This is a genomic window from Telluria sp. ZB2R32, assembly GCF_059685715.1.
In genome coordinates this window covers 457,647-571,061 of the sequence record NZ_JCASIG010000001.1, presented here as the reverse complement: position 1 = coordinate 571,061, position 113,415 = coordinate 457,647, and the positions used below count along the sequence as shown (strand labels likewise).

At 65.1% G+C, this 113,415-nt stretch carries 102 protein-coding genes, 2 tRNA genes and 1 pseudogene (2 of these 105 running past the window's edge); 61 read left to right on the top strand and 44 right to left on the bottom strand.

Annotated features, from left to right (window positions below):
• Positions 1–688: the 3' end of a PAS domain S-box protein gene (locus tag AC56LG_RS02510; protein ID WP_497164549.1), read on the top strand. Its footprint begins 2,543 nt before the window's first position; the window shows 688 of its 3,231 coding nt (coding positions 2,544–3,231); the start codon falls outside the window, past its left edge; it ends in the stop codon at positions 686–688.
• Here AC56LG_RS02510 and AC56LG_RS02505 read toward each other — a convergent pair.
• Positions 685–1,854, bottom strand: a complete 1,170-nt coding sequence (locus AC56LG_RS02505; protein ID WP_497164548.1) for a sensor histidine kinase — start codon at positions 1,852–1,854, stop codon at positions 685–687. The genes AC56LG_RS02510 and AC56LG_RS02505 overlap by 4 nt on opposite strands.
• 162 nt (positions 1,855–2,016) lie before the next feature.
• Between AC56LG_RS02505 and AC56LG_RS02500 the strand changes: the two genes are divergently transcribed.
• Positions 2,017–2,313: a DUF2158 domain-containing protein gene (locus tag AC56LG_RS02500; RefSeq protein WP_497164547.1), complete on the top strand. Its 297-nt coding sequence runs from the start codon at positions 2,017–2,019 to the stop codon at positions 2,311–2,313.
• A gap of 109 nt (positions 2,314–2,422) precedes the next feature.
• Here the strand turns inward: AC56LG_RS02500 and AC56LG_RS02495 are convergent.
• The 4 genes from AC56LG_RS02495 to AC56LG_RS02480 form a co-directional block, all read right to left on the bottom strand.
• Positions 2,423–2,498, bottom strand: a tRNA-His gene (locus tag AC56LG_RS02495).
• A 75-nt stretch (positions 2,499–2,573) separates the two neighbouring features.
• Complete coding sequence (gene murI, locus AC56LG_RS02490; protein ID WP_497164546.1) at positions 2,574–3,443, bottom strand: glutamate racemase; 870 nt, start codon at positions 3,441–3,443, stop codon at positions 2,574–2,576.
• Positions 3,444–3,557: 114 nt separating this feature from the next.
• On the bottom strand, positions 3,558–5,090 hold the full coding sequence (locus AC56LG_RS02485) for a fumarate hydratase (protein ID WP_497164545.1): 1,533 nt from the start codon (positions 5,088–5,090) through the stop codon (positions 3,558–3,560).
• A 33-nt stretch (positions 5,091–5,123) separates the two neighbouring features.
• Entirely contained in the window at positions 5,124–5,729 is a 606-nt protein-coding gene (locus AC56LG_RS02480; RefSeq protein WP_497164544.1) for a TIGR00645 family protein, read from the bottom strand.
• Positions 5,730–5,971: 242 nt separating this feature from the next.
• On the opposite strand from AC56LG_RS02480, the gene acs reads away from it, so the two are divergent.
• Positions 5,972–7,969, top strand: coding sequence for an acetate--CoA ligase (acs, locus tag AC56LG_RS02475; RefSeq protein WP_497164543.1), 1,998 nt, complete (start codon positions 5,972–5,974; stop codon positions 7,967–7,969).
• 197 nt (positions 7,970–8,166) lie between these two features.
• Here the strand turns inward: acs and AC56LG_RS02470 are convergent, their stop codons facing one another.
• Positions 8,167–8,490 (bottom strand): hypothetical protein, encoded by a 324-nt coding sequence (locus tag AC56LG_RS02470; RefSeq protein WP_497164542.1) that lies wholly within the window; start codon positions 8,488–8,490, stop codon positions 8,167–8,169.
• A gap of 156 nt (positions 8,491–8,646) precedes the next feature.
• Here AC56LG_RS02470 and AC56LG_RS02465 point away from each other — a divergent pair, with 156 nt between their 5' ends.
• Positions 8,647–9,636 carry a hypothetical protein gene (locus AC56LG_RS02465; RefSeq protein WP_497164541.1) on the top strand — a complete coding sequence of 330 codons (990 nt, stop codon included), beginning with the start codon at positions 8,647–8,649 and terminating at the stop codon, positions 9,634–9,636.
• Positions 9,554–10,213, top strand: a complete 660-nt coding sequence (locus AC56LG_RS02460) for a sensor histidine kinase (protein ID WP_497164540.1) — start codon at positions 9,554–9,556, stop codon at positions 10,211–10,213. The genes AC56LG_RS02465 and AC56LG_RS02460 overlap by 83 nt, the downstream gene beginning before the upstream one ends.
• Here the strand turns inward: AC56LG_RS02460 and map are convergent.
• From map to AC56LG_RS02445, 3 genes are all read right to left on the bottom strand, one after another.
• A complete protein-coding gene (gene map / locus AC56LG_RS02455; protein ID WP_497164539.1) occupies positions 10,210–10,977 on the bottom strand; it encodes a type I methionyl aminopeptidase in 768 nt (255 codons plus the stop codon). The genes AC56LG_RS02460 and map overlap by 4 nt on opposite strands.
• A 2-nt stretch (positions 10,978–10,979) precedes the next feature.
• Complete coding sequence (locus AC56LG_RS02450) at positions 10,980–11,186, bottom strand: ParD-like family protein (RefSeq protein WP_192056545.1); 207 nt, start codon at positions 11,184–11,186, stop codon at positions 10,980–10,982.
• Positions 11,187–11,550: 364 nt separating this feature from the next.
• A tRNA-Ser gene (locus tag AC56LG_RS02445) sits at positions 11,551–11,641 on the bottom strand.
• Positions 11,642–11,854: 213 nt separating this feature from the next.
• Here AC56LG_RS02445 and AC56LG_RS02440 point away from each other — a divergent pair.
• From AC56LG_RS02440 to AC56LG_RS02420, 5 genes and pseudogenes are all read left to right on the top strand, one after another.
• Positions 11,855–13,360 carry a PhoX family protein gene (locus tag AC56LG_RS02440; protein WP_497164538.1) on the top strand — a complete coding sequence of 502 codons (1,506 nt, stop codon included), beginning with the start codon at positions 11,855–11,857 and terminating at the stop codon, positions 13,358–13,360.
• Positions 13,361–13,386: 26 nt separating this feature from the next.
• Complete coding sequence (locus tag AC56LG_RS02435) at positions 13,387–13,968, top strand: PEP-CTERM sorting domain-containing protein (protein WP_497164537.1); 582 nt, start codon at positions 13,387–13,389, stop codon at positions 13,966–13,968.
• Between the two features lie 244 nt (positions 13,969–14,212).
• Positions 14,213–14,524, top strand: a pseudogene (locus tag AC56LG_RS02430) (KGG domain-containing protein); the annotation flags it as partial.
• Positions 14,525–14,899: 375 nt separating this feature from the next.
• The gene (locus AC56LG_RS02425) at positions 14,900–16,291 is read left to right on the top strand and encodes an HD-GYP domain-containing protein (protein ID WP_497164536.1); all 1,392 of its coding nucleotides are present in this window, start codon (positions 14,900–14,902) and stop codon (positions 16,289–16,291) included.
• Between the two features lie 66 nt (positions 16,292–16,357).
• Entirely contained in the window at positions 16,358–17,983 is a 1,626-nt protein-coding gene (locus tag AC56LG_RS02420) for a M28 family peptidase (protein WP_497164535.1), read from the top strand.
• A 151-nt stretch (positions 17,984–18,134) separates the two neighbouring features.
• On the opposite strand, the gene AC56LG_RS02415 is transcribed toward AC56LG_RS02420, so the two are convergent.
• Positions 18,135–19,991, bottom strand: a complete 1,857-nt coding sequence (locus AC56LG_RS02415) for a sensor domain-containing diguanylate cyclase (protein WP_497164534.1) — start codon at positions 19,989–19,991, stop codon at positions 18,135–18,137.
• Positions 19,992–20,257: 266 nt separating this feature from the next.
• On the opposite strand from AC56LG_RS02415, the gene AC56LG_RS02410 reads away from it, so the two are divergent.
• The 4 genes from AC56LG_RS02410 to AC56LG_RS02395 all read left to right on the top strand — a co-directional run bounded on the left by AC56LG_RS02410 (position 20,258) and on the right by AC56LG_RS02395 (position 26,563).
• Positions 20,258–20,746 carry a chemotaxis protein CheW gene (locus AC56LG_RS02410; protein WP_497164533.1) on the top strand — a complete coding sequence of 163 codons (489 nt, stop codon included), beginning with the start codon at positions 20,258–20,260 and terminating at the stop codon, positions 20,744–20,746.
• Positions 20,747–20,778: 32 nt separating this feature from the next.
• Positions 20,779–22,461, top strand: a complete 1,683-nt coding sequence (locus AC56LG_RS02405; protein WP_497164532.1) for a methyl-accepting chemotaxis protein — start codon at positions 20,779–20,781, stop codon at positions 22,459–22,461.
• 213 nt (positions 22,462–22,674) lie between these two features.
• Positions 22,675–23,724, top strand: coding sequence for an aldose epimerase family protein (locus tag AC56LG_RS02400; RefSeq protein ID WP_497164531.1), 1,050 nt, complete (start codon positions 22,675–22,677; stop codon positions 23,722–23,724).
• Positions 23,725–23,899: 175 nt separating this feature from the next.
• A complete protein-coding gene (locus tag AC56LG_RS02395) occupies positions 23,900–26,563 on the top strand; it encodes a hybrid sensor histidine kinase/response regulator (RefSeq protein ID WP_497164530.1) in 2,664 nt (887 codons plus the stop codon).
• On the opposite strand, the gene AC56LG_RS02390 is transcribed toward AC56LG_RS02395, so the two are convergent.
• The gene (locus tag AC56LG_RS02390; protein ID WP_497164529.1) at positions 26,560–27,345 is read right to left on the bottom strand and encodes a hypothetical protein; all 786 of its coding nucleotides are present in this window, start codon (positions 27,343–27,345) and stop codon (positions 26,560–26,562) included. The genes AC56LG_RS02395 and AC56LG_RS02390 overlap by 4 nt on opposite strands.
• Positions 27,346–27,574: 229 nt before the next feature.
• Between AC56LG_RS02390 and AC56LG_RS02385 the strand changes: the two genes are divergently transcribed.
• Positions 27,575–28,444 carry a hypothetical protein gene (locus AC56LG_RS02385; protein WP_497164528.1) on the top strand — a complete coding sequence of 290 codons (870 nt, stop codon included), beginning with the start codon at positions 27,575–27,577 and terminating at the stop codon, positions 28,442–28,444.
• A 191-nt stretch (positions 28,445–28,635) separates the two neighbouring features.
• On the opposite strand, the gene AC56LG_RS02380 is transcribed toward AC56LG_RS02385, so the two are convergent.
• From AC56LG_RS02380 to AC56LG_RS02370, 3 genes are all read right to left on the bottom strand, one after another.
• A complete protein-coding gene (locus tag AC56LG_RS02380; protein WP_497164527.1) occupies positions 28,636–29,673 on the bottom strand; it encodes an SDR family NAD(P)-dependent oxidoreductase in 1,038 nt (345 codons plus the stop codon).
• A gap of 8 nt (positions 29,674–29,681) precedes the next feature.
• Entirely contained in the window at positions 29,682–30,710 is a 1,029-nt protein-coding gene (locus tag AC56LG_RS02375; protein WP_497164526.1) for an asparaginase, read from the bottom strand.
• An 86-nt stretch (positions 30,711–30,796) separates the two neighbouring features.
• Positions 30,797–31,660 carry a pirin family protein gene (locus AC56LG_RS02370; RefSeq protein ID WP_497164525.1) on the bottom strand — a complete coding sequence of 288 codons (864 nt, stop codon included), beginning with the start codon at positions 31,658–31,660 and terminating at the stop codon, positions 30,797–30,799.
• A gap of 114 nt (positions 31,661–31,774) precedes the next feature.
• Here AC56LG_RS02370 and AC56LG_RS02365 point away from each other — a divergent pair, with 114 nt between their 5' ends.
• The 6 genes from AC56LG_RS02365 to AC56LG_RS02340 all read left to right on the top strand — a co-directional run bounded on the left by AC56LG_RS02365 (position 31,775) and on the right by AC56LG_RS02340 (position 39,841).
• Positions 31,775–33,298, top strand: a complete 1,524-nt coding sequence (locus AC56LG_RS02365; protein ID WP_497164524.1) for a dipeptidase — start codon at positions 31,775–31,777, stop codon at positions 33,296–33,298.
• Between the two features lie 437 nt (positions 33,299–33,735).
• Positions 33,736–34,791, top strand: a complete 1,056-nt coding sequence (galT, locus tag AC56LG_RS02360; RefSeq protein WP_497164523.1) for a galactose-1-phosphate uridylyltransferase — start codon at positions 33,736–33,738, stop codon at positions 34,789–34,791.
• On the top strand, positions 34,788–35,885 hold the full coding sequence (locus AC56LG_RS02355; protein ID WP_497164522.1) for a M24 family metallopeptidase: 1,098 nt from the start codon (positions 34,788–34,790) through the stop codon (positions 35,883–35,885). The genes galT and AC56LG_RS02355 overlap by 4 nt, the downstream gene beginning before the upstream one ends.
• Positions 35,885–36,982: a galactokinase gene (gene galK / locus AC56LG_RS02350; protein WP_497164521.1), complete on the top strand. Its 1,098-nt coding sequence runs from the start codon at positions 35,885–35,887 to the stop codon at positions 36,980–36,982. Before AC56LG_RS02355 ends, galK begins: the two co-directional genes overlap by 1 nt.
• Positions 36,969–38,774, top strand: a complete 1,806-nt coding sequence (locus AC56LG_RS02345; RefSeq protein WP_497164520.1) for a glycoside hydrolase family 2 protein — start codon at positions 36,969–36,971, stop codon at positions 38,772–38,774. The genes galK and AC56LG_RS02345 overlap by 14 nt, the downstream gene beginning before the upstream one ends.
• Positions 38,775–38,932: 158 nt before the next feature.
• Positions 38,933–39,841 carry a TraB/GumN family protein gene (locus AC56LG_RS02340; protein ID WP_497164519.1) on the top strand — a complete coding sequence of 303 codons (909 nt, stop codon included), beginning with the start codon at positions 38,933–38,935 and terminating at the stop codon, positions 39,839–39,841.
• A 132-nt stretch (positions 39,842–39,973) separates the two neighbouring features.
• Here AC56LG_RS02340 and AC56LG_RS02335 read toward each other — a convergent pair whose 3' ends face one another.
• From AC56LG_RS02335 to AC56LG_RS02305, 7 genes are all read right to left on the bottom strand, one after another.
• The gene (locus AC56LG_RS02335) at positions 39,974–40,705 is read right to left on the bottom strand and encodes a hypothetical protein (protein ID WP_497164518.1); all 732 of its coding nucleotides are present in this window, start codon (positions 40,703–40,705) and stop codon (positions 39,974–39,976) included.
• Positions 40,706–40,863: 158 nt separating this feature from the next.
• Positions 40,864–41,262, bottom strand: a complete 399-nt coding sequence (locus AC56LG_RS02330; RefSeq protein WP_497164517.1) for a VanZ family protein — start codon at positions 41,260–41,262, stop codon at positions 40,864–40,866.
• A gap of 79 nt (positions 41,263–41,341) precedes the next feature.
• On the bottom strand, positions 41,342–41,653 hold the full coding sequence (locus AC56LG_RS02325; protein ID WP_192056503.1) for a hypothetical protein: 312 nt from the start codon (positions 41,651–41,653) through the stop codon (positions 41,342–41,344).
• A 584-nt stretch (positions 41,654–42,237) separates the two neighbouring features.
• Complete coding sequence (locus tag AC56LG_RS02320) at positions 42,238–43,005, bottom strand: SDR family NAD(P)-dependent oxidoreductase (RefSeq protein ID WP_497164516.1); 768 nt, start codon at positions 43,003–43,005, stop codon at positions 42,238–42,240.
• A 61-nt stretch (positions 43,006–43,066) separates the two neighbouring features.
• Entirely contained in the window at positions 43,067–43,585 is a 519-nt protein-coding gene (locus AC56LG_RS02315; protein WP_497164515.1) for a TPM domain-containing protein, read from the bottom strand.
• 11 nt (positions 43,586–43,596) lie between these two features.
• Positions 43,597–44,430 (bottom strand): TPM domain-containing protein, encoded by an 834-nt coding sequence (locus tag AC56LG_RS02310; RefSeq protein WP_497164514.1) that lies wholly within the window; start codon positions 44,428–44,430, stop codon positions 43,597–43,599.
• Between the two features lie 2 nt (positions 44,431–44,432).
• On the bottom strand, positions 44,433–45,041 hold the full coding sequence (locus AC56LG_RS02305; RefSeq protein ID WP_497164513.1) for a LemA family protein: 609 nt from the start codon (positions 45,039–45,041) through the stop codon (positions 44,433–44,435).
• Positions 45,042–45,178: 137 nt separating this feature from the next.
• On the opposite strand from AC56LG_RS02305, the gene pyrF reads away from it, so the two are divergent.
• On the top strand, positions 45,179–46,003 hold the full coding sequence (gene pyrF, locus AC56LG_RS02300; RefSeq protein WP_497164512.1) for an orotidine-5'-phosphate decarboxylase: 825 nt from the start codon (positions 45,179–45,181) through the stop codon (positions 46,001–46,003).
• 218 nt (positions 46,004–46,221) lie between these two features.
• Here pyrF and sbcB read toward each other — a convergent pair whose 3' ends face one another.
• Together sbcB and AC56LG_RS02290 are read right to left on the bottom strand one after the other, a co-directional pair.
• Positions 46,222–47,670: an exodeoxyribonuclease I gene (gene sbcB, locus AC56LG_RS02295; RefSeq protein ID WP_497164511.1), complete on the bottom strand. Its 1,449-nt coding sequence runs from the start codon at positions 47,668–47,670 to the stop codon at positions 46,222–46,224.
• Between the two features lie 170 nt (positions 47,671–47,840).
• The gene (locus AC56LG_RS02290; protein ID WP_497164510.1) at positions 47,841–48,806 is read right to left on the bottom strand and encodes a GGDEF domain-containing protein; all 966 of its coding nucleotides are present in this window, start codon (positions 48,804–48,806) and stop codon (positions 47,841–47,843) included.
• A gap of 109 nt (positions 48,807–48,915) precedes the next feature.
• Here AC56LG_RS02290 and AC56LG_RS02285 point away from each other — a divergent pair, with 109 nt between their 5' ends.
• Positions 48,916–49,722 carry a helical backbone metal receptor gene (locus AC56LG_RS02285; RefSeq protein ID WP_497164509.1) on the top strand — a complete coding sequence of 269 codons (807 nt, stop codon included), beginning with the start codon at positions 48,916–48,918 and terminating at the stop codon, positions 49,720–49,722.
• Between the two features lie 46 nt (positions 49,723–49,768).
• Here the strand turns inward: AC56LG_RS02285 and AC56LG_RS02280 are convergent, their stop codons facing one another.
• The 3 genes from AC56LG_RS02280 to AC56LG_RS02270 all read right to left on the bottom strand — a co-directional run bounded on the left by AC56LG_RS02280 (position 49,769) and on the right by AC56LG_RS02270 (position 52,593).
• Entirely contained in the window at positions 49,769–50,164 is a 396-nt protein-coding gene (locus AC56LG_RS02280; protein WP_497164508.1) for an HPF/RaiA family ribosome-associated protein, read from the bottom strand.
• Positions 50,165–50,236: 72 nt separating this feature from the next.
• Positions 50,237–51,496, bottom strand: a complete 1,260-nt coding sequence (locus tag AC56LG_RS02275; RefSeq protein ID WP_497164507.1) for an MFS transporter — start codon at positions 51,494–51,496, stop codon at positions 50,237–50,239.
• Positions 51,497–51,564: 68 nt separating this feature from the next.
• Positions 51,565–52,593: a CDP-6-deoxy-delta-3,4-glucoseen reductase gene (locus AC56LG_RS02270; RefSeq protein ID WP_497164506.1), complete on the bottom strand. Its 1,029-nt coding sequence runs from the start codon at positions 52,591–52,593 to the stop codon at positions 51,565–51,567.
• 27 nt (positions 52,594–52,620) lie between these two features.
• Between AC56LG_RS02270 and AC56LG_RS02265 the strand changes: the two genes are divergently transcribed.
• A complete protein-coding gene (locus tag AC56LG_RS02265) occupies positions 52,621–53,502 on the top strand; it encodes a sugar nucleotide-binding protein (RefSeq protein WP_497164505.1) in 882 nt (293 codons plus the stop codon).
• A gap of 41 nt (positions 53,503–53,543) precedes the next feature.
• Positions 53,544–53,804 (top strand): hypothetical protein, encoded by a 261-nt coding sequence (locus AC56LG_RS02260; RefSeq protein ID WP_497164504.1) that lies wholly within the window; start codon positions 53,544–53,546, stop codon positions 53,802–53,804.
• A gap of 118 nt (positions 53,805–53,922) precedes the next feature.
• Here the strand turns inward: AC56LG_RS02260 and AC56LG_RS02255 are convergent, their stop codons facing one another.
• The 4 genes from AC56LG_RS02255 to AC56LG_RS02240 all read right to left on the bottom strand — a co-directional run bounded on the left by AC56LG_RS02255 (position 53,923) and on the right by AC56LG_RS02240 (position 59,724).
• Entirely contained in the window at positions 53,923–54,459 is a 537-nt protein-coding gene (locus tag AC56LG_RS02255; protein ID WP_497164503.1) for a glycine-rich domain-containing protein, read from the bottom strand.
• Positions 54,460–55,015: 556 nt separating this feature from the next.
• Positions 55,016–55,711, bottom strand: a complete 696-nt coding sequence (locus AC56LG_RS02250; RefSeq protein WP_497164502.1) for a glycine-rich domain-containing protein — start codon at positions 55,709–55,711, stop codon at positions 55,016–55,018.
• 261 nt (positions 55,712–55,972) lie between these two features.
• On the bottom strand, positions 55,973–57,805 hold the full coding sequence (locus AC56LG_RS02245; RefSeq protein WP_497164501.1) for a CHASE domain-containing protein: 1,833 nt from the start codon (positions 57,803–57,805) through the stop codon (positions 55,973–55,975).
• A gap of 164 nt (positions 57,806–57,969) precedes the next feature.
• On the bottom strand, positions 57,970–59,724 hold the full coding sequence (locus AC56LG_RS02240; RefSeq protein WP_497164500.1) for a glutamine--tRNA ligase/YqeY domain fusion protein: 1,755 nt from the start codon (positions 59,722–59,724) through the stop codon (positions 57,970–57,972).
• A gap of 240 nt (positions 59,725–59,964) precedes the next feature.
• On the opposite strand from AC56LG_RS02240, the gene AC56LG_RS02235 reads away from it, so the two are divergent.
• The 9 genes from AC56LG_RS02235 (at position 59,965) to AC56LG_RS02195 (ending at position 69,721) form a co-directional block, all read left to right on the top strand.
• Positions 59,965–60,255, top strand: a complete 291-nt coding sequence (locus tag AC56LG_RS02235) for a DnaJ domain-containing protein (protein ID WP_497164499.1) — start codon at positions 59,965–59,967, stop codon at positions 60,253–60,255.
• A gap of 25 nt (positions 60,256–60,280) precedes the next feature.
• Positions 60,281–60,796 carry a hypothetical protein gene (locus AC56LG_RS02230; protein WP_497164498.1) on the top strand — a complete coding sequence of 172 codons (516 nt, stop codon included), beginning with the start codon at positions 60,281–60,283 and terminating at the stop codon, positions 60,794–60,796.
• Positions 60,786–61,586 carry a hypothetical protein gene (locus AC56LG_RS02225; RefSeq protein WP_497164497.1) on the top strand — a complete coding sequence of 267 codons (801 nt, stop codon included), beginning with the start codon at positions 60,786–60,788 and terminating at the stop codon, positions 61,584–61,586. The genes AC56LG_RS02230 and AC56LG_RS02225 overlap by 11 nt, the downstream gene beginning before the upstream one ends.
• Positions 61,587–61,600: 14 nt before the next feature.
• Positions 61,601–62,470 (top strand): hypothetical protein, encoded by an 870-nt coding sequence (locus tag AC56LG_RS02220; protein ID WP_497164496.1) that lies wholly within the window; start codon positions 61,601–61,603, stop codon positions 62,468–62,470.
• A 239-nt stretch (positions 62,471–62,709) separates the two neighbouring features.
• Positions 62,710–63,927: an MFS transporter gene (locus AC56LG_RS02215; RefSeq protein ID WP_497164495.1), complete on the top strand. Its 1,218-nt coding sequence runs from the start codon at positions 62,710–62,712 to the stop codon at positions 63,925–63,927.
• 151 nt (positions 63,928–64,078) lie between these two features.
• Complete coding sequence (locus tag AC56LG_RS02210) at positions 64,079–66,883, top strand: type VI secretion system Vgr family protein (RefSeq protein ID WP_497164494.1); 2,805 nt, start codon at positions 64,079–64,081, stop codon at positions 66,881–66,883.
• A 25-nt stretch (positions 66,884–66,908) separates the two neighbouring features.
• A complete protein-coding gene (locus AC56LG_RS02205; RefSeq protein WP_497164493.1) occupies positions 66,909–68,321 on the top strand; it encodes a hypothetical protein in 1,413 nt (470 codons plus the stop codon).
• An 8-nt stretch (positions 68,322–68,329) separates the two neighbouring features.
• A complete protein-coding gene (locus AC56LG_RS02200) occupies positions 68,330–69,286 on the top strand; it encodes a hypothetical protein (RefSeq protein WP_497164492.1) in 957 nt (318 codons plus the stop codon).
• A gap of 108 nt (positions 69,287–69,394) precedes the next feature.
• Positions 69,395–69,721, top strand: coding sequence for a hypothetical protein (locus AC56LG_RS02195; RefSeq protein WP_192054337.1), 327 nt, complete (start codon positions 69,395–69,397; stop codon positions 69,719–69,721).
• A 121-nt stretch (positions 69,722–69,842) separates the two neighbouring features.
• On the opposite strand, the gene AC56LG_RS02190 is transcribed toward AC56LG_RS02195, so the two are convergent.
• The 3 genes from AC56LG_RS02190 to AC56LG_RS02180 all read right to left on the bottom strand — a co-directional run bounded on the left by AC56LG_RS02190 (position 69,843) and on the right by AC56LG_RS02180 (position 75,443).
• Positions 69,843–71,093 carry a CaiB/BaiF CoA transferase family protein gene (locus AC56LG_RS02190; protein ID WP_497164491.1) on the bottom strand — a complete coding sequence of 417 codons (1,251 nt, stop codon included), beginning with the start codon at positions 71,091–71,093 and terminating at the stop codon, positions 69,843–69,845.
• Positions 71,094–71,151: 58 nt separating this feature from the next.
• On the bottom strand, positions 71,152–72,921 hold the full coding sequence (locus AC56LG_RS02185; protein WP_497164490.1) for a cation:proton antiporter domain-containing protein: 1,770 nt from the start codon (positions 72,919–72,921) through the stop codon (positions 71,152–71,154).
• A gap of 206 nt (positions 72,922–73,127) precedes the next feature.
• On the bottom strand, positions 73,128–75,443 hold the full coding sequence (locus AC56LG_RS02180) for a family 1 glycosylhydrolase (protein WP_497164489.1): 2,316 nt from the start codon (positions 75,441–75,443) through the stop codon (positions 73,128–73,130).
• Positions 75,444–75,923: 480 nt separating this feature from the next.
• Here AC56LG_RS02180 and trpS point away from each other — a divergent pair, with 480 nt between their 5' ends.
• Together trpS and AC56LG_RS02170 are read left to right on the top strand one after the other, a co-directional pair.
• Positions 75,924–76,949 (top strand): tryptophan--tRNA ligase, encoded by a 1,026-nt coding sequence (gene trpS, locus AC56LG_RS02175; protein ID WP_497164488.1) that lies wholly within the window; start codon positions 75,924–75,926, stop codon positions 76,947–76,949.
• A 327-nt stretch (positions 76,950–77,276) separates the two neighbouring features.
• A complete protein-coding gene (locus AC56LG_RS02170) occupies positions 77,277–78,326 on the top strand; it encodes a serine endopeptidase (protein WP_497164487.1) in 1,050 nt (349 codons plus the stop codon).
• A gap of 37 nt (positions 78,327–78,363) precedes the next feature.
• Here the strand turns inward: AC56LG_RS02170 and AC56LG_RS02165 are convergent, their stop codons facing one another.
• Both AC56LG_RS02165 and AC56LG_RS02160 read right to left on the bottom strand, forming a co-directional pair.
• The gene (locus AC56LG_RS02165) at positions 78,364–78,816 is read right to left on the bottom strand and encodes a DUF3597 domain-containing protein (RefSeq protein WP_497164486.1); all 453 of its coding nucleotides are present in this window, start codon (positions 78,814–78,816) and stop codon (positions 78,364–78,366) included.
• Positions 78,817–78,849: 33 nt separating this feature from the next.
• Positions 78,850–79,380 (bottom strand): hypothetical protein, encoded by a 531-nt coding sequence (locus AC56LG_RS02160; RefSeq protein WP_497164485.1) that lies wholly within the window; start codon positions 79,378–79,380, stop codon positions 78,850–78,852.
• A gap of 144 nt (positions 79,381–79,524) precedes the next feature.
• Here AC56LG_RS02160 and AC56LG_RS02155 point away from each other — a divergent pair, with 144 nt between their 5' ends.
• From AC56LG_RS02155 to AC56LG_RS02120, 8 genes are all read left to right on the top strand, one after another.
• Positions 79,525–79,863 carry a DUF1294 domain-containing protein gene (locus AC56LG_RS02155; RefSeq protein WP_497164484.1) on the top strand — a complete coding sequence of 113 codons (339 nt, stop codon included), beginning with the start codon at positions 79,525–79,527 and terminating at the stop codon, positions 79,861–79,863.
• A gap of 1 nt (position 79,864) precedes the next feature.
• The gene (ugpQ, locus tag AC56LG_RS02150) at positions 79,865–80,647 is read left to right on the top strand and encodes a glycerophosphodiester phosphodiesterase (RefSeq protein ID WP_497164483.1); all 783 of its coding nucleotides are present in this window, start codon (positions 79,865–79,867) and stop codon (positions 80,645–80,647) included.
• Between the two features lie 186 nt (positions 80,648–80,833).
• Complete coding sequence (gene alaS, locus AC56LG_RS02145; RefSeq protein ID WP_497164482.1) at positions 80,834–83,449, top strand: alanine--tRNA ligase; 2,616 nt, start codon at positions 80,834–80,836, stop codon at positions 83,447–83,449.
• A 318-nt stretch (positions 83,450–83,767) separates the two neighbouring features.
• The gene (locus AC56LG_RS02140) at positions 83,768–84,025 is read left to right on the top strand and encodes a sulfurtransferase TusA family protein (protein WP_192054359.1); all 258 of its coding nucleotides are present in this window, start codon (positions 83,768–83,770) and stop codon (positions 84,023–84,025) included.
• Between the two features lie 195 nt (positions 84,026–84,220).
• A complete protein-coding gene (locus AC56LG_RS02135; RefSeq protein ID WP_192054361.1) occupies positions 84,221–84,970 on the top strand; it encodes an electron transfer flavoprotein subunit beta/FixA family protein in 750 nt (249 codons plus the stop codon).
• Positions 84,971–84,982: 12 nt separating this feature from the next.
• Positions 84,983–85,915 carry an electron transfer flavoprotein subunit alpha/FixB family protein gene (locus tag AC56LG_RS02130; RefSeq protein WP_497164481.1) on the top strand — a complete coding sequence of 311 codons (933 nt, stop codon included), beginning with the start codon at positions 84,983–84,985 and terminating at the stop codon, positions 85,913–85,915.
• Between the two features lie 188 nt (positions 85,916–86,103).
• Positions 86,104–87,894 (top strand): acyl-CoA dehydrogenase, encoded by a 1,791-nt coding sequence (locus tag AC56LG_RS02125; RefSeq protein ID WP_497164480.1) that lies wholly within the window; start codon positions 86,104–86,106, stop codon positions 87,892–87,894.
• A 240-nt stretch (positions 87,895–88,134) separates the two neighbouring features.
• Positions 88,135–88,791 carry a hypothetical protein gene (locus tag AC56LG_RS02120; protein ID WP_497164479.1) on the top strand — a complete coding sequence of 219 codons (657 nt, stop codon included), beginning with the start codon at positions 88,135–88,137 and terminating at the stop codon, positions 88,789–88,791.
• A 14-nt stretch (positions 88,792–88,805) separates the two neighbouring features.
• Here the strand turns inward: AC56LG_RS02120 and AC56LG_RS02115 are convergent, their stop codons facing one another.
• Positions 88,806–89,216 (bottom strand): TM2 domain-containing protein, encoded by a 411-nt coding sequence (locus tag AC56LG_RS02115; RefSeq protein ID WP_497164478.1) that lies wholly within the window; start codon positions 89,214–89,216, stop codon positions 88,806–88,808.
• 276 nt (positions 89,217–89,492) lie between these two features.
• Here AC56LG_RS02115 and rpsP point away from each other — a divergent pair, with 276 nt between their 5' ends.
• From rpsP to AC56LG_RS02065, 10 genes are all read left to right on the top strand, one after another.
• The gene (gene rpsP, locus AC56LG_RS02110) at positions 89,493–89,747 is read left to right on the top strand and encodes a 30S ribosomal protein S16 (RefSeq protein WP_379785996.1); all 255 of its coding nucleotides are present in this window, start codon (positions 89,493–89,495) and stop codon (positions 89,745–89,747) included.
• A gap of 15 nt (positions 89,748–89,762) precedes the next feature.
• Complete coding sequence (rimM, locus tag AC56LG_RS02105) at positions 89,763–90,326, top strand: ribosome maturation factor RimM (RefSeq protein WP_497164477.1); 564 nt, start codon at positions 89,763–89,765, stop codon at positions 90,324–90,326.
• 26 nt (positions 90,327–90,352) lie between these two features.
• Positions 90,353–91,111: a tRNA (guanosine(37)-N1)-methyltransferase TrmD gene (gene trmD, locus AC56LG_RS02100; protein ID WP_497165010.1), complete on the top strand. Its 759-nt coding sequence runs from the start codon at positions 90,353–90,355 to the stop codon at positions 91,109–91,111.
• Between the two features lie 126 nt (positions 91,112–91,237).
• A complete protein-coding gene (gene rplS / locus AC56LG_RS02095; protein ID WP_497164476.1) occupies positions 91,238–91,624 on the top strand; it encodes a 50S ribosomal protein L19 in 387 nt (128 codons plus the stop codon).
• An 88-nt stretch (positions 91,625–91,712) separates the two neighbouring features.
• Positions 91,713–92,384, top strand: a complete 672-nt coding sequence (locus AC56LG_RS02090; protein WP_497164475.1) for a CoA pyrophosphatase — start codon at positions 91,713–91,715, stop codon at positions 92,382–92,384.
• 90 nt (positions 92,385–92,474) lie between these two features.
• Positions 92,475–93,434: a CobD/CbiB family protein gene (locus AC56LG_RS02085; protein WP_497164474.1), complete on the top strand. Its 960-nt coding sequence runs from the start codon at positions 92,475–92,477 to the stop codon at positions 93,432–93,434.
• A gap of 117 nt (positions 93,435–93,551) precedes the next feature.
• Positions 93,552–93,899 carry a DUF3579 domain-containing protein gene (locus AC56LG_RS02080; protein ID WP_497164473.1) on the top strand — a complete coding sequence of 116 codons (348 nt, stop codon included), beginning with the start codon at positions 93,552–93,554 and terminating at the stop codon, positions 93,897–93,899.
• Between the two features lie 98 nt (positions 93,900–93,997).
• Positions 93,998–94,447 carry a CBS domain-containing protein gene (locus AC56LG_RS02075; RefSeq protein ID WP_497164472.1) on the top strand — a complete coding sequence of 150 codons (450 nt, stop codon included), beginning with the start codon at positions 93,998–94,000 and terminating at the stop codon, positions 94,445–94,447.
• 138 nt (positions 94,448–94,585) lie between these two features.
• The gene (locus tag AC56LG_RS02070) at positions 94,586–97,336 is read left to right on the top strand and encodes a M16 family metallopeptidase (RefSeq protein ID WP_497164471.1); all 2,751 of its coding nucleotides are present in this window, start codon (positions 94,586–94,588) and stop codon (positions 97,334–97,336) included.
• 93 nt (positions 97,337–97,429) lie between these two features.
• Positions 97,430–98,230, top strand: coding sequence for a glucose 1-dehydrogenase (locus AC56LG_RS02065; protein ID WP_497164470.1), 801 nt, complete (start codon positions 97,430–97,432; stop codon positions 98,228–98,230).
• A gap of 49 nt (positions 98,231–98,279) precedes the next feature.
• Here AC56LG_RS02065 and AC56LG_RS02060 read toward each other — a convergent pair whose 3' ends face one another.
• The 7 genes from AC56LG_RS02060 to AC56LG_RS02030 form a co-directional block, all read right to left on the bottom strand.
• Positions 98,280–99,350 carry a flavodoxin family protein gene (locus AC56LG_RS02060; protein ID WP_497164469.1) on the bottom strand — a complete coding sequence of 357 codons (1,071 nt, stop codon included), beginning with the start codon at positions 99,348–99,350 and terminating at the stop codon, positions 98,280–98,282.
• A gap of 138 nt (positions 99,351–99,488) precedes the next feature.
• A complete protein-coding gene (locus AC56LG_RS02055; RefSeq protein ID WP_497164468.1) occupies positions 99,489–100,829 on the bottom strand; it encodes a tetratricopeptide repeat protein in 1,341 nt (446 codons plus the stop codon).
• 234 nt (positions 100,830–101,063) lie between these two features.
• The gene (locus AC56LG_RS02050; RefSeq protein ID WP_497164467.1) at positions 101,064–102,641 is read right to left on the bottom strand and encodes a glycoside hydrolase family 3 protein; all 1,578 of its coding nucleotides are present in this window, start codon (positions 102,639–102,641) and stop codon (positions 101,064–101,066) included.
• 13 nt (positions 102,642–102,654) lie between these two features.
• Positions 102,655–103,665, bottom strand: a complete 1,011-nt coding sequence (locus AC56LG_RS02045) for an SIS domain-containing protein (protein WP_497165009.1) — start codon at positions 103,663–103,665, stop codon at positions 102,655–102,657.
• Positions 103,666–103,679: 14 nt separating this feature from the next.
• A complete protein-coding gene (gene nagA / locus AC56LG_RS02040; protein WP_497164466.1) occupies positions 103,680–104,765 on the bottom strand; it encodes an N-acetylglucosamine-6-phosphate deacetylase in 1,086 nt (361 codons plus the stop codon).
• Positions 104,762–105,637 carry a glucosamine kinase nucleotide-binding domain-containing protein gene (locus tag AC56LG_RS02035; protein WP_497164465.1) on the bottom strand — a complete coding sequence of 292 codons (876 nt, stop codon included), beginning with the start codon at positions 105,635–105,637 and terminating at the stop codon, positions 104,762–104,764. The genes nagA and AC56LG_RS02035 overlap by 4 nt, the downstream gene beginning before the upstream one ends.
• Positions 105,638–105,939: 302 nt before the next feature.
• Positions 105,940–106,755, bottom strand: a complete 816-nt coding sequence (locus tag AC56LG_RS02030; protein WP_497164464.1) for an alpha/beta hydrolase — start codon at positions 106,753–106,755, stop codon at positions 105,940–105,942.
• Between the two features lie 77 nt (positions 106,756–106,832).
• On the opposite strand from AC56LG_RS02030, the gene AC56LG_RS02025 reads away from it, so the two are divergent.
• The 4 genes from AC56LG_RS02025 to AC56LG_RS02010 all read left to right on the top strand — a co-directional run bounded on the left by AC56LG_RS02025 (position 106,833) and on the right by AC56LG_RS02010 (position 110,610).
• Positions 106,833–107,366: a hypothetical protein gene (locus tag AC56LG_RS02025; RefSeq protein ID WP_497164463.1), complete on the top strand. Its 534-nt coding sequence runs from the start codon at positions 106,833–106,835 to the stop codon at positions 107,364–107,366.
• Positions 107,366–107,602 (top strand): helix-turn-helix domain-containing protein, encoded by a 237-nt coding sequence (locus tag AC56LG_RS02020; protein ID WP_497164462.1) that lies wholly within the window; start codon positions 107,366–107,368, stop codon positions 107,600–107,602. The genes AC56LG_RS02025 and AC56LG_RS02020 overlap by 1 nt, the downstream gene beginning before the upstream one ends.
• A gap of 98 nt (positions 107,603–107,700) precedes the next feature.
• On the top strand, positions 107,701–108,957 hold the full coding sequence (locus tag AC56LG_RS02015) for an MFS transporter (RefSeq protein ID WP_497164461.1): 1,257 nt from the start codon (positions 107,701–107,703) through the stop codon (positions 108,955–108,957).
• 231 nt (positions 108,958–109,188) lie between these two features.
• Positions 109,189–110,610: a sulfatase-like hydrolase/transferase gene (locus AC56LG_RS02010; protein WP_497164460.1), complete on the top strand. Its 1,422-nt coding sequence runs from the start codon at positions 109,189–109,191 to the stop codon at positions 110,608–110,610.
• A gap of 13 nt (positions 110,611–110,623) precedes the next feature.
• Here the strand turns inward: AC56LG_RS02010 and AC56LG_RS02005 are convergent, their stop codons facing one another.
• A complete protein-coding gene (locus AC56LG_RS02005; RefSeq protein WP_497164459.1) occupies positions 110,624–111,967 on the bottom strand; it encodes a head GIN domain-containing protein in 1,344 nt (447 codons plus the stop codon).
• Between the two features lie 161 nt (positions 111,968–112,128).
• Between AC56LG_RS02005 and AC56LG_RS02000 the strand changes: the two genes are divergently transcribed.
• The 3 genes from AC56LG_RS02000 to AC56LG_RS01990 form a co-directional block, all read left to right on the top strand.
• Complete coding sequence (locus AC56LG_RS02000) at positions 112,129–112,953, top strand: metal-dependent hydrolase (protein ID WP_497164458.1); 825 nt, start codon at positions 112,129–112,131, stop codon at positions 112,951–112,953.
• Between the two features lie 67 nt (positions 112,954–113,020).
• Positions 113,021–113,206, top strand: coding sequence for a hypothetical protein (locus AC56LG_RS01995; RefSeq protein ID WP_497164457.1), 186 nt, complete (start codon positions 113,021–113,023; stop codon positions 113,204–113,206).
• Between the two features lie 5 nt (positions 113,207–113,211).
• Positions 113,212–113,415: the 5' end (the start) of a hypothetical protein gene (locus AC56LG_RS01990; protein ID WP_497164456.1), read on the top strand. Its footprint extends 258 nt past the window's final position; the window shows 204 of its 462 coding nt (coding positions 1–204); its start codon is at positions 113,212–113,214; its stop codon lies off the right edge, out of view.

Genomic DNA, 113,415 nt, shown 5'->3' with positions numbered 1-113,415 from the left:
CCCGGATGCCGGCGCCGCCCTGACCGTGATCGACAGCGGCGTGCCGGTCGACCTGCTGTTCACCGACGTCGTCATGCCGGGGCCATTACGCAGCCCGGAGCTGGCGCGCAAGGCCAAGGAACGCCTGCCGGACCTGGCGGTGCTGTTCACCTCCGGTTACACCGAGAACGCGATCGTCCACGGCGGCCGGCTCGACCGCGGCGTGGAACTGATCGGCAAGCCGTATACCAAGGAAAGCCTGGCGCGCAAGATCCGCCACGTGCTGGCCAACGAAAAGCAGAAGCGCATCGCCGCATCGGCACAGCCGGTGGCGCCGGCCCAGGTGCAGACGCAAGGGACGACCGTGCTGCTGGTCGAGGACCAGGACGATATCCGGGAAAACACGCGCGACCTGATCGAAGCGCTCGGCTACCGGGTGGTGGCGGTGGCCAGCGCCGAAGAAGCCATGCGCCATCTGTCGGGCGAGATCGGCATCCTGATGACCGACCTGCAGCTGCCCGGCATCCAGGGCGACGACCTGGCCCAGCTGGCCAAGGCGCAGTTCCCGGAGATGAAGGTGCTGCTGGCGAGCGGATTCGGTGCGACGGCGGGCGCAGGAATCGACATCCTGCCCAAGCCCTACACGCTGGCGACGCTGCGCGCGGCGCTGGCGAAAGCGCACGCCGCGCTCGTCACGCCGCTCGGCTAGCCGCCTGCGCCATCCGGGCGCTCGTCGAGCACCGGTGGATTGGCGACCAGGCGGCTGTCGAGCGGAATGTCGATGACGAAGGTGGTCCCGAGTTCCGCGCTGCTGTCCAGGCCGACGCTGCCGGCGTGGCTTTCCGCGACGGCGCGCACGTAGGGCAAGCCGATGCCCCAGCCTTGGGCCGTCCCCTGTTGCGCCGACTGCGCGCGCTCGTACATCTGGAACACGCATTCCTGTTCTTCCGGCGGAATCGGATCGCCTTCGTTATGCACCGTCAGGACCAGGCGGCCATGGGTCTCGTCTGCCCTGATGGTGATCGGCGTCGCCGGACAGCCGTATTTCACCGCATTCGCTACCAGGTTCTCGAGCGCGCGCTTCAAGGCGCCGCGGTCCCAGACGCCCCGGACGGCATGCCCGGTCACCCGCAGGCGCGCGCGACTGGCCGCACTTGCCTCGGCCTGCACTTCCATGGCAACGTCCATGATGTCGACCTCGCCGAGCGCCAGCTGCATCTTCTGGCCGCTGTGAAACGCCATCGTATGCAGCAGTTCGTCGAGCATGGTGCCCATGCGTTCGCTGTTGGCCAGGGCGCGCGCCGCCACCGTCTTGATCTTGGCGAGGTCGTCGGTCAGCAGAATCAGTTCGAGCGCCGTGATGGTCGCCGCCAGCGGACCACGCAAATCGTGCGTCAGCGCCGCCGCGAAGCCTTCGCGGAAACCGCTGTGGACGAGGAAGAACGCCTGCACGGCTTCGCGGATGCCCAGGTCGATCGAGGTATGGATGGCGTGCGCCTCGCGGTGGTCGAACACCAGCTGTGCGCGGTGCGCGACGTCGAAGATCGCCCAGCGCAACAACTGGTATTCCTCGATCAGGGTGGCGTGATCGTAGGACGTCAGGCGCGCCCGTTCGCCGCCGTGCTCGCCCGCCACGGAAGAGCCGTCGACCGCGGACCGGCGCGGATGGGCCGGGCTGATGCTCTCCAAAATATTGTCGTAGAAAACAGGCAGCGTATCGATCAGCAGCGGATGCTGCAGCGCCCGTGCCGGCAGCAATTGCTCGCGCACGCGCGCTTCCCAGGCAGCGAAGACATCATCGCGCAGCGCCTCCATGCGCTTGGCCGTGTCGGACAGCCGTGAGGAATCGGGTTCTTGATCGCTTGCGAGGGTCATTGCATGTTTCCGGGTCAGAGGGGCTAAACGAGGCAGCCCGCCATCATAGCGGAATGGATGTGTAATGACATGCCGAGTGTGACATCGGCGCCTCGAATGTGACATCAGGATGCTGGGCTTGGCGTGCTGTATTAAATGTGTCACAAGAAAAACTATATTGTCATGTTTTCATCTGAAATGTCATCTAAGCATCTATCATTGCTGATGAGTTCAATAGTGGAGATGTGGATGTTTGAAAAGGGAAACAAAGTCCGTCGTAAAGCCGGCGGGCCGGTCATGACGGTCCGGAGAACCGGCGACTTCAGTCCGGTTGCCGCGAACGGTGTCGATTGCGTGTGGCTCGATGAGAAGCGCAAGCGTTGCAGCGCGGTGTTCGATGCGGGGGACCTGGAGCAGGTAGGGGCCGAGCAACGCCAGTTGCATAACATGGCGTTGCAGCCGGCTACGGGGGAGGGGTAACGCCGGACGCAATTAACCATGAGTGGCCGAGCAGCACTCCGGTCTCGGCCGCAACGAAAAAAGGGTTACACGCCAAAGCATGTAACCCTTTCTTTTTACTGCGAATTCTTGGGGTGGCTGATGGGACTCGAACCCACGACAACAGGAATCACAATCCTGGACTCTACCAACTGAGCTACAGCCACCATTGTCTTGCTGTTTGTCTTCAGTGCTGCGAAGACAGAACAAGATTATACAAACTCCGGGGCGAACTGGCAACTCTAATTGTTCTGCCTGATCAACATGCCGCGGACCCCGTCCGCGACGACTTCGTGGGTCGGCGGATCGAGGCCGAGCAGGGACGAGAATGCCGCACTCAGGGCGGTGCTGCTGGCGCTCGTATAACCGTCGAGGCGCGCAGGAAGCGCGCTTGCCCCGCGCGCGATGCCGCCAGCCGCCAGCAGCCGCGCCAGCTGGCGTGCCACGGCTTCGCCGGTGTCGATCAGCGTGACCGGGCGTGCGGCGGCGGCGGCGATCAGGCGTTCGATCGATGCCTGCACCAGCGGGTAGTGGGTGCAGCCCAGCACCAGCGTGTCGGCGCCGGCGTCGAGCAGCGGGGCGATGAAGCGCTGCAGCAGGGCGTCGGTCTCGTTCGATTCGAGGGTGCCGAATTCGATCTGGTCGGCCAGGCCGTGGCAGGGCCGCAGCAGGAAGCGCGCGCCGGTGCTCTCTGCGACCTGGTCGCGCAGCAGCAGAAACTTGGCGCCGGCCAGCGTGCGTTCGGTGGCGAGCACGCCGACGATGCCGTTGCGGCTGGCGGCGGCGGCCGGTTTCAGGCCCGGCTCGACGCCGACGATGGGCATGCCGGGATAGCGTGCGCGCAGGGCGGCAATCGCGGCGACGGTGGCGGTGTTGCAGGCGACGACGATGGCCTTGGCGCCTTGCGCAACGAAAAAGGCGCCGATGGCGAGGACGCGTTCGGTGACGCGGTGTTCGGGTTTGTCGCCGTAGGGGGCGAAGCCGGAATCGGCGAAGTAGAGCAGGTGTTCGTGCGGCAGCTGCGCGCGGATGTGGCGCAGGACCGAGAGGCCGCCGACGCCGGAGTCGAAGATGCCGATGGGGGCGTCGGGGGAGGTGTGAACTGTGGTCATAGAGGCTAACAGCAATGCGCCACGCGAACTTGGTTTGAACGCGTGGGCGGGAGACCCGCCCACCTTACGGCCCTGATCGACGGTTACCGGTCGAGGCAACCGTTAGCGCAGGGTTTAGATCGCGTTGACCGGAATGCCTTTCAGCGATTCGATCTTGGCCGACCATTCCTTCGGACCGGTGGTGTGCACCGAGGTACCGGTCGAATCGACGGCGACCGTGACCGGCATGTCCTGCACGTCGAACTCGTAGATCGCTTCCATGCCCAGGTCTTCGAAGCCGATCACCTTGGCCGACTTGATCGCTTTCGAGACCAGGTAAGCCGAGCCGCCGACCGCCATCAGGTAGGCCGACTTGTGCTTCTGGATCGATTCGATCGCCATCGGGCCGCGCTCGGCCTTGCCGATCATCGAGATCAGGCCGGTCTTTTCCAGCATCATGTCGGTGAACTTGTCCATGCGCGTGGCCGTCGTCGGGCCTGCCGGACCGACGACTTCGTTGCCGACCGGGTCGACCGGTCCGACGTAATAGATCACGCGATTCGTGAAGTCGACCGGCAGTTGTTCGCCGCGGGCCAGCATGTCCTGGATGCGCTTGTGGGCGGCATCGCGGCCGGTCAGCATCTTGCCGTTCAGGAGCAGGGTCTGGCCCGGCTTCCAGGATGCGACTTCTTCTTTCGTCAGCGTGTTCAGGTCGACGCGCTTCGATTTCTCGGTGTCCGGGGTCCAGTTCACGTCAGGCCAGGTCGACAGCGCCGGCGGTTCGATGTACGAAGGACCCGAGCCGTCGAGCACGAAGTGGGCGTGGCGGGTCGCGGCGCAGTTCGGGATCATGGCGACCGGCTTCGATGCGGCGTGGGTCGGGTACATGTTGATCTTCACGTCGAGCACGGTCGTCAGGCCGCCCAGGCCCTGGGCGCCGATGCCGAGCGCGTTGATCTTGTCGCACAGTTCGATCCGCAGTTCTTCCAGCTTGTTCTGCGGGCCGCGCTGCTTCAGTTCGTACATGTCGATGTCTTCCATCAGCGATTCTTTCGCCATCAGCATCGCCTTTTCGGCGCTGCCGCCGATGCCGATGCCGAGCATGCCCGGCGGGCACCAGCCGGCGCCCATCAGCGGCACGGTCTTCATGACCCAGTCGACCAGCGAATCGGATGGATTGAGCATCACGAACTTGGTCTTGTTTTCCGAGCCGCCGCCTTTGGCCGCGACCTTCACGTCGACGGTATTACCTTCGACCAGCTCCATGTGGACCACGGCCGGGGTGTTGTCCTTGGTGTTCTTGCGCTCGAAATGCGGGTCGGCCACGATCGAGGCGCGCAGCTTGTTGTCGGCGAAGTTGTACGCGCGGCGCACGCCTTCGTTGACGGCGTCGGTGACGGTGCCGCTGAAACCTTCGAAGCGCACGCCCATGCCGATCTTCAGGAACACGTTGACGATGCCGGTGTCCTGGCAGATCGGACGCTTGCCTTCGGCGCACATGCGCGAGTTGGTCAGGATCTGCGCGATCGCGTCCTTTGCCGCCGGGCTTTGCTCGGTCTCGTAGGCGCGCGCCAGGTGCTGGATGTAGTCAGCCGGGTGGTAATAGCTGATGTACTGGAGCGCAGCGGCGACCGATTCGATCAGGTCTTCCTGTTTGATGACTGTCATGACAATTCTCTTGTGATGTTAGTGGCTGGTAAGTTAATGCTGTTTAGGCTGATGATGCGTCGAAGTGGTAATGCGGTCGGTCCAGGAAATGGCCAGGGCCGAGAGCAGGAATGCGCAATGGATCACGGTCTGGGCGATCAGGACCTTTTCGTCATAGCTGCCTGCGTTGATGAAGGTTTTCAGCAGGTGGATCGACGAAATGCCGATGATGGCCATGGCCAGCTTGGTCTTCAGGACCGAGGCGTTGACGTGCGACAGCCACTCGGGCTGGTCCGGATGGCCTTCCAGATGCATGCGCGACACGAAGGTTTCGTAGCCGCCGATGATCACCATGATCAGCAGGTTCGAGATCATGACCACGTCGATCAGGCCGAGCACGACCAGCATGATCGTCGTTTCCGTCAGCTTTTTCGGACCGTTGGTCATGCCCACGGCCTCGAGAATGTGGTTCAACGAGTTGACGTTGCCGAAGGCGGCGCCGATCAGGTCTTTCAGCTCGACCCAGAAATGGAAAACATACACGCACTGCGCCAGGATCAGGCCCAGGTAGAGCGGCAGCTGCAGCCAGCGGCTGGCGAAGATCAGGCTATTTAAGGGGGTGAGCTTGCGGTATGGAATTTGGGGCGGATTATGCGACATCGGGTGAAGCTCCAGGAGTGCGTCGAAAATACAGCCCATCATTTTACACCTCTGGCGCACGCTTGCAGATGGCCGTGTCGGTTTGGCCGGGGGTTGGTAAAATCGCATGGGAGCTGGGAAGGCGCGCGCTTATGCACGGCTGTGCCCGCTTATGCCCGCTTATGCTCGCTTATGCTCGTAAGGGACGAGTAAGGGCACGCGCCTATGGTGTCAGGCAAAACTACTACATGATGGAGACCGGCATGACTGAGAACGATAGCAACCAGGAAAACCATGGCCTGCAGGAAAACCGCGTGTTCGCGCCGCCGGCCGAATTCAGCGCCAACGCCGCCATCTCGGGCATGGAAGCCTACGACAAGATGTGCGCGGAAGCAGCGGGCGACTACGAAGGCTTCTGGGCCCGCCTGGCGCGCGAACACCTCGACTGGCAAACGCCGTTCACCAATACCCTCGACGAGTCCGACGCGCCATTTTATAAATGGTTCGCCGACGGCCAGCTGAACGCCTCCTACAACTGCCTCGACCGCAACCTTCTGAACGGTAACGCCGAAAAAACGGCGATCATCTTCGAGGCCGACAACGGCGCCGTCACCAACGTCACCTACCGCGAACTGCACGCGCGCGTCTGCAAGTTCGCCAACGGCCTCAAGGACCGCGGCATCAAAAAGGGCGACCGCGTCATCATCTACATGTCGATGTCGATCGAAGGCGTGGCCGCGATGCAGGCCTGCGCGCGCATCGGCGCGACCCACTCGGTGGTGTTCGGCGGCTTTTCCGCCAAATCGCTGCAGGAACGCATCATCGACGCCGGCGCCGTGGCCGTCATCACCGCCGACGAACAACAGCGCGGCGGCAAGTCGCTGCCGCTGAAATCCATCGTCGACGAAGCGCTGGCGCTGGGCGGCTGCGACAGCATCCGCGACGTCATCGTCTATAAACGCACCGGCGGCGACATCGCCTGGAATCCAGGGCGCGACATCTGGCTCAACGAACTGGTCGATACCCAACCCGCCGAGTGCGAACCGGAATGGGTCGACGCCGAGCACCCGCTGTTCATCCTCTACACTTCGGGCTCGACCGGCACGCCGAAGGGCGTCCAGCACTCGACCGGCGGCTACCTGTTGTGGGCCGCGCTGACGATGAAATGGACCTTCGACATCAAGCCGAGCGACGTGTTCTGGTGCACCGCCGACATCGGCTGGGTCACCGGCCACAGCTACATCACCTACGGCCCGCTGGCCGTCGGCGCCACCGAAGTCGTGTTCGAGGGCGTGCCGACCTTCCCGAACGCCGGCCGCTTCTGGGACACCATCGCCAAGCACAAGGTGAGCATTTTCTACACCGCGCCGACCGCGATCCGCTCGCTCATCAAGGCATCGGACGTCAACCCGGACGTGCATCCGCAAAACTACGACCTGTCCTCGCTGCGCCTGCTCGGCTCGGTCGGCGAACCGATCAATCCGGAAGCCTGGATGTGGTACTACAAGAACGTCGGCGGGGAACGCTGCCCGATCGTCGATACCTTCTGGCAAACCGAAACCGGCGGCCACATGATCACCCCGCTGCCGGGCGCGACGCCGATGGTGCCGGGCTCGTGCACGCTGCCGCTGCCGGGCATCATGGCCGCGATCGTCGACGAAGCCGGCGCCGACGTGCCGAACGGGCAGGGCGGCATCCTGGTCGTGAAACGTCCATGGCCGTCGATGATCCGTACCATCTGGAACAATCCGGAACGTTTTAAAACGAGCTATTTCCCTGAAGAGCTTGGCGGCAAGTACTACCTGGCCGGCGACGGCGCGATCCGCAACAAGGACACCGGCAATTTCACCATCACCGGACGCATCGACGACGTGCTCAACGTGTCCGGCCACCGCATGGGTACGATGGAAATCGAGTCGGCGCTGGTGGCCAACCCGAACGTCGCCGAAGCCGCCGTGGTCGGCAAACCCGACGACACTACCGGCGAAGCGATCTGCGCCTTCGTCGTCCTGAAGGGCGCGCGTCCGACCGGAGAAGATGCGAAGAAACTCGCCACCGAACTGCGCAACTGGGTCGGCAAGGAAATCGGCCCGATCGCCAAACCCAAGGAAATCCGCTTCGGCGACAACCTGCCTAAAACCCGCTCCGGCAAGATCATGCGCCGCCTGCTGCGCGTGCTGGCCAAGGGCGAAGCCATCACCCAGGACGTGTCGACGCTGGAAAACCCGGCGATCCTGGACCAATTGAAGGAATCCGCGTAATCGCGCTGAACGCGTGGACGTAAAACCCGCCCACGCTACCTTTATATTGTTGACCCCGTTGGCGGGCATGCACACCGTTACGTGCGTCGTAGGGTGGGCATGCCCACCGTTACGTGTGTCTCCGGTAATCGTCCACTCGCACCCCAGCTCAAATAACAAAGGCCGCTCGAAGCGGCCTTTTTATCAACCCGGCAGGCTTACGACCCAGCGAGCGGACTCCCCACCAGCCCCACCGCCAACTCCGCCCACACGAACACGAACCCCAGCCCAATCACGCCAAGCGCAATCACCCGCGCCTTGCGCGACCGTAGCTTTGCCGCCGCCACTTCAAACAGCAGCCCGGTCCCCGCCAGCAGCACGGCAGCAATCACAAAGTCGCTCCCCGTCCAATCAACTTCGCGCGTAAATTGCATCGCCACCAACGGCACCAGCAACATCGCCGCCGTCCCCAGCAACACCCGCAACAATTGTTTGCCGCCGATCTGCCTAACAGGTCCCTTGCCGCCTGCCATCGTGTTCATTGCCGTCTCCCGAATAGATAAGCCAGCTGTCAGTTTGCCAGCATCGCGGGATGGCTTCAACTGGTAAATACGCGAATGCCGTCCATTGTGGCCTGTCGTACCGATTGTCTGGATGCAAGCGATTACAATGGGTTTTTCTCAGCTGTGGATTCCAACTTGCAAAAGTTTTCGTCCCGATTAGCGTTACTGCACCTGGCCGTCACCGCTTGCTTCCTGCTCGGCGCAGCCAATGGCATCGGCTGGGTGTTTGACATTCCCTTGTTGGTATCGCTGTTCGAAAGCCTGCCGAAGATGGTGCCGGCGACAGCCACGCTGGTGCTGGCAAGCGCCGCCAGCCTCGGCTTGCAGGCGCGCCATCGCGTGCAATCGCCGGCAGGCAGCGCGATCGGCATGCTGGTGGCCCTTGCCGGCCTGTCGATGCTGGCCTGCCACATCGCAGGTACGGCGCCCAGCCCCTTCCTGCTCTCGGGTGTCGGCACGCAGTCGGCGCTGAGCCTGTCGGCGCCACTTACAGCGGGCATCTTTTTCATCCTGGGCGGGGCGCTGAGCCTGATGGCGCGCGACCGTCACGTCGAGCTGGCACAGATCGGCGCCATGGCAGTGCTGCTGCTGGCACTACTCAATTTCGCCGGCTACTTTTTCCTGGACACGCTCCTGTATAAAGCGTTGCCGGGCAAGGGCGTCTCGTTGCCGACCACCGCGGCCGCCACCCTGCTAGCCGGCGGCGTGCTGCTGCTGCGTCCCGACCAGGGCATCATGACGGTGATTGCGGGGTCGTCGCCCAGTGCCCGCATCGCGCGCCGCCTGCTGTGGCTGGCGCTGGCGGTGCCGCTGGTGCTGGCCGGCATTGCCGTGGCGGCGCTGCACGCGGGCTTGTACGACGCTGCGACGCTGCTGCCTTTGCTTGCCTGGGGAACGATCGTCTTGCTGGCGCTGCTGATCTGGCGTTTCGCCTGGCGCCTGTATGAGCTCGACATCGCCCGCGCCCGCGCCGAACAGGACCTGACCGGCGCATTTGCAGCAACTGCACGACGAGCGCGACCGCAAGGACGTTTTCCTCGCCATGCTCGCGCACGAACTGCGCAACCCGCTCGCGCCGATCCAGTCGGCCGCCGAACTGCTGCGCCACATGCGCAATCCCGATAGGGCGGGCATCGACAAGGTCGGCAGCATGATCCTGCGTCAGGTCGAGCACATGGTGCACCTGGTCGACGATTTGCTGGATGTCTCGCGCATCGGCCGCGGGCAGCTGGTGCTCGACGCCCAACCGGTCGACATCCGGGCAGCGATCAACGCAGCCTGCGAACAGGTGCGTCCGGCAATCGAGCGCAAGGGGCACCGCTTCCAGCTCGACCTCGTGCCGGAACCGGTGGTCGTGCTGGGCGAACATCAACGGCTGGTGCAAATCATCGCCAACCTGCTCAACAATGCCGCCAAGTACACGCCCGAGGGCGGCGAACTCGCGCTGCACCTCGCAGCCGATGCCCGGCAAGTGACGATCGCGGTGCGCGACAATGGCATCGGCATCGACGCAGACCTGCTGCCGCGCGTGTTCGACACTTTTACCCAGGCGATACTGACGCCCGACCGGAATCACGGCGGTCTGGGACTGGGGCTGGCGCTGGTCAAACGTTTGACCGAACTGCACGGCGGCACGGTACAGGCCGACAGCGCCGGCGCGGGGAGCGGCAGTACGTTTACATTGGTATTGCCACGGGTTTAGCCCGGCATTCGTTCTTCCGGACGCAAGGTCAACACCCGCGCCCCATGCCGGGTCACCGCCACCGTGTGCTCGAACTGCGCCGACAATTGCCCGTCGCGCGTGACGACCGTCCAGCCGTCGTCTTCGGTGCGCACCGCACGCCGTCCCTGGTTCAGCATCGGCTCGATGGTGAACACCATGCCTTCCTGCAGCACCAGCCCCGTTTGCGGTTTCCCCCAGTGCAGCACCTGCGGCGGCTCGTGCATCTCGCGGCCGATGCCGTGGCCGCAATATTCGCGCACCACCGAATAGCCGTTCTTCCTGGCGTGCTTTTCGATGGCGTGGCCGACGTCGCCCAGCCGCGCGCCCGGCCGCACCGCCTTGATTCCCTTCCACATCGCCTCATAGGTCACCTGCACCAGGCGCTCGGCCAGCGGTTTGACCTTACCGACCAGGTAGGTCTTGCTGGAGTCGGCGATGTAACCGTTCTTCTCCAGCGTGATATCGAAGTTGACGATATCGCCGTCCTGGAGGATCTCGGTCGGGGAGGGCACGCCGTGGCAGACCACGTGGTTGCGCGACGCGTTCAGGGCGTAGGCGTAACCGTACTGACCCTTGCTGGCCGGTCGCGCCTTCAACTCGTTCACGATCAGGCTATCGACCAGGTCGTTGACCTGCATGGTGGACATGCCGGTCAGGGTCAGCTTGTCGAGGTGGCTGAACACGGCGGCCAGCAACTTGCCGGACTCGGCCATCAGGGCGATTTCTTCGGGGCGCTTGGTCATGGCTAGGCCGCCCGCAGCGAGGGCGCGTTGACGCCGGCGGCTTTCAACTCGTCGGCGACGATCTCGTTGAAGGTTTTGTTGGGGTTCAGTTGGGACAGCATGCCGATCTTGATCCAGAACGCGGCCTGGGCGTTGATGGAGCGGTTGGTGACGGTGCTGGCTTTGCGGACCTGGTCGTGCAGGTCGTCGTCGATGTTGACGATGCCCATGGTTTGTACTCCTATATATGGAACGTATATGGAGTGTATATGGTTTTTCGAGCGGAGGGCAAGGGATTCTTGTTGGGTCTGTAGGGTGGGCACTTGTGCCCACGCGTCTGTATAGTTTGAAAATCGGTGGCTTGCTTTCACTGCAAAAACTTGATCAGAGGTACGGCGCGCGCCCTCGGCGCGCGGGGCCGTCGCCCTTTGGGGCGACGGCAAACGGGCGATTCGCCCACGTTCCGCGGGCCCGCCGCGCCCTGCAGGGCGACGGCTTTCGAATCCCCCACGCGAGGCGCGCAGGCGCCTCGCTTCTCTCCGCCAGGAAACAAATGAAAAAGCCACCTCGAGGGTGGCTTTTTCATTTGTTTCCTGGCGGAGAGAGGGGGATTCGAACCCCCGGTAGGCTATGAACCTACACACGCTTTCCAGGCGTGCGACTTAAACCACTCATCCATCTCTCCTGCATGCTTCGCCGTTGCGAAGCCGCCTATTATAGCAACAATTCTCGGCAGTTCAAGCACATTCCCGCGACGCCACGCCGGCTACCTCACGTAGCAAATATTTAAGCTTGTCATTTTGCTGTCATCGAGCCGACATTTTTGGCTGTTGTAATGCATGCATCCCCGCTGCACAGCAGGGCTCACCACCCTACCACCTACTCGGAGAATGCCAGCATGACCAACAAGGACCTCTCGCCGTCGCGGCGCAATCTGCTCAAGGGCGCCGTGGCCGGCGCTACCGCCTTGCCGTTCGTGGGCGCGTTCATGGCGCTGCAGTCGCAACAGGCGCGTGCCGCCAACGGTTCGACTGCACTGGTCGACAGCCCTTACGGCCCGATTCGCCCGACCGCCGACATGACCACCGGCCTGCCGCTGCTGCAGTTGCCGCCGGGCTTTACTTATAAAACCTTTGGCTGGCGCGGCGATACGATGGCCAATGGCATGCCGTGTCCGGGTGGGCATGATGGCATGGGTGTCGTGGTGTCGCGCAAGGTCGGGCGCAGCAGCGAACTGGTGCTGGTGCGTAATCATGAGATCGGTTCCACGTCGGCCGGCAACTTCCTGAATGCGCCGGGCGTCTACGACAACGGCACCAGCACCACCAGCACCACCAACAAGTTCGGCGGCGGCACCACCAATCTGATTTTCCGCGACGGCAACTGGGTCAGCATGACGCCGAGCCTGGGCGGCACGCAAACCAACTGTGCCGGCGGCATCACGCCCTGGGGCACCTGGCTTACCTGCGAAGAGGTCGGTTCGGATGCCGTCAGCGCCTCCGGCCGCAAGCATGGCTACGTGTTCGAAGTCCATTCGGACCCGGCGCGCACCACCGGCTTGCCGATCATCGGCATGGGCCGCTTTGCGCACGAGGCGGCGGCGGTCGATCCGGCCAACGGCAACGTCTACCAGACCGAGGACAGCTCGGGCAAGTCGGGCTTTTATCGCTATGTGCCGGACATCAAGACTGGCGCGCCGGGTTCGCTGGCGATGGGCGGCGTGCTGCAGATGGCCAAAGTCAAAGGCGTGCCGAACGTAAACCTGGCGACGGCGCCGTTGAATGCGCGCTATGAACTGGAATGGGTGCCGGTAGCCGATCCGGACGCGAACCGCGGCAACGCCGTCGGTCCAACCGGCATCGCGATCTCGAACGCGGCCGGCCCCTTCGTGCAGGGCTGGACCCTGGGTGCGCTGCGCATGAACCGTGGCGAAGGCATCTGGTATGCGCAGGGCAAGATGTACGTGATGGATACGTCGGGCGGCGCCGTCTCGCGCGGTGCGATCTGGGAACTCGACCTGGCGAGCCAGGTGCTGACCTGCATCTATTCGAGCCCGAGCCAGCTGGTCGGCAACATGGGCGACAACCTGACGGTCAGCCCGCGCAACGCTATCCTGATCTGCGAAGACGCCTCGACCGCCGCCACCGATCCGTTCGGCTTCGGCCAGCGCCTGATGGGCATCACGGGGCAGGGCGACGCCTACATCTTCGCCAAGAACAACGTCAACCTGAGCGCGGTGCAGCTGCAAACCGCGGGCAAGCAGACCGGGCTGGCAGGCGACCACCGCGCCAACGAATTCGCCGGCGCCTGTTTCGATCCGACCGGACGCTACCTGTTCGTCAACATCCAGACGCCGGGCATCACCTTCGCCATCGCCGGCCCATGGGCCAACGGCCCGCTGTAATCATTCACGACAACAAGGGGAATCCCATGCATCTCGCCAAACTCGCCGCCGCCGCCCTGGTCGCCGCGCTCTCCATCGCCGGCCCGGCCAAGGCCGCGCTGCTGCTCAACACCAGCGGTTCGTCCGCCAACACCGTCACCGACTACAGCACGCCTGGCGCGGTGTCGTTCGACCTCGACCTGCAGAACTTCAGCACCACCACGCTGCGCTTCGAAATCCAGGCCGAAGACCTGCTCGGCCCGCTGAGCCTGAACGCCCTGGTGCGCAACCTGAGCGGCACGGCGCTGAACCAGTTCCATTTCAACCTGAGCGGTATTTCCTTCCTGGCGGCCGGCAGCGTGACGCCGACCTTCGGCACGCTGGGCAGCGTCAGCAACGGTCTCGATGTCGCCAGCATCGGTTTTGCGACGCCGGAATGGGCTGAGTTCCACTTCGGTAACCCGCTGGCAGTGGAGGGGCAAACCGACTGGATTCTCGACACCAGCGGCCTGGCCGTCGGCGACACCTTCGCCATCAACGCCGAGATTCCCGAGCCGTCGACGCTGGCGCTGCTGCTGCCGACGCTGGGCCTGGCCGGCCTGATGGCGCGCCGCCGCCGCAAGGGCTGACAACCGGCTCCCGAAAACGGCGCCGGTTACGGTCGGCGCCGTTTTAATGTCTTTTTTGCCGAAGATAATGTTTTTAAAGGTCAAGTTGCCGACGGATTGGAAGTATGTGCTGACAAGCCGATGGGGTGTATTCCTACTGATCGACGGGATGCCTGCAGTGGTCAGGCAAGCCCTCGATGACTAGGATGTCCCTGTCCCGGCGCACTACGGGCCGGTACCTTAGTTTTCTTAATAGGAGGTAACTATGGCAGCAAATAACCAGGGCGGTAACAACGGCAACAAGCAGAGCGGCGATACCAGCAACCGCGGTTTCGCTTCGATGGACCCACAACGTCAACGCGACATTGCCAGCGAAGGCGGCCGCGCCGCACACGCATCGGGCAATGCGCACGAATTCAGCTCCGAAGAAGCGCGCCGTGCCGGCTCGATGAGCCACAAGAACGACGGCAACCAGCAGTCCGGTGGCAGTAACCAGGGCGGTGGCGGCAACGGGGGACCGCGCGGCGGTTCGCCCGAACAGCACGCACGCGCCGGCGAGCAAAGCCACAAGAACGACGGCAACAAGCAATCCGGTGGCGGCGGCAATCAAAGCACCCGCGGCGGTTCGCCGGAGCAGCATGCCAAAGCCGGCTCGCAGAGCCGCAAGAACGACGAATAGCATGCGTCGTCAACCTGCCTGAGACGGCCTCCTGTCGTCCCGGCAGTTCTGGAAGTAGCGGGGAGGGCGCTCACCTCTGCCGTGCCAATGCGCCGTTGCGCCGGTCGCCCGACCGGTTGCGCGGCGCTTTCGTGTTCGTTGGCCGCCACCCGTGGCAAGCTGACGACAGAACGGCACAATTTAGCTCTCGAAGCTTGCCGTTCACGCCGTGCAGCCACGTGCCCAAGTATTTCCGCGTAAAATTAATTATTTCGATACGGCAATATCAACATCATGGACCGATTCCCCGCCACGACCGCGGCGCCGGCCGCGGCGCTCAAGCTCTCCGAACTGATCGGATCGCTCAGCTATGCGCTCGACCTGACCGAAGGCCAGCCTGCCGGCCACTGCGTGCGCAGCTGCTGGATCGGCATGAACATCGGCCGCGAAGCCGGCATGAGCAGCGAACAGCTGTGGGAGCTGTATTACACGCTGCTGCTGAAAGACGTCGGCTGCAGCAGCAATGCGGCGCGCATCTGCGAGTTGTACATGACCGACGATCGCCTCTTCAAGCACGATTACAAGACGACCGGCGACAGCGTGCCGCAACTGCTGGGCTTCGTGTTCAAGCATGCCGGCATGAAGGCCGGGCTGGCCGAGCGTTTTCGTACCGTGCTGACCATGATTCGCGACGGCCGCGAACTCGGCAACGAATTCATTGCCACCCGCTGCCAGCGCGGCGCCGAGATCGCGCGCCTGCTGCGCTTTCCCGAGCGCGTCGCCGCCGGCATCTACAGCCTCGACGAGCATTTCAACGGCAAGGGCAGTCCGGCCGGACTGGCGGGCGAAGCGATTCCGGCGTATGCGCGCATTGCCTTGCTGGCCCAGGTGGTGGACGTCTTCCACACGGCGGACGGGCGCGACGCGGCGCTGGCGGAAGTGCGCGCGCGATCCGGCAGCTGGTTCGACCCGCGCCTGGTGGCCGCGTTCGAACGGGTGGCGCAATCCGATGCGTTTTGGGCCACCCTGTCGGCGCCGGACATGGACAAGATCGTATTCGCGATGGAGCCGCGCGAACACACGATCCCGCTGGACGACGATTATCTCGACGATATCGCCATCGCCTTCGGCCAGGTGGTCGACTCGAAAAGCCCGTACACGAGCGGGCATAGCGCGCGCGTGTCGCTGTACACCGACATGATCGCCGAGGAGCTTGGCCTGGACCGCGCGCGGCGGCGCTGGCTGCGGCGCGGCGCGATGCTGCACGACGTCGGCAAGCTCGGTGTCAGCAACCGCGTGCTCGACAAGGCCGGCGCGCTCGACCGCGACGAATGGGCGGCGGTGCGCATGCATGCCGAGTACACCGAATCGATCCTGTCGCGCATCGACGCCTTTGCCGAACTGGCGCGCATCGCCGGCGCCCATCACGAGCGCCTTGACGGCGGCGGCTACCCGCGCGGCCTCTCCGGCGACCAGATCGACCTCGAGACGCGCATCATCACCACCGCCGACATTTTCGACGCCATTACCGCCGAGCGCCCCTATCGCGGCGCCATTCCCGTGCCGCAGGCGCTGGAGATGATGGCAAAGACGGTCGGCACCGCGCTCGACCCGCGCTGCTTCGCGGCGCTGCAGCGCGCGGTAGTGCGCGCCGGCCTGATGGAAGCGGCGACCGAGGCGGCCTGAACACCGGGCGCCGGCGGCCAAGGCTGGGATAACATAAGGGCATCATCCCTACAGGACCTCGACCCGATGCGCCTACGTTTCGTTACCCTTGCGGCCTGCGCCGCCGTCAACCTCGCCAATCCCGCCCTGGCCCAGCAGGCGCCGGCTGTCTCCGAGGCGGCGCTGCGTGCCCACTTGTCCTTTCTCGCCGACGACCTGCTCGAAGGGCGCGGCACCGGCCAGCGCGGCGGCGCGCTGACGGTGCGCTACCTCGAAACCCAGGCGGCCGCCATCGGTTTACAGCCCATCCCGGGCGGCGGCTATCGGCAGAAGGTCGCCATCGAAGGCACGCGTCTGCTGCCCGGCAGCGAAGTCGTCTTCAGCGCCGGCGGTAAGCGCATCGCACCGAAGAACGGAGAGGGCATCGTCTTCGGCACCGGCAGCGGCCAGGCTAGCCTGGCGTTCGATGCGCCGCTGCTCTTCCTCGGCTACGGCGTCTCCGCGCCCGAAGAACAATGGGACGACTACAAGGGCGTCGACGTCAAGGGCAAGATCCTCGTCATGATGGTCAACGACCCGCAACCGACGAGCGAGGAACCGGACCGCTTCGCCGGCAAGGCCTACACCTGGTATGGGCGCTGGCTCTATAAATTCGAGGAAGCGGTGCGCCGCGGCGCGGCCGGTGCGCTGCTGATCCACACCACGCCGTCCGCCTCGTATGCCTGGGGTGTGCCGGCCAACAGCTTCTCGCACGAGCGCTTCCACCTGGCCGGCGCCGGCAACCGCATCGAAGGCTGGCTGCACGAAGACACGGCGCGCGAACTGTTTGCCGCCGCCGGCTTCGATCTCGACACGCTGCGCGCGCAGGCCGAGCGGCGCGACTTCAAACCGGTCGACCTCAAGACGGGTGCGCGCGTCGCGTTGAAATCGGCGATCCGCCAGGTCGAGGATTTCAACGTGGTCGGCATCGTGCCGGGCCTTGATCCAGAGCTGAAAGAGCAGGCGGTCGTGTATTCGGCGCACTGGGACCATTTCGGCATCGACCAGAACATTCCGGAAGGGCGCGACCGCATCTTCAACGGCGCGGTCGACAACGCCACCGGCAGCGCCGCGCTGCTGGCGATGGCGGCCGAGGCGGTGAAAAGGCCGGCGCGCCGCACCCAGGTCTTCCTGTGGCCGGCGGCCGAAGAGCAGGGCTTGCTGGGCAGCGCGGCCTACGTCGCCAATCCTGTCGTGCCGCTGGCGAAAACGGCGGCCAACCTGAACCTGGACAGCCTGAACTTCGTCGGCAAAACCAGAGACATCGGCGTGCCCGGCGCCGAGCGCAGCAGCCTGTATGGCACGGCGGCGACGGTGGCGCAAAAGATGGGCTTGAAGCTGGCGCCGACCATCCCCGACCTGTCCGGCGCCCACTTCCGCGCCGACCACTTCAATTTCGCCAAGGCAGGCGTGCCGGCCTTTAACGTCGGCTCGGCCGTGTTTTCGGGCGACGGCCACTTCACCTTCGAACACGATCAATCGCACGCGAGCGCCACCATGGTCGGCTTCAAGGGCGACTACCACCAGGTGACCGACGAATACCATGCGAACTGGGATTTGTCGGGCATGCTGCAGCAGACCCAGTTCACGCTGAACCTGGGCTATGCGGTGGCGAATGCGCCGGGCATGCCGGCGTGGAAAGAGGGCGACGCGTTCGGGCGCGTCAAGCGCTGAACCGCAGTTGGGATTGTCACGCGATCTTCATTGAAAGGATGTCAGGGTGTGCCGGGCGGCGAACCGCTTCGCCCACGCATGGTACGTACCGGCTCCGATCTCGTGTTCGACGATCTCGCCGGCGCGTATCACCGCGTGGGCAGAGCCCACCCTACGGGCACACCGTCCCTTTACCCGCGCGCTTGGCCTCGTACATCTGCCGGTCCGCTTCCTTGATCAGGTCTTCCGGACCGGCACTGGCGCCGGGCGTGAACACGGCCACGCCGATGCTCGCGCCCACGTGCGCCGCGGCGGCGCCGACGGCTACCGGATGCCCGAGTTCGGCGATGATCTTGTGCGCCACCTGGCGCGCGTCGCCATAGGTGTCGCTCATCGATTCGAGCAGCACCGTGAATTCGTCGCCGGCCAGGCGGAACACGCTGTCGGTCTTGCGCACCACCTCCTGCAGGCGCGCTGCCACCGTGCGCAGCACGGTATCGCCGGCGTCGTGGCCGAAGTCGTCGTTGACGGCCTTGAAGCCGTCCAGGTCGATGAACAGCAGGGCCATGCTCTTGCCGTTGCGCGCCGCGCGCAGCTGGGCGATCGGCAGGGTTTCGAGCAGGGCGCGCCGGTTCAGCAGGCCGGTCAGCATGTCGTGGCGGCTCTCGTATTCGCGCCGCGCCTCGTCTTGCTTGCGCGCCGAGATGTCGTGCAAAAAGGCCGAGAACGTCTTCCGGCCATGCAGCTCGAGGACGTTCATGCGCAGTTCCACCGTCAGCGCCGAGCCGTCCTTGCGCACCGCCGGTACTTCGATGCGCTTGCCCAGCACCTCCGAATTCCCGCTTGCCAGGTAGCGCAGCATGCCGTCGCGGTGGGCGCCGCCCAGCGCGGACGGGATGATCAGGGCTTCGAGCCGCCGGCCGACTGCTTCCAGCGCGCTGTAGCCGAAGGTCTGCTCGGCCGCGCGGTTCCAGACGATGACGGCCCCGGCCTCGTCGAGGCCGATGTAGGCGTCGTTGGCGTTCTCGATCACGCTGCGCAGTTCCAGTCCGCGCTCGTGCAGCTCGCGCGTGCGCTCGGCAACGCGCGCCTCGAGGTCGGCGTGCAGGGCATTGAGCGCGCGTTCGGCTTCCTTTTGCGCGCTGATGTCCTTGATCACCGAGACGTAGTATTCGATCTCCCCGCACGCGTTCAGCTTTTTGCTGACGTTCAGGTTGACCCAGACGAGGCCGCCGTCCTTGCGGATGTAGCGCTTCTCCATCTGGTACTGGTCGAGCTCCCCGGCGCGCAGCTGGCGCAGCAGGTCGAGGTCGAGATCGAGGTCGTCGGGATGGGTCACGTCCTGGAAGGTCCGGCGCTGCAGTTCTTCCGGGCTGTAGCCGAGCGTGCGGCACAGCGAATCGTTGACGCTGATCCAGCCGCCGGTCGGGCCCACCAGCGCGATGCCGATGCTGGCCAGGTCGAAGATCGAGCGAAAACGCGCTTCGCTGGCGCTGAGCACCGCTTCCGAGCGCAGCGCGTGGCGTCCGGCCACGGCCAGCCGTTCGCGGTACTGCACTTCCTTCTGCACGATGTCGGCCAGGTCGATCATGATGCACAGCTCGTCGGCGGTGAGCACCCGCGCCTGGGCGTCGATCGCGCACAGGGTACCAATCGCCAGCCCGCCGCTGGTGCGGATCGGCACGCCGGCATAGAAGCGGATGTTCGGCGCGCCGGTCACCATCGGATTGTCGGCGAAGCGCGCGTCGTTGCTGGCGTCGGGTACCACCAGCGGCTGGTCCTGCAGCAGGGCATAGCCACAGAACGCCAGTTCGCGCGGAATTTCGTGCTCGTCGATGCCAACGTGTGACTTGAACCACTGGCGGTTGGCGTCGACCAGCGAGAACAGGGCGATCGGAACGTTCAGCAAGCGGCTGACCAGGCGCGTCACGCGGTCGAAGACTGCCTCCTCTTCGGTGTCGAGCAGGTCGAGTGACCTGAGCATCTGCAGGCGTTCAATTTCGTCGGGTGGCGTGCTGGCTGCGGGCATGGGTTCCTGATCCAGGTGCGGGGCACTGCCGTGCCCCGTGCGAATAATTAATATCCTGTGACTGTAGCAGATCGGCGGCTGTTGGCAGAGCGCTAAGTGTGTCGTGTTTGTGTTGAAAAAACTGCGGAATTTGACATTTATTTGCATAAATTAACGAATGAACATCGAAATCGACAGTCATGCACCGTAGTATCTTGCCTTACGGCAATTCTGCTTTCCCTTGTTCTGACCGGCGGTATCGCAACCGGCCGCTTCCTGGAGTCATCGTGATCGATCAAACAAGCAATACCGGCGATATCGAAGTCCTGTCGTTCCGCCTCGGCTCGGAAGAGTACGGCATCAGCATCCTGAACGTGCAGGAAATCCGCGGCCATGAAGCCGTGACCCGCATCGCCAACGCACCGGCCTTTTTGAAGGGCGTGATCAACCTGCGCGGCCAGATCGTCCCGATCGTCGACATGCGCCTGCGTTTCAAGCTCGGCAGCGCCACCTACGACAGCTTCACCGTCGTCATCATCCTGAACATCGGCCGGCACGTGATCGGCATGGTGGTCGACAGCGTCTCGGACGTGGTCACCCTGGGCCGCGAACAGGTGCGTCCGGCGCCGCATCTCGGTGGCGGCATCGACGCCGAATGCCTGCATGGCCTGGGCACGGTCGGCGACCGCATGCTGATCCTGCTCGACATCGAGCGCCTGATGACCGCGCCCGACATGGGTTTGGTCAGCGCCGAGACGTTGCCGCTGGCGGCCTGACACACTCCGTTATCCCTCATTTCAACACATCCATGAAACTCGCAAACCTGAAAATCGCCCAGCGCCTGGCCCTGGGCTTCGGCGCCCTCTGCCTGATCCTGGTCGCCATCCAGACCTTCAGCATCACCATGCTTGGCAAGGTCAACGACGGCACCGCCGACCTGGTCGCGCGCCGCGTGCCGAACATCCTCGCCACCAGCGGCACGCTGTCGGAAGTGAACGATATCGCCATCGCGCTGCGCAACATGATCCTGTCCGCCGATCCGGCCGACCGCGAGAAGCAACTGGCCGAGATCGCCGCCTCGCGCAAGACGACCCAGGACAACCTGGACAAGCTGCGCCAGAGCGTGGCCTCGCCGGCCGGGCAGGCGCTGGTCGAGCGCATGACGGTGGCCAACGCCGCCTACCTCAAGGGCCAGGAAGAACTGGTCGCGCGCATCCATGCCGGCGACGAGGCGGAAATGCGCCGTTACCTGCAGGCGGTGCTGCGTCCCGCCCTGGCGGAACTCAAGGGTGCCGTCAACGCACTGCTGGACATGCAGATCGGTGTCGCCACCAAGACTGCCGCCGATGCACAGGGAGCCTTCGAGTCGACCCGGCTCTTGATGATCGTGCTGGCGCTGATTTCGGTGGCGCTGGCCGGCCTGATCGCCTGGTGGAACACGCGTTCGATCACGCGCCCGATGGCGCGCGCACTGGAAGTGGCCAACACGGTCGCCGCCGGCGACCTCACCAGCCGCATCGCCGTCGACAGCCTTGATGAAACCGGCCAGCTGCTGCAAGCCCTGAAAACCATGAACGAAAACCTGGTGCGCACCGTCGTGACGGTACGCAGCGGCACCGAGACGATCGCCACCGCATCAAACGAAATGGCGGCCGGCAACCTCGACCTTTCGGCCCGTACCGAGCAGCAGGCCGGTTCGCTCGAGGAAACCGCTTCCTCGATGGAAGAACTGACCTCGACCGTGAAGCAGAACGCCGACAATGCGCGCCAGGCCAATACCCTGGCCGAGGCGGCCTCGCAAGTGGCCGAGCGCGGCGGACGCGTGATCGGCGAAGTGGTCGGCACCATGGACCGGATCGACAGCGCGGCCGGCAAGATCGCCGACATCATCGGCGTCATCGACGGCATCGCCTTCCAGACCAACATCCTGGCGCTGAACGCGGCGGTCGAAGCGGCGCGTGCCGGCGAGCAGGGCCGCGGTTTCGCGGTCGTGGCCTCGGAAGTACGCAACCTGGCCCAGCGCTCGGCCGCGGCGGCCAAAGAGATCAAGGGCCTGATCGGCGACTCGACCGACGCCGTGCAGGCCGGCAGCAGGCTGGTCGGCGAAGCCGGCGCGACGATGCAGGAAATTGTCGAGAGCGTGCGCCGCGTGACCGACATCATGAGCGAGATCAGCGCCGCCAGCGCCGAGCAGACGGCCGGCATCGAGCAGATCAACGAAGCCATCACGCAGATGGACCAGGTGACCCAGCAGAACGCGGCCCTGGTCGAGGAAGCGGCGGCCGCATCGGCCTCGATGCAGGAGCAGGCGGCCAACCTGATGCGCGCGGTCAGCGTGTTCCAGGTGGGTGGTGATGCGGTTGCTGCCGTTGCTGTTGCTGCGGCGGCTGCGCCGGCGAAGCCGCGCGTCGTGCTGGCTGCGCCGAAGGCAGCCGCGCCACGCAAGCCGCTCAAGCATGCTGCGCCCGAAGCGGAGTGGGAAGCGTTCTGATTTTGTAGGGTGGGCTGTGCCCACGCAGTCGTACCGCTGCACACCGCGGCGCCCGCAAACAATCCGTGCCGTGTGCATGTCGGCTCTGCGCCGCGTTTCGACATGCATGCGCCGTACCGCGTGGGCGCAGCCCACCCTACGACCCCCAAGCCTGCGCAGCCATGGGCATTGCCCATGCTACGATCGCGTCATCCAACCAGAGGACGCGACAACGTGCCATCCCCCATCCAGCAAGCCCCCTTCGCCACGCTGCCCGACGGTAGCCAGGTCACCGTCTTCACGCTCACGAACACGTCCGGCATGCGCGTGCGCATCCTCGACTTCGGCGGCATCATCACCGAGATCCACGTGCCCGACCGCGACGGCGTGCTGGCCGACGTGGCGCTCGGCTTCGATACGCTCGATCCCTACCTGGGCGACAGCCCGTATTTCGGCGCCCTGATCGGCCGCTACGGCAACCGCATCGCCGCCGGCCGCTTCACGCTCGACGGCCAGGGGTATACGCTGCCCGTCAATAACGGCAAGAACCACCTGCATGGCGGCGTGCCCGGTTTCGACCGCGTGCTGTGGCGTTCGCGCATCGAGGGCGACGAACTGGTGCTGGAATACCGCAGCGCCGACGGCGAGCAGGGCTATCCCGGCACGCTCGACGCCACCGTGCGCTACGCACTGAACGACGACAACGACATCGTGGTGCGCTTTGCCGCCGTGACCGACCGCGCCACGCCGGTCAACCTGACCCAGCACAGCTATTTCAACCTGGCCGGCGGTGGCGACATCCTCGGTCACGAGCTGACGATCGATGCGGACAAGTTTGTCCCGATCGACCTCCATTCCATCCCGACCGGCGGCCTGGCGCCGGTCGCCGGCACGCCGTTCGACTTCCGCACGCCGGCGCCGATCGGCGCGCGCATCGGCGAAGACGACGAACAGCTGCGCCATGGCGGCGGCTACGACCATTGCTTCGCCCTGAACAAGCCGGCGCCGGGTGCCCTGAGCCGCGCTGCGCGCGTGCGCGACCCGGCTTCCGGGCGCGTGCTCGAACTGTTCACGCAAGAGCCGGGCGTGCAGTTCTACAGCGGGAACTTCCTCGACGGTTCGCTGAAAGGGAAGGGCAAGACCTACGCCCACCGCAGCGGCTTTTGCCTGGAGCCGCAGCACTTCCCCGATTCGCCCAACCAGCCGGCCTTTCCGAACACGATCCTGCGTCCGGGCGAAACCTACGCGACCGAGTCGCGCTTCCGGTTCTCGGTCGAGGCCTGACGAACGGCGTGCGCGGGTGAACGCGCCACGTTTTCACGCGCATGGCATGGGTTTCATTCCCACTGCATGACCCGGTCACGCCAGCGCAGCGAGTACTTTTTCGGCGCCCGTTCGGCGACTATAATCGGCACCATCCCGACTGCCGCGAGAGCACGGACCCCGAATGAACCGAGCGATGCGTGCATCCCCCCTGGACGCCGACCGTGTCGGCGTGCGCGCGCTGTTGCGCATGGCGGTGAACTGGCACGGCAAGCCCTGGCCGGACAGCATGCGCGCCGCCGTCGACCTGATGCTCGGCGCGCGTTTCCCCATGTTCGCGGCCTGGGGCGACGAGCGGCGCCTGGTCTATAACGATGCCTGCATCGCCCTGCTGGGCGAGCGCCATCCGGGCGCCCTCGGCCAGCCACTGGGACAGGTATTTCGCGATGCCTGGGCCGGCGTGCTGCCGGTGCTCGAGGCCGGCCTGGCAGGCGAGGCGGCGCTGGTCGAGGACCTGGCGCTCGAGCTTGGGCAGGGCGGGCGGGCGGCGCGCCGCTACATCACCTTGTCGGCCTCGCCGCTGCGCGAAGGCGGCCAGGTCAGCGGCGTGATGTGCATGCTGACCGATACCACCACGCGCGTGCTGGCCGAACAGCAGCACCGTTTCCAGTTGGAGCTCGGCGCAACCCTGCGCGAACTGCTCGACCCGGTCGAGGTCATGGAAGCGGCCAGCGCGCTGCTCGGGCGCCACCTCGCGGCAGGACGGGCCGGCTATGGCGAGATCGACCCCGCCGGCCTCGCCGTCACCGTCGAGCGCGACTGGACCGACGGCAAGGTCGCCAGCCTGGCCGGGGAGACGCGCGCGCTCGACAGCTTCGGACCGGCGCTGATCGCGCGCCTGCGCCTCGGCCAGACGCTGCGGATCGACGAGGTCGGCGCCGATGCGCTGGCCGCGCCGTATGCGGCAGGCTATGCCAGCATCGGCGCGCGGGCGATGATCGTGGTGCCGATCATCGAGGCCGGGCGCCTGGCCGCCATTTTCTACCTGCACGAAGCGGCGCCGCGCGACTGGAGCGCGCGCGAAGTGGCGCTGGCCGAGGACGTGGCGCGCCAGACGCGCGAAGCGGTGCGTCGCGCCCGCGTCGAGGAAACGCTGCGCGACGAAACGCGCATCCTCGAAGTGCTCAACCGCACCGGCCAGGCGCTGGCCTCGACGCTCGACGGCGACATGCTGCTGCAGGCCATCACCGACGCCGGCACCCAATTGAGCGGCGCGCGCTTCGGCGCCTTTGTCTACAACGCCCAGGACGAGCACGGCGAGCGCCTGCTGCGCTACACGGTGTCGGGTGCGCCGCGCGAGGCCTTCGAGCAGTTCGGCCGCGCTTATCCGGCGGCCTTCTTCCACCCGACCTTCCACAACGAAGGCATCGTGCGCAGCGACGACATCACGCGCGATCCGCGCTATGGCCCGCACGATGGCCTGGCAGCGCCGCCCGAGCACTGGCCAGTGCGCAGCTACCTGGCCGTGCCGGTGGCCGCGCGCTCGGGCGCCGTGCTCGGCGGGCTGTTCTTCGGCCATCCCGAGGCGGGCGTGTTCAGCGAACGCACCGAGCGCATCATCGCCGGCGTGGCCGCGCAGGCCGCGGTCGCCATGGACAACGCGCGCCTGTACGAGGCGGCGCGCACGTCGGCGCTCGAGCGCGACGCGCTGCTGCAGAGCGAGCGCGCGGCGCGGGTCGAGGCCGAGCGCCTGTCGCGCATGAAGGACGAGTTCCTGGCGATGCTGGCGCACGAGCTGCGCAATCCGCTGGCGCCGATCAGCAGTTCGGCGGCGCTCCTTGGCATCCAGTTCCGCGACGAGCCGCGCGTGCGCCAGGCCAGCGCCATCATCGGGCGCCAGGTCAGGCACATGAGCCGCCTGATCGACGATCTGCTCGACGTGTCGCGCGTGACGCGCGGGCTGGTGACGCTGCAGGTGGACGAGATCGACCTGTGCGAAGTCGTGCGCAGCGCCCTCGACCAGACCCAGCCGCTGATCGAGGAGAAAGCGCACCGGGTCGAGCTCGACCTGCCGCAGTGTCCGCTGCAGGTACGCGGCGACGCTACGCGCCTGATCCAGGCGGTAGCGAATATCCTCAACAATGCGGCGAAGTACACGCCGCCGGCCGGCACCATCCGCGTTTCGCTGGCGCTGCACGCGGGCCGCGCGCGCCTGCAGGTGCGCGACAACGGCTCGGGCATGCCGCCCGACCTGCTGCCCAGCGTGTTCGAGCTGTTCACCCAGGGCGCGCGCACGCTGGCGCGCTCGCAGGGCGGGCTCGGGTTGGGCCTGACGCTGGTGAAAAAGCTGGTCGAACTGCACGGCGGGGAAGTGGGCGCCGCCAGCGCCGGGGTCGGGCTGGGCAGCGTGTTCACGATCGAGCTGCCGTGCGCGCCGGCCGCGAACGCCGCGCCGGCCCATGCGGGTGCTCCCGACCTCGAGGCCTTCCGCCCGCTGCGCGTGCTCGTGGTCGACGACAACGCCGACGCGGCCGACAGCCTGGCCATGCTGCTGCGGGCGCAGGGGCACACGGTGATGGTCGAATATTCGGGGCGCGGCGCGCTGCGCCGCGCCCTGCGCGAAGCGCCCGATGCGATGGTGATCGACATCGGCCTGCCGGACATGGATGGCTACCAGCTGGCCACGCTGCTGCGCGCCCAGCTGGAAACGCGCGACGCGGTGCTGGTGGCCGCCACCGGCTACGGCCAGGAGCGCGACCGCGCGCGTGCGCGCGAAGCCGGCTTCGCGCACCACCTGGTCAAGCCGGTCGATATCGCGGCGCTGGTGCGCATCCTGCAGGCCGCGGCGAGCGGCACTTAGTCTTCGGTCAGCGCCGCCATCTGCGCCAATAAAGTCGCCCGGGCGGCGTCGATCTGGCGCGCATTCGTGCGCGAGGACAGCGTGGCGCGCTCCTTGCGGCCCAGGAAGTAGGCGACGCGTTCGGCATTCGCGCCGGACGGGTGGGGCAGGCCGTGCAGGATGCGGTCGCGCCGGATCACGCCTTCGCGCGCCAGCCAGTCGAGTCCTTCGGCGACGCTGCCGCCCATCGGGATGTACAGCGCATCGGGCATCCTGGCCGCCTCATGCGCAAAGTAGCGCAGCACCTGGTCGCGCAGGAAGGGCAGTTTCGCCATGCCCGGCGTGCCGCTGTAGTTCCTGCCGTCGACGAACACCGGATGGCGCAGGATGGCGCTGATCTGCACCAGCTGCGCGTCGGCGTGGAACAGCGAAGCGCAGCTGGCGATGCCGAGCCAGCGCTGCACGCCGATGGCGTCGAGCAGGGCCACGAAATTCGGCCGGATCGCGCCGCTGAAGGCGCCCGCCAGGCGTGCCGCGCGCAGCACCTCGGCCTGTGGCGCGCCGGCCGCCATCTGGCGCTGGGCCTCGGCCATCGCATTCTTCCACTGCGCGAAACCGGGCGCGATGCCGACCACGACGACGCGCGCCTGCGTGTTCACATGTTCGAACGGGATGTAGTGCACGCTGAGCCGCCCTTCGCGCGCCAGCAGGAATTCTTCGGACAGGTCGGCGGCGGAACCGATCGCCCCGAGATCGAGCGCGCGGATCGCTTCGGCGTAGGCGGGGAAAAGGACCGGGATCATAAAAGGACCGGGATCATGTATGCGTTCCAGTCGATCGGTACGGGCGAGTGTACATACAATTGAACAAATACAGTTATATTAAAGAAAATTATAGTTCCCATAACAAATTCGGTAAAGCATAAATGTGAACTGTTTGTTGCTTGCCTGCGTGCTGGGGCCGCTGGTGATAAGCTGGAGTTAGGAATCCGCTTCACTGATGAGGCCGTTTCTGACACAGGAGGAGGCCAGCATGCCCCAGGTCGCATTGATCACGGTTCACGGAATGGGCGAGACGCCGCGCGACTACGCGGCCGGCGTGTTCGGCGAGATGCGCACCCGCCTCGGGCCCGCATTGCGCGAGCGCGCCACCTTTCACGCGGTGTATTACCAGGACATCCTGCAAAAGAACGAGCAGCTGGTCTGGGAGCGCGTCGACAGCGCCAGCAAGGTCCACTACGACAGCCTCCGCAAGTTCATGCTGTTCGGCTTTGCCGACGCCGCCGGCCTGGAAAACCGCAAGGAAGATCCGGGCTCGGTGTACGAACTGGCGCAGGGCCAGATTGCGCGCGCGCTGCTGGCGGCGCATGTGTCCAACCCCGCCAATCCCGACCTGCCGGTGGTGTTCCTGGCGCATTCGCTCGGCTGCCAGGTGCTTTCAAGCTACATCTACGACGCGCAAAAGGCGCTCGGCGGCGGCCGCGCCACCGCCGGCATCTGGCGCGACATCGATGCCTGGTCGCGCCCGGCGCTGGGACGCCTGCTGACCGACCGCGAGAAGCATTTCCTGTCCGCCGGTACCTGCGCCGGGCTGGTCACGACCGGCTGCAACATCCCGATCTTCGTCGCCGCGCACAAGGAAATGCACATCAAGCCGATCGCACCGCCGACCGCGCTGTTCCACTGGCTGAACCTGTACGACCCGGACGACGTGCTCGGCTGGCCGCTGCAGCCGCTCTCCGCCGGCTACCGCGCCCTGGTCGAGGACCGCACCATCAATGCGGGGCAGGGCGCGGTAAATTGGTTGATGAAAAGCTGGAATCCGCTGTCGCACAACAGTTACTGGCAGGATGGCGAGGTGCTCGAGCCGCTGGCAGCGATGCTGAGGCGGCTGGTTTCGTAGGGTGGGCCGGGCCACGAGAGGCACTCGTGCCCACGCGGTACGGCGGTTGAATGCCGCGTCCATTCATATCGACACGCGACGTCCGCGAACTGCGGACGATGTGCGGTGCGCATGAGCACGACCGCGTGGGCTCGAGGGCCCGGTGAAGGCCATTGGCCTTGATGACCCCATACGGTGCACGGCGGTCTCGATTAATCCTTGCTGCCCTTGCGCGCCGCATCCTCGCGCTCCATGCGCGCACGTACGCCGCCGTCGACGCCGGTGGTGCCGGGCCCGACCCGCGGCTGGTGCACGGCGTTGCTGCCGTTCGGTGCCGGCCCCGCTTTCTCGAACTGCTCGGCATGCGCGATGTTGGCCGACACGCGCTCGACGAGGTCGGGTGCGATGCGGTGCGACCAGTAGGCGCCGCGCGCCTTCCAGCCGGCCGGCACTTCCTCGCGCGGATACACCGAGGCGCGCACGATGACGTCGACCACCTTGGCCGGGTCGTCCATCAGCGCCATGCGCGGCGCGTGGCCGGTGTAGTTGGCGGCCTGGTTGAAGAAGGGCGTGTCGGCGGCCCAGGGCAGCACGGTGCTGACCGCGATATGGCGCTGGCCGCCGAGGCGCAGTTCCTCGCGCAGCGCGCGCCCGAGGCCGAGGATGGCGGCCTTGGTGGCGGCATACGAGGCGTGGTAGGCCAGCGGGATCTCGCTTTCCACCGAGCCGATGTTGACCAGGGTGCCGGCGCCTTGCTGACGGAACTGGCGCAGTGCGACGTGGCTGCCGTAGATGACGCCTTTCAGGTTGACGTCGACCACGCGCGCATGGTCGGCCAGCGGGATCTTGTCGAACTCGCCGATGGCGCCGACGCCGGCATTGTTGATCCAGACGTCGATGCGCCCGAAACGCGCCACGGCCGCCGCGCCCAGGGCTTCGACGGCGGCCGCATCGGCGACGTCGGTGGTGACGACCAGCGCCTGGCCGCCCGCCGCCTGCACTTGCGCCGCGACCTCGTCGAGGACGGCGGTGCGGCGCGCGGCCAGCACCACGTTGGCGCGCATCGTCCCGAGTTTCAGGGCGACGCCGCGCCCGAAACCGCTCGAGGCGCCGGTCACGACATAGGTTTTGCCGGCCACCGCCGCCGCCTCGTTGGCATCGAGCGTGGTGGCGCAAGCGCCGAGCAAAAGAAAAGGCAGCAGCGCCAGCAGGCGCAGCATCGAGGCGAGGCCAGAACGGGTGTCGGTCATGGCAATCCTCATGCCCGTTCGAGCGTGAACAGCGGCCGGATGTCGCCCGCCAGCGTGCCGCGCGCATTGCGGATCTGCGGCTGGCGGTAGCGTTCCAGCACGGCGCGCTTGCCGTCGTCGAGCAGCCCTAGTTGGTCGAGCACGTTGTAGGTGACGGTGTGCAGGCCGCGGCTGTTGCCGTCGGCGATCTTGATGGCGATGCCGATCCCGCGCGAGCGGATGCCGATCGTCTGCACGGCGTCGGCGCCGACCTTGGCGACCCAGTCGCCGCCGCCCGCCGTCATCAGGACCAGGTCGCTGCGCTCGGTGCCGGAAACCATGTCCGGGTGCCCGGTCATGGCGTCGAACAGCGGGCCGAAGGCGCTGCCGAGGCGCGCGTCCTGCTGTCCTTGCGCGAGGCGCGCGAACAGGTGCGCGAGCCGGTCCAGCGGCAGCGCATAGTTCGGGGCCGAGCAGCCGTCGATCCCGGTCGGCATGGCGGACTCAGGCAGGTCGACGGCATCGGCCAGGGTGGCACGGATTGCGCGCTGCAGCGGGTGGCCGGGGTCGACGTAGCCGGCGGTCGGTGCGCCATGCTGGCGGCACCAGGCCAGGAAGCCGCTGTGTTTGCCGGAACAGTTGTGATGCAGCGGCGTCCAGGTGCGGTCCTGCGGCACCGGCAGGTTGTTGTATTCGTAGTAGAGCGGCACGCCGCAGCCGCATTCGAGCCGGCCGGCGTCGAGGTCGATTTTATCGAGGATCGAGCGCACGCCCGCCAGGTGCTGCTCCTCGCCCGAATGGCTGGCGCACAGCAGCGCTAGTTCGTCCTGCGCCAGACCGAATTTCGCCGGGCCGTCCGAGAGCAGGAAGGGCAGGGCCTGGAATGGCTTCAGGGCCGAGCGCGTAAACGTCTGGTAGTGCGGATCGCCGGCCCAGGCCAGCAGGCGGCCGTCGGTATCGACGACGGCGATCGAACCGGCGTGGACGTTTTCGACCGTGTAGCCGGTGGCAGGATAGCCGCGCGTGGTGGCAATGAGTGGAACGGGGGCAGCGTGCATGCTCGGATCTCGCGAAGTGGGGGATCCGTTCACTCTAATCCAGCCGCCGCGAAAGCGGCGCACCGCGCCGCCGGGCGATCCCAGCCTTACATCGGTGGCCCGAACTTGCCCGCCTGGTAGTCGCGGATCGCCTGCTCGATCTCGGCGCGCGAATTCATCACGAAGGGGCCGTGCGAGACCACCGGTGCGCCGATCGGATCGGCGTGGCCGAACAGCACCAGCGCGCCTTCGGGTGCCGACATCTCCAGTTCGTCGCCATCGCCGGCGAGCTCCACGAGATGAAAAGCGCTGATGCGGTCTTCGTACACGCCGACCTCCAGCGTACCGCGCACCACGTACAGGAAGACGTTACGGCGCGCCAGGTCGCCCACGTGCAGGCGTCCGCCGGCACGCAGTTCGATCGTGCTCATGAAGACGCCGGTGAGCGACTCGACCGGGCCGCGCGTGCCTTGCCACTCGCCGGCACTCAGGTGCATCGTCACCCGGCCCTCGTCGAGGCTCAAGGCGGGAATGTCTTCCTTCTGCAAACCGGTGTAGGCCGGCTGCGTCATCTTCAGGTGCGGCGGCAGGTTGATCCACAGCTGCAGGATCTCCAGCGGACCGCCCGTCTGCAGGAATTCGCGCGGCGAGATTTCGGCGTGAATCAGGCCGCTGCCGGCCGTCATCCACTGCACGCCGCCGGCGCGGATGATGCTCTCGTGGCCGGCGCTGTCCTTGTGCGTCAGCATGCCGTCGAGGATGAAGGTGACGGTCTCGAAGCCGCGGTGCGGATGCGGGCCGAAGGGCAGGCCGTGGTTGTGCGGCGGGTAGGTTTGCGGGCCATGGTGGTTCAGGAACAGGAAAGGATCGACCTGGTCCAGGTGGCGGCTGGGGACGGGACGCTGGGTCACCAGGTCGCCGATATCGTCGCGTAGCGCCGGGTGGATACGGCGTACGAGTTTGTTGGTCATGCTGGTCCTCGCTGGTTTGTCTTTCTTGCCAAGATACCGTAAATGTCTGATCGCCGTGCGCCGCGGATGCTGTGCTAGACTCGTTGCGCCTATGCAATGGAGACCGTCGAGACCATGAAACGCACCATCCTCGCCAGCATGCTGCTGGCATGCGCGCTGCACGCGCCCGCCGGCGCCGCCCAGCCCGGCAATGCCGTACCGAGCGAAGCCGCCGTCAAGGCCGCCAAGTATGCGGTAACCACTTACCGCACCGACGTCGTCAAGACACTCGCCGGCCTGGTCAGCTTCAACACCGTGGCCGACCCGAAGATCCCGTCGGACCAGGACCCGCAGCATATCGCCTTTAAAAACTACCTGAAAACCGAGACAGCCCGTCTCGGTTTCGATTTCGCCGACCACGGCTGGGTGGTCGTCATCGGCATGGGGAAAAGCGACGAGCGCGTCGGCATCGTCACCCACGGCGACGTGCAGCCGGTCGACCCGGGCAAATGGAAAAAGTCGCCGTTCGTGCTCGACCAGACCAGCGAGCCGGGCAAGCTGCTGGCGCGCGGCGCCGAGGACGACAAGGGTCCGATCGCCACCGCCCTGTATGCGATGAAGGCCTTGAAGGACCAGCAGCTGCCGCTCTCGAAGCGCATCGAGCTGTACGTGTACATGGGCGAGGAATCGAACTGGCAGCCGCTGGTGGATTTCCTCAAAACCCACGAGCCGCCGCAGATGAACATCACGCTCGATGCCGAATATCCGGCGGTGGTGGCAGAAAAGGCCTCGGGCACGATCGCCGTCACCTTCCCGAAGGCGAATGCCGTCGTGCCCGATGCAGGCACGCCGCACGTCGCCGCCTTTGCCGGCGGCTTCTTCGGCAGCCAGATCCCGGAAGACGCCAGCGCCACGGTCGCCAACGCGAGCGCGGCCATCGAGGCGCAGGTGCGGGCGCGCGGCGCCCAGCAGGAAGGCATGCACTACACGTTCGCGCGCAAGGGCGCCGACATCGAAGTGCGCGCACGCGGCGTGTCGGCGCACTCTTCGAAACCCGAGGATGGCGTGAACGCGGTGGCGATGCTGGCCGATGCGCTGGCCGTGCAGCCGTGGCCGAACACGACCGCGGGCGCCGCCGTGAATTACCTGAACCAGATGGTCGGCACCGGCCTGTACGGCGAGAAGTTCGGCAGCATCGCCTACCGCGACAGCTTCATGGGACCGATGACGGTTGCGCCGACCGTGATCCGCCAGAAGGAAGAGGGCATCGAGGTCTCGCTCAATCTGCGCCGTCCGCGCGGCAAGAGCGTCGAGCAGCTCACGAGCGAAGTGAATGCCGCGCTGGCCGCCTGGCAGGGGCGCAACCTCGCGCTGGCGAACGTCACCGTGCGCACCGGCGAGCCCTGGCTGCGCACCGACGCGCCGCAACTGCCGGTCCTGATGAACGTGTTTTCCTACTTCACGGGCATGAAGGATCCGAAGCCGGTGGCGATCGGCGGCGGCACCAACTCGCGCCTGTTCCCGAACGCGGTCAGCTTCGGACCGGGCATGCCGGGCCAGGTCTACACGGGCCACTCCGAACACGAGTTCATCACCCTGAAGCAGCTGCTGCTGAATTTGCAAATGTATACGGCGGTACTGGCCGAACTGGCGAAATAGCGCAGCATCCCGTATTTCGATCGTTAGCACAACGGCCCGTACAGGGCCGTTTTCCTGTGTGCGCTTCCGGTTGAGTTTGTCGGAATTTATCTTGCCAAAAACGGTAAATACGTCCAATCGTTATGTAGGTGCATACCTACAACGCCATCTGGCATGCATGAGGATGCTGCACCGCGACGCGCGTTTTCATAGGAGAGTGGCGATGTCCCGCACTACCTGCACTGTAGCCGCTCCGCTGAGTCATTAACTGTTGGAAAAAACATACGTTCTAGGCTGAAACTGTGGCGTAAACGCCATGTTAGGATCGTTCATTCGCGGTGACTGCAGGATTTTCTTGCAGGGAGTCCTGTTGCCCGAGTTTGTTGAACAGCCAGTGTTTGCAGAGATAAAGCGATGCCATGCACAGTAAAGAACTGACGAAGCCCGACGGACGACACTTGACGCTTTACAGCAGCCGGCCGATCGCCGACGGCATCGTTGCGCCGAGTCCGTTCCCGGAGCCGATGCATGCCAATCCGCACCTGCGCTGGCATCCGCTGCGCGGCGAATGGGTGACCTATGCCGGCTTTCGCCAGAACCGCACCTTCCTGCCGCCGCCCGAATACAACCCGCTGGCGGTAACGACGGACCCCGCCAACCCGACCGAACTGCCGCAGGGCGATTACGAGATCGCCGTGTTCGACAACCGCTTTCCGTCGCTGGCGCTGGACGCGCACGATCCGCCGCACCTGACGGTGCCGACCGCGCCCGCCAACGGCCATTGCGAAGTGGTGGTGTTCACCCAGGACCCGACCACGGCGCTGGTGCACCTGCCGCTGTCGCGCATCGAACTGCTGTTGCAGGTATGGGGCGAGCGCACGCGCCGCATCGGAGAGCAAGGCCATATCGAATATGTGCTGCCATTCGAAAACCGCGGCGCCGAAGTCGGCGTGACGCTGCACCATCCGCACGGCCAGATCTATGCCTATCCCTTCGTGCCGCAGGTGCCGGCGCGCATGCTGGCCGAAGAGCGCGACTATTACCTGCAGCACGGCGCCAGCCTGCTGTGCGACATGGCGCAGACCGAAGCGGCGGACGGACGGCGCGTGCTGTTCCAGGACGAACACGCGATCGCCTTCGTGCCGGCCTGCGCGCGCTATCCGTATGAAGTCTGGGTGATGCCGACCGCGCCGTGCCAGGACTTCGCCGCGCTGACCGAAGCGCAGCGCGCCGGCCTGGCGCGCTGCCTGAAAACCGTGCTGCTCAAGTACGAGACGATGTGGAACCGGCCTTTCCCTTACCTGATGGCCTGGTACCAGGCGCCGACGGACGGCATGGCGCATCCGGAAACCCAGCTGCACGCCCAGTTCTACCCGCCTTACCGTTCGCGCGACCGCCTGAAATACCTGGCCGGCACCGAGATCGGCGCCGGCATGTTCGCGATGGACGTGCTGCCCGAGGAGAAGGCGGCCGAGCTGCAGGCAGTAAGCGTATCGCTGGAGGAGGCCGCATGAGCGCCATGGAACGCGCCGCCGAAGTGGCGGCCAAGCTGGCGCTGCTGCGCGGCTGCCTCGACACCACCGGCGCCGGCGCGATCTGCCTGCGCGGCATCGACTGGTTCGCCTGGGTCACGGCCGGCGGCTCGAGCGCGGTGCTGCACACGGCGGAACTCGGCGTGGCCGAAGTGCTGGTCACGCGCGACGAGGCCGTGATCCTGACCGACGAGATCGAGGCGGCGCGCCTGCGCGACGAAGAAGTCCCGGCGGGATTCACTTTTCACGTTACGCCCTGGGCGCAGGTCGAACTGCGCGAGCGCTATGTGCTGGGCGTGGCCGGCGAAGCCCCCGTGCTGTCGGACCGGCCGCACGGCCTGGAGCAGCCGCTGCCGAACGCCTTGCGCCAGCGCCGCCTGGTGCTGACGCCTTCCGAACAGGCGCGCTACCGCCTGCTGGGACGCGAGGCCGCCGAGGCGATGACCGAGGTCATGCGCGCCGCGCGGCCCGAATGGACCGAGTACGAACTGGCCGGCGCCGGCGCCGCGGCGCTGTGGAAGCGCGGCATCCATCCGGCGCTGGTGCTGGCCGCCGGCGAGCGGCGCCTGCCCGCCTACCGCCATCCGACGCCGTCGCACGCGCCGCTCGGCAAGCGCGCGATGCTGGTGTTCTGCGCGCGCCGGCATGGCCTGTATGCGAACCTGACGCGCTGCGTGGCCTTCGGCGGCGCAGGGCCCACGGCACAGGAACAAAGCGCGCTGATGGAGGTGGAGGCGACCGGCCTGTCCACCGTCGTGCCGGGCAAATCGCTGTCGGCCGTGTACCACGCCTTTGCCGCGGCCTACCACCATGCCGACCGCCAGGGCGCGATCGACGAGCACCACCAGGGCGGCATCACCGGCTACCTGGCGCGCGAGATCGTCGCCACCGCCAGCACCGCGACGCCGCTGGAAGAAGGCATGGCCTTTGCATTCAACCCCAGCTTTGCGGGCCTGAAAATCGAGGATACCTTCCTCCTCGGCCCGCAGGGACTGGACAACCTGACCCTGGATCCGCAATGGCCCGCCGTGACCGTGCATGGCCGCCAGCGGCCCCTCTGGCTGGAGACAAACTGATGGTGACGACCGATTCCTTCTTCGGCGGCCCGCCCGCGGTCAACGCATCCGCACCCGGACGCGTGAACCTGCTGGGCGAGCATACCGACTACAACGACGGCTACATGCTGCCGGTGGCCACGCCCCAGCGCACGACGGTGGCGCTCAGCCCCAGCGGCGACGGCCATTTCGTGTTCTATTCGAGCACGCTCGACGCCAACGTCACCTTCGCGCCGGAGGCCAGCGCGCCGGCCGGCTTCGGCAGCTATATCGAAGGCTGCATCCGCCTGGTCGAAGCCGAAGGCGTGACAGTGCCGCCGCTGCGGATATGGGTGGCGACCGACGTGCCGGTCGGTTCCGGCCTGTCCTCGAGCGCCGCGCTCGAAGTGGCGACGCTGCGCGCGCTGCGCGAACTGCTCGGATTCGAACTCGACGACGTCAAGCTGGCGCGCATCGCCCAGCGCGCCGAGATCGAGTACGCGCGCGTCAATTGCGGCATCATGGACCAGATGGCGTCGAGCCTGGCCGACGAATCGCACATGCTGTTCATCGATGCGCGCACGCTCGAACACCGGCTGGCGCCGCTGCCCGAGGGCGTCGAGATCATCGTGATCGACTCGGGCATCGCGCGCAAGCTGGCCGGCAGCAAGTACAACGAACGGCGCGCCGAGTGCGAGGAAGCGTCGCGCAAGCTCGGCGTGAAAGCGCTGCGCGACGTGACCGACCCGGACAGCGTGGAAGCGCTGCCCGAACCGCTGCGGCGGCGCGCGCGCCACGTGGTGCAGGAAAACTTGCGGGTGCTGGAAGCGGCCGCCGGCGTCTCGGCCGAACGCTTCGGCGAACTGATGAACGCGTCGCACTTCAGTTTGCGCGACGATTACGAAGTCTCGATCCCCGAGCTCGACGAACTGTGCGCTTTGTTGCGCGCGCAGGACGGCGTGGTCGGGGCGCGCCTGACCGGCGCCGGCTTCGGCGGCGCCTGCGTGGCGCTGTGCCGCACCGGTCTTGCACAACAGGCGGCCGCGGCCGCACTCAACGAATACAACAAAAATGGGCGGGAGGGCCGCATTCTGATCCCGGTCCCGACTGAACGAAAGGAAAACAATGAGTCAATTTGAATATCCACGCCCGCAACTGGTACGCGACGACTGGCTCAGCCTGAACGGCAAGTGGCGCTTCCGTTTCGACGACGAGATGCGCTTCAAGCGGCCGGGCGAGATCACGGAATGGACCCATGAAATCGAGGTGCCGTTCGCACCCGAAACGAAAATGTCCGGTATCGGCGACACCGGTTTCCACCGCTTCTGCTGGTACGAACGCGAGTTCACCGTGATGCCGACCGAGGGCCGTACCATCCTGCACTTCGGCGCGGTCGACTACCTGGCGCGGGTCTGGGTCAACGGCCAGCTGGTGGCCGAGCACGAGGGCGGCCACACGCCGTTCGCGGCCGACATCACCGCGGCCATGAAGGCCGATGGCCAGCAGACCGTCACCGTGTTCGTCGAAGACGACCCGGCCGACCTGGCGAAACCGCGCGGCAAGCAGGACTGGCTGCTGGAACCGCACTCGATCTGGTATCCGCGCACGACCGGCATCTGGCAGACCGTCTGGGTCGAGCAGGTCGAAAAAACCTTTATCCAGAAGCTGAAATGGACGCCGATTTTCGAGACCTTCGAGATCGGCTGCGAAGTCTTCGCCGGCGGCGAGATCCGCGACGACATGTTCATCGAAGTCAAGATCTGGCACGGCGAGCACCTGCTGGCGGACGACCATTACAAGCTGCTGGGCGGCGAAGCGAACCGCAAGATCGCCCTGTCCGACCCGGGCATCGACGATTCGCGCAACGAATTGCTGTGGAGTCCGGAACGGCCGACGCTGCTCGACGCCGAAGTGACGCTGCGCTGTGGCGACCGTGTAGTCGACCGCATCCGCTCGTATACGGCGCTGCGCTCGTTCGCGATCAACCGCGACCGCCTGATGTTGAATGGAAGGCCATACCAGCTGCGCCTGGTGCTCGACCAGGGCTACTGGCCGGAATCCTTCCTCACCGGTCCGTCCGACGAACACCTCAAACGCGACGTCGAACTGGCCAAGCTGATGGGTTTCAATGGCGTACGCAAGCACCAGAAGATCGAGGACCCGCGCTACCTGTACTGGGCCGACAAACTGGGCCTGCTGGTGTGGGAAGAAATGCCCTCGGCTTACCGCTTCAGCGCCAAGGCGATCACGCGCATGGTGCGCGAATGGACCGAAGCGATCGAACGCGATTACAGCCACCCGTGCATCATCGTCTGGGTTGCCTTCAACGAATCCTGGGGCGTGCCGAACCTGACGCTGACCCAGGCCCATCGGAATGCCGTCGAGGCGCTGTACCACCTGACGCGCACGCTCGACGCGACGCGGCCGGTGATCGGCAACGACGGCTGGGAGGCGTCGGCCACCGACATCCTCGGCATCCACGACTACGACTGCGATCCGGAAAAGCTGGGCGCGCGCTACGCCGTCACCGATCCGGTGCGCACGCTGTTCGACCAGCGGCGTCCGGGCGGACGCATCCTGACCCTGGACGGCTTCCCGCACCGCGGCCAGCCGATCGTGCTGACCGAATTCGGCGGGATTGCCTACGATACCAAGGGCACGCCGGAAGAGGGCACCTGGGGCTATTCGCGCTCGACCACGGCCGAGGGTTTCCATGAACTCTACCGTGGCTTGCTGAAGGCGGTGAACGAAACCTTCATGTTCAGCGGCTTCTGCTACACGCAGTTTGCCGACACTTTCCAGGAAGCGAACGGTTTGCTGAATGCGGACCGCACGCCCAAGCTGCCGTTCGAGGTGATCTCGGCGGCGACGCGCAATGCGCAGGTGAGTCGCGTCAAGGCGGGCGGCGGAGTCGATCTCGATCCGACCTGAGCAGTGAAGTGATGGATGGCATGACGGCGCCAGTGTGCCGTCATGCCGCAGTAGAGTGGCGCAGTAAATGAATGCGTGAGGCCATGTGCAAGTGCGGGTCCGCTTACTGGTCTGCCAGGTCTGCCTGGGCTGCCACGTTCGCCGCGTGCGCGCTGGCGTTGACGGGCACGGTTGCGGCCGGACCGCTGGCATCGGCTGAATACGCGGCCACGCACCACCCGCCGGGGCCGGCGCCGGTGGCTGCGCGCCACCACGGCGGTCTCTACCGGATCAGCGGCGGCGGCCGCGTCGCCTACCTGTTCGGCACCGTCCACGTGGGCGAACGCTCCTTTTATCCGATGGCGCCCGATGCCGAGCGCGCACTCGGCAGGGCCGACCACGTCGTGGTCGAGCTCGATACCCTGGCGCCCGGCGAATTCGCCCGCGCGTTCGACAAGCATGGGCGCTACCCGGCGGGCGACGACATTACCCGCCACGTATCGAACGATACCCTGGCGCGCCTGCGCAGCGCCTTGCACGGCGAGGGCCTGAGCCTGGCCAGCATGGCGCATCTGAAACCCTGGCTGGTTGCCAACCTGCTCCTGAGCATGACCCTGGAACGGCAGGGCTACCACCGCAGCGAGGGCGTCGAACACGCGCTGCTGACCCAGGCGCGCCGGCGCGGCGCGCGCGTGGCGCAGCTGGAAAGCGCCGACTTCCAGCTGGCCTTGTTCGACAGCATGAGCCCGGTCGAATCCGAACGCTACCTGCGCGAAACCCTGGCCGGCCTGCGCGACGGCAGCCTGACCAGGCAGGCGCGGCGGGCCATCGAAGCCTGGCGCTCGGGCGACAGCGCCGCGCTCGACGCCGTGCTGCGCGATGCCACCGCCGGCCCCTCGGAAACGGCCGAGTTCACCCGCCGCAAGCTGCTCGGCCGGCGCAACCCGGACATGGCGGCGCAGATCGACCAGTTGATGGGCGAGGGCGGTGTACTGTTCGTCGGCGTCGGCTTGCTGCACCTGCTGGGCGACAACGGTCTGCCGCAGTTGCTGGCGCAACGTGGCTACCTGGTCGAGCGGGTGTACTGAAGCTGCGTCGAAGCCGCTGTGACGCTACGTTCACGCTACGTTCACGCCGCGTGCCATGTCGATCGACAACGAGATGCGCCTGTCGGTATGCCCCGTCCCGACTGCGAACGGGGCCGGCCGCGCAGCCTGGCCTCAGCGCACGATGGCGCCGCTGCTCAGGTTGACGCGGTCGCCACTGCGAAAGTCGGGCGTGGTTTCCTGCGTGACGACCTGGGTGCTGCCGTCGTCCATGCGCAGGGTAATGCGGTAGACACGGTCCGAGGTCATGGAGCTGCCGGTGGCGCCGGTGCTGCTGCTGCCGACAGCCGCCCCGGCCACCGTGCCGGCCCCGCCGATGCCGCTGCTGGCACGCGGCACCAGTTCGATCGAGACGACGGTGCTGTTCGGGCTGGCGCTGGAAGCGGTGGCGGCGCCGCTGGCGGAGGCGCCTTGTGCGCTGCCGCTGGCGGTATCGGAGGTGCTGGCCGCGCCGCCTTCGGTGGCACTGGCCGTGCCGGAGCTGCCGGAGCTGCCCGAGCTGCTGGACTGGTCGTAGCCCGAGGTACCCGTAGTGCCCGACGAACCCGAGGTGCCGGAACTGCCCGAAGTGCCGGAAGAACCGGACGTACCCGAGCTGCCCGACGACCCCGAGGTGCCCGAGGTGCCCGACATGCCGCCGGTGCCGGCGCCGGTGCCCGACATGCCGCCGGCCTCGCTGCCGCTGGTGGCGCCGGACGAACTGCTGCCGCTGGCGCCGGACGAGCTACTGCCGCTGCCCGTATCGCCGCTCGCACTGCTGCCGCCGCGCATGGCCGCGCAGCCCGTCAGGCCGAGCGCCATGGCCAGCAAGCCCGCCAGGACCACGCTCTGATGTTGTTGTTTCATGATCGATCCTCCGTTGATTTTGTCAGTGGGTATGCGTGACGATGACGTCTGCCACTGTGGTAAGAGGCGCAAACGGGCACGGCGTTCCAGCCGACTCGGGTGCGGCATGAGCCAGATCAAGCTGAGGTATTTTCAGGAAATTGCGCGGCGCGCCGGACTCAGCCAGGCTGCAGCGCCGCTTTCGGCAGCAGCAACCACAGGAGCGCGCAGACGACCACGGCCGCGCTGCAATCGACCATCCAGTCGCGCACGGCGGCGCCGCGGTAGGGGAAGAAACTCTGCACCGATTCGTCGATGGCGCCCATGAGGGCAACGGCCAGCACGGTCGCCACGCTCCGGCGCGCCGCACTGCCGCGGCTGGCGGTGAACCACAGCAGCGCCAGCACCGCATACGCCGTCGAGTGCAGCACGACGCCCGAGGCGTAATGGCCGATGTCGGCGCGCGCGCCGGGAATCGATCCGCCTATCAGAATCGCAAGAAACAGGATGAGCGCGGCGCCATAACGCAGCTTGTTCAGGCGTGGATCGAGCAGGAGGAAAGACAGGAAATGCGGCATGGTTGACCAGCTGAAAAAACGGCAACCATACCACGGTGTGCGGCCGTGCACATGCACGGCGGATGAGAAGGTCAGCCGGTCAGATCGTCAGGGCCGGGGCGCCGTCGGGATAGCGCGCGTCGAAACAGCTTTCGCATTCGGCGCAGAACAGGTGCGCCATGCGCACGGAGGTCTGGCGCAGCACCAGCTTGAGACTGCACTGCTGGCACTTCGGGCAGAGTTCGCGCACGTTGCCGAAGGTAAGGAGGGTCAGCGTGGAGTGCTCGCCCTCGAGGTGGTCGACTACCACCAATGGGTTAAGTTCACTGAGAACCAGGCAACCGATGCCCTCGTGCTGGCGTCGGCTGGCGGATGCGTGATCGGTGTGCTTTTCAGGGTGGTGAAAATTCATCGGTACGGCTCCCATGTCTGGTAAGTGGCAGCGCCGCCTTAAGTCATCATGTGGGCGTGACCCGCTTGCGGCGCACGAACTTCATCATAGTAAAAAGAACCCAGGCTTCAAGGCTGGTCTTCACATTGATGCAACCTGGGTGACTTTAACACGCTCCGAACAAAAAAATGCCCACCGGAGAGAGAGGTGGGCACAACCCAAGATCGGGCCAAGAGACATTGTTCGGTGGGTGTGCAACGCGTTTGCTTTGCACACCTGTCTGCAGTCAGGCATATCGGTTGCGTGTACTGCAGATGAACCCAGTATAGGCAAGGTTTGTTACTCAGGTATGACGTAGCGCAAGCTTTCGGCCTCTACAGCGAACAATTTGCTTCTGTGGCGATCTATCGACGTTGAGATATGTTGCTGTACGCTCGGGCAAAAAAATGCCCGCTTCAGGAGCGGGCTTAAAACTATTTTCTTGGAGGAGAATAGTGGAGACAGGTGCATTATGTTGCGGCGCGATATATTTGTCTAATTGTTAAATCAGATACCAGACATACGAACCGTGAATGGTTGAGCACACCTGCCGTTCCTGTTTCCATTTATTCGCGAACCGGCACCGTGTAGTTCAGCGGCAGGCGCCCGCCGTCGGCATACAGGGTCTGGCCGGTCATGTAGGAGGCGTCGTCGCTGGCGAGGAAAGAGGCAATCGAGGCCACTTCTTCCGGCTCGCCACAACGCCCCAGGGGCGTGCGCGACAGGATCGTGTGGCGCGCTTCCGGGCTCGACAACACGGCCTGCTTGGCCAGTTCCGTCAGGATCGTGCCTGGGCCGATGGCATTCACGCGGATGCCGTGCGGAGCGAGGCTGATCGCCGCCACGCGCGTGAGCTGGTTGACGCCGCCTTTCGAAATCACGTACGGCACCTGGTTCGGGATCACGAGTTCGGCGTTCACGCTCGACATGTTGATGATGCAGCCGCCGCTTGCGCGCGCCACCATGTCGCGCGCGGCCGCCTGGCTGCACAGGAACATCGATTTCAGGTTGACGCGCATGACGCGGTCGAAATCTTCCTCGCGCAGGTCGAGGAAGTCGGCCGCGTGGGTGACGCCGGCATTGTTGACGAGGATGTCGACGCGTCCGAAGGCGGCGATGGTGGCGGCGAACAGGGCGTCGACGTCGGATTTCTGGCTGACGTCGGCCACGAAGTAACGGGCAGCGTCGCCCAGCGCCGCGGCGGCCTCGGCCACTTCCGGGCGCACGTCGGCCAGCATCACGCGGGCGCCGTCGCGCACCAGGCGCTGGGCGCAGGCCAGGCCGATGCCCTGGCTGGCGCCGGTGACGAGGGCGATTTTATCGGCGAGTTTCATGGAGCGCTTTCACAGAGTTCGGTTGCCGTGATTGTAACGGCAGGCCCTGGTTCCGAGGAAGCTACAGCATGATCGGACGGTCGGGCAACTCGTTGGGACGCGCCCCATTCGCCGGGAAGTGTTCGCGCAGCAGCGCATTGACCTGCTCGATGGCGGCCAGGCTGGCATCGTGGAACTTGCCCTGCCTGAAGCCTTCGGTCATGGTGCGGCAGACGGTTTGCCAGGTCGCCGCGTCGATCTTGCGGTCGATGCCGCGGTCGGCCACGATGTCGACCTTGTGCTCGGCCAGGTTCACGTAGATGAGCACGCCGCAATTGTCTTCGGTGTCCCAGACGCCGTAGTCGGCGAACAGGGCCAGCGCGCGCTGGCGGTTGGTGACGCCATCCCAGACCTCGTCGGTCGGCAAGGATTTTTCGACGATAAAACGCACCTCGCCGCGGTGGGTCTGTTCGCCCGCCGTGATGGCGTGCGCCGCCGCCGCCAGCGTGCTTTCGGGGAATGCGCGCTGGGCATCGGCCTTGCTGCTGCGCCAGTGACGCAGGACGCGGCCGCAGCGTTGTCCGAACGATTGGTGTGTCATGTGGTCTGCCATTACCAGTCTCCCGAGGCGCCGCCGCCGTCGAAGCTGCCGCCACCGCCGCCGAAACCGCCGCCGCCGCCAAAACCGCCACCGCCGCCGGAAAAGCCGCCGAAGCCGCCACCGCCGCGCCCGGCGTTACTGAGGATGCTGCCCAGGATGAACCCGGTCGCGCCGCTGCCCCAGCCGCCGCGCGCCAGCCGTGCGCGGCGCGGCTTGAATACCGAGCGCAGCAGCATGAAGCCGAAAATCAACATCAGAATGCCAAACATACCGATCCCGCCTCCTTGTTCACCTGCGCCTGCATTGTTTCCCGCCGGAGCTACCTGCTGCGCCGGCTCGGGAAATCGTTCCCGGTTCAGCAGGGTGGCAATCGCGCCCACGCCTGCGACCAGGCCCTCGTAGTAATGGTTTTGCCGGAAATGCGGAGCGATGACGTCCTGCAGGACGCGCTTCGATTGCGCATCGGTCAGCACGCCCTGCACCCCGCGCCCGGCCTCGATACGCAAGCGCCGCAGCGAACTCGGGTTGTCGCGCGCGACGATCAGCAGCACGCCGTCGTCGACACCCTTGCGCCCGAGCTTCCAGGCATCGGCCACGCGGATGCTGTACTGCTCGATCGGTTCCGGCTCGGTCGATGTCACCAGCAGCACGGCGATCTGGTTGCCGCTTTTGGTTTCATGCTCGGCCAGCACCGCTTCCAGGCGCTGGCGCTGGTTCGCGTCCAGCATGCCGGCCTGGTCGGTAACGCGGGCGGTGAGGGGCGGCACCGGCTTCAACTGGGCCTGCGCCGGTCCCGCCAGGGCAAAGGCGAACACCAGCAGCCACAGGGTACGCAGCAGCGTCATCGTTATTTGCCGAAGTTGACCGTCGGTGCGGTCGAGATCGCTTTTTCGTTCTCGACCGTGAACGATGGCCGCGCCTCATAGCCGAACATCATCGCGGTCAGGTTGGTTGGGAACTTGCGCACGGTGACGTTATAGTCCTGCACCGAAGCGATGTAGCGCTGGCGCGCGACCGTGATGCGGTTTTCGGTGCCTTCCAGTTGCGATTGGAGGTCGCGGAAACTGGTGTCCGCTTTCAGTTGCGGGTAGGCTTCGGAGACGGCCATCAGGCGCGACAGCGCGCCCGACAGTTCGCCCTGCACCTGCTGGAATTTGGCGAAGGCTTCCGGATTGTTCAGCACTTCCGGCGTGATCTGGAAACTGGTGGCGGCGGCGCGCGCACGGGTGACGGCTTCGAGCGTTTCCTTCTCGTGCGAGGCATAGCCCTTGACCGTGTTGACCAGGTTCGGAATCAGGTCGGCGCGGCGCTGGTACTGGTTGACCACTTCGCCCCAGGCGGCCTTGGTGGCTTCGTCCTTGACCTGGAAATCGTTGTAGCCGCAGCCCGAGAGCAGCGAGCCTGCCAGGGTGGCAGCCGCCAGCAGGCGGGTCCAGCGCGAGAAGAGAGAGGTCATGATGTACTGTCCAGTGCGAGTTGTCGAATAGTCAAAAATATACAGCAGTCATCCGAGACCGGTCGCACGCTCGCGGACCTGTGCCCCGTGACGGGTACAATAGTGGGTTTGCACTAACACCGATCAAGGGGCCCAACGTGAATTTCATCGACAAACTCTCCGCGGCCTGGACCCGCAACGATTCGCTGCTGTGCGTCGGGCTCGACCCCGACCTGGGCCGTTTCCCTGCGCACCTGCAGGGCGAAGCGGACGGCATCGTCCGCTTCTGCACCGCCATCATCGACGCCACTGCGGACCTGGCCTGCGCCTTCAAGCCGCAAATCGCCTATTTCGCCGCGCTCGGCGCCGAAGACCAGCTCGAGCAAATTTGCCGCTACCTGCGCGAGACCTATCCGCACATTCCGCTGATCCTCGACGCCAAGCGCGGCGACATCGGCGCCACCGCGCACCAGTACGCGCGCGAAGCCTTCGAGCGCTATGGCGCGGACGCGGTCACGGTCAGCCCCTACATGGGTTCCGATTCGGTCGAGCCGTATTTCGCCTGGCCCGACCGCGGCGTGATCGTGCTGTGCCGCACCTCGAACGCGGGCGGCTCGGATTTGCAGTTCCTGGATGTCGGCGGCCAGCCGCTGTACCAGCACGTGGCGCGCCTGGTGGCCGAGAAATGGAACCGCAACGGCCAGTGCGCACTGGTGGTGGGCGCGACCTATCCGGAAGAACTGGCGCAGGTACGGGCGATCGTGGGCGACATGCCTTTATTGGTACCGGGCATCGGCGCGCAGGGCGGGGACGTGGAAGCAACCGTGCGCGCCGGACGCACCGCGGGCGGGGCCGGGATGATGATCAGCTCGTCGCGTGCGATCCTGTACGCGGCGCCGGCGGAAGGAGAAGATTTCGCGGCGGCGGCGAGAAGGGTGGCGCGCGCGACGCGCGATGAGATCAATCGGTATCGGGGCGATTGATCTCAGGCGGGTGTGCGGATGGAGTGGGGCTGTTGCCTGTGACGTTTGTGGTGTCTTGAATCCGCGTGGGCACAAGTGCCCACCCTACGGGACACGCTACCTTATTGGGTTTCGCATGATCTCGCTGCCCGCAGTGACCGTAGGGTGGACTCTTGAGTCCACGCGGACCAAACATACCGATAACAGTGCAGGCAACAGCCCCACAAGCGCCAGTAAATTCAATACCTGCTCGGCGCAATCGCCTCCACATACTCGTACAAGGCGCCGAGAATCTCCTCGGCGCGCTCGTCCGCCGTCTCCGACAGCGCATCGATTTCGCCGAACAGCTGATCCACCGTGCGGGCGCCGCCGGCGCCGTCGAACAGGCGTGCGGCGCGGTGTTCTTCCCAGTCCTGCAGCTCCGTTTCCGATAAGGTCTCGGGGAAGTTGCGCGCGCGGTAGCGGCGCAGCAGTTCGGCCAGGCGTTCGTCCTCGAACGACGGGCGCGCCGTGGCCAGTTGGGCCGGGCTCTGCATGCGCAGCGATTCGAGCTTGCGGCGGTCATTATTCGAGACGAAGCCGCCATACAGGTCTTCGTCGACGTCGGTCTCTTCCCTGGCGCCCGGCTTCTGGTACACCTGGGCCCAGGTCGCCGCCATGTCGGGACCGTTCGCCGCCAGTTGCGCATGCGCGCGCGCCTGTTCGACGTCGATGCCCCAGCGCGCCGCCTGTGCGCTGCTGAGCGTCTTCAAATTCCCGACCAGCATCGGCGACTTGTTCAGGTGCACGCTCTTGATCGGCAGCCGGGTCACGCCTTCGGGCAGGTCGGCGCTACGCGTGAACATGCGCTGACGGATCGTCTCGACGTCGAGACTGAACAATTCCGACGGATCATGACGGCAATCCCACACCAAAATTTCATTCTTGTTGGTCGGATGCTGGCCCAGCGGCCAGACCAGGCCCAGGCAACCCTGTTCGGCCGGGAACATGCCGGACACGTGCAGGAACGGCTGGCGCATGCCACGCTCGAGGTGCAGGCCCATTTCGCTGGCAACCTTGTCCTTGCGCCGCAGTTCGAGGCAAAAATCGAACAGGCGCGGCTGCTTGTTCCGGATCAGGCGCGCCAGGGCGATGGTGGCGCGCACGTCCGACAGCGCATCGTGCGCGGCGTCGTGCGCGAGGCCGTTGGCGCGGGTCAGGTCTTCGAGCCGGAAGCTCGGACGTCCGTCCGGATGGGTCGGCCATTCGATGCCGTCGGGACGCAGCGCATAGGTCATGCGCACGACGTCGAGCAGATCCCAACGGCCGCAATTGTTCTGCCATTCGCGCGCATACGGATCGAACAGGTTGCGCCAGAAAAGGAAACGCGTGACTTCGTCGTCGAAGCGGATCGTGTTGTAGCCGACGCCGATCGTATTCGGTTCGGCAAAGGCGGCTTCGATCTGGCGCGCGAATTCGTGTTCGGGCACGCCTTGCTCCAGGCATTGCTGCGGCGTGATGCCCGTGATCAGGCAGGATTGCGGGTCGGGCAAATAGTCGTTGGCCGGCTGGCAGAACAGCATCAGCGGTTCGCCGATCTCGTTGAGGTCGGCATCGGTACGGATCGCGGCGAACTGCGCCGGCCGATCGCGGCGCGGCTGGGCGCCGAAGGTTTCGTAGTCGTGCCAGAGGAAAGTGTGTGTACTCATCGTATGTTGATTGTTTTATTTTGCGTTTTGGTAGCTTGACGGAGCCTCGATAAACCGTAGCGAGCGGAAGGAATTTCGGCCGAGAAGCGCAGCTGTACGACTGTACAGCGAGCATCGCAGGCCGAAAGTACGACGCGCAGTAGGTTTATCGAGGCTCAACCACGTCAATCTCACACGCTCACACAATTGCGGCCGGCTTCCTTGGCCCGGTACAGGGCGGCATCGGCCGCTTCGATCAGGCTGAGTTCGTCGCCTTCCGGATCGAGCACGGCCACGCCGAAGCAGGCGGTCAGGTGCGGCATCGGCACGCGCATGTCGGGGAACAGCACCGCCGCGCGCATCTGCTGGCACAGGCGCTCGGCCACCAGATGGGCCAACTCGCCATTCGTTTCCGGCAGCACGGCCATGAGTTCCTCGCCGCCATAGCGCACCGCAAAATCCGACGGCCGCAGGCCATCGCGGATGACGTTCGCGGCTGCGCACAGGGCGGCGTCGCCGATCAGGTGGCCGTGGGTGTCGTTGAACTTTTTAAAATTGTCGAGGTCGACCATCAGCAGCGCCAGCGGGCTGCCCTGGGCACGGGCGCGCGCGACCAGTTTGGGCAGCATGTCGGCCAGCCAGGTGCGGTTGTACAAGCCGGTCAGGGTGTCGTTCAGCGACAGCTGACGGTAGAACTCGCCGAGCTTCTGGCGCCGGCGCAGCAGGGCGTTCGCCGCGCGGATGCGGAAGGACATCAAGCGCAGCAGGTTGCGCGCCACCGCGTTCGAATGGTCGATCAATTCCCAGGCCAGTTTCGATTCGATCACCAGCAGGCGCGTGTCTTCGACGGCATGTACCGCGTCGAGGTTGGCGTCGTCGTCCAGCACCGATTGCTCGCCCACGCTTTCGCCCGGCATGATGCGGTTGACGTTGCCGTCGCCGGTGCCGGCGTGGCTGTCGAGCTCGACTTCGAGCATGCCGGACAACACGATGTACAGGCGCGCCCGCACCGCATCCTCGATCGGTTCGCCGGCGCCCAGCTCGATCACGTCGCAATCGGCCAGCGCAGCGGCGGCGGCGCGCATGTCGGCGCCGCGAAACAGCTCCAGGTCGGCGACCTTGTAGCCTGCATTCCGAAATGGTCCGATAAGTTTCAAAGCGTTCCTCCGCGTGGTGCTAAACACAGTTCAGTAAAAATGCATGATAAACCATTCGCCACCCCGTTCCCGCTGGCGTTTCAGAAACAGCGGTGTTCCAATAGCGGCCATGAACGACTTCTCCCATCCCCTGGTCGATGCCCTCGGCATCACCCACCCGTCGGCGCCGGGCGCGCGCATCGTCTCGCTGGTTCCCTCGATCACCGAATTGCTGTGCGACCTGGGCCTGGCGCCACAACTGGCCGGGCGCACCGGTTTCTGCATCCATCCGGCCGACCTTGTCGCGGCGATCCCGAAAGTGGGCGGCACCAAGGACGTCAACCTGAAAAAGATCCGCGCGCTGGCGCCGACCCACGTGATCGTCAACATCGACGAAAACGAAAAGCCGACCTACGACGCCCTGGCCGAATTCGTGCCGCACGTCGTCGTCACCCACCCGCTGGCGCCGCGCGACAACCTGGCGCTGGCACGGCTGATGGGCGGGATCTTCGGCGTCATGGAGGCGGCCGAGCGCTGGTGCGCCGCTTTCGAGGCAGAGTATGAAGTGCTGAGGTCCGCGCCTTCCGGCCCCGCGCGCACCGTGCTGTATTGCATCTGGCAAGACCCATGGATGAGCGTGTCAAACGATACCTATATCGCGCGCATGCTGGGCGAACTCGGCTGGAAAGTGCCGGCCTTGCCCGATACCAGCCGCTATCCGCGCTTCGACTGGTCGAGCGAACTCGTGGCCGGGCTCGACGCGGTGCTGCTGTCGACCGAACCCTACCGTTTTACCGAGGCGCACGCGGATGCGCTCGAAAAACAGCTCGGCATTCCGGTGCTGCTGGTCGATGGGGAAATGATGTCGTGGTACGGCAGCCGGGCGCTGGCCGGGTTGCGCTACCTGCGCGCATTGCGCGGTTTGCTGGAGGGATAAAAAAAAGCGCGGCCGGGGCCGCGCTCGATTCCTGCCAAACTGCCGATTACATGCCGCTGGTCAGGTTCTTGTCCTGTTCAGGGACCAGGTCGCCGTCGACGTCGCCGATTGGCACTGGATCGCGGCGGGCCTTGTCGGCCAGGCGGCCCAGGGCGCTGTCGAGGGCGCGCTTGAGCTTGTTGCCGGCCTGGGTGATGGCCTGGTGCAGGTTCACCGCATGCTCGTTGACGACCACCGGCGCATAGCCCGTGACGTGCGCTTCCATCATGCAGCGGTTGCCGCCGTCGAGCTGTTTCTGGCTGTTTTCATTGCTCAGGTGAACTTCAACACGATGCACCTGGTCCTCGAAACGGCCGATGGCGCCTTCGACGACCGATTGCACATGCTCGTCCAGGCCTTGGTGTTTATCGATGGTACGGTCGGTATTAACATTGATTTGCATAAAGATAGCTCCGTTATCAAAGATCTTGGAGCCAATCTTACACTTTTTGTAATTTTTGCCGCGTCCCGTACGCTAATTCGATTTCGCCGCCTGTTCCGCCTTCTCGTGATGGGGAAAACGGTCCATCTTCGACAGCACCGGAAACAGCACCGCCCACAGTCCGGTGACGGCCAGGGTCGCGGCGCCGCCGAGCAGGATCGCGCGCGTCAGGCCGAACCAGCCGGCGGTCACGCCAGATTCGAATTCGCCCAGCTCGTTCGAGGCGCCGATGAACACGGCATTCACGGCGCTGACTCGGCCGCGGATCTCGTCCGGCGTTTCGTACTGCACCAGCAGGTGGCGCACGTATACGCTGACCATGTCGCCGGCGCCGAGTACGAACAGCGCGACCAGGGCGACCAGGAAATGACTGGTCCAGCCGAGGGTGAGCGTGGCCAGGCCGAACAGGGCGACGCCGCCGAACATCCAGGCGCCCACATGCCGGCGGATCGGCGCGAAGGCGAGCAGGATCGAGCACAGCGCAGCGCCGGCACCCGGCGCCGTGCGCAGCCAGCCGAGCGCGGTCGGGCCGGCGTGCAGCACGTCGTGCGCGTAGGCGGGCAGGAGGGCGGTGGCGCCGCCGAACAGCACCGCGAACAGGTCGAGCGAAATCGCCCCCAGCACGATCGGGCGCGAGCGCACGAAGCGCAAGCCTTCCAGCAAGGTGTGCCAGCTGACCGGCGCCGTGCTGCGCACCTGCGGCGCGCTCTTGGTCGACGCCATCAGCACGGTGGCGACCAGCAGCAGCGCCGCCGACACCATGTACACGGTGGTCGGCCCGAACACATACAGCAGGCCGCCCAGCACCGGGCCGGCGATCACCGCCACGTGGAAGGTCGAGGAGCCGAGCGCCACGGCCTGGCCGAAATCCTTGTCCGGCACCAGGTTGCGCAGCACCGCCTGCGAGGCCGGCATCATGAAGGCGCGCGCACTGCCGAACAGCACCAGCACCGCGAACACCGGCCACACGATGCGGCTGCCGCTGGCGGTGAACGCGAGCAGCAGGGCGCTCACCAGCAGCTGGGTCAGCATGCACAGCACGATGATCTTGCGCCGGTCGTAGCGGTCGGCCACGTGGCCGGCCCAGAGGATCAGGACCAGGAAGGGCGCGAACTGCGCCAGTCCGATCAGGCCGAGGTCGAACAGGCTGCCGGTGATCTGGTACACCTGCCAGCCGACGGCCACGCTTTGCATCTGGACGGCCAGCGTGCCGAGGAAGCGTGAGGAAAGGTAAAACGACAGGTTACGGTTGCGCAGGACGGCGAGGCCGCTGGACGACGAAAGCAGGGACATGAACGAGGCAGTTTGACAGGCGAGAAGCCGTCAATTGTGCCTCATTTAAGATGGGTCTGCTGACCCCATCATTGCGCCGCCAGGTCCGCTTCCGTCGTAAACGCATCCGCATAAAACTCTTCCGCCGGCAAGCCGCACTGCGCCACGTACTCGCCCCGCGCCGCGTCGACCATCACCGGCGCGCCGCAGGCATACACCTGCCAGCCGGAGAGATCGGGAATATCCTGCATCACCGCCGCGTGCACGTAGCCGCTGCGCCCGGTCCAGCCGTCTTCCGGCAGGGCGTCGGACACCACCGGCACATAGGTGAAGTCGGGCAGGGTCGTGGTCCAGGCCTGGCAGAGTTCGTCCATGTACAGGTCTTGCGGACGGCGCCCGCCCCAGTACAGGACGACCTTGCGGGTGGACTTCAGGTGCATCAGGTGTTCGACCAGGGCTTTCACCGGTGCGAATCCGGTGCCCGAGGCCAGCAGCACGATCGGCTTGTCGGATTCCTCGCGCAGGAAGAAGGTGCCGAGCGGGCCCTCGAAGCGCAGGATGTCGCGTTCCTTCATGGCGCCGAAGACGTGGTCGGTGAACAGGCCGCCCGCCAGGTGGCGGATGTGCAGTTCCAGCGGACGCTCCAGGCTTGGCGCGCAGGCCAGGCTGTAGGCGCGGCGCTTGCCGTCCTTGAGCAGGAATTCGATGTACTGGCCGGCGCGGTAGGCCAGCGCCTCGTTGGCCGGCAACTGCAGCGTGACGATCGCCACGTCCGGCGCGGCGCGCGTGATCGAGGCCACCCGGGTCGGCATCTTGCGGATCGGGTAATCGCTGCTGCCGCCGATCTCGCGCGCCTCGATGACCACGTCGCCCTCGGGCAGCGCGCAACAGAACAGCGACATGCCTTTCAATTTTTCCTGCTCGGAGAGGGCGCGCGCCTGGTGCGGCTTGTGCGTCACCGCGCCGCCGACGACCTTGCCCTTGCAGGAACCGCAGGCGCCATTCTTGCAGCCGTAGGGCAGGCCGACGCCAGCGCGAATCGCGGCTGCCAGCACGGTTTCGTCGGCTTCGCAGGCAAACTGGGTGCCGCTGGGCTGGACAGTGATCTGGAACGTCATACAATCCTCAAAATGAATTCTATTAATATGAACTGCACACATCGCATCGGCCGTCCGCGCCTGCTCCTGATCGGCTGCGGCGACGTCGGCATGCGCCTGCTGCCGCTGCTGGCGGCGCGCTTTCGGGTGTTTGCCGTCACGCGCGACCCTGAACATGCCGCGGCCATCCGCGCCGCCGGGGCGGTGCCGGTCCTGGCCGACCTGGATCAACCGGCCAGCCTGGCGCGCCTGCGCGGCCTGGCGCCCTGGGTGGTGCACCTGGCGCCGCCGCGGCCCGAAGGCATGCTTGACGTGCGTACCCGCAATGTGACCGCCATTCTACCCGCGGGGGCACACCTCGTGTATGTGAGTACGAGCGGGGTCTACGGCGATTGCGGCGGGGCGCTGATCGACGAAACGCGCACGGTGGCGCCGAAGAATGCGCGCGCCGCGCGCCGCGTCGACGCCGAACGGGTGCTGCGCGGCTGGGCGCGGCGCGTCGGCGGCAGCGTCGCCATCCTGCGCGTGCCCGGCATCTACGCGATCGAGCGCCTGCCCCTGAAGCGCCTGCGCGAAGGCACGCCGGCGCTGCGCGCGGAAGACGACGTGTACACCAACCACATCCAGGCCGACGACCTGGCGCGCATCGTCATGCTGGCGCTGTTTCGCGCGCGGCCCGGCCGGGTTTATCATGCGGCCGACGATACCCGGCTGAAGATGGCCGACTATTTCGATGCCGTCGCCGACGCCGCCGGGCTGCCGCGCCCGCCGCGCCTGGCGCGCGCCGCGCTGCGCGAGGTGGTGTCGCCGGTACTGCTGTCGTACATGTCGGAATCGCGCCGCCTCGACAACACGCGCTTGCGCCGCGAGCTGGGCGCGCGCCTGCGCTATCCGGACGTGCAGCACGCGCTGGCGCAATGGCCGCTGTAGAATAGCGCCCCTCCCAAAAGCATTTTACGAAGAGCCACCCCATGACGACCCTGACCTACGAAGCCTTCCTCGACGAAGTGACGACCCTGCTGACCGAGATCTACGACCTGGACGACGAGGCTGCGATCAAGCTGGTCGTCGATGCGCAGGCGAACGATTATTTCGTGGCGCACGACGACCACGAGGCGATGCGTACCGTCGAGCAGGCGAAGAAGGAGGCGACGGCGCTGTATGAGAGCAAGCGCAACAAGACGCAGACCCAGGGACGGCAGCAATTACGGGCGCGTCACAAGAAAACCTGACCGGTGTGGTGTTCGCAAGCGCACGCGCTGATGTCTTGCAACAGTCTTAACGACGGCCAGGACAGTTGAGCCAAAAAAAATTCCCGCCGCGGAAAGCCCGGGCGGGACGAGTGTGATATCAGGCTGACCTGGCAATTCCCGTACCCGTGCACCACGCGGTTTGCGCAATACCCGCCTTGCCAATGCCGGTACCCGTGCACCACGCGGTGTGCGCAGCAACTGCCTCGACAAGGCCGGTGCCCGTGCACCATGCGGCAGGCTGGTCGGCTGCCTGCGGATAGGGCACGTTGAACGTCGACTGATACAACTCGCGCATGCGACCGCCCGCCTGTTGCTGCATCTCCTCGCCATCGTCGCCTTCCATGCCGAGGTAGGGGTAATGGTGCAGGAAGTAGCCGAAAACCTGCTCGCAATCGCGGGCGTACTTCATGGTGTCGAGGATGTGGTAGTGCCAGAAGGTGTCGACGTCTTGCAGCGGGGCCATCTCTACCTTCGGGAACGCTTTCATCAGGTACAGGAAGCGGCGGTATTCGGTTTCGATTGCTTGCGCGCGCTCGGGTGACCAGCCTTCGCCGGATTCCACATGCATCAGCTTGGTCTTGATCGGGTTCAGGTCCAGGTTGGCAATGAGGGAGAAGTCGTCAGTCGGGATCATGATTTGTCCTTGTCTTGGGAACTGCATCGTTATTGTGGTTGTGGTGTGACGGTGAGCGAATTGATGCTGGGCAAGTGGGCGTCCTCCTTCTGATGACTGTCTTGTTGCAAAGCGTCGGTTTGCCGTTTAAGGATGTGGGCAATCGGCCTGCTGGCTATTACTTTCAATTCGTTTGATAAAAATCAGAATATTCGCGATGCGGACTGGCCGCAGCCTACTCAACTTGGTAGTTGCGTCGTACGAAGTTTGGGAGCGAAAAAGAGCCGCCACGGCAAGGCCGGGGGGGAGGTCGGAGGATGAATCGCTGCGCGTGTGCGAATCGGCGGCTTCACCAGGTACTAGCTACGTACCCCGCTCACGGATGATTGCTTCGCAGACCGGAATGGCCAGGGCCGCAGGGCAGGGCAGGCCGGCGGCACGGGGTAGCTGCCGGTCCTGGATGTCAACGACGCTGGTACGAGGCGGCCCGCATGCGGGCCGGGCGAAGAAGCCGGTGTACCGGGGACGACACCGGCCGCCTGCTCCAGCGACGCCCGGCCGGCGGGGATGTGACGTATCAGGCTGCTTGCTGGATGCCTGGGGAGACGCACCAGGCGGTCTGGACGTCGGCTGCCTTGACGATGCCCGGGGAAACGCACCAGGCGGTCTGGACGTCGGCCGCCTTGACGATGCCGGGGGAGACGCACCAGGCGGTCCGGACGTCGGCTGCCTTGACGATGCCCGGCGAGACGCACCAGGCCGTCTGGACGTCGGCCGCCTTGACGATGCCAGGGGAGACGCACCAGGCCGAGTTTGCCGCCCGGCCCAGGGCGGGATTCGATGCCGTTTGCACATCGGCGGCTTCAGGTACGCCGTCGGTTCGCAGCGGGCGCACATACGACAGGCCGAAGGTGGACTCATACAGCTCGCGCATGCGTTCCCCGGCTTGCTGATGCATTTCCACCGGGTTGTCGCCCTCCAGGCCGAGGTAGGGGGAATGGTGCACGAAGTAGCCAAAGGCCTGCTCGCAATCGCGCGCATATTTCATCGTGTCGAGAATGTGGTAGTGCCAGAAGGTGTCGACATCGACCAGCGGCGCCGTTTCCACATGGGGGAACGCTTTCATCAGGTACAGGAAGCGGCGGTACTCGATTTCGACCGCATTGGCATGGGCCGGGGACCAGCCCTCGCCCGATTCCTTGTGCATGAGTTTCGTTTTGATCGGGTTCAAATCCAGCGCGGCGATGAGGGCAAAGTCGTTATTCGAGATCATGATTTATCCTTAGTGTTGGCTGATAAGTTGTTATTGAATAGTTGGGTTCCGACAATCAACGACGTGGTGCTGACAAATGATGGGTCCTCCTCCTGCTGATCTTTTTCCCTGGTATTGACGCGTTGCAGTGATATGAATTGTCTGCCTCAAGTGTCCGAAAATCGTTGATTTTGCGCAAGTTGAGTGACGTCAACAAAAATTTGTCGCAAATTCGCCTGCGACGTGACGGGTAGTAGGACTACAAGATGGGATCTTCTGCGCCTACAGCTGGCTGCAGGCCGGGTCTGCGGCCGCAGGGGCCGGTATGGTGGCGACCGAGAGGAGGTTGTTGGCTGCGGGAATGGAAACATGGACGGTGGTGCCGAGATGGGGACCGCTGGTGATGATGCATTTACCGCCCAGGATCTTGACCCGTTCCTCGATGCCGACCAGGCCGAAGGACCCCGGTTTTTGCCCACCCGCCTTGGTCAGGCCGATGCCGTTGTCGCTGACGGTCATCGAGATCGATTCCGGGTCGATGGCGAGCTCGACCCGGACCTTGGTCGCGCGGGCGTGGCGCGACACGTTGGTGAGCGATTCCTGCAGGATGCGGAACAGCGTCGTGGCGCAGCGGTCGCTCACGTGCAGGTCGTGGTTGTGCGACACCAGTTCGCAGTCGACGCCCGTGCGCCGCTGGAATTCGGTGATCTGCCAGTCGACCGCCGCCGTCAGGCCGAGGTCGAGCACGTGCGGGCGCAGGTCGTTGATGATCTGGCGCACGCTCTTGATGGTGACGTCGATTTGCTCGAGCATCCAGCGTGCACGGGCATGCAGCTTCGGATGGCGCATGCTGGTGCGCGAGGCCAGCAAATCGACCTCGATGCGCAGCGCCAGCAGATTCTGGCCGAGGTCGTCGTGGATCTCGCGCGCAATGCGTTTGCGTTCACTTTCCTTGATGGTTTCAGCATGGGCCGCCAGGCGCCGCAGGTTGTCGTTGGTTTTTTGCAGTTTCGCTTCGCTGGCACGCAGTTCTCCGGTCATTTCCTCGGCCAGGCCGACGGCGCGCCGGCGCGATGAACTGAGCGTCTGGAACAGGGCGCACAGCAGGGCGGTGCTGATCGTCCCGGCCAGCATCGCGACCCAGGGGAGGGGCCTGTCGATGCTGGAATACAGGCTGCGTTTCTTTACGCTGAAACGAATGTCCCACCCGCTTCCGTCTGCACCCACCGGCAAGAGGGCAGCAAACTCGGCCTGTTCGTCGGGAGCGGCGTCGGGGAAGTTGTCGAAATACACGACGCGTCGATAAGCACTCGGCGACTTGCCTGCTTCTTCGACCGGGGCCATCCCGGTAATCGCAAGCCGCGTCGCGTTTTTCGGCATGGTATCGAGCACGCCCTGCGCAAGACGATCGACACTGAAACCGATGCCGACCGTCCCCAAGTAAGCGGCGCGGCGCTGGGCCACGTCCTGCAGGGGCATGGCGGCACGGTACACCGGCATGCGCATTGCAAGACCCATCACCTTCGATCCGGCCTTTACCGGAGAGCCCCCGGTAATCAGTTCGCCCGTGTCGCGCGATTGCGTCAATACCCGCAGGCCGCCCGGCACCGTTTGCATGTCGAGGCCGATCCGCCCGACCCAGGCCGTGCCCGGTTCGACAAACGACAGCACCGTGTACTCGGGCCGCCGCCCTTCGGGCCTGATCCTGGCGTTACGCCCGCGCCCATCGATGTTGTGCAACATGCGCGCTTCGAACCGGTCGCGTTCGGCGTCAGTGAAGTAATAGGCGAAATTGATCGACACCACGCCAGGGAAGTTGCGGGCCAGGTCGAGGGCGTCCATGTAGCGCCCAAACTGCTCGCGCGTGACCTCGTCCGACGCGCGGAACAGGCTGGCGGTGCCTCGCAGCAAATCGCCATAGGCCTTGAAGCGGCTCTCCAGGGTCGACTGGACGTTGCGCGCCATATGGCCGAAGCGCGTCCGGGCATCGTTTTCGACGGCTTCGCTGGTGATCATGTGCAGGGCGACACCGACGCCGAGCGACAGCAGGACGCCTGCCCACGAACCCGGCTTGATCGCGTTGACCTTCTTGACCCACTTGGCCGTGATCCCCATGTCGAATCCAGTTCCAAGACCTTTATTTGATTTGCATCAGAATCGCGCAGACCGGTCGGGCTGAAACCTGTCATTTCTACCAGTTGCGCGCATGGCAAAGGCGTCGCACATAAAAAATCCCGCTGCGGACAGACCGGAGCGGGATCGGATGGGGGCACAAACGCTTACTTGGCCCAGCTGTCCTTGAGCGTCGTCACGCGGTTGAAGACCGGCTTGCCCGGCTTCGAGTCGACCTGGTCGGCCACGAAATAGCCGTGGCGCTCGAACTGGAAGCGCTGCTCCGGCAATGCTGCCGCCATGCCCGGTTCGAGGTAGGCGGTGATGGTTTCCAGTGCGTTCGGATTGAGCAGGGCCTTGAAGTCCTTGCCGCCGGCGTCCGGATGCGCATCGAGGAACAGGCGGTCGTACAGGCGCACTTCCGCTTCCAAGGCCGAGGCGGCGCTGACCCAGGTGATGTTGCCCTTGACCTTGTAGTTGTCGGCGCCCGGCGTGCCCGATTTCGAATCCTCGAAATACTTCACGTGCACGGCGGTTACTTTACCGTCCGCATCCTTGTCGAAACCGGTGCACTCGACCACGTAGCCGTACTTCAGGCGCACGCGGCTGCCCGGCTGGTCGCCCACGGGCGGGGTAAAGCGGAAGTAGCCCTTGGTCGGGACTTCCATGAAGTCTTCCTGCTCGATCCACAGCTCGCGCGTAAACGGGAAGCTGCGCACGCCCATTTCCGGGTGGTGCGGGTGGACCGGCGAGGTGCACGGGTGCGCTTCGCCTTCAGGGAAATTATCGACGATCAGTTTTAACGGACGCAGCACGGCGATCGCGCGCGGCGCCTTCGGGTCGAGGTCGTCGCGCAGCGCGCCTTCGAGCGTGCTCATGTCGATCCAGCCATCCGACTTGGAGACGCCGATGCGCTCGCTGAACAGCTGGATCGATTCCGGCGTATAACCGCGCCGGCGCAGGCCGACGATGGTCGGCATGCGCGGGTCGTCCCAGCCGGAGACGATGCCTTCGTCGACCAGCTGGCGCAGCTTGCGCTTGGACATGACGACGTACGTCAGGTTCAGGCGCGACATCTCGTACTGGCGCGGCACCGGCGGCGTGAAGAAGCCGCCTTCGGTCGCGGTGGCCACCAGCCAGTCGTAGAACGGGCGGTGGTCCTGGAATTCGAGCGTGCAAATCGAATGGGTGATCGATTCGAGCGCATCCGACAGCGGGTGCGTGAAATCGTACATCGGGTAGATGCACCAGGCGTCGCCGGTGCGATGGTGGTGCGCATGGCGAATGCGGTACAGGGCCGGATCGCGGTTGGTCATGTTGGGCGAGGACATCGCGTCTTCGCTCATCTTGGCGCGCAGGATGTGCTCGCCATCCTTGTACTTGCCGGCTTTCATGTCGCGGAACAGTTGCAGCGACTCTTCGACCGGACGGTTGCGGAAGGGCGAGTTGGTGCCCGGCGTGCCGAAATTGCCGCGGTTTCGGGCCATGTCTTCGGCGCTCTGGCTGTCGACATAGGCATAGCCCTGCCCGATCAGGTATTCGGCGATTGCGTACAGCGTGTCGAAGTAGTCGCTGGCGTAGTGCAGGTATTCCTGGCCGCCTTGCTCCCACGAAAAGCCGAGCCACTTGACGCTGTCCATGATGGTGTCGACGTATTCCTGGTCTTCCTTTTCGGGATTGGTGTCGTCGAAACGCAGGTGGCAGCGGCCGGCGTAATCGCCCGCCAGGCCGAAGTTCAGGCAGATCGATTTGGCGTGGCCGATGTGCAGGTAGCCGTTCGGCTCCGGCGGGAAACGGGTGATCACCGAAGGCATACCTTCGCGCGTGTGGATGCCGGCCGCCAGGTCGTTGTCGATGATGGCGCGCAGGAAATTAGACGAAGGCGCAGGTGCCGCCGCTGCCTTGTTCTTGTCGTTGCTCATGGATGGTGTTTTGGATAGGTAAAGTTAACCGGCATTTTACCGTAGACAGCCCCGGCCAGGGTCCGCCTATGTGGTGGAGCGCACGGTTCGTCTCCCATGCAAGGATCATACTGGGGACACATCGCCTTCAGGCAAGGGCATGCGGCCGGCGCGCCACCGCGCCCTCGCTGTCGCATTGGCGTTTTCTATAGGATAATCTCGTTTTGCCGTTCCATCGGCACCCAGCCGGAGAGTTCCAAAGTGGAAAATTTATACGCGATCCTCGGCGTCGCGCCGAATGCCAGCGACGAAGAGATCAAGAAGGTCTACCGCTCGCTGGCGATGCGCTACCACCCCGACCGCAACCAGGCGCCGGGCGCGGAAGCGCGCTTCAAGGCCGTCACCAAGGCCTACGAGATCCTGTCGGACGCCGCCAAACGCGACGAATACAACCAGAGCGTCAACCATCGCATCGTGCTCGACGCCGAAGCGGAAGCCTTCGAGCTGTGGCGCTCGCTGTTCGCGCTCAACGGCGTCACGCTGCAAGTTTGAGTTCTACCCCATACCAGGACAACACATGAAACGAGTACATCCCGAATTCGCCTACCAGTCGCGCGAGCTCGAAGGCCAGATCGAAGGCACGCTGGGCGACCCGCCGAACAAGAAAAACTACCAGATGATGGTCGACGCCCTGGTGTCCGAGTATGCCGGCGGATCGGGCATCGACGACGTCAACCTGATGGCCTTCGCCCTCGTTGACAAGATCAAGTTCACGGACCCGAAGGGGCTGTTGCGCGAAGCGGCCGACTACGAAGGCGACGACCCGACTAAAGTGTTCGCCATGGCCGAGTGCACGGGCGAAGACGGCGCGGCCATGTACGCGTCGATGACGGAAAACCATCCGGAACTGGCGCGCCAGGCGATCATCACCGCCTTCCTCTACAAGCACCAGGGGCGCTGGGAAGACGACGACCAGTCACTCGAGCAGCTCGGCAAGAACGATGAGGGCGACGACGAGGACGAGGGAGAAGGCATGGTGTCGGACGACTTCAGCGGCATCTTCGACGGCGAAGGAGACGCGAATGAACGATAACTCAGTTGACAATGCGACTGACAGCGCCAACCTGCCCGCGCTGACCCGCCAGGTCAGCGAACTGGTGCTGGCCGGCTCGCTGGGACACGCCGAAGAGGCGTTCTCGCAGGCGGCCGACGAACATGGCGACTATGCCGTCGCCGAAGTGCTCTCGACCCTGCCGCCGCAAGTGACGGCCCTGCACCTGGCCGGCTTCGACGGCGCCAAGACTTCGCTGGCGACCATGCTGGTGCCGCCGAAGGCCTGGGCCGACAGCCTGGCCTACATGGCCGCGACCTGGCCCGACAACATGATCGAAGACGACCCCGAGCGCATCGCCGAAGGCCTGTTCAATCACGTGCACGGCGTGGTCTACGCCACCGACGACGAAGAGCGCCGCCACGAACTGTTGCAGGAAGCCTCGGCCACCGACCACGGCGCCACCGTGTTCGCCATCCTGTGGTCGCTGGCGCCGAAAGAGATCATGGAAGTGGCCGGCGAAATCAACCTCAAAGGCCGCTACGTGACGGGCCAGACCTCGTCCGACAGCGACATCATCCCGCTGGCGATCGACCTGGCCAAGGCCAGCGAAGATGGCTGGGAGCGTTCGCTGATCGAGCTGTTCCCGGAATTCAGGCACAGCAACGAGATGTCCGAGGCCGAGTTCCCGGACGACCCGGACGAAGATCCCGACTTCCAGCAGCGCAGCACGCGCGACCTGCTGTACCGCCTGCGCAAGCAGGTGCCGTCGGTGCGCTCGACGCCACGGCGCAGCACGCGCAAGAGCATCGGTTCGGACATCTTCTCGTGAGCGGAACGCCATCGATGCTGCCAGCCATCGTCATTGAAAAGCTGCCGCGCCTGGTGCGCGCGATCAAGCTGCTGCCGACCCAGGCCGACGCCGACGAATCGATCGGCCTGGCCGACGAACTTGCGTCGATCACCGCCATGGTGGCCGAGAAGTTCACCAACGACCGCACCGCCGAGGGTATCCAGCGCGCGCTGCTGCTGACCGTCGGCGGGGTGTCGCTCGGCCTCGAACACCTGGTCGACGACGACAGCGACGAGACCGCGCTCGACATCCTGATCGCCGACGGCGCCGAGTACGTGTTCCAGGCCGGTTTCCGCATGATCCGCGAACTGGCGGCCCTGCCCGAGGACAGCCTGGTCGGCGAATACGACAGCGACCCGGTGTATGCCGGGCGGCGTTTGAAGGAGCTGTTCGTCGACATCTGCACCGCCGACCCGGGCGAATCCTGGAGCGGCTACGAGCGCTACCTCGGCCAGGTGCGCCAGCGCGAAAGCGTGCAGGCGATCGTCGACGCCGCCAAATGGCTGCGCAAGAACCACTACGAAGGCCCGGTCACCGACCCCGACCTGAATGCCGAAGGCGTGATCGCGCTGGCGGTGATTTTCGCGGTGGACGGCGGCACCATCCACGCCCGCGCCGGGCAGAAGGACTTCGAGCGTTTCGTGAAAGCGGTCCGCAAGAACAATCCCGACTACGAGACCGGCTGGGCCGCCTTCCTCGACAAGGTGCCGGCGCCGCACCGCGCCATCATCGCCGAGCGCGTGCAAACCTACCGCGAGCACTGCACGGTCCTGCAAAGCATCCGCACCAAGGCGCCGATGACCCAGCTGATCGCCGAGCTGGAGAACTATGCGGGGTCGGAGCTCGATACCGAGTATCCGTAACCTGCGTTGAACGCGTTGGTCGTAGGGTGGGCGCCCCTGTGCCCACGCGGACACATGCGTTGTGTTAGCGGTGCTGATGCGTACACGTAACTGGCTTAGCAGGACGTAAGGTGGGCGGGTCCCCCGCCCACGCGTTCAACACGCGCCTGCATATCGTTGCGGCGTCTGGCAAATCAAGGCCCGCCAACGCCCCCTGCCGTTTTTCGCTATCATTGGCAGTCGAGTTCCACACCACCCCCATGTCTTCTCCCGCCATTGCCGCCGGCAGCGCCGACTTCAAACGCATCAACCGCGCCATGGCCTTCGGTGGCTTTTCCACCTTCGCGCTGCTCTACAGCGTGCAGCCCCTGATGCCGCTGCTGGCGCGCGATTTCGCCTTGACGCCCGCGCAAAGCAGCCTGGCCCTGTCGATCTCCACCGCCGCGCTGGCGATCTCGCTGCTGGTCTCGAGCGTGCTGTCCGAACGCTTCGGCCGCAAGCCGCTGATGGCCGCCTCGATGTTCAGCGGCGGCCTGCTCACGCTGCTCGCCGCCTTTACCAGCGACTACACCCAGCTCCTGCTGCTGCGCGCGCTGCTCGGCTTCATGCTGGGCGGGATGCCGGCCGTGGCGATGGCCTACCTGAGCGAAGAAATCGAGGGCAGCTCGCTTGGCCTGGCGATGGGCATGTACATCAGCGGCAGCGCTTTTGGGGGCATGTTCGGGCGCGTGCTCGCTTCGGTGATCAGCGACTTCTGGTCGTGGCGCGCGGCGCTCGGCGTGCTCGGCGCGGCCGGGCTGTACGCGGCCTGGGAATTCTGGCGCAGCCTGCCGGCCTCGAAACGCTTCCGGCCGGGGCAGGGCGGTTTTACCGGCCTGGTCGAGGGCTTGCGCCGCCACGCGCGCGACGCGGGTTTGCCCTGGCTGTTCGCCTTGTCCTTCCTGCTGATGGGTTCATTCGTGAGCCTGTATAACTACATCGGCTACCGCCTGCTCGGCCCTGAATTCGGCCTGCGCCCGAGCGCGGTCGGCGCCTTGTCGGTGCTGTATCTGCTCGGCATCTTCAGTTCGGTCTGGGCCGGCCGCCTGGCCGACCGCCTGGGCCGGCGCAACGTGCTGTGGCTGGTGATGTCGGTGATGTTCGCCGGGCTGTTGCTGACGCTGTTCGGCAACCTGGTGGCGGTCGTCGCTGGCGTCGGCCTGTACACCTTCGGCTTCTTCGCCACCCACTCGGTCGCCAGCAGCTGGGTCGGCCGCCGCGCGCGGGCGCCGCAGGCGCTGGCTTCGGCGCTGTACCTGTTCTTCTACTACCTCGGCTCGAGCGTGGTCGGCTGGTTCGGCGGCTACATGTGGGAGCACGGCGGCTGGCCCGGCGTGGTCGGCCTGCTGGGCCTGGTGCTGGCCGGCGCCATGCTGATCGCCTTGCGCCTGCGCGGCCTGGCGCCGCTCGAACCGGTCACGCCTGCGCCGCCGGGCTGAGCTCGCCTGAGTTTGATGCAGGTCATGCCTGCAGGCAGCATCGCCATCTTTCCCTCCGGTAGCATTGACGATTGGTAAGCATCCAGCTTGCCGTTGATTCGTCACATGGAGGAGTCATGCGGATGGCATTGCTACTCAGGGCGGCGACAGCATGAACGCGCCCGGCTTTTCTTCCCGCGGCCTGTTCGGCACAGGCCTTTCCCAGCACGCCCGGCTGATTACCATCGGCAGCAGCCAGGACAGCGACCTGCCCGAAGCGCTGGCTGCCGAAGCGTTTACCGGCCGCGAGGCCGTCAACGAACTGTTCCGCTTCGACGTCGATGCCCTGAGCACCTCGGCCGATCTCGACATCGACGCCTGCATCGGCGAAGCGTTGACCCTGGGTTTGCTCCAGCCCGACGGCAGCCGCCGCACCTGGCACGGCCTGTGTACCGAAGCCGCCTGGCTCGGCGCCGACGGCGGCGTGGCCCGTTACCGCCTGCGCCTGGAACCGGCGCTAACGCTGCTGGCATTGCGCCGCGACTGCTACATCTTCCAGGACAAGAACGCGCGCGACATCGTCACCGAACTGCTGGCCGATTATCCGCAAGTCGCCTTCGACTTCGACATCGCCCAGGACCTGCCGCCACGCGCGATCTGCACCCAGTACCGCGAAAGCGACCTCGATTTCTTCATCCGCCTGCTCGCTTCCGAAGGCCTCAGCTGGCGCTTCGAGCACGAGCCCCAAGGCCGCCACCGCCTCGTCATCTTCGACAGCCGCGCCATCGCGCCTGCCACGCCGGGCGGCGACATCATCCGCTTCCACGGCGTGCGCGCCACTGAGCATGACGACGCCATCGACGGCTTCAGCGCCCGGCGCCAGCTCGCCGCGAATGCGGTCGCCATCAGCAGCTGGGACCCGGCGCAACTGGTCGCGCCGGGGTGCGAACAGCGCTCGAACCTGGATGCGGGCGACGTGCCGACCCTGTGGCTGTTCGACGGCAGCGGTGAACGCATCGCCAGTTCGCGCGCCGCCGCCGACGCGCACAGCGAACTGATGCTGCAGGCGCTGGAGTTGGACAATAAAGCGTTCGAAGGCAGCGGCGCCGCGCGCAGGCTCGTTGCCGGACACAGCTTCCAGCTGACCCAGCACGACCGCTATCCCAGGGGCGAAAACGCCTTTACGGTGCTGTGGGTGCAGCACGAAGCACGCAACAACTTCGATACCGGCATCGCCCAAGCCGCGCATGGCAGCATCGAGCGCGGCACCTACCGCAACAGCTTCGGCTGTGTGCGCGACACGGTCGCCATCGTTCCCGCGCTGACAGCGGCACCGCATAAGATCACGGCACCCGGCGTGCAATGCGCACTGGTCGTCGGCCTCGCCGACTCAGTCGCCACCACCACGCGCGACCATCAGGTACGCATCCAGTTCGCCTGGCAGCGCGGCAGCCGGCCGAACGCCGGCGGCCTCGCACACGACACCGACGACAAGGGCTGTGCGCCCGGCGACGAACGTTCCGGCACCTGGGTGCGCGTGGCCGAAGCCGTGGCCGGTCCCAACTGGGGCACGCTGTTCACGCCGCGCGTCGGCACAGAAGTGCTGGTCGATTTCATCGAAGGCGACATTGACCGCCCGGTCATCGTGGCCCAACTGTTCACCGGAGCGGACCCGCCGTTTTCCGCCGGCGTCGACGGGAGCGCGAATCACGCAGGCACCCTGTCCGGCATCCACAGCCACAACTTCGACGGCAGTGGCTACAACCAGTGGCAGCTCGACGATACACAGGGACAGGTGCGCACCCGGCTCGCCACCAGCACCGCCAGCACCCAACTCAACCTCGGCTACCTGATCCAACAATCGCCCGGCTCCGCCCAACGTGGTGCCTATCGCGGCAGCGGCTTCGAACTGCGCACCGATGCCTGGGCCGTCGTGCGCGGCGCGGAAGGCGTACTACTGTCGACCAGCGCGCGTCCCCAGCAGGGCTGCGGCGTGACCTCCACGCAGATGGATGCGCATGAGGCGCTGTCGTTGCTGAAGGGCGCCGAGTCGCTCGGCAACACGCTGGGCGACGCCGCAGCGCAGCAGCAGGCGCTGTTCAGCAAGGATGCAGCCAAGGCGCAGGCCGACTTCATCGCGCAACTTGACCCGAAGGAAAAGGGCAAGCATGCCGGCGCGGTCAACGGCCAGACCGCGCTCAAGGCCAAAAGCGCATCGCGCGAGCTGGACGCCGAACAGCCGGTCGAAAAGTTCGGTGCCGCCATCGTGCTGATGGATTCGGCGGCCAGCATTAACTGGGCAACGCCGGCCTCCACCGTCATCTATGCCGGGCAGCAGTTGAGTTGGACCACACAGTCGGACCTGCACCTGACGGCGGCGCACACGGTGTCGTCGGTTGCGGCCAACGCGGCCAGCCTGTTCACGCACGGCGGCGGCATCCAGGCGATTGCCGCGAATGGGCCGGTGTCGCTGCAGGCGCATACGGATCAAGTCGAAATTGTGGCGGACAAGGAGATCACGGTGATCTCGGTGAATGACTGCATCGAGATCAAGGCGAAGGAAAAAATCGTGCTACAGGCGGGGCAGTCGGCGGTGACGCTGGAAGGCGGAAATATTACGTTTGCTTGTCCGGGGAAGTTTTCGGTGAAGGGAGGCAAGCATTTGTTCGACAAAGGATCGAAACAGGCGGCTGAGTTTCCGCATCTACCAAATGAAAAAAACAAGGTGAGTAACTTTATCGCGCTTAATTACCGCGACACGAGCGGGGAAGCGATGGCCGGTGTGGGTTACAAGATCAAGTTTGAAGATGGCGTTGTTATCAATGGAAAGCTCGATCAGAACGGAAATGCTCACCACGCTAATGTGCCTGAAAAACCAATCTGTGCAGAGTATGAAGATCGCACGCCGCTGCCTGATCAGCCTTGGGATCCGTTGAAAGCAATGCTATCCAAAGCGGAAAAAATGTTTGCTGGCTGAGAGAACTCTCTTTAAGGTGACATAAATGAACGACGAGTTCGAGAACGCATTAGCATGGTTCCGATCTGCTCCGGCAGAATGGGTCAAGAACGGTAGAGGTAACCTGGCCGCGGGTGCAGAATGGATTTGGGAGGTTCTTCAGGGAGATTTTAACGATAACGCCAGCACTGGGCAGGTTGTTACCGGGACGGTTATTTCAATGATTCCTTTCGTAGATCAATTGTGCGACGTGCGGGATCTGGTTGCGAACTGCCAAAAACTTGATGAGGAACCGGATCAATCATGGCGCTGGTTTTCGCTTGCTCTGACGTTGATAGGACTGATTCCTGGGCTTGGCTCTCTATTGAAAGGTTGTTTAAAGGTGTTGTTTGCAGGAATTCGGAAAGCCGGCGCAGCCAGCGGTCTGACACCACGACTATCCTTGCATTTTGACGAAGCGATTGTCCAGTTAAACAGGTTCTTTGCTCGTCCAGAAGTCGTTGCCGCACTCAAGGCGGTGAAGTGGGATAACCCTCATCGGATACTCGCAGCGGAAATCAAGAAAGTAGTCGCCAAGGTTAATGCAAGTGCTTTGATGAGTGCATTTGACCATGTAGCGGGAGCAGGAAAACAGATGCTTGGATTGGTGGCGAAATGGGGCGGCGACAATCTCGCTTCACGCGCGGTTGACCTGATTCGGAAGATCGATCAGGTACGAAGCGGCGCAAATCGCCACTTGGCGGAGGTTGTCGATCCGCTCCGAAATGCCTTAGCAACTTTGGCAAGGCGTCTGGAAATTCAAGCAGATATGGCACATCGCGCCTACTTGAATGCAGTGAATCCACATGCTTTTGCGAAAGTGTCGGAAGCTGAGGAAGTAACCGCGTTAAACAAAGTCAAACCAGCGTGGGTCGATAAGGCAGCAAGAATGTCTTATCCTGAGGTCACTCACCCTCCCGTAGTCCCTCCAGGTTGGACAAGTACGGTTGCTGATCCGAAACGCGGGCGACACCCGCTCAACGATGCGCATAAAACTTTCAATACTATTCAGGCATTGACAATCCCACCGGGGACAAAGCTCTACCGTATTGTCGATCCGACATCTTTCGATAACAGCATTTGCTGGATGAGTGAGGCCGAATTTAAAAAATTAAAGTCGAAAGACGATTGGAGGCGGCGTTTTGCTGTTTGGGCGAACTGGAATAGTAACGGTGAATTTATTGTTTATACCGTTCCGCCGGGCTTAGGCTTGAACGTGTGGGAAGGTATTACAGCATCTCAACAGCTAGGGAAAACAGATTTTGTGCTTGAGGGAGGTGCACGTCAAATAGTCGTCGACCCGTCACATATCAATATGTCGCATCTTAGTCCGCGAAAGAAGACCGGGTGGGGATATGATGAGTTAGGAACAAGTAATAATATGGTTGGTGTGCCTGTGCAACGTAATAACGTCCGTTAGGCGAGAAAATGAAAAAAAACATTAATGCTCAAGAAATTTTTCTTCTCGAAAGATACATCTCCGTCCAATATTTTGGTGAGCTACGCGATACTTGGGCTGGCATGGTCACGCATTTGGAAAATTGTCTAAGCAGTTTTATGCAAAATCTACCAAAGAACTATCGGGCACGACCGTTGCCGGAGCAGCCAGATGTTGTCTGGGGAAATCGAGTTATGCCAAATTTCAGGAATACATTGCAAGATTTAAATGCAGGATTCATTTTGCTAACCCATGGAGACTTCGAAGGACTCACACATGCGAGAGGGCCTCAAGGCGACTTCAAGGGACAAATGGATTATTGGTCTGGATGGATGGTAGAGTCAGACGAAAATATTTATGGAGAACTTTTGAACAAGGCGGTTACGTTGGCGGGCAATATTTCGCGGACCGAAAGGGCCGGATGGGGGCCCTTCGACTTGGTCGAATATGGTGACTACTTAGGGCCTTTAAATCCGCCAACGCAATGGCCTAGGTACAGAATCCAAAAAGATGTATCGGTTGCGACTGGACAGAAACTTGAAAAAAATGGCATTTATATGCCTGACGTGGACAGTAGCTGCGCGGAATTTTTGTCCCTTAGGTACAGCACCGCACCGGCTGCAAAGGTTCATGTTGGCCTGCGACCAATCTTGCATCCAACGACCGGTGAGAAGTATGCCGAGGAACCAATATTGGAGGATCAAGACTGTATTTGGTATCTGGTTGAACGTGTTTTAGGTCAACAGGACGACGTTCAGAACGATTCTGCATCTCAGCTGCAATACATCCGTGTTGCCGCCGGGACACACTGTCCTGAAACCGGGTTTTACTTCACACCTGCTGAGATTGGATCTCGACACTTGTTTCAGAAAGGCGAGCTAATGCCCAATGTTGAATCAGCTTATGGGCGCACCATTTGGCAATGGGACATAAATCAATCATCTTAGAATACGCATCAGTGCACGACGTAGTTCCGCGCCAAGCGATCTGCATGGCGCACCCCTTTTTGATCCAGCGCTAAACTAACCCACTCACTTCATGTTGAGGAGGTCATCATGCTGCAAGCCAATGAAATCCAGCAACGCTACAGCCACCTGCAACAGACCATCGGCGAAGCCGAGCAGGCGTGCAGGGCGTCGCAGGATACGCCGCCGGAAATGCGCGATTGCATCGAGCGCATTTCGCGGGAATTGAAGCAGGCCAGCGCTGTGATGCAGTCGAACGATGAGGCGCGGATCGTGCAGTGCGTGGACAGCCTGGAGGACATGGGCGACGAGGCCAAGCGCATCAGCCGCTCATCGCCGCAGATGCCGGCGCACCTGGAAGCGGTCGTCACCCGCGTGCACGCCGAGCTGTCCGACTTCAAGCACAAGCTGCACTAAGCGGTTCATTCCATCCGTCATGCCGGCCTTGATGCAGGACGCGCCGGGCCGGCGGACACGGAGCACGACGCGCCGGCATGTACGCATGCCGGCGTACCAACCACGCGAGCGGCCTAGACGCTTACACCACCCCGCGCGCCCTGAGCGCCGCAATCTCGTCGCCGCTCCTGCCCAGCACATCTCGCAGCACTTCGTCGGTGTGCTGGCCCAGCAGCGGCGGCGCCTTGTCGCTGGTCGCCGGCGTGGCCGACATCTTCATCGGGCTGCGCACCAGCGTGACCTTGCCGGCCGACGGGTGCGGCAGGTCGATCGCCATGGCGCGCGCCTGCACCTGTTCGTTGGCGAAGACTTCGCCGACGTCGTTGATCGGCCCGCAGGGCACGCCGACCGCTTCCAGCGCGGCGATCCATGCGTCGCGCTTGCGCGCGGCGACCATCTCGGCCAGCAGCGGCACCAGCACGTCGCGGTTGGCCACGCGCTGGGGGTTGGTGGCGAAGCGCGGGTCGCTTGCCAGTTCCGGGCGGCCGCCGGCTTCGACGAACTTCTGGTACTGGCCGTCGTTGCCGGCGGCGACGATGATGTGGCCATCGGCGCAGGCAAAGGTCTGGTAGGGGACGATGTTGGCGTGCGCGTTGCCCCAGCGTTTCGGCGCCTTGCCGCTGTTGAGGTAATTGCTGCCGACGTTGGCCAGCATCGCCACCTGCGTATCGAGCAGTGCCATGTCGATGTACTGGCCTTCGCCGCTGCGGTCGCGGTGGGTGAGCGCCGCCAGCACGGCAATCGTCGCGTACATGCCGGTCATCAGGTCGGTCAGGGCCACGCCGGCTTTTTGCGGGCCGCCGCCGGGCAGTTCATCGCGCTCACCGGTGACCGACATCAGGCCGCCCATGCCCTGGATCAGGAAGTCGTAGCCGGCGCGGTGCGCATACGGACCATCCTGGCCGAAGCCGGTGATCGAGCAGTAGACCAGGTCCGGCTTGATCGCCTTGAGCGACGCATAGTCCAGCCCATAGCGCTTGAGCTGCCCGACCTTGTAGTTTTCGAGTACCACGTCGGCGTGGCGCGCGAGGTCGCGGATCAGCGCCTGGCCTTCGGGGCTGGCGATATCGACCGTCACCGAGCGCTTGCCGCGGTTGGCCGACAAGTAATAGGCCGCTTCGCCGGTGTCGCGGCCCTCGGCGTCCTTCGCATACGGCGGGCCCCAGGCGCGGGTGTCGTCGCCACAGCCCGGACGCTCGATCTTGATCACGTCGGCGCCGAGGTCGGCCAGGTTTTGCGCGCACCAGGGGCCGGCCAGCACGCGCGACAGGTCGAGCACGCGGATATGGCCCAGCGCCTTGGGCGCGACGTTGACGTTGGCGGATTCGGTCATGGTGTTCCTGGCAAGGTTGACGAGGGGACGATTATAGCTGGCCATGTTCGGTGCCCTGCTAGCTGCGCGACCCCGGCTCGCGCAAGCCGGCATCGTTCAACTGTTCGGCAAACAGGTCGCGCTCGCGGTCGACGATGCTGTCCACGGTGCGCTCGTCAAGTCCCATCGATTCGAGCACGAAGGCTGACAGCTGCAGGCTCGCTTCCAGCGTCTCCGGCACTACCACCGTCGCGCCGGCGCGCTTGAGCGAACGCGCGTGGCGTTCGTCGCGCGAGCGCACGAACAGCGGCACCTCGGCGAAGTCGCGGCGAATGCCGCGCACGGCCTGCAGCGATGCGGCCGGATTGTCCATCGTCAGCACGATCGCCGGCGCTTCTTGCGCATTCACGAGACGCAGCAGTTCCGGGCGCGCCGCATTGCCGAAGTAGACCGGGATGCCTTGCGCGTGCAGTTTCGAGACCAAGGTCGCATTGTTCTCGAACGCGATGAACGGGATGTTCTGGGCCGAGAGGAGCTTGGCCAGCTGCTGGCCGACGCGCCCGAAGCCGGCGATGATGATCTGGCCGCGCGCACCCGCCAGCGCACCCGCGTCGTGCTCCGCCTTGCGCTCAATGAGTGCGCGTTCGTCGCCGTCGCCGATCATGCGCCCCAGGCGCGCCAGCAGCGGCGTGATGAACATCGACAGGCCGACCGCCAGCATCACGCGCGCGCCCAGGCCAGGCTCGAGCAGCTTCGCACTCACCGCGTAGCCGAGCACGATAAAGGCGAATTCGCCGCCCTGGGCCAGCAGCAGCCCGCCCTCGGCGGCGCGGCCCCAGGGCAGGCGCCCGGCGCGAAACAGCAGCGTCACCACCAGCGCCTTGGTCAGCACCAGGCCGCAGACGACCGCCGCCAGCCAGAGCGGGGCTTCCGCGATCTGGCGCGTGTCCATGCTCATCCCGACCGTCATGAAGAACAGGCCCATGAGCAGGCCCTTGAACGGTTCGACCATCAGCTCGACCTCGTGGCGGAACTCGGTCTCGGCCAGCAGCAGGCCGGCCACCAGCGCGCCCAGCGCCATCGACAGGCCGGCCGCCGCGGACAGGCCGGCGATGCCGAAGGTACTGAGCAGGATCAGCGCCATGAACACGTCCGGCTGGCGGTGGCGCGCGAAGGCCTTGAACAGCGGGTGGATCACGCGCCGCCCGGCCAGGTAGATGAGTGCGATGGCGCCGCCCGCCTTGGCCAGCGTGAGCAGCGCCAGCGTGGCGGCGCCGTCGCCGCCGCCACGCGCCAGCACGCCGAGGATGACCAGGATCGGCACCACAGCCAGGTCCTGCAGCATCAGGACGGCAAAGGCGGCCTGGCCGAGGCGGCTGCCGGTGCTGTTTTGCTCGCTCATCAACTGCATCACGACCGCGGTCGAAGACAGCGACAACACCAGGCCGAGGATGGCGGCGGTGGCGAAGGGTTGCCCCAGCAGCATGACGGTGCCGCCGATCAGCAGCGCGCTGGCCAGCACCTGCAGCGTGCCGGCGCCGAACACCCAGGCGCGCATCGCCCACAGGCGCGCCGCCGACAGTTCGAGTCCGATCATGAACATCAGGAACAGCACGCCGATTTCGGCCAGCATCGCGATGCCGGGACCGCTGGGGAAGGTGAGCCAGGCCAGCCACGGGAACTGGGGTGCTAGCAGCCCCAGGCCGAAGGGACCGACCAGGGCGCCGGCGGCGAGGAAGCCGAGCACCTGGTTGATGCGCAGGCGCTGCAGCGTGGGAATGAGGATGCCGGCGAGGATCAGGAAAAGGATGATTTCCCGGAAGAACGGGAAAGCGTGTTGCTCTTGCACGAGGGGGCGCCTTTGCGGTTGGTGGCTTGCATTGGCATTTTATAACGGGACGGTTGTTGCTGGACGGGGGGCGCTTGTGTCCATATGGAACGATGCCTCGACGGGGCAATACGCGTCGACACGTCGCAGGCATCCGCGTGGAGCACAGCGGCACCCGCCCAATGCGGACGTCGCAGGTCAGTCTGCGACGTCCTTGTGGCTTACGCTCAGAACCCGCCCGGCACCGCTTCGGCAGGCGTTTCTTCCTGCTGGCGATGGCCGCTGGCCACCGGCACGCGCGTTTCGGCGGTCTTGACCAGTTCGTCGTACTCGGGATCGGCGACGTTGCGCAGTTCGAGGTAGCGCTCCAGCGCGTTCTCCAGCTTCGGCAGCAGGACGCCGCGTTCGCTGTGCAGCACGCTGTAGGCGGGCCGCGCCGCGGCCATGCCGAGCGAGCTCGACGACTGCGCCACCAAAGCAGAGGCGTCGATGCCGGCCTTGCTTGCTGCCAGTTGCGCCAGTTCGAACCAGGTGACGGAACCACCGTTGTTCAGGTGCCAGACGCCGGCTTCGCGGTCGATGGCGAGGTCGAGGCAGGCATGCACCAGGTCCGGCACATAGGTCGGCGAGACGGTCATGTCGTCGGCGGCGGCGAAGGGCTCGCCGCGTTCGAGCGCGTTCAGCGCCAGCGTCACGAAGTTGTGCTTGTCCCAGGGGCCGAAGAAGGCGCTGGTGCGCACGACCAGGGCGCCCGGATGGGCAGCGAGCACGGCTTGCTCGGACTCGGCCTTGCTGCGGCCATACACGTTCAGCGGCGTGAGCGGATCGCTTTCCACGTACGGTTCTTCCTTTCTGCCGTCGAAGACCAGGTCGCTCGAGAAGGTGGTCAGGTGCACGCCATGGCGGACGCAGGCCGCGGCCAGGATGGCGGCGCCGGTGGCGTTGTCGCGCATGCAGCGCTCGACGTCGGTTTCGGCATCGTCCACGCGCACGTAACCGCTGGTGTTGATCACGGCCCAGGGCTTGTGCTGGGCCAGCGCCCGCTCGACCGAGGCCGGGTCGGCAATGTCCATGTCGTGGCGCGACAGCAGTTTATAGGCGAGGTGGCGCTTCTGGCAGATGCGTGCGAACGCGCGGCCCAGGGTGCCGGTGGCGCCGGTGATCAGGATCGGCGCCGGGTTGCGCCCGATCAGGCGCTGGCCGTCGGCGGCGATCGAGGTCAGCGCCGCCGGCGTGGCGACCGGCGTGCACAGGTAGCGGTCTGGACGGCGCCACCAGCCCGGGCCATGCAGCACCGGGTGCGACAGCGGCTGGCCGTTCGCCAGTTCGCGCATCATCGCGGCCAGCGCGGTCGGGCGCGGCATCGGCGAGCGCACGTCAAATGGGCCCGGTTCGTAGTAGCCGCGGTTTTGCGTGACCAGGCTGTTCCAGTCGAAGGAACCGAGCAGCGACCAGACGGTGACCGCGCGCAGGTCGACGCCATTCGTGCGCGCCGTCTGCGCCGCCTGCCAGATCTCGAGCAGCCAGCGCAGTTGGTCTTCGCGGTTGGCGTCGATGTGGGCTTCGGTGATGGCGATCGGCAGGCGGTAGCGGTCCCAGGTTTCGGTGAGCAGGGGGCCGATGCCGGCCGTTGGCGTGGCAAGTGCGCGCGACGCTTCGATGTCGGCGCAGGGGATGCCGTCGGCGACGCCGCGGTGGTGCTGCGGGTAGCGCTCCGGACGGTGGTCGAGCCAGCGCTCGCTCGTGACATAGTAATTGACGCCGATCACGTCCGGCGGGCAGGGGTTGTCGCGGAACCAGAGCAGGTCGGCCTGGTCGACACCGGTGCCGGTGAGGTATTTCCACAGCTTGTGTTCCGGGCCGACGGTGCCGCACAGCAGGTCCCAGGCCAGCCAGCGGCGCTCGTTGTAGAACTCGGCCACTTTGGCCAGTTCCGGCGTGCTGTAGGTCTTGCCGAGGTCGTCGGTCTGCACCAGCTTGGCGTTCGGGTTGACCTTGCGGATCTCGCGCATGCACAGCACCACGGCCTTGCACTGGATCAGCAGGGCCTGGATGAAACTTTTATCGTCGCGCGCATGCGGGTACCAGACGCCGTACAGGCCGGCGAAGCGCGCGGTGGTGCAGGGTTCGTTGACCGGGGTGTAGTACTCCAGCCATGGGTAGCGGGCGGCGACGGCGCCGGCATATTCGGCCAGGCGTTCGGGGAAGGCGGGGTCGAGCAGGCTGGTGTCGCGCGGGCCGCTGCCGTGGTGGATCAGGCCGGCGATCGGGGTGACGCCGGCATCGCGCAGGGCGGGGAGGCGTTCGTCGGGCCAGGACCAGTCGGCCTTGTCGAGGCCGTCGGGCGCGGTGCGTTCCCACAGGACGGGGTAGCGGATGGCGCGGATGCCGGTCGCGGCGAAGCGCTCGATATCGCAGTTGCGCAGGGCATGCCCATTGCGGTCTAACTGGCTAAAATATTGGTCTTGCACACGGTTGACAGTGCATTCAAGGCCGCCCCAAAGTTCGAGCGTGTCAAAAATTCCTTCATGGCTGCGTTGCATCGTCTCGCCGTACCCTTGTACTGTCTTCGACGATGCGCCTTGCCCTGAAAGTTTTTTGCCACGCTCTCCGAGTGGGCGGGGTTGGCTGTTCAGGCTCGTGTTATTCATGATTTCACCACTTGTTAGAATTTTTACAACAAAATACTTTTAGACGGTCACCGAAAACGTAAAGTTCGGAATAATTGACCGTTCTGGATCTGCATCGCTCGCTAACAAGGACAAGCGTTTTGGCGAACCAGCATGGCTAGCCGTAACGCTTCCCCCTGTCGCGTCCGGCTCGACTTCCGGTTGACAGCGCGCCGTCAACCTGCAAACATGCCATCCATGAAATTTATCAATCCACACTTCTCGCTTTGCACCTGGTGGCGCCGCTGACGACGCGCGGCCCAGACGAGAAGATGTGACTCACATGAACGCCGCCTCGATTCAGGCGGCGTTTTTTTTGCGCGGCGGACATCGGGGCATCAACAAGGAAAACCGATGAATTCTCCAATTACGAATCACGCCCCAGCCCCCGTCATCCTGACCGGCGACCGTCCAACCGGCCCTTTGCACCTCGGCCACTTCGTGGGCAGCCTGCGCAATCGCGTTGCCTATCAACACGAATACCGCCAGTTCATCATGCTCGCCGACGCCCAGGCGCTCACCGACAACATGGATGACACCGGCAAGGTACACCGGAACGTGGTCGAAGTGGCGCTCGATTACCTCGCGGTCGGGATCGATCCGACGCGCTCGACGATCTTCATCCAGTCCCAGGTCCCGGAACTGGCCGAGTTGACATTCTATTATCTTAATCTCGTCACTGTCGCCCGTTTGGAACGCAACCCGACTGTCAAAACGGAAATTGCGCTGCGCAACTTCGAGCGCGACATTCCGGCCGGCTTCCTGACCTACCCGGTCAGCCAGGCTTCCGACATCAGCGCTTTCAAGGCGACCCTGGTGCCGGTGGGCGAAGACCAGATCCCGATGATCGAGCAGTGCAACGAGATCGTGCGCCGCTTCAACCGCCTGGTGAACAAGGACATCCTGGTCGAGTGCAAGGCCCTGGTGCCGGAAATCGGCCGCCTGCCCGGCATCGACGGCAAGGCCAAAATGAGCAAGTCGCTCGGCAATACCATCAACCTGGGCGACAGCCCCGACCAGATCCGCGCCGCCGTCAAGCAGGTCTACACCGATCCGCTGCACCTGAAGGTCTCGGACCCGGGCCACGTCGAGGGCAACGTCGCCTTCCTCTACCTGGACGCGTTCGATACCGACAAGGCGGCGCTGGAAGAGATGAAGGCGCACTACACGCGCGGCGGCCTGGGCGACAGCATCGTCAAGAAGCGCCTCGACAGCGTGCTGCAGGACATGCTGGCCCCGATCCGCGCGCGCCGCGAAGAATTCGCGCAGGACAAGGGACAGGTGCTGCAGATGCTCAAGGAAGGCACGATGAAGGCGCGCGAAGTGGCGGCCGGCACGGTCGATGAAGTGCGCCGCGCGCTGGGGCTGTCGTACTTCTGACAGGTAGCGCGCAGCCGCAATAGGGCTGCGCAGACCCGTAAGGTGGGCGGGTCTTCCCGCCCACGCGTTCAACGCACGCGTGCAAACCACAGTGCGGCTATGCGTCGGCTGGTTGAACGCGTGGGCGGCGCAAGAGCCGCATCAGTGCCTGCTTTCGGGTAAAGCCGCCCACCTTACGTCCTGCTGCACGCCGGCCAGGCCGACCGTGCGGTACGGCCGGTACCGTCCCACGCTCCCTCCAAAGCACACGCTTGGCTCCCCGCCATGAGCCATGACAAGCTCCCTCCCGCTGGACATCACGTTCATCTCTACGGGAGGAAACGAATCATGAGCAAAGGCTTACGGCTGACCGAGAAATGGCTGCACCGCGCCCTGTGGCTGGTGGCGTTCGCGTTCGCCAGTTTTTTGATCGGCCTGGGCGGGCAATTGGTCGAAAACCTTGCCGACGTCGAAGAAGCGCCGACCCTGGAACAGTTCATCGACCCGGCGCAGCTGGCGGCCGTGCGCGCCGAGGAAGAGGGAGCGGACAAGCGCCAGAGCGCCGCGCGCGCCCAGCACGCGCAGGCGGCCGAGAAGCACGAGGTGGCCCGGTCGAACACCCGCTCGGCGCGCTCCACCTTCGACAACTGGCTGGCCACGCGCAGTGTCACCGCGCGTCCCGACCAGGACCCGGAACTCATCGCCCGCACGAAGACGCTCGATGCGCTCGAGGCGGACGAGCGGCGCGCGCTGGCCGCCGTCGAAACACAGCGCCAGGCGCTGCTCGACGCCGCCCAGCAAGCCGAGGCCGCGGCCCGGCGCCGCGCCGATCTCGAACTGCCAGCCCAAGTGAAACGCGACCAGGCCATCGCCACACAGGAACTGCGCGTATTCGGCTACCGCCTGGCCTTGACGCTGCCCTTGCTGGTCGCGGCCGGCTGGCTGTTCAAGCACAAGCGCAAGGGACCGTCCTGGCCGTTCGCCTGGGGTTTCATCTTTTTCGCGCTGTTCGCCTTTTTCTTCGAGCTGGTGCCTTACCTGCCCAGCTACGGCGGCTATGTGCGCTACATCGTCGGGATCATCGTGACCGTGGTGGCGGGGCGCTATGCGATCGCTGCGCTGCAGCGCTACCTCGCGCGCCAGAAAGAGGCCGAAGCGCTGCCGGACGCGCAGCGGCGCCGGACGCTCGGTTACGACACGGTGCTGGTACGGCTGGGGAAGGGCGTGTGCCCGGGCTGCGAACGCCAGGTCGACCTCAAGGATGGGGCGACCGATTATTGCCCGCATTGCGGCATCGGCCTGTTCAACCGCTGCGGCGGCTGCGCGACGCGCAAGAACGCGTTCGCGCGGTTCTGCTTTGCGTGCGGAACCGCGGCGAACACGCGCCTGGCGGATTAGAACGGGCCGGCTTTTCAGACCGGCCCGACAGCGGAACTTAGTCCTTCAAGTCGGCCGGCACTTTACCGCCATTGGCGGCCAGCTTGTTCATCACCTGGCGGTGCAGCCAGATGTTCATCTTGGCCGAATCGCTGGTGTCGCCGCTGTAGTGCAGTTCGGCAGCCAGTTCCTTGCGCGACTGCAGGCTGCTGTCGAGGTCGAGCAGTTTCAGCAGATCGACGATCGAGGTGCGCCAGTTCAGTTGCTGGCCCGATGCCTGCAGCTTGCTGTTGAGGATCGCTTCGACGTCGACCTGGTCCATCGCCACCGGGGCGGGGGCTGCAGCAGGTGCGGCGGCAGGTGCTGGCGCAGGTGCGGCAGCGGTCGGGGCGGCTGGCGCCGTTGGACGCGGTGCGGCTGGTGCATTTTGCGCCTGCGCTTTGGCTTGCGCTTCCTTGGCCGAAGGCGAGTTCGGGAAGATTTTATTGAAGATATTGCTCAGAATGCCCATGTGGTGCTCCTTTTGTTGTTGGGGGAAGGTGGTTCAGCGACGCTGGATGCCCTGCGCCATGTGGCCGAGTGCGATGGCGAGCGCCGCGGCGCCAAGCGCCTTGACCGCCGTCGGGTGCTCTGCATAAAAGTCGCCCATACGGTCGACAATGCTTGGATTCTGTTGTTCCGCTTTTTCGGCGATTTCCTTCACCTGCTCGGGCGAGACTTGCGAAGCCTGTTCCGGCGTGACGCGCGCATTGGCGCCGCCACCGAGCAGGTTGCCCAGCACGCCACCGAGCGCGCCGCTTTGGAGGGCGCCGATCACGGCCGGGCCGGCGCTGGCGATCAGCTGGTTCAGCATGCCGGCACGCTGGTCGGGATTGCTGTTGCCGAACATCTGCGCCAGCATTTGCGGGAAGGGCGGCGTCTGGTCCGAGCGCAGGGCCTGGGTCACGCCCTGGGCCACGGATTCGCGCGGGGCATTCTGCGCGGCGCGTTCGAAATCGTCCGGCGCTTGCGTCGGTGCCGTACCGGCGGCGTTACCCAGGTATTGCTGCAACAAGTTTCCTAAATCAAAAGACATGACGTTCTCCTGCATGAATGACAACAGGGATCGAGAGTAGGGCAGGAGGTCGGCGGCTTCGGTACGGTATCGAACGCTGTTGATATAAAACCGCCGCATCGGTGCCGACTAGCAATTTCACGCATGCGGCGCTAAGCTGACCGAATGCCGTATCTGCCCATTCTCCTGTTTGCCGCGATCTATGCGGGCGCCATGTTCGCCTGGGATCTGCCCTGGCTGGTCGGCGGCGCCTACCTGATGAGCAGCGCCACCTGCTTCGTCGCCTACGCGCTCGACAAGTCCGCCGCGCGCCACGGCACCTGGCGTACGCCCGAGCGGGCTTTGCTGCTGCTGGGACTGGTCGGCGGCTGGCCGGGCGCCGTGCTGGCCCAGCAATGGCTGCGCCATAAAACGGCGAAACGCTCGTTCCGGCAGCTGTTCTGGTGCACCGTGGTGGCCAACGTCGCCGGCTTCGTCTGGCTGTCGTCGCGGCTGGCGCACTGAGATGGCAGCGCGCATCACGGCACAGCGCGGCGCCTGGCCCTATCCGCGCGTGCTGGCCCACCGCGGCGGCGGCACGCTGGCGCCGGAAAACACGCTGGCCGGCCTGCGCGAGGGATTAAGACGCGGCTACCGCGCCATCGAATACGACATCATGCTCGCGCGCGACGGCGTGCCGGTGTTGATGCACGACCCCTATCTCGGACGCACTGTGGCCGGCTCCGGCAACGTGTTCGACTACGACGCGGCCGAGCTGGCATTGCTGGATGCCGGCGGCTGGTTCGCGCGCGCGCACGAGGGCGAACCGGTGCCGCTGTTCGTCGAGTTCGCCGGGTTCTGCAAGGCGCACGGGGTGTGGATGAACATGGAGATCAAGCCGGCGCCTGAATACGACATCGAAACCGGCGGCACCGTGGCGCGCATCGCCGCCGCGCTGTTTGCCGACGAGATCGCGGCCGGCGAGATGGACCGGGTGCCGTTGCTGTCTTCGTTCAGCATGCTGGCACTGGAAGCCGCGCGCGAGGTCGCGCCGCAGATGCCGCGTGCCTGCCTGATGAGCGAATTGCCGCCCGACTGGGAACGGCGCGCGCAAGCGGTGCAAGCAGTGGCGATTCATACCAATCACCGGCACCTGACGCCGCAGCTGGCGCAGGAGGTGCGGGCGGCGGGATATGGCTTGTTCTGCTATACCGTCAACGATCCGGCGCGGGCGCGCGAGTTGCTGGGCTGGGGTGTCGACGCCTTCTGTACCGACCGCATCGATCTGATCGGCCCGGATTTCATTTGAACGGTGACGTGCGGCGTTTCATAGGGCGGGCATGCCCGCCAGGAATCACGCACACCGATATCGTCCCAGGCAACAGCCCCGCGAACCCCGAAAAAACCCGTCATGTGGGCCTGTAAATAAAGTCACCATCGACTGCTATAATCGTTGCTTTACTTACCGCACTGCGCTCCTTCCGCCCCCACCAACATGAAATCTTCCGAAATTCGCGAAAAGTTCCTCAAGTTTTTTGAGTCCAAGGGCCATACGATCGTACGGTCCAGCCCCCTCGTGCCGGGCAACGATCCGACCATGTTGTTGACCAACAGCGGAATGGTGCAGTTCAAGGACGTCTTCCTCGGCCTCGATTCGCGCCCGTATTCGCGCGCGACGAGCGTGCAGCGCTGCGTGCGCGCGGGCGGCAAGCACAACGACCTGGAAAACGTCGGCTACACCGCGCGCCACCACACCTTCTTCGAGATGCTGGGTAACTTCAGCTTCGGCGACTACTTCAAGCGCGACGCCATCAACTATTGCTGGGAGCTGCTGACGAAAGTCTACATGCTGCCTGCCGAGAAGCTGACCGTCACCGTCTATTTCGAAGACGACGAAGCCTACGACATCTGGGCGGACGAGATCGGCGTGCCGAAAGAGCGCATCATCCGTATCGGCGACAACAAGGGCGCGCGCTACGCCTCCGACAACTTCTGGCAGATGGCCGACACCGGCCCGTGCGGCCCGTGCACCGAAGTGTTCTACGACCACGGCGCCGACATCTGGGGCGGTCCTCCGGGCTCGCCGGAAGAAGACGGCGACCGCTTCATCGAGATCTGGAACCTGGTGTTCATGCAGTTCAACCGCGACGAATCGGGCGTGTTGACGCCGCTGCCGAAGCCGTCGATCGACACCGGCATGGGCATGGAGCGCCTCGCCGCCGTGCTGCAGCACGTGCACAGCAACTACGAGATCGACCTGTTCCAGGCGCTGATCAAGGCTGCCGCGCGCGAAACCGGCGCGACTGACGTGAACAACAACTCGCTGAAGGTGATCGCCGACCACATCCGCGCGGCCTCCTTCATGATCGTCGACGGCATCATCCCGAGCAGCGAAGGCCACGGCTACGTCCTGCGCCGCATCATCCGCCGCGCGCTGCGCCACGGCCACAAGCTGGGTCAGACCCGTCCGTTCTTCTTCAAGCTGGTCGAAGACCTGAACATCGAGATGGGCACGGCATATCCGGAACTGCTGGACGCCAAGGACCGCGTCGCCCAGGTGCTCAAGGCCGAGGAAGAGCGTTTCGGCGAGACGCTGGAAAACGGCATGAAGATCCTGGAAGCGCAGCTGGCCAAGGATGCGAAAAACCTCGACGGCGCCACCGCCTTCACCCTGTACGACACCTACGGCTTCCCGCTGGACCTGACCGCCGACATCTGCCGCGAACGCGGCGTGACGCTCGACGAAGCCGGCTTCACCGCTGCCATGGAACAGCAGAAAAAGACCGCGCGCGCCGCCGGCAAATTCAAGATGGCCGCCAAGGTGGAGTACGCGGGCGAGAAGACCAAGTTCGTCGGCTACGAATCGCTGGTCCACAACACCCACGTGCTGGCGTTGTATTCCGAAGGCGTCTCGGTGCAGGAACTCAAGGCCGGCCAGGAAGGCATCGTCGTGCTCGATACGACGCCGTTCTACGCCGAATCCGGCGGCCAGGTCGGCGATCATGGCCTGATCCGCGGCGGTGCGGGTGCAGGTGATTTTGAAGTCGAAGACACGCTGAAGATCCAGGCCGAGGTGTTCGGCCACCATGGCGTGCTGCGTTCGGGGTCGCTGAAAGTCGGCGACACCGTGGATGCGCAAGTCGACCAGGCCAAGCGCGCGCGCACCATCCGCAACCACTCGGCGACCCACCTGATGCACAAGGCGCTGAAGGAAGTCCTCGGCAGCCACGTGCAGCAGAAAGGTTCGCTGGTCGATCCCGATAAAACCCGTTTCGACTTCAGCCACAATGCACCGGTGACCCAGGAGCAGATCGCCCAGGTCGAGATGATCGTCAACCGTGAAATCCTCGAAAATCACGCGACCCAGGCGCAGAACATGTCGTTTGATGACGCGGTCAAGCATGGCGCGATGGCGCTGTTCGGCGAGAAGTACGGCGACGAAGTGCGCGTGCTCGACATCGGCTCCTCGAAAGAGCTGTGCGGCGGCGTCCACGTGACCCGCACCGGCGACATCGGCCTGTTCAAGATCGTGTCGGAAGGCGGCGTCGCCGCCGGCATCCGCCGCATCGAGGCGGTGACGGGCGAAGGCGCGCTGGCCTGGGTCCAGCAGACCAACGCACGCCTGCTGGCTGCCGCGTCGGCGCTGAAGACCGGCCCGGACGAACTGCCGTCGCGTATCGCCCAGGTGCAGGACCAGGTGAAACTGCTGGAAAAGGAAATCGCCGCATTGAAGTCGAAGCTGGCGGCGGGGCAGGGCGACGAGCTGGTGAACCAGGCGGTCGACGTAAACGGCATCAAGGTGCTGGCCGCGACGATGGAAGGCGCCGACGTCACGAGCCTGCGCGAAACCATGGACAAGCTCAAGGACAAGCTAGGTACGGCCGCCATCGTGCTGGCCAGCGTGCTCGACGGTAAAGTCAGCCTGATCGCCGGCGTGACCAAGGACGCGACCGGTAAAGTGAAAGCCGGCGAACTGGTCAACTTCGTCGCCCAGCAAGTGGGCGGCAAGGGTGGCGGGCGTCCGGACATGGCGCAGGCGGGCGGGACCGATCCGTCGGGACTGCCGGCGGCGCTGGCCGGCGTGGCCGGTTGGGTGGGTGAGCGGGCGTAATCGTTCGCTGTAGGGAGGACGGCTCCGCCGTCCATGCGTTCAACGCATGGTAGAGCACCTGTTACGGCTGCCATGGCGCTGGTTGAACGCGTGGACGGGGGACCCGTCCACCCTGCCCATATGCCTGGTACACCACCCGCATCCCGCTTCAACGCATCAAAACGGTGCACCAACCCCTGCAACCTCCTGTAATCTTTCACCACGACAACCATTCCGGTGCAAGCACGCAACATTTCGTGACTATTTTGGTGCGGCGCGTCATAATCCAGAAATTGGAGTAGACTCCAAATCCAGTATCACCACCTAAGCAGGCATGCGATGAGCGACACCATTCTCGACACTGATACGATTCAATTCCAGAAGGATCTGGATGCGCGCGGCTTGAACTGCCCGCTGCCAATTCTCAAAGCCAAGAAGGCGCTAGCCGAGCTGGCTTCCGGCGAGGTGCTGCGCATCACGGCCACGGACACCGGTTCCGTCCGCGACTTCCAGGCGTTCGCCAAGCAGACCGGCAACGCACTGCTGCACCACTCGCACAGCAATGGCGAGTTTGTCTTCCTGATGCGCCGCAAGTAAGCGCTTTCCAGATCGACGGCGGGGCGCATGATGCCCCGCCCGTTCCTCTTTTCCCCTCGATCCGGCATTTTTGGAAGCATCCCTCTAGCCAAAAATCGCACGATCGTGCTTTAATTTAGTTCTGCAGCAGTTTTTCTCTTATAATCTGCACCACTTTAGCGAAGTCTACCTCTTCAATTTTTCAAAGGCACACCTATGAAAGTCCTGGTACCCGTCAAACGCGTGGTCGACTATAACGTCAAGGTCCGCGTCAAGTCCGACGGCAGCGGCGTGGATATCGCCAACGTCAAGATGTCGATGAACCCGTTCGACGAAATCGCGCTCGAAGAAGCGACCCGTTTGAAGGAAGCCGGCAAGGTCACCGAAGTGGTGGCGGTTTCGATCGGTGTGCCGCAGTGCCAGGAAACCCTGCGCACCGGCATGGCCATCGGCGCCGACCGCGGCATCCTGGTGGAAACCGCGGGCGACACCGAGCCGCTGGCCGTGGCCAAGATCATGAAGGCGCTGGCCGACAAGGAACAGCCGCAGCTGATCATCCTGGGCAAGCAGGCGATCGACGACGATTCGAACCAGACCGGCCAGATGCTGGCAGCCCTGCTGGGCTGGCCGCAAGCCACCTTCGCCTCGAAAGTCGTGCTGGAAGACGGCAAGGTCACCGTGACCCGTGAAGTCGACGGCGGCCTCGAGACCGTGGCCCTGAACCTGCCGGCGATTGTCACCACCGACCTGCGCCTGAACGAGCCACGCTACGTCACGCTGCCGAACATCATGAAGGCGAAGAAGAAGCCGCTGGAAACGATCAAGCCGGCCGACATCGGCGTCGACGTGACCCCGCGCCTGAAAACCCTGAAAGTCGTCGAGCCGGCCAAGCGCTCGGCAGGCATCATGGTGCCGGACGTCGCCACGCTGGTCGCCAAGCTGCGTACCGAAGCCAAAGTCATCTAATAAGGAAACATCATGGTCGCACTCGTCATCGCTGAACACGACAATGGCTCCCTCAAGGGCGCAACCCACCACACCGTGACCGCCGCCGCCCAGTGCGGTGGCGAGGTCCACGTGCTGGTCGCCGGCTCGAACTGCGGCGCCGCCGCCGAAGCCGCCGCGCAGATCGCCGGCGTTTCCAAAGTGCTGGTCGCCGACGCGCCGTACTTCGCCGACGGCCTGGCCGAAAACGTGGCCGAGCAGATCCTGGCCGTCGCCGGTTCGTACTCGCACATCCTGGCGCCAGCCACCGCCTACGGTAAGAACATCCTGCCGCGCGTGGCCGCCAGGCTGGACGTGGCCCAGATCTCGGAAATCACCAAGGTCGACTCCCCGGACACCTTCGAGCGCCCGATCTACGCCGGTAACGCGATCGCCACCGTGCAGTCGACGGACAGCGTAAAAGTCATCACCGTGCGCGGCACCGGCTTCGATGCCGCTGCCGCCACCGGCGGCTCGGCCGCCGTCGAGACCATCGCTGCTGCAGCGGACTTCGGCAAGTCGGCCTTCGTCGGCCGCGAGCTGGCGAAATCGGACCGTCCGGAACTGACCGCCGCCAAGATCATCGTCTCCGGTGGCCGCGGCATGGGCTCGGGCGACAACTTCAAGCTGCTCGAACCGCTGGCCGACAAGCTCGGCGCCGCCATGGGCGCCTCGCGCGCCGCCGTCGATGCCGGCTACGTGCCGAACGACTGGCAGGTCGGCCAGACCGGCAAGATCGTCGCACCGACCCTGTACATCGCCGTTGGCATCTCGGGCGCGATCCAGCACCTGGCGGGCATGAAGGATTCGAAGACCATCGTCGCCATCAACAAGGATCCGGAAGCGCCGATTTTCTCGGTGGCGGATTATGGCCTGGTCGGCGATCTGTTCGAGGTCATCCCTGAGCTGGTCAAGGAACTCGGCTAAAAACGTAGGGTGGGCACTTGTGCCCACGCGGTTCACCCGCCGCGATCGAGTAGCGGTGCGACGGGTGATGCGCACGTCAACCGCGTGGGCTCAAGAGCCCACCCTACAAGAACAAAACTCAGGCCACGCTGTCCGGCAAATGCCAGGATGCCGTGGCCTGTTCCATATCCAATCCTGAGGAGACCAAGGTGAGCTACCAAGCCCCGATCAAAGACATGCTGTTCGTCCTGAACGAACTGGCCGGCTTGCAGCAGGTGAGCCAGCTGCCAGGCTGCGAAGACGCGACCATCGATACCGTGGAAGCGGTGCTCGAAGAGAACGCGAAATTCTGCGGCGAAGTCGTTGCGCCGCTGAACCAGCCGAGCGACAAGGAGCCGAGCTTCTGGCACGACGGCCAGGTCACCACCGCCGCCGGCTTCAAGGTCGCCTTCCAGGCCTTTGGCGAATCGGGCTGGCAGGGCGTGCAGCACCCGGCCGAATTCGGTGGCCAGGGCTTGCCGAAGCTGGTCGCCACGCCGTGCACCGAAATGCTCAACGCCGCATCGATCTCGTTCGCCCTGGTCGCCCTGCTGACCGACGGCGCCATCGAAGCGCTGCTGACGGCCGGTTCCGACGCACAGAAAGCCCTGTACCTCGAGCCGCTCATCTCCGGCAAGTGGACCGGCACCATGAACCTGACCGAGCCGCAGGCCGGTTCTGACCTGGCCGCCGTGCGCACGCGCGCCGTGCCGCAGGGCGACGGTACCTACAAGATTTTCGGCACCAAGATCTACATCACCTATGGTGAGCACGACATGGCCGAGAACATCATCCACCTGGTGCTGGCGCGTACGCCGGACGCGCCGCCGGGCGTGAAGGGGATCTCGCTGTTCATCGTGCCGAAGTTCATGATCAACGACGACGGCACCCCGGGCGCGCGCAACGATGCCCACTGCGTCTCGATCGAACACAAGCTGGGCATCAAGGCCAGCCCGACCGCGGTACTGCAGTTCGGCGACAACGGCGGCGCCATCGGCACCCTGGTCGGCGAAGAAAACCGCGGCCTGGAATACATGTTCATCATGATGAACGCGGCCCGCTTCGGCGTCGGCATGCAGGGCATCGGCCTGGCCGAACGTGCATACCAGCAGGCGGTCGCGTTCGCGAAGGAGCGCATCCAGTCGCGCGACCTCGCCGGTTCCGCCGGTCCGGTCGCCATCATCAATCATCCGGACGTGCGCCGCATGCTGATGTCGATGCGCGCCCAGACCGAAGCCGCGCGTGCGCTGGCCTACGTCGGCGCCGGCATTTCCGACGTCGCCCACTACCACGCCGACGAAACGACGCGTAAGTCGAACCTCGCCGTCTACGAATACCTGGTCCCGGTCATCAAGGGCTGGTCGACCGAGATGAGCGAACACGTGGCGCGCGACGGCGTGCAGGTGCATGGCGGCATGGGTTTCATCGAAGAGACCGGCGCGGCGCAGCATTACCGCGATGCCAAGATCCTGACGATCTACGAAGGCACGACCGCGATCCAGGCCAACGACCTGGTCGGCCGCAAGACCGTGCGCGACGGCGGCGCGACCGCGAAATCGATCATCGCCCAGGTGCGTGAGGTTGAAGCTGCTTTGGGCGAAGTGCAGGGCGCCGATTTTGCGGCGATCCGCCGCCAGCTTGAACTCGGCTCGGCGGCGCTGGAAGAAGTCGTCGACTTTGTCGTCGCCAACGTCAAGTCGGACATCAAGGGCGTGTTCGCCGGTTCGGTGCTGTACCTGAAGCTGGCCGGCATCGTGCTGGGCGGCTGGCAGATGGCGCGCGCGGCCCTGGCCGCGCAGCAGAAACTCGATGCAGGGGAAGGTGACGCCGCCTTCCTGCGCGCGAAGATCGCCACCGCGCGCTTCTTCGCCGACCACATCCTGTCCGGCGCAAGCGGCCTGCGTTCGGCCATCGTCGAGGGCAGTGCCGGCGTGCTGGCGCTGGAGATCGATCAGTTCTGACCGATCTTGCTTGATGATAGGAAAGCGGCCTGCGGGCCGCTTTTTTTGCATTTGTAGGGTGGGCTCTGCCCACGCGGATACACCCTTTGCACGGCCAAATAAACAATTCCTTCCACTCAACCTGCCCGCCGTTACGTAATGGAAAAACGCGACCATTTTGCTGAGCTTGATCCAGGTTAAACGGGACATTACGGCCGCGTTCGTAAAGTCGTCTTACCCCATCCATACCTGGAGTTCACAATGACGAATTTGCTTACCCGTGCGATCCGCTTGCCGGCGCTCGCCGCTTGCTCCCTCTTCGTGCTGGCCGCCTGCGGCGGTGGCGGCGGTTCCGACCGGGGACCTGTACAAACCAGCCCCGACCCGGTCCAGCCGAGTCCGCCGCCCGCGCCCGATCCGACGCTCGCCACCACTTTCACCGATCTCGTGGCGGCGACCAGCGGCGCCGCGCCCGGATGGGGCGCCTGGAGCGCGCCTGCCGGGCGGGTGCCGGTCAGCGGCGTCGCCTGCACGGGCATGATCACCTACCATCAACACTCGCTGGTATCGATCTACAAGGAAGGCACGCGGCTCGGCTTGCCCGACAACCTGGGCCGCAGCGGCTGCACCTACGAATTGCATACCCACGACGTGATGGGCATGGTGCACATGGAAGCGGATGTCGCCAAGAAGTTCACGCTGGCCCAGCTGTTTGCGCTCTGGGGCCAGCCGCTGGGTGTGAACGGCACGGCCGGCCTGGCCGGGCCGGTGCGCTTCTACCTGGTCGAGAATGAGAAATTGACGCGTTATAGCGGCGACCCGGCTGCGCTGGAACTGGTGCCGCACCGCGAAATCGTGATCGTCAGCGGCGCCGCGCCGGCCGTGTTGCCGAAATACCGGTGGCCGACCGGGCTGTAAGCGCAGCTGCCGGCTCAGCCGTAGGCGCCGCCTGTATACATCAGGTCGAACAGGCGCGCGATGGTGGCGATCAGCAGCGTCGCGCCGACCAGCAGGGTGGTCACCAGCAGCACGGCCAGCACCCAGGTCGAGCGCGACGTGGTGCTTGAAGCGGCATTGAAGCGGGCATCCCATTTGTCGTCGGGCGTGAGGCCGATGACCAGCGCGCCGATGCAGGCGGCGATGGCCGAGACCAGCAGCGGCAGCAGCGCATAGAAGGAATGCAAGCCATTGGCGTTGCTGAAGATGATGCCGGCAATCGGCAGGCTGCTGATGTGCAGCAGGCCGATGCGGTCGACGCCGCCATGCAGGTAAAAGCGGTGCGCTCCCAGTGTCCCCAGGATGAGCGCCAGCGCGGTGGCCAGCGTCTTGTTTTTGTGTGCCATGCAGTTGCAGTTGTAAAGATGAACGGATGTGTTACACGAAAGGGAAAAGTATCGTCCATAAACGTCACAAAGGCATTAACTTTTATGTAAATCCAATGTATCGGCGGTCCGGGATGGAAGGGAAGGAGAGGGGCAGGTAGCGGCCGCGCCGAAAATAGCGGATAATGCCCGATTCAGCCGGGACTGCGCGCCCCTCTTATAAACGCTTGCTGGTACCCGGCATTGCGCGCTATAATCGTCGGCTTTCTCCGTCCAGCACAACTTTTTGGAATTATTATGGTCGTTATTCGTTTAGCTCGTGGAGGCGCCAAGAAGCGCCCGTTCTTCAACATCGTTGCAACCGATTCGCGCAACCGCCGCGATGGCCGTTTCATCGAGCGCATCGGTTTCTACAACCCGATGGCCTCGGGCGCCGAAGTGGGCCTGCGCATCACCGCTGACCGTCTGGCCTACTGGCAAGGCGTTGGCGCACAACTGTCGCCAACCGTCGCTCGCCTGGTCGCTCAGCAGACCCCGGCCGCAGCAGCCTAAAGCAAGGTACCAGGTTTGGCCGATTCAGTTGCAGCAGTTGCGAATGGGGCGCAAGCCCCTGACGACCTGACCCAGGTCGGGTATGTGGCCGGTGCCTATGGCATCGCCGGCGCCATCCGCGTCACGCCGTTCTCGACGGATGCCGATGCGCTGCTGAACGTGAAAACCTGGTGGCTCGACAAGCCGAGCCTGCGGTCCGTCACCGTGCGGACCGCGAAGATGCATGGCGGCGACGTGGTCGCCACCCTGGTCGGGATGGCTGGCCGCGATGCCGCGGAGGCGCTCAAGGGCGCTGCCGTGCACGTTTCGCGCGCCGAATTTCCCGCGCTTGAAGAAGACGAGTATTACTGGTCCGACCTGATCGGCATGGATGCGGTGAACCTCGAAGGCGAAGCCCTCGGTACCGTCATCGACATGATGAGCAACGGTCCGCAGTCGATCCTGCGCATCGAACCCGTCGCCGCTCCGGACAGCAGTGAAAAGGCGCCCGAGCGCCTCGTTCCGTTTGTGGACCAGTTCGTCAAGCACGTCGACGTGAAGTCGAAAAAGATTACTTTGGACTGGGGCCTGGATTATTAACCCGGTCCGTTCGAGACGAGGTCATGATGCAATTTGACGTCGTGAGCTTGTTTCCCGAGATGTTTGCCGCGTTGACGCAGTCGGGTGTCACCCGCCGCGCCTTCGAGCAGGAACGCTGGGGCTTGACGCTGTGGAATCCACGCGATTTCACGACCGACCGCCACCGCACCGTGGATGACCGCCCATATGGCGGCGGGCCCGGGATGGTGATGCTGGCCCGGCCGCTCGAGGCAACGATCGCCGCGGCCAAGGCGCGCCAGGTCGAACGCGGCTTGCCGCCGCCGCGCGTGGTGTTCATGTCGCCGCAAGGCAAACCGCTGACGCACGAACGCGTCATGGCGCTGAAGGATGAGCCGGGCCTGGTCATCCTGTGCGGCCGCTACGAAGCGGTCGACCAGCGTCTGCTGGACCGCGTGGTCGACGAGGAAATTTCGCTCGGCGACTTCGTGCTCTCCGGCGGCGAATTGCCGGCGATGGCATTGATGGATGCGGTGGTGCGCCTGTTGCCCGGTGTGCTGGGCGACGATGCCTCGGCGGTCGAAGACAGTTTCGTCAACGGCTTGCTCGACTCGCCGCACTACACCCGCCCCGACGTGTACGAGGGCGTGCCGGTACCGCCGGTTCTGATGGGCGGCAATCACGCAGAGATTACCAAATGGCGCCGCCAGCGCATGCTGGAGGCGACATGGCAGAAACGGCCGGAATTGTTGGACAAGGCGCGCGCAGCGGGCCAGTTGACGCCGGCCGACGAAACGTTTTTGGCGACGCTCCGTCCTGCGGAGTAAGCTGGAAAATGCACCGCATCGGTGCGAAACACAGGGGCATGTTGCCTTTGCGTTCAACCCCATCCTATACCGGGCATCGCAGTAATAACGACATGCGCCGGCAAGATGGTTTTTGGAGTCATAAGAATGAATCTGATTCAACAACTCGAACAGGAAGAAATCGCGCGCCTCGGCCGTGCCATTCCTGATTTCGCACCAGGCGACACCGTGATCGTCAGCGTCAACGTCGTCGAAGGCAACCGCAAGCGCGCCCAGGCATACGAAGGCGTCGTCATTTCGCGTCGTAACCGCGGCCTGAACTCGAACTTCATCGTTCGCAAGATCTCGTCGGGTGAAGGCGTCGAGCGTACGTTCCAGCTGTACTCGCCGCTGATCGCTTCGATCGAAGTGAAACGCCGCGGTGACGTCCGTCGCGCCAAGCTGTACTACCTGCGCGAGCGTTCGGGCAAGTCGGCACGTATCAAAGAAAAGCTGCCACAGCGTAAAGTTGCAGCAACCCCAGCCGCTCAGTAATCGCGTCTGTGGAGAGAGAAAAGGCATCCCCCGGGATGCCTTTTTCTTTATCGGCGAGTTGTAACACCGTTGTAACAAGGAGAACGTTTTGGTGAAGGTGCCCCTGGATCCCTCCCGCCTGCCGGTCGACGCCATCGCCGGCGAGCCCGCCATCGACCCCGCTTCCCTGACGGTGGAACACCTGCGCACGCGCTTCGCCCGCTCGCGCCTGGCCTGGACCCCGGAAACGCCGGACGAGTCCTGGATCACGCCGGGCTTCAAGCTGCGCCGCGCCGCCGTGCTGATACCGCTGGTCGAGCGCCCCGAGGGTTTGAGTGTCCTGCTGACCCTGCGTACCGACCACCTGTCCAGCCATGCCGGCCAGATCGCCTTTCCCGGCGGCCGTGCCGAAGAGCTCGATTCATCGCCGATCGAAACCGCGCTGCGCGAATCGGAAGAGGAAATCGGCCTGCACCGGCGCCACGTGTCGATCGTCGGCGTGCTGCCCGATTACATCACCGGCAGCGCCTACCGCGTCGCGCCCGTCGTTGCCCTGGTCAAGCCGCCGTTCGAACTGACCGCCGACCCGGGCGAAGTCGCCGAAATCTTTGAAGTGCCGCTCGCCTTCCTGATGAACGGCATGCACCACCAGCGCATGTCGGTCGACCTGCCGGAAGGGAAGGGCAGGCGCAGTTTTTACGCGATGCCGTATGAGCGCTTCTTCATCTGGGGCGCGACGGCAGGGATGCTGCGTAACTTGTTCCATTTCCTGCGTGCATAAAAAATCTTACAAGCCGTGATTTGATTATGGCGTTCACCTGCGCTATCGTAGCGGGCAGCGTGGTATTGCCATAACAAAAGAAGGACTTGCATGACATTTTTTTCCATCCTGTGCGCACTGATCATCGAACAGCTGAAACCGCTGCGCGCGGATAACCAGGTCTACGGCGGCATCAAGGGCCTGGCGATGCGTATCGAAGGCTGGTTCAATGCCGGCGAGCCGAAGAACGGCCGCATGGGCTGGTTGCTGATGATGGCGACCCTGGTCGTGCCGGTCGCGCTCGTCTATTGGGTGCTGCAATACTATGGCCTGGTGTTCCTGGCCTTTGCCTGGAACGTCGTCATCGTCTACCTGACGCTGGGTTTCCGCCACTACAGCCATTATTTCACCTCGATCCAGTTGGCCCTGAACAGCGGCGACGAAGCCACGGCGCGCGTGCTGCTGGCCGAGTGGGTGCGCATCGACACGGTCGGCATGGATGCCACCGAGATTGCCCGCATCGCGGTCGAGAAATCCCTGATCACCACCCACCGCAGCGTGTTCGGCGTGTTCTTCTGGTTCCTGATGCCGGCCGGGCCCGCCTGCGCAGTGCTGTACCGCGTCTCGGAATACCTGGCGCGCGCCTGGAACGAACCCGAACACATGCGCAACGAAGCCTTCGGCCAGTTCGCCGCCAAAGCCTTTTACTGGATCGACTGGATTCCGGTGCGCCTGACCGCGATCGCCTTTGCCGTGGTCGGCAATTTCGAGGACGCTATTTACGCCTGGCGCAATTTCGCCGACCGCTGGGCGGACGAGTCGCGCGGTATCATCCTGGCCGCCGGCGGCGGCGCCATGGGCGTGCGCCTGGGCACGCCGAACGAGAACGCGCCGCAACTGTTGCCGGTCGACGCCGCCATGGTCGACTTGAGCGATGCCGACACCGACGTCCTCCCCGGCGAAGAGCCGAGCCTGCGCGCACTGCAAAGCACGGTGGGACTTGTCTGGCGCGCCCTGATACTATGGATGATTCTCTTGTTACTGCTGTCGAGCATGGCCTGGCTGGGTTGACGCGAAAGGGCGCTCGCGCGCCCTGTCCCGAAAGTTGTCGAGACAAGCCTCGTGCCCAAGTCTTCTATAAGATATAATACCTGTCGTCTCCTCCACGCAGCATTCAAAAGCAGCACTATGGCCGAGTTACCGCATACCGGGACAGAAGGCGCCACCGGCGAATTCTTCATCCTGGGCCTCACAAGCAATGGCAGGCAGTTCCGCCCCAGCGACTGGGCGGAGCGCCTGTGCGGGGTCATGTCCTGCTTCCGTCCCGAAGGCAGCGGCGGGCGCCACGCCCACCTGCAGTTCTCCCCCTACGTGCACCCGACCGTGGTGAACGGCGTCAAGGCTGTCGTCGTCGACAACAAGCTGAAGAAAGCCGAACCGCTGGCCTATCACTTCGTCGTCAATTTTGCCAAGGATAACGACCTGCAAGTCGTCGACGCCTGCTTCGTCGAATTGCCGGGCGACCAGAAGACCTGAGTTCCACGGAGCGTTTGAGCTAACTCAAACGTCTCCAACCTTCCCGCATTAGCTTAAGTCCGTATCGGACGGCTACGACCAGCGGGGAGGAACTCACCATGAACATCAGCGACATCTGCACCATCCAGACCATCAGCTGCGGGCGCGACGAAACCGTGCAGGGCGCGGCGCTGCTGATGCGCAAGCACCATGTGGGCGACCTGGTCGTGGTCGACGGCGACGACGGCCAGGCCATTCCGGTCGGGATCGTCACCGACCGCGACATCGTTGTCTCGGTGGTCGCGCTCGGCCTCGATCCGGCCAGCCTGCAGGTCGGCGACATCATGAGCGACGACCTGCTGACCTGCGGCGAGGAAGACGACGTCTACCAGACCATCGAGCACATGCGCCTGCGCGGTATCCGCCGGGTACCGGTGGTAAACCGCAACGGCGGCCTGGCCGGCATCGTCAGTGCCGACGATTTGCTCGAATTCCTGGCCGAAGAGATGGGCGACCTGTCGCGCATCAGTGGCAACCAGCAAGCCCACGAGAAGAGGGCCCGCCACTAGAGCGCCCTGGCAAAGGAGAGTCGGACAGCCTGTCCCGCCGCCCCGCACCAGACTAGTGCGCGGCGGCATCATCCCGCACAACCATCTGTTACCATCGCCGCTGGCGCCGCACCAGGCGCACGCTACTGACGGGATGACATGAATTTGACGAACGACCAGCGCGGCTTGCCTGCGCACCTGATCGCGGGCGCCTTTGCCGCTTGTACCTTCCTTGCCGCCGGCAGCGTCCTGGCCGCGCCAAAAGCGGTACTGCCGAAAGGCGTCACCCTCGGCGCCTCGGTCGAAGGCATCACCGAATACCGGCTGGACAATGGCTTGAAGGTGCTGCTGTTCCCGGACAATTCGCGTCCCACCGTCACCGTCAACGTCACTTACCTGGTCGGCTCGCGCCACGAGAATTACGGCGAGACCGGCATGGCGCACCTGCTCGAACACCTGCTGTTCAAGGGCTCGAAAAAGAACCCCGACATCACGCGCCAGTTCGCCGACCGCGGCATGGATTTCAACGGCACCACCTCGCTCGACCGCACCAATTACTACGAAGTGTTCCAGGCGTCACCGGCGAACCTGGACTGGGCGCTGCAGATGGAAGCGGACCGCATGACCGGTTCCTTCATCGCCCAAAAGGACCTCGACTCCGAGATGACGGTGGTGCGCAACGAGTTCGAGAGCGGCGAGAATTCGCCTTCCAGCGTGCTGATGAAACGCATGCAGAGCATCGCCTATGACTGGCACAGCTATGGCCGTTCGACGATCGGCAACCGCAGCGACATCGAGAACGTCAGGATCGCCAACCTGCAGGCGTTTTATCGCACCTGGTACCAGCCCGACAATGCGGTGCTGCTGGTGGCCGGCAAGTTCGATGCGAACGCCACGCTGGCGAAGATCGCGCGCCAGTTCGGCGCCATTCCGAAACCGGCGCGTACGCTGCCCGCCTTCTGGACGGTCGAACCGACCCAGGACGGCGAGCGCAGCTTCGCGGTGCGGCGCCAGGGCGACGTCCAGATCGTCATGCTCGGCTACAAGGTGCCGTCCAGCCTGCACGACGACAGCGACGTGATGGCGTTTGCCTCGGCGATCCTGGGCGACGTGCCGACCGGACGCCTGCACAAGGCGCTGGTCGAAACCGGCAAGGCGAGCCAGGTATTCAGCTTCGGCGAAACCGGCTACGCGCCCGGCCTGCAATACATCGGCGCGGTGGTCAAGAAGGGCGAGCCGCTCGAACCGGTGCGCGCCGCGCTCACCGAGGCGGTCGAGACCTTCGGCGACAAGCCGCCGACCGGCGACGAGATGGCGCGCATCCGCCGCATGGTCGAAAACGAAATGGAGCGCAGCCTGAACGATCCGCAGCGCGTCGGCGTGGCGCTGTCCGAGACGATCGCGCTGGGCGACTGGCGCCTGTTCTTCACGGGCCGCGAGCGCATCAAGACCATCACGCCGCAAGAGGTGGCGGACGTGGCCAAACGCTACTTCCGGCGCGACAACCGCGTCACCGGCACTTTCCTGCCCGAAGATGCGCCGCAGCGCGCCGTGATCCCGCCGGCGCCGAGCGTCGAGAGCATCCTCAAGACGTTCAAGCCGCAAGCCTCGACCCTGGTCGCCGAAGACTTCGAGCCGACCCAGGACAACATCATGAAGCGCACCCAGCTCGTCACCAAAGGCGGCGTGAAGCTGGCGCTGCTGCCCAAGAAGAACCGCGGCGAAGCGGTGACGGTCAACCTGCGCCAGCACATCGGCGATGAGCAGAATTTGTTCGGCAAGGGCGCGGTGCCCGAACTGACCGGCGCCATGCTCATGCGCGGCACCAGCCGCTACACGCGCGAACAACTGGCCGACGAATTCGACCGTCTGAAGATTGCCGGCGGCCTGACCCACTTCCAGACCACGCGCGAACACTTGCCCGACGCCCTGCGCCTGGTCGCGCACGTGCTCAAGGAGCCGGCCTTCCCGGCGGCCGAGTTCGAGCAATTGCGGCGCCAGGCGCTGGTCGCCCTCGAATCCAGCCGCGCCGAGCCGCAGGCAGTGGCTGCGCGCGCGCTGGCGCGCCATTTCGACCTCTACCCGAAAGGCGACGTGCGCCACGCGAACAGTTTTGACGAAGACCTGGCCGAACTGAACGCAGCGCGTCTGGAAGACCTGCGCGCCTTCCACCGCGAGTTCTACGGCAGCGTGCCGGCCGAGATGGCGATCGTCGGCGACTTCGATGCGGCCGCCATCGCACCGCTGGTCGACGAACTGTTCGGCGCCTGGAAAGCACCGGCCAACGTGGCGCCGGTGCTGCGCCGTCATGCCGAGATCGCCCCCTTGAAGACCACGCTCGACACGCCCGACAAGGAAAACGGCTTTTATAGCGCGCGCCTGAACCTCGACCTGAACATCGACGATCCGGACTATCCGGCCCTGATGCTGGCCAATTACATCTTTGGCGAAGGCGGCCTGCGCTCGCGCCTGATGGACCGCATCCGCCAGAAGGACGGCCTGTCGTATGGCGGCGGTTCGCAGCTGGAAGCGGGTGACCGCGACCGGGCCGGCGCCTTTGGCATCAGCGCGATTGCCGCGCCGCAGAACCTGCAGCGGCTCGATGCCGCCATTCGCGCCGAACTGGCGCGCGCAGTGAAAGACGGCTTTACCGCAAGCGAACTTGCCGGCGCCAAATCAGGGCTGATGCAGCAGCGCCAGCAGACCCGCGCCGAGGATGGCGCGCTCGCCGCCGGCTGGACCGCCTACCTGTACCGCGGCCGCACCTACGACTGGTCGCGCCAGTTCGAAGCGAAGCTGATGGCGGTCACGCTGGCGCAGCTGAACGCCGCCTTCCGCAAGGCGATCGACCCAACGAAGCTGTCGGTGGTGATGGCGGGCGACCAGAGCAAGGTCAAGTCTGTGCCGTGAGCGCCGCCTCTTGGTGAATCCGCGCCAGGGCGGTAGAATGTTGCTCTTTAGCATTATTCGGCAATAAGCGTCGGTAACAGGCAGGAGCAGTTCATGAAGGGCAGGAAAGTGCAGGAGCAGGGAGAAGTTCAGGGCGTGATCTCGTTCGCCGGCAAGGTCGTGCTGGTGACGGGCGCCGCCAGCGGCATCGGCCGCGCGGTGGCGCTCGCATTTGGCCGGGCCGGCGCCGCGGTGGTGGTGGCCGACGTCGCCGTCGATGGCGGCCATTCGACGGCGGCGATGATCGTCGAAGGCGGCGGCAAGGCGCTGTTCGTGGCGACCGACGTCACGCAGGCAGGCGAGGTGGCCGCCATGGTCGACAAGACCGTCCAGCGCTACGGCCGCCTCGACTGCGCCGTCAACAGCGCCGGGCTGTTCGAAGAGGGCAGCACCCTGGCCGAACTCGACGAAGCGGTCTACGACCGCGTCATGAACGTCAACGTCAAGGGCGCCTGGCTGTCGATGAAATACCAGCTGCGCCAGATGGGCCAGCAGGGCAGCGGCGCGATCGTCAACCTGTCGTCGGCGTTTGGCGCGGTCGGCGCGCCGGGGCAGGGCGTGTATGCCGCCAGCAAGCACGCGCTGGCCGGACTGACCAAGAGCGCGGCGCTCGAGCATGCAAAAGACGGCATCCGCGTCAACGCCGTGTGCGCGGGCGCGGTGCGTACGCCGATGCTGGCGCGCGCGGTCGGACGCGAGCCGGGGCTGGAAAAGAAGCTGCGCGCGGCGCATCCGATGGGACGCTTCGCCGAGCCGGCCGAGATCGCGCATGCGGTGTTGTGGCTGTGTTCCGAGCAGGCCTCGTTCGTGACCGGGCACGAGCTGTCGGTCGACGGCGGGTTTACGGCGATTTGATTGTTCGTTAACACGAGGCGGGCTTTCAGCGTGGGCACGAGTGCCCACCCTACTTGGGCCGCGGCGCCTTCAACTTCGCCGCCGGCGGCACCACGCGGCCGGCGCGCAGGTCCTGCACCGTTTGCGCCACGGCGCGCGCCACGTTGCGCACTTCTTCCTGCACGTCGGTGTCGCGGTCGAGCGTCTCGTGGCTGTCGGCGTAGGATTCGTAATAGCCGATGAAGCGGTCGAGGGTGCCGAAGCTGCCCGAGTCGACCAGTCCCATCCAGTTCAGCCAGTCCGTCAGCGAGCGGCGCGTGCCTTCGATGCCGGCGACGTCGCCATGGACCACCAGGCCGAATGCGCGTCCGGCCAGGTGCTTCGGATAGTCCCAGCCGCCCAGTTCCATTTCCTTGGCCATCATCGCATCCTTGCCCTGGGTCGAACTCGGGTCCGGGTTACCGCCGTCGGCGCAGACCAGGCGGTCGATCATCAGTTTCAGGGTCGATGGCGTCTGGTACCAGTAGACCGGGGTCAGGATGATGACGCCGTGCGCGGCCACCCAGCGTTCGTAGATCTCGTTCATCCAGTCGCCGGTCTGGTTCAGCGAATGGTTAGGGTAGCAGCTGCACGGCCAGTGGCACAGCGGCATGGCGGTGGAGGCGCAGGCTTTGCAGGGGTGGATGTGACGGTCGTAATCGGAGGTCAGGCGCGACAGGTCGAGCAGGTCGGCCTCGATGCCGCACCCGGCCAGCGTGTCGCGCGCGATCTTGGTCAGGCGCCACGACTTCGACATCTCGCTCGGGCAACTGCCGTCGTTGCGCGCCGAGGCGTTGATCAAGAGGATGCGGCTGGGCGTATCGGGATTCTTCTGGTGGACTTCGGCGGCGAGGAGGCGGTCGCGCGCGGCCTTCCATTCGACCGACAGGTCGTAATCGGGATCGGCGAAGCCGACGCCCGCCTTGAGCGTGACCGGCGCCTTGCGCTTGTCCTGGTAGGCTTGCCAGGCGACTTCCTCGACCGCGGCCAGTTCGGTTGAAACTTCCTGGTAGGCGGGATCGAAAAAGCCCTCCATGAACTTGCTGCGGAACTCGTCGCGTTCCAGCCGTGGCGGCGCCTGCCCCGTGCGAACCGTCGTCATAAACATACCCTTCAGTGAATGAAGACCGATTATCGGTAATGTCCAGCGGTGGGGATGTACGCTGGCGTACGGTTGCGGCCATAAAAAAAAGCGGGCGGCGCACATGGCGCCCGCCCGCTTTTCAGTACGTCAGGAACCTTACTTCACTGGCGCCGGTGCGACGGTCGTCGTCGATGCCGTGGTTGCCGCTGCGGTGGCGCCGGTCGGCTGGCGCAGGGTCATGACCCACACGCGCGCCACGTCCGACAGGCCGCCGCCGGCCTTGACGCTCTCGAAGGTCGCGATTGCCTCGTCCTTGCGGCCGGCCTTGGCCTGGGCCGCGCCGAGGCGCAGCCTGGCTTCGTCGGGCTGCTTCAGGCCGCCCTTGGCGATACCTTGCTGGATGAAGGCGATGCCCTTGTCGTGCTGGCCCATCGTCGAATACGCCCAGCCGAGGTTGACCAGGCCGGCGCCTGTCTTCGCCTTGGCAGCCGAGGCTTCGCCGGCGGCGATGTTTTTCGCGTCGTCGGCCGCGCCCTTGTCGGCACGGGCGCGCAGCGCGTTGTGGGCCTTGGCATTGCCGCCCTTGCCCAGCACGCCTGCCGAGTAGCCGGCGTCGAGCACGTTCTTCGCTTCGGTCGGGAAGCCGTCGCGCAGGGCGGTTTCGGCCAGGTCGACGTAATCTTCCTCGCGCAGCGTCTTCATGGTGCCGAAGTAGAGGCGCAGCACCGGCAGGAAGTTATCCTGGCTGAAGCCCGGCTTGCGGATCACGCTCACGCGGATCAGCTCACCCCAGTACTCGTCGCTCGGGTAGTAGGTCACCAGCTTCTGGACGGCCGTCTCGTAGGCGGCGGTGTCCTTGGTTTCGTGGGCGGCGCTCATGAAGAGCTTCAGGTCTTCCTGCGACGGCGCCTTGCCGGCCTTTTCGGACTCGGCGACCAGTTGCTGCAGCTGGGTCTTGGCGCCGGCGTAGTCCTTGTTCAGGTACTGGGCGCGGATCTGCAGCGGACGGGCTTCGGCCATGTTGCCGCCCATCGATTCATAGCGCTTGAGCTGTTCGCTAGCGGCGGCGTAGTTCTTGGCGTTGTACTGGATGTTGGCGATCGCCAGCACCAGCTTGGCCTGGTTTTCCTGCGGCTCGAAGCCCGACTTGACGACTTCTTCGGCGGCGGTCAGGATGCCCTGTTCGTTGCCGGCCGCCGAGGCGGCCGCCATCTTGATGCGGTTCAGGATGTAGTTCTCGTACGGCGTCTTGTTCGGAATCGCGTCGGCCTGGGTGATGCGATTCTGCAGTTCGGCGGTATTCTTGGCGGCGATCAGCTGCTGGATGGTTGCCGAGTCGAGCAGCTTGAACAGCTCCGGGCGCACCGTGTTGGCCGGCGCGGCTGCTGCGGGCGCTGCCTGCTTCTGGGCGTGGGCGCTCGTCATCAGGGCAGGCGCGGTGTTCAGGCCGACGGCAGCCAGCAGCAGGCACAGGCGAGCAAGGCGGAAATGGGACATGAGTGATCCTTCTAAAAAGATGAGCGGAGAAAAACAAGAAATGCGATCCGCGGCAAGATGGCGATTTTGCCAAGCTTGAGCAAACGGGCATTGTCCCATAATTGGTGCCCGGACGGCGGCACCCTGCGCCGCAATTGTGCCGCAGGAGGGGCGCTGCCGGGGCCGGCGTTACATTGCGTTACCGTGTTTCAAACACGATAACGCAATCGGCGCTGGCGCTGACGAGTCCGACGATCAGAAACCCGGCACCGGGCACTGGCCGGCCGCTTCGATCTCGCCCGCCAGCCAGGCGTTGACCGCAGCCAGGGCCGGAGCGGCGAAGCCATAGGTCATCAGCGCCGGCGCATCGAAGTCGAGCGCCTGGTAGGGGTTCCACAGCGCCAGGTGCAGGTCGGGATGCCAGGTGGCGCGCAGGGCCGGGTCGTAGCGGCGGCGCGAGGTCGAGGCCAGGATGGTGAAGCGGCCATCCTGCGGCAATGCGCTCCAGTCGAAGCCGGCGGGATCGGCAAAGGTGACCAGTTCGACGTCGAACAGGTGCGCCAGTGAGGCGGCGATGCTGGCCGCCGGCACGCCGGCTTCGGAGACGCCGTCGCTGACCACGTCCTGGCGCGCCACCAGCCGGATGCGGCTGCCGGGCGCGGGACGGCGCACGGCGCCGCGGCTGCTCAGGCCGCGCTGCCAGGCGCGCGCCATCAGGGCGCGGTCCGCATCGTCGGTGGAGTAAATCGGCGCTTCGTCGGCGCCCGGTGCTTCGCCGGCCATGACCTCGCAGCCCGCAGTCGCCGCGATGGCGGCGCCAGTGTTGCTTGCGGCGCCTGCGGGATACGCGGCTGCCAGCTTGTCCAGCCGCGCCAGGCGTGCCTCCACCTCGGCCAGCGGCAATTCGCCCGAGCCGATCGCGGCGGCGATCGCGGCGACCGTCTCTTCCTGGTTTTCGCGCGAGCCGATCGCCATCACCATGTCGGCGCCGGCAACCAGTGCACGCACGGCGGCATGACCGACGCCGTAGCGGTGCGCGATCGCATGCATGTCCATGCCGTCGGTGATGACGACGCCCTGGTAATTCCACTGTTCGCGCAGGATGCCGGTGAGGATGGTGCGCGACATCGTCGCCGGATATTCGGCGTCGAGCGCCGGATAGACGATGTGCGCGGTCATCATGGCCGGTGCAGTGTGAGCACCCCGCGCTCCCTGCGCCGCCATGCGGAAGGGGGCGAACTCGAAGCGCTCCAGTTCGGCCAGCGGCTTGTCGACGGTCGGCAGCGCGCGGTGCGAGTCGACGTGGGTGTCGCCGTGGCCGGGGAAGTGCTTCACGCAGCAGGCCACACCCTCCGATTCGCTGCCGGCCATCCAGGCCAGCGCAATGCGGGTGGCGGTGGCGGGATCGGCGCCGAACGAGCGCTCGGCGATCACCGGGTTGTGCGGGTTGTTGTTCAGGTCCAGCACCGGCGCGAAGTTCCAGTTGAAGCCGAGCGAGCGCACTGCGCGCGCCACGGCGGCGCCGACCTCGCGCGCGAGATCGGGATCGTTGGCCGCGCCCAGCGCCATTGCCGACGGCGGCGCCGGCACCCAGGTCGAGCGCACCACGGCGCCGCCTTCCTGGTCGAGCGCGATCAGGGCTTGCGGTCCCATGGCTGCGCGCAGGTCCGCGGTGAAGCGGGTCAGTTGCGCTGCATCCGTCATGTTCTGGCGGAACAGGCAGGCGCCGCGCACGCGGTTCTCCTTGATGAAGGCGGCGGTGCCGGCATCGAGTTCGGTGCCGAACAGGCGCACCATGATCAGCTGTCCGGCGAGTTGTCTCAGGTGGTCCATGGGTTCAGTTGGCTTAGTTGGTCCTGGTGACTTTGCTCAGGTGGCGCGGCCGGTCCGGATCGAGTCCGCGCGCTTTCGACAGGTGTGCCGCCATCACATAAAAGGCCTGGATCGCGACGATCGGGTCGAGGTCGGGCGTGGCCGCCACCGGCAGGGTCAGGTCGCGTTCAAGGATGTCGTCGGGCGCGGCCAGCAGCACGCGCGCACCGCGCCCGCGCATTTCAAGCGCCAATGCCACCAGGCCGGCCTGCGCCGGTCCGCGCGTGGCGAAGATCAGCAGGGGATAACCGTCTTCGATCAGCGCCATCGGACCGTGCTTGATCTCGGCGCCGGAAAAGGCTTCGGCCTGCAGGGCCGAAGTTTCCTTGAATTTCAGGGCCGCTTCCAGCGCGATCGGGAAGCTGATGCCGCGTCCGACCACCATGATGTTGCGCGCCGGCGCCAGCACCTCGATCGCCGCCGACCAGTCGACCCGGGAGGCGGCGCGCAGGTCGGCGGGCAGGGCGGCCAGGCCCGCCTTCAGCTCGGCGTCGTCCTGCCATTCGGCCACCAGGCGTGCGCCCGCAACGAGGCTCGTGATAAAACTCTTGGTCGCGGCCACGCTCTGCTCTTTACCGGCATGCAGGGGCATGGTCCAGGCGGCGCTGTGTGCCAGCGGCGATTCGGCGTCGTTCACCAGCGCCACCGTGGTGGCGCCGCCGTCGCGGAAGTACTGGATCGGTTCGACCACGTCCGGGCTCTGGCCCGATTGCGAGATCGCGATCGCCAGCGTGCCTTGCGTGACCAGCGGCGATTTATAGAGCGTGATCAGCGACATCGGCAGCGAAGTCACCAGCCGCCCCATGCGCGACATGATCAGGTAGGCGACATAGCCGGAGGCGTGGTCCGAGCTGCCGCGCGCGACCGTCACGGCGCTGTTGAACCCGGCAGCGCGCAGCGTACGCCCCAGCTCCGCGTAGCGCTCGCCGTCCTGCGACAGTTGCAGGGCGACGCAATCGCCCGCGGACATGGCTTCCTGCAGCATGAGCGAGGTTTCGGTCACAGCGCTTCTCCTTCGATGTAGACGGCTTTGATGTTCAGGTCGCGGTCGAGCACGACGAAGTCGGCATGGCAGCCGGGCGTCAGGCGTCCGCGCCGGGTTTCGCCGAGATAGTCGGCGGCATTCGTCGACACGCGGCGCGAGGCTTCTTCGATCGACAGCCCGATCTTGACCAGGTTGCGCAGCGCGCCATCCATCGTCAGCGTGGAGCCGGCCAGGGTGCCGTCGGCCAGGCGCACGCCGCCCATGCATTTATGGACAACCTGGCGCCCGAGCATGTATTCGCCGTCGGGCATGCCGGCGGCGGCCGTCGAATCGGTCACGCAGAACAGGTGCGGGATCGAGCGCAGCGCCACCTTGATCGCGCCCGGGTGCACGTGCAGCAGGTCGGGAATGATCTCGGCGTACTGCGCATGCGCCAGCGCGGCGCCGACCATGCCCGGTTCACGGTGGTGCAGGCCCGGCATCGCATTGAACAGGTGGGTAAAACCGGCGGCGCCGTGTGCGATCGCGGCCACGCCATCCTCGTACGAACCGCTGGTATGGCCGATCTGCACGCGGATGCCTTCTTCGGCGAGCGTGCGCACCAGTTCCAGATGGCCGTGAATCTCGGGCGCGACCGTGATCACGCGCAGCGGCGCCAGGCGCTCGTAGGCCTCGACTTCGGCCAGCGTCGCTTCCTTGGCGAACGGTGGCTGCGCGCCCAGCTTGGCGGCGTTGATGTACGGGCCTTCGAGATGCACGCCGAGGATGCGCGCCTCGTGCTTGCCGCGCTCCCTGCAGGCGGCGCCGATGGCGCCGAGCGCGCGCTCGATGTCTTGCGGCGGCGCGGTCATGGTGGTGGCCAGCAGGCTGGTGGTGCCGTGGCGCGCGTGCAGGGCGGCGATGGCGTGCGGGGCGTCGCCGCCTTCCATCATGTCGCGCCCGGCGCCGCCGTGCACGTGCAGGTCGATGAAGCCGGGCAGGATGTAGTCGTCGCCATTGCTGGCGGGATCGACCTTGCCGCCCTCGATGGTATCGATGGTAGCGCCGAAACGCAGCTCGCCATGGACCCAGCCGCCAGAAGTGAGGATATTGCCTTTCATCCGTGCTTCTCCAGGTGGCGTTCGATCATGAAGAGGGCGCCGCGCGCGGAGTCGCCCTGGGCAGGCAGGCAGCGCGCCCGCGTTTCCGGCGGCAGGTAGGCCAGCAGCACTTCGCCCAGGCCGCCGCACAGGGCCAGCGGCAGGCTGTGGCTGCGGTCGAGCGCGTCGGCGATCTGCGCCACTTCCTGGCCGGCGTGTTCCAGGATCGCGCGCGCCACCGGATCGGCGTCGGCATGCATGACGACGAAGCGCGCCAGGCCGGCATAGGCCGTCTGGTTGGCGCGTCCGAGCCAGATCTGCACCGCGTCGCGGCTGCCGCCGCAGGCGGCGATCACGTCGCGCGCCAGCGCGCCGCCGGCCACGCGGCCGTCGAGCACCTGTTCGATATGGTTCAGCGCGCGCAAGCCCATCCAGGCGCCGCTGGCCTCGTCGCCGGCCGGGAAGCCCCAGCCGCCGACTTCGACCTTGCTGCCGTCCGCCAGCATCGCTTCGCCGACGCTGCCGGTGCCGATCGCCACGATCGCGCCCGGCTTGCCGCCGTGCGCGCCCATCAGGGTGCTGAAGCCGTCGGTGTCGAGCACGAGGGCGGCAAAGCCGGGATCGGCGGCGACGAATTGCGCCGCCCAGTCCTTGTTGTGGACGCCGGCCAGGCCGAGGCCGATCGCCATCGAGGACAGGGGAGGGGAGCCGACGTCGGCCACCGCGCAGGCTTCGCCGATGGCGGCGAGGATGGTGGTCCAGGCATTGGCGATGCCGTGGGAGAGGCCGGAGGGGCCGCCGGATGCTTGCGCCAGTTCGACGCCGTTGGGGTCGGTCAGGCGCACGCGGGTGCCGGTGCCGCCGCCATCGACGCCGATGAGATATTCGATCATGGGAAATGAGTGCCGGGGAGGTCAGGGCACTATAGGGAGGCGGGTTGAGCTTGTCAACAGGTATTTAATTGGTATTAGTCTTTCGTGCGCGCCGGGTGGGGAGATGCGGCGCCCGCAGCCCGGTTGTCCTATGAAGAGACCGGGCTGGCGCCGTATCTGAACTGGTATTGATGAGGTGGTATTGCTGGGCTGCGAAACAGAGTGTCCCAGGTGCCGGAGCCGGAATCACAGCTAGTATTTATGTAACTAACCAACAAAAAGCGCCGATCACTATAAACCCAGGTCGGCATGGCCGCACCCGGTCAGGTGCCGCGTACGAAGCGGCAATACGCGGCGCTGGCGCCTTCGCTGTGCAGGGCGCCGTTGTGTCCGGCCTTTTCCAGCAGCAGCAACTGCTTGTCCTGGCGCGGGATGGCGTCGAACACCTTCTTGCCCAGGCGTGGCGGGGTCATGGTGTCCTGGCCAGCGCTGATCACCAGCGCCGGCGACTGGAAGCGCGCGGCGGCGCTGCGGTTGTCGACCTGGCGCAGCGACGGGTCCAGTTCGATCCGCACGAAGGGCCAGGCATACCAGGGGATGTTGGATGACACCAGGTCTTCGGCGCTGGTGGCGGTGGTTTCCAGCACCGTCGCCAGCACCGGCCGCGCCGCGGCGACGTGGGCGGCCATGAAGCTGCCGAGCGACTGGCCGTGCACGATCACGCGGCCGGGAAAGCGCGCATTCACCGCGTCGAAGATGGCCAGCGCATCGGCCCGCATGTTGGCGACCGTGGGCGTGCCGCTGCTACGCCCGTAGCCGCGGTAGTCGAACACGGCGACGTTGGTGCCGCAGGCGCCCAGCACAGGCAGCAACGCGTCGCCGTGCTGGTCGAGATGGAACATGTTGCCGCCGAAATAGAGGATGGAGGTGCGCGCACCAGGCTGCTCAAGCAGCACGCCCTTCAGCATGGCGCCGTCCTGGCCCGCGACTGTCAGGTCGGTGGCGACGCTGGCCAGGCGTTGTGCGGGGACGGTGCCGGGCGCGTCGGGGCGGATGAAGTGACGCTCGGTCACGCGCACCTGGGCACATCCCGCCAATAGGATACTTATCGTCATCGCCAGCACTGAAGTTTGCATCATACCTCCTGTTATACTGATTGTAATGGAATAAAAAATTAACGTTAAACGATAATAAGTTAATGAATAACGATAAGTCAATGAGTGGCTACATCCGCTTGGTGCGTGTCCTCTCGGCTCTGCTCGCCTTGCTGCAGCTTGCCTACTTCCTGCTGTCCTGGGTCTTCCCCGAGCCGGTTCAGGTTGGACCCGTCACCATGCGCTTTTCTCCGCGCGGCATGGACGCGAACGCGGTTGCCAACTTGGCGCCCGTCTTGCGCTGGGCCGGCATCGGTTGCGCATTGCCCGCCTTGCTATTGCTCGGCTACGCGCTGCTGCGCCTGGACCGCATGCTGGGAGCCTGCGCCGGCGGCCGCATGTTCGCGCTGCGCACCGTCGGCCACATGAAAGCCTTTGCCGCCGCGCTGCTGGGGACGCTGGTGCTGACGGTGCTCGAACCGGCGCTGCGTGCCTTCGTGTGGCGCCATGGGTTGGGCAGCGGCGTGCAAGGCGTCCAGGTCGGGATCTCGTCGGAAGAGTTGATGCTGGTGCTGATCTGCGCGCTGTTCTTCGTGGTCGTCTCGATGATGCACGAGGCGCGCCGCATCGCCGAGGATAACGAGGGCTTCGTCTGATGGCCATCGTGATCGAACTCGACGTCCTGCTGGCCCAGCGCAAGGTGAAATCGAAGGAACTGGCCGCCTACGTCGGCATCACCGAGCAGAACCTGAGCCTGCTGAAGTCGGGCAAGGTGAAGGGCGTGCGCTTTGCGACGCTGGAAAAGATCTGCGAGCGGCTCGATTGCCAGCCTGGGGACATCATCCGTTACGTGCCGGGCGCAGCCCAGGAGGGGGAGGGGCTCGACATATAAGCGCCATCGGTTAGGCCAGGCGCGCCAGATCCGATATAGTGTCGAAAGGACATCGGAGCCTGCTCCCCCGCATTTGAATTCGCTGACACCTCCATTTCATGACGACCCGCACTTCCTGGTACCCCGGTTGGAACATCGTTGCCGCCGCCACCCTGCTGACCATGCTCACTGTCGGCATGCGTCTCGGCATCGGTCCCTTCTTCCTGCCGATGGCCGAGGACCTGGGTTTCAGCCGCAGCCTGCTCGCGTCGATCATCGGCATCGGCATGCTGTGCTACGGCCTGGCGATGCCGCTGGCCGGCTACCTGGTCGGGCGCCTCGGTACGCGCTTCGTGCTCCTGCTCGGCACGGCAATCGTGTTCCTGTCGACGGCGTGGACGGTGACGGCGCGTACCCCGGTCTCTTTCCTGCTCGCCTTTGGCGTCCTGATGTCCTTCGGCCTCGGCTTTACCAGTCCGGTGGCGCTCACGCCGGTCATCAGCCGCTGGTTCACGCGCCAGCGCGGCATGGCGCTGTTCTTCCTGTCGACCGGGTCGATGGCCGGCATGGCGGTGCTGACGCCGGTGCTGACCTTTGCCGTTGCCTCGGTGGGATGGCAACAGACCTTGCTGGGTTTCGCCGTCATCTTCGCTGTAGTCACGGTGCCGGCCGCACTGTTCATCATCCGCGACGACGCGCCGGCCGGCACCGACCTGTTGCCGGCTGCGGCCGGCAGCCCGCCGCAAACGGCGCCGCCGGTCCAGGCCAGCCTCGGCTTCGCCGCAGCCGTGCGCACCGCCCCGTTCCTGAAAATCGTGTTCGGGCTGTTTGCCTGCGGCTTCAGCATGAACCTGCTGGGCACCCACGGCGTACCGATGCTGATGGACCATGGTTTCGACGCCATGACCAGCTCCTACGGCATCGGCCTCATCGGCCTGGTGGCGATTCTCGGCACGCTGGTGCTGGGCCGGCTGTCCGACCACACGGCGCGCCGCAACATCCTCGGCGCCATTTATTTCGTGCGCGGCCTGGGCTTCTTCGCGCTGCTCGTGGTCGGCACCCACTGGGAGCTGTACATCGCCGCCGCCATCGGCGGGCTGGTGTGGGCGGGCAGCATCGCTACCTCGTCGGCCATGCTGGCCGATATCTACGGCGTGCGCCTGGTCGGCCTCATGTACGGCACCGCCTACCTCGGCCACCAGGTCGGCGCCATGCTCAGTTCCTGGCTCGGCGGCTGGGCCTTCGAGCGCTTCGGCACGCACTGGGTCGCGTTCGGCACCGCCGGCTTGCTGTTGCTGGCGGCGGCGGCCGTGTCGATGCGCCTGCCCTTGAAAGGATTTACCCTGATGGCGCCGGCCATGGCGGCGAAGGGCTGATCCGCTTTCAGCGCGGGAATCGATAAAGGCACGCGCTCCCTGTGGAGCGCGTGCTTTTTTATTGGTGCCTGGCCGTTTGTCGCGGAACGCGTCCATTTAGTTCGGCTGGCACGAATGACGCCCCGCATGAGCTCAGCCGGCACGTCGGGTTACAAGGTTCAGGTAGCCACGACACGCACGCCAGCGATGAAGATTTTCCATAGCCCACTTGCGTACCATGCAGCCGCCGTCATGCGCACCGGCGTCTACCTGGTCGCCATCCTGCTGGTGTGCTGGAACTACTGGATCAACCGCTATTTCGGCATGCCCGACATCGACCAGATCAGCTACCACCTGCAGTTCGGTGCGGAGGGGCTGGGCGCCTCCGATCCGGCCGTGGTGCGGCGCTTTGTGCGCTGGTGCGTCGTGGTGCCGCTGCTGCTGCTCGTGTGCGTGCTGCTGGCGGAACGCTGGGTCATCGCACGCGGCAAGCGGCTGTCGGCCCGCCTGCGCGCCGCGTTGCCGGTGGCGGCGCTGATCGCGGCCATTGCCCTCTGGCTGTCGCAGCTGTCGATCATGGAATTCGTTGCCGCCAACACCGGCCCCGATTACTTCGGCCAGCATTATGTGCCGCCCGCCAAGGTGGCAGTGCAGCGCGTCGAACCCAAGAACCTGATCCTGATTTACGTCGAGAGCCTGGAGGCCGGCTACAGCAACCGCGCAGTCTTTGGCGACAACCTGATCGCTCCCCTGACCGATCTCGCCGCCCGCAGTTTTGATATTGAACATTCCGACCAGTTCGAGCAGGTGCCCGGCACCGGCTGGACCATCGCCGCGATGGTGGCGACCGGGTGCGGCGTGCCGCTCAAGCGCATCACCGTGTTCGACGAGACGACCCAGGGCGACGTGGTGCAGGCCTTCCTGCCGAATGCCGTCTGCCTGAGCGACATCCTGGCCCGGCACGGCTATCGCAACGTGTTCATGGGCGGAGCCTCGCCGACCTTCGCCGGGAAAGGGAAATTCTTGCGCGCCCATCATTACCACGAGGTCCTGGGCCGCGAGGATTGGCAGCGCGATGGCGTGCCGGAAAACGCCATGAACGGTTGGGGGCTATACGACGAAGACCTGTTCGGACGCGCGCGCGCCCGGCTGGGCGAACTGCATGCCGCCGGCCAGCCCTTCAACCTGACGCTGTTGACGGTGGACAGCCACGAACCCTTCGGCCACCTGTCGCGCGGCTGTGCGCGCCGTGGCCATGCCGGTTTCGAGGGCGTGATCCGCTGCAGCGCCGACGATATCGCCGCCTTCGTCGACCATGTCGCCGCGCGTGGCTACCTGCTCGACACCAACATCGTGATCCTGGGCGACCACCTGGCGCGGCGCAATCCACTGACCCACAAGCTCGCCCGCCTGCCGGCGCGTTCGCTGTTCAACGCCTTTATCGGCGCGGCGGTGCCGGAGCGGAACCGCGCGCAGCTGGTGCACTTCGACTTCCTGCCCACGATTCTCGAATTCAGCGGTTTTACGGTCGAGGGCGGGCGCCTCGGGCTCGGTTACAGCGCCTTCAACCGGCACGCCGTCCAGCCCGCACCGCAGCGCCTGCGCGAGCTGCGCGCGTCCGTCATGAACCGCTCCGACAGCTACCGCGCGCTGTGGATTGCGGCGCGGCGATGACGTGGGAGAAACCTCAGTTGTGCCGGCGCTGTCCGCCGCGCTCGACCTGCACCAGTTCTTCGCGCCGTCCGCCGGCTTCCTCGCGTACCTGGTTCACCGCGGCGCTGCCGGGACCGCGCACGTCGATGTCGGTCTGGCGCACCGTCAGGCGGCGCGCGTGCAGCGTGCCGGCACCGCTGAGCTGGGCGCTGATGCGCTCGGCGCGGCCATCGAGTTCGACGTTGCCGGGGCCGCGCATCCTGAGCTGCACGCGCTTGCCGTCGATGCTGGCGCTGAGGTCGCCCGAACCGTGCAGCGACGCGTCGAGGCTGTCGGTGACGCGCGCCAGCGACACGTCGCCGGGACCGCCATTGTCGATGGTGGCGCTTTTCACCGTCAGGCCGCCGCCGTCGAGTCCGCCGGAACCGCTCAGGTTGGCGCGCAGTTCGTCGGCGCTGCCGGAGAGGGTCGCGCTGCCGGGGCCGCTCATGCGTAACATGGCGCGGCCGGCCTGCAAGCCACGAACGTCGAGGTCGCCGGAACCGTTCACTTCCGCCTCGAACTGGCGGATGGCGCCGGCAACGCAGGCATCGCCCGGTCCGCTCTGGCGGCTGTTGACGCTTTCTGCCTGCAAGTCGCAGGCGTCGAGGTCGCCCGAACCGTTCATCTCGACGCGCAGGTCGCGCGCGCTGCCACGCAGCCTGGCGTTACCCGGGCCGCTGATCTGGGCCACGGCGCGCGCCAGGCGCAAGTCCAGCGCTTCGAGGTCGCCTGAGCCGCTCATGCGCGCGCTCAGTTCGTTGCCCACACTTCCCAGGCGCACGTCGCCAGGGCCGGACATCGACAGCGCGAGGTTGTTTGCCTTTACCTGGCGCAGGTCGACGTCGCCGCTGCCGCTGCTGTTCACCTCGAACAGCCTGGCGTCGCCGCGGGCGCGGATGTCGCCGGGGCCGTGCGCGGCCAGCACGAAGCGCTCGCCCTTGCCCGCGTCCAGCTCGACGTCGCCGCTGCCGCTGCTGGTCAGGCTCGTCAAGCCGTTGGCGCCGATGCGCACGACGGTCTCGGGCTGGTCGCGTTTGCCGAAGTGGATATTCCAGCCGGAGCGCGCACGCTGGCGCACGACCAGGGTGCCGTTGCGCACCTCGGTTTCGATCTCGGCCAGCTGTTTCGGGTCGCCCGACAGTTCCAGGCGCGGCGCGCCTGCGGTCACGACGACGCGAAACGGCCCCGCCAGTTCGATGGCATTGAAGGCGCCGACCGGGCGCTGGGCGGTTGTAGTAGTGGTGCTCCTGCGGGACTGCTCGGCCGACACGGCCTGCATGCTGGCGGCACCCGCGCAGAGGAAGAGGGCGGCGAGGGCGGTGTGCTTGATGTTCATGGAGGTCCTTTGTTGTTTTTGTATGGCTGGGAGTCCGCACGATAGGCCAAAGCGAAGTGGTGCGTGCAGCCCAACCGATAGACGTGCAAAATCACGGTATGGACGATCGAAAACGGGCGCCGAACGGTGCCGCGTGCGTCCGCCAGACGAAAGGAACTCGTATGTCCACACTCACCGTTCGCAAGATCGAGGTCGACCTGTCCCAGGGGTTCGGGCGCCACTGGAATGGCGGCGACGCCTATCGCACCCAGCTGTTCAACGCCTTGTCGATGAGTTTCCCGCTCGGCGAACAACTGTTCATCGACGCCGTGCGCGCCGTGCCGCAGGAATGCCTGACGGACCCGGCGCTGCGCGCCGAGGTCAAAGATTTCATCGGGCAGGAAGCGACCCACCGCCACATCCACGTGCAGTACAACAAGGAGCTCGAGCGCCAGGGCTTGCCCTATACGCGCGAAGCGGCCACCCGCAAGCGCATGCGCCGCATCGACCGCATGAGCGTGCTGAGCCGGCTGGCGATCACTTGCGCGCTCGAACATTACACGGCGATGCTGGCCGACGGCGTGCTGCGCTATCCGCAGTGGCTCGAAGGCGCCGAGCCACGCATGCGCACGGTCTGGTCCTGGCATGCGGTCGAGGAAACCGAGCACAAGGGCGTCGCCTTCGATGCCTACCGCGCGGCGGGGGGCGGCTACTGGCGGCGCGTGCTCTGGTTTGTGCACGTGAGCGTCATGTTTGCTTTCGAGACCTTTTTGCAGACCGCTTTCAATCTGCACCGTGATGGCCAGCTGTTCAAGGCGCGCACCTGGGGCAATGCCTTGAAAATCTGGTTCGGCCGCAACGGATTGGCTTGGCACTTGCCGAAACCGGCGCTGGAATATTTTTCGCCATCCTTTCATCCCTGGCAGCACGACAACCGCCAGCTGATCGAAGCGTGGCTCGAGCACAACAATACGGCATGGCGGCCGGTACGCCCGGCAAGTGCCTGAGGGACGAAGCCGCTGCCCTCGAACGGCTGCAAGTGTCATAATGCGCATGTCGAGTGAGGAGAAACAAGTGATTCGTTACATGGGCACGCGCAAGAACAGAGAGGGCGCTACCGTCTACGTATTTATCGTGAATGGCCTCGAAAAAGAGGTCCGCGAAAATGCGCTCAAGCAGCATCCCGGCTGTTACGAGGCCTTGCCGGCAGCGGCCAAGGCGAAAATCGCCGCCAACCGCAACTGGCTGTCGAAGCTGTGACCCGGGTGCGCCGCGCCGCCGGCGGCGTGCTGCTGGCGCTCGCGTGCTCGGCGGCGCAGGCGCTGCCCTCGACCTTCGGCCCCGTGATCGGCAGCGCGCTGCTCTGCCGCAGCCAGCTCGACAACGCCTATTTTCATTCCTATATGACTGCTGCCTTCGGTCCCGCCATCAAGCACGAGGGCGGCGCCTTCTGGTTCAAGGGCGATGCG

What these genes read in the sequence shown, in the direction of transcription:
- AC56LG_RS02330 (WP_497164517.1), bottom strand. Translation starts at nt 41,262, where the DNA reads ATGCCGCATTTCCTGTCTTTCCTCCTGCTCGATCCACGCCTGAACAAG.
- AC56LG_RS02230 (WP_497164498.1), top strand. Translation starts at nt 60,281, where the DNA reads ATGAAACGAGTACATCCCGAATTCGCCTACCAGTCGCGCGAGCTCGAA.
- AC56LG_RS02310 (WP_497164514.1), bottom strand. Translation starts at nt 44,430, where the DNA reads ATGACGCTGCTGCGTACCCTGTGGCTGCTGGTGTTCGCCTTTGCCCTG.
- AC56LG_RS02225 (WP_497164497.1), top strand. Translation starts at nt 60,786, where the DNA reads ATGAACGATAACTCAGTTGACAATGCGACTGACAGCGCCAACCTGCCC.
- AC56LG_RS02345 (WP_497164520.1), top strand. Translation starts at nt 36,969, where the DNA reads ATGAGTCAATTTGAATATCCACGCCCGCAACTGGTACGCGACGACTGG.
- AC56LG_RS02165 (WP_497164486.1), bottom strand. Translation starts at nt 78,816, where the DNA reads ATGGGCATTCTGAGCAATATCTTCAATAAAATCTTCCCGAACTCGCCT.
- AC56LG_RS02335 (WP_497164518.1), bottom strand. Translation starts at nt 40,705, where the DNA reads ATGAAACAACAACATCAGAGCGTGGTCCTGGCGGGCTTGCTGGCCATG.
- AC56LG_RS02190 (WP_497164491.1), bottom strand. Translation starts at nt 71,093, where the DNA reads ATGACCGAATCCGCCAACGTCAACGTCGCGCCCAAGGCGCTGGGCCAT.
- AC56LG_RS02130 (WP_497164481.1), top strand. Translation starts at nt 84,983, where the DNA reads ATGGTCGCACTCGTCATCGCTGAACACGACAATGGCTCCCTCAAGGGC.
- AC56LG_RS02200 (WP_497164492.1), top strand. Translation starts at nt 68,330, where the DNA reads ATGAAAAAAAACATTAATGCTCAAGAAATTTTTCTTCTCGAAAGATAC.
- AC56LG_RS02305 (WP_497164513.1), bottom strand. Translation starts at nt 45,041, where the DNA reads ATGACCTCTCTCTTCTCGCGCTGGACCCGCCTGCTGGCGGCTGCCACC.
- AC56LG_RS02375 (WP_497164526.1), bottom strand. Translation starts at nt 30,710, where the DNA reads ATGCACGCTGCCCCCGTTCCACTCATTGCCACCACGCGCGGCTATCCT.
- AC56LG_RS02385 (WP_497164528.1), top strand. Translation starts at nt 27,575, where the DNA reads ATGCCCCAGGTCGCATTGATCACGGTTCACGGAATGGGCGAGACGCCG.
- AC56LG_RS02075 (WP_497164472.1), top strand. Translation starts at nt 93,998, where the DNA reads ATGAACATCAGCGACATCTGCACCATCCAGACCATCAGCTGCGGGCGC.
- AC56LG_RS02260 (WP_497164504.1), top strand. Translation starts at nt 53,544, where the DNA reads ATGACGACCCTGACCTACGAAGCCTTCCTCGACGAAGTGACGACCCTG.
- AC56LG_RS02425 (WP_497164536.1), top strand. Translation starts at nt 14,900, where the DNA reads ATGGACCGATTCCCCGCCACGACCGCGGCGCCGGCCGCGGCGCTCAAG.
- AC56LG_RS02180 (WP_497164489.1), bottom strand. Translation starts at nt 75,443, where the DNA reads ATGCAACGCAGCCATGAAGGAATTTTTGACACGCTCGAACTTTGGGGC.
- AC56LG_RS02280 (WP_497164508.1), bottom strand. Translation starts at nt 50,164, where the DNA reads ATGCAAATCAATGTTAATACCGACCGTACCATCGATAAACACCAAGGC.
- AC56LG_RS02370 (WP_497164525.1), bottom strand. Translation starts at nt 31,660, where the DNA reads ATGACCAACAAACTCGTACGCCGTATCCACCCGGCGCTACGCGACGAT.
- AC56LG_RS02000 (WP_497164458.1), top strand. Translation starts at nt 112,129, where the DNA reads ATGTCCACACTCACCGTTCGCAAGATCGAGGTCGACCTGTCCCAGGGG.
- AC56LG_RS02070 (WP_497164471.1), top strand. Translation starts at nt 94,586, where the DNA reads ATGAATTTGACGAACGACCAGCGCGGCTTGCCTGCGCACCTGATCGCG.
- rpsP (WP_379785996.1), top strand. Translation starts at nt 89,493, where the DNA reads ATGGTCGTTATTCGTTTAGCTCGTGGAGGCGCCAAGAAGCGCCCGTTC.
- AC56LG_RS02255 (WP_497164503.1), bottom strand. Translation starts at nt 54,459, where the DNA reads ATGATCCCGACTGACGACTTCTCCCTCATTGCCAACCTGGACCTGAAC.
- AC56LG_RS02115 (WP_497164478.1), bottom strand. Translation starts at nt 89,216, where the DNA reads ATGGCACACAAAAACAAGACGCTGGCCACCGCGCTGGCGCTCATCCTG.
- AC56LG_RS02060 (WP_497164469.1), bottom strand. Translation starts at nt 99,350, where the DNA reads ATGACGACGGTTCGCACGGGGCAGGCGCCGCCACGGCTGGAACGCGAC.
- AC56LG_RS02325 (WP_192056503.1), bottom strand. Translation starts at nt 41,653, where the DNA reads ATGAATTTTCACCACCCTGAAAAGCACACCGATCACGCATCCGCCAGC.
- AC56LG_RS02025 (WP_497164463.1), top strand. Translation starts at nt 106,833, where the DNA reads ATGAGTGGCTACATCCGCTTGGTGCGTGTCCTCTCGGCTCTGCTCGCC.
- map (WP_497164539.1), bottom strand. Translation starts at nt 10,977, where the DNA reads ATGACCAAGCGCCCCGAAGAAATCGCCCTGATGGCCGAGTCCGGCAAG.
- AC56LG_RS02285 (WP_497164509.1), top strand. Translation starts at nt 48,916, where the DNA reads ATGAACGACTTCTCCCATCCCCTGGTCGATGCCCTCGGCATCACCCAC.
- AC56LG_RS02265 (WP_497164505.1), top strand. Translation starts at nt 52,621, where the DNA reads ATGAACTGCACACATCGCATCGGCCGTCCGCGCCTGCTCCTGATCGGC.
- AC56LG_RS02140 (WP_192054359.1), top strand. Translation starts at nt 83,768, where the DNA reads ATGAGCGACACCATTCTCGACACTGATACGATTCAATTCCAGAAGGAT.
- AC56LG_RS02035 (WP_497164465.1), bottom strand. Translation starts at nt 105,637, where the DNA reads ATGATCGAATATCTCATCGGCGTCGATGGCGGCGGCACCGGCACCCGC.
- AC56LG_RS02135 (WP_192054361.1), top strand. Translation starts at nt 84,221, where the DNA reads ATGAAAGTCCTGGTACCCGTCAAACGCGTGGTCGACTATAACGTCAAG.
- acs (WP_497164543.1), top strand. Translation starts at nt 5,972, where the DNA reads ATGACTGAGAACGATAGCAACCAGGAAAACCATGGCCTGCAGGAAAAC.
- AC56LG_RS02245 (WP_497164501.1), bottom strand. Translation starts at nt 57,805, where the DNA reads ATGGGGATCACGGCCAAGTGGGTCAAGAAGGTCAACGCGATCAAGCCG.
- nagA (WP_497164466.1), bottom strand. Translation starts at nt 104,765, where the DNA reads ATGAAAGGCAATATCCTCACTTCTGGCGGCTGGGTCCATGGCGAGCTG.
- AC56LG_RS02270 (WP_497164506.1), bottom strand. Translation starts at nt 52,593, where the DNA reads ATGACGTTCCAGATCACTGTCCAGCCCAGCGGCACCCAGTTTGCCTGC.
- AC56LG_RS02210 (WP_497164494.1), top strand. Translation starts at nt 64,079, where the DNA reads ATGAACGCGCCCGGCTTTTCTTCCCGCGGCCTGTTCGGCACAGGCCTT.
- AC56LG_RS02170 (WP_497164487.1), top strand. Translation starts at nt 77,277, where the DNA reads ATGAGCAAAGGCTTACGGCTGACCGAGAAATGGCTGCACCGCGCCCTG.
- AC56LG_RS02435 (WP_497164537.1), top strand. Translation starts at nt 13,387, where the DNA reads ATGCATCTCGCCAAACTCGCCGCCGCCGCCCTGGTCGCCGCGCTCTCC.
- AC56LG_RS02155 (WP_497164484.1), top strand. Translation starts at nt 79,525, where the DNA reads ATGCCGTATCTGCCCATTCTCCTGTTTGCCGCGATCTATGCGGGCGCC.
- AC56LG_RS02020 (WP_497164462.1), top strand. Translation starts at nt 107,366, where the DNA reads ATGGCCATCGTGATCGAACTCGACGTCCTGCTGGCCCAGCGCAAGGTG.
- AC56LG_RS02390 (WP_497164529.1), bottom strand. Translation starts at nt 27,345, where the DNA reads ATGATCCCGGTCCTTTTCCCCGCCTACGCCGAAGCGATCCGCGCGCTC.
- AC56LG_RS02380 (WP_497164527.1), bottom strand. Translation starts at nt 29,673, where the DNA reads ATGACCGACACCCGTTCTGGCCTCGCCTCGATGCTGCGCCTGCTGGCG.
- sbcB (WP_497164511.1), bottom strand. Translation starts at nt 47,670, where the DNA reads ATGAGTACACACACTTTCCTCTGGCACGACTACGAAACCTTCGGCGCC.
- AC56LG_RS02450 (WP_192056545.1), bottom strand. Translation starts at nt 11,186, where the DNA reads ATGGGCATCGTCAACATCGACGACGACCTGCACGACCAGGTCCGCAAA.
- AC56LG_RS02065 (WP_497164470.1), top strand. Translation starts at nt 97,430, where the DNA reads ATGAAGGGCAGGAAAGTGCAGGAGCAGGGAGAAGTTCAGGGCGTGATC.
- AC56LG_RS02160 (WP_497164485.1), bottom strand. Translation starts at nt 79,380, where the DNA reads ATGTCTTTTGATTTAGGAAACTTGTTGCAGCAATACCTGGGTAACGCC.
- AC56LG_RS02250 (WP_497164502.1), bottom strand. Translation starts at nt 55,711, where the DNA reads ATGATCTCGAATAACGACTTTGCCCTCATCGCCGCGCTGGATTTGAAC.
- AC56LG_RS02240 (WP_497164500.1), bottom strand. Translation starts at nt 59,724, where the DNA reads ATGAGCAACGACAAGAACAAGGCAGCGGCGGCACCTGCGCCTTCGTCT.
- ugpQ (WP_497164483.1), top strand. Translation starts at nt 79,865, where the DNA reads ATGGCAGCGCGCATCACGGCACAGCGCGGCGCCTGGCCCTATCCGCGC.
- trpS (WP_497164488.1), top strand. Translation starts at nt 75,924, where the DNA reads ATGAATTCTCCAATTACGAATCACGCCCCAGCCCCCGTCATCCTGACC.
- AC56LG_RS02395 (WP_497164530.1), top strand. Translation starts at nt 23,900, where the DNA reads ATGCGTGCATCCCCCCTGGACGCCGACCGTGTCGGCGTGCGCGCGCTG.
- galK (WP_497164521.1), top strand. Translation starts at nt 35,885, where the DNA reads ATGGTGACGACCGATTCCTTCTTCGGCGGCCCGCCCGCGGTCAACGCA.
- AC56LG_RS02030 (WP_497164464.1), bottom strand. Translation starts at nt 106,755, where the DNA reads ATGATGCAAACTTCAGTGCTGGCGATGACGATAAGTATCCTATTGGCG.
- rplS (WP_497164476.1), top strand. Translation starts at nt 91,238, where the DNA reads ATGAATCTGATTCAACAACTCGAACAGGAAGAAATCGCGCGCCTCGGC.
- AC56LG_RS02205 (WP_497164493.1), top strand. Translation starts at nt 66,909, where the DNA reads ATGAACGACGAGTTCGAGAACGCATTAGCATGGTTCCGATCTGCTCCG.
- AC56LG_RS02460 (WP_497164540.1), top strand. Translation starts at nt 9,554, where the DNA reads ATGCTCGCGCACGAACTGCGCAACCCGCTCGCGCCGATCCAGTCGGCC.
- AC56LG_RS02215 (WP_497164495.1), top strand. Translation starts at nt 62,710, where the DNA reads ATGTCTTCTCCCGCCATTGCCGCCGGCAGCGCCGACTTCAAACGCATC.
- alaS (WP_497164482.1), top strand. Translation starts at nt 80,834, where the DNA reads ATGAAATCTTCCGAAATTCGCGAAAAGTTCCTCAAGTTTTTTGAGTCC.
- AC56LG_RS02220 (WP_497164496.1), top strand. Translation starts at nt 61,601, where the DNA reads ATGCTGCCAGCCATCGTCATTGAAAAGCTGCCGCGCCTGGTGCGCGCG.
- AC56LG_RS02470 (WP_497164542.1), bottom strand. Translation starts at nt 8,490, where the DNA reads ATGAACACGATGGCAGGCGGCAAGGGACCTGTTAGGCAGATCGGCGGC.
- AC56LG_RS02505 (WP_497164548.1), bottom strand. Translation starts at nt 1,854, where the DNA reads ATGACCCTCGCAAGCGATCAAGAACCCGATTCCTCACGGCTGTCCGAC.
- AC56LG_RS02500 (WP_497164547.1), top strand. Translation starts at nt 2,017, where the DNA reads ATGTTTTCATCTGAAATGTCATCTAAGCATCTATCATTGCTGATGAGT.
- AC56LG_RS02080 (WP_497164473.1), top strand. Translation starts at nt 93,552, where the DNA reads ATGGCCGAGTTACCGCATACCGGGACAGAAGGCGCCACCGGCGAATTC.
- AC56LG_RS02045 (WP_497165009.1), bottom strand. Translation starts at nt 103,665, where the DNA reads ATGCTGCAGGAAGCCATGTCCGCGGGCGATTGCGTCGCCCTGCAACTG.
- AC56LG_RS02050 (WP_497164467.1), bottom strand. Translation starts at nt 102,641, where the DNA reads ATGGACCACCTGAGACAACTCGCCGGACAGCTGATCATGGTGCGCCTG.
- AC56LG_RS02315 (WP_497164515.1), bottom strand. Translation starts at nt 43,585, where the DNA reads ATGACACACCAATCGTTCGGACAACGCTGCGGCCGCGTCCTGCGTCAC.
- AC56LG_RS02440 (WP_497164538.1), top strand. Translation starts at nt 11,855, where the DNA reads ATGACCAACAAGGACCTCTCGCCGTCGCGGCGCAATCTGCTCAAGGGC.
- AC56LG_RS02085 (WP_497164474.1), top strand. Translation starts at nt 92,475, where the DNA reads ATGACATTTTTTTCCATCCTGTGCGCACTGATCATCGAACAGCTGAAA.
- AC56LG_RS02005 (WP_497164459.1), bottom strand. Translation starts at nt 111,967, where the DNA reads ATGAACATCAAGCACACCGCCCTCGCCGCCCTCTTCCTCTGCGCGGGT.
- AC56LG_RS02420 (WP_497164535.1), top strand. Translation starts at nt 16,358, where the DNA reads ATGCGCCTACGTTTCGTTACCCTTGCGGCCTGCGCCGCCGTCAACCTC.
- AC56LG_RS02485 (WP_497164545.1), bottom strand. Translation starts at nt 5,090, where the DNA reads ATGACAGTCATCAAACAGGAAGACCTGATCGAATCGGTCGCCGCTGCG.
- trmD (WP_497165010.1), top strand. Translation starts at nt 90,353, where the DNA reads ATGCAATTTGACGTCGTGAGCTTGTTTCCCGAGATGTTTGCCGCGTTG.
- AC56LG_RS02275 (WP_497164507.1), bottom strand. Translation starts at nt 51,496, where the DNA reads ATGTCCCTGCTTTCGTCGTCCAGCGGCCTCGCCGTCCTGCGCAACCGT.
- AC56LG_RS02055 (WP_497164468.1), bottom strand. Translation starts at nt 100,829, where the DNA reads ATGTCCCATTTCCGCCTTGCTCGCCTGTGCCTGCTGCTGGCTGCCGTC.
- AC56LG_RS02120 (WP_497164479.1), top strand. Translation starts at nt 88,135, where the DNA reads ATGACGAATTTGCTTACCCGTGCGATCCGCTTGCCGGCGCTCGCCGCT.
- AC56LG_RS02010 (WP_497164460.1), top strand. Translation starts at nt 109,189, where the DNA reads ATGCGCACCGGCGTCTACCTGGTCGCCATCCTGCTGGTGTGCTGGAAC.
- AC56LG_RS02355 (WP_497164522.1), top strand. Translation starts at nt 34,788, where the DNA reads ATGAGCGCCATGGAACGCGCCGCCGAAGTGGCGGCCAAGCTGGCGCTG.
- AC56LG_RS02195 (WP_192054337.1), top strand. Translation starts at nt 69,395, where the DNA reads ATGCTGCAAGCCAATGAAATCCAGCAACGCTACAGCCACCTGCAACAG.
- AC56LG_RS02320 (WP_497164516.1), bottom strand. Translation starts at nt 43,005, where the DNA reads ATGAAACTCGCCGATAAAATCGCCCTCGTCACCGGCGCCAGCCAGGGC.
- AC56LG_RS02405 (WP_497164532.1), top strand. Translation starts at nt 20,779, where the DNA reads ATGAAACTCGCAAACCTGAAAATCGCCCAGCGCCTGGCCCTGGGCTTC.
- AC56LG_RS02015 (WP_497164461.1), top strand. Translation starts at nt 107,701, where the DNA reads ATGACGACCCGCACTTCCTGGTACCCCGGTTGGAACATCGTTGCCGCC.
- AC56LG_RS02415 (WP_497164534.1), bottom strand. Translation starts at nt 19,991, where the DNA reads ATGCCCGCAGCCAGCACGCCACCCGACGAAATTGAACGCCTGCAGATG.
- murI (WP_497164546.1), bottom strand. Translation starts at nt 3,443, where the DNA reads ATGACCACAGTTCACACCTCCCCCGACGCCCCCATCGGCATCTTCGAC.
- AC56LG_RS02480 (WP_497164544.1), bottom strand. Translation starts at nt 5,729, where the DNA reads ATGTCGCATAATCCGCCCCAAATTCCATACCGCAAGCTCACCCCCTTA.
- AC56LG_RS02365 (WP_497164524.1), top strand. Translation starts at nt 31,775, where the DNA reads ATGAAACGCACCATCCTCGCCAGCATGCTGCTGGCATGCGCGCTGCAC.